The following is an 84,620-nucleotide window of genomic DNA, read 5'->3' as shown; positions in this document are numbered from 1 at the left end:
CCCCACAAAACACGTGGGTTGGTTCCGCCCAACCACAAGGTTGGGTGCCCCACACGGCCCTACCGTTGTGGTTATGGGTATTCACCCGCCGGGGCGGCAGGCGCCCTCGGAGTGGCGCCTGCCGCACGGTCCGGTCGCTGTGCCGGCTCGGCACAACCAGGCGAGCGGCGCCGCTCTTCAGTCCTTGTCAGCCGTCAGCCGCACCGAGATCGAGTTGATGCAGTACCGCTGGTCGGTCGGGGTCGGGTAGCCCTCGCCCTCGAAGACGTGGCCGAGGTGGGAGCCGCAGCGGGCGCAGCGGACCTCCGTGCGGACCATGCCGAGGGAGTCGTCCCGGAGGAGTTCGACGGCGTCGGTGTCCTTGGGGTCGTAGAAGGACGGCCAGCCGCAGTGGCTCTCGAACTTCGTCTCGGAGCGGAACAGCTCGGCGCCGCAGGCGCGGCAGGAGTAGACGCCCGCCGTCTTCGTGTCGGTGTACTCGCCGACGAAGGGGGGCTCCGTGCCGCCCTGGCGCAGGACCTGGTACTCCTGCGGGGTCAGCTCGGCGCGCCACTGCTCGTCCGGCTTGTCGATCTCGTACGGCATGAGGTCCCTCTTCTTCCTGTCAGCCCTGCAGGCGCGCGAGGATCTGCGGGCCGAGTTCGGTCACGTCGCCCGCGCCCATGGTGAGAACAAGGTCGCCCGGCTCCGCCATTCCTGCGATCACCTCGGGAATCGCGGTCTTGTCGTGCTCGGCGGTCACCCGGGCGCCCTTGGCCTGGGCCGCTTCGATGATCAGGGCGCTGGTGACGCCGGGGATCGGGTCCTCGCGGGCCGGGTAGACGTCGAGGACCACGGAGGCGTCGGCGAGGGTGAGGGCCTCGCCCATCTCCTTGCCCAGCTCCTGGGTGCGGGAGAAGAGGTGCGGCTGGAAGACGACCAGGACGCGGGAGCCGGTGGCGGCGCCGCGGATGGCCTCCAGGTCGGCGGTCATCTCGGTGGGGTGGTGCGCGTAGGAGTCGATGACCTGCACGCCGGCCGCCTCGCCCTGGAGCTGGAGGCGGCGCTTGACGCCGGTGTACGTGCCGAGCGCGGAGGCCAGGTTGTGCGGCGGCAGGCCGAGCGCGGTGCCGGCGGCGAGGGCGGCGACCGCGTTGTGGGCGTAGTGCTTGCCGGGGACCGAGACGGTGAAGGTGAGGATCTTGCCGTTGGCCAGGGCGACGGTGACCTCGCTGGACAGGCCGCGCGGGTTGACCTTGAGGACCCGTACGTCGGCGTCCTCGGCCTCGCCGTAGGTGACGATCTCGATGTCGTGGCGGCCGGCGACGCGGGAGGTCAGTTCGCGGGCGCCGGGGTGGTCGGCCGAGACGACGAGGGTGCCGCCGGGGCGGATACGGGCGGCGAACGTCTCGAAGGACTCGTAGATCTCGTCCATCGAGGCGTAGTTGGCGTGGTGGTCCAGCTCGACGTTGAGGACGATGGCGACCTCGGGCGCGTACTTGTGGAAGCTGCGGTCGCTCTCGTCCGCCTCGGCGACGAAGATCTCGCCGCTGCCGTGCTCGGCGTTGGAGCCGGGGGCGTTCAGGTCGCCGCCGATGGCGTAGGACGGGGACAGGCCCAGGGAGGCGAGGGAGACGGCCAGCATGGAGGTGGTGGTCGTCTTGCCGTGGGTGCCGGCCACGGCGATCGGGCGCAGGCCGTCCATGAGGGAGGCGAGCGCGTCGGCGCGGTGCACGACGGGGATGCCGCGCTCGCGGGCCGCGGCCAGCTCCGGGTTGTCGTCGCGGATCGCGGAGGAGACGACGACGCTGGTGGCGTCCTCGGCGAGGTGTGCGGCGGCGTGGCCGATGCGGACCGTGGCGCCGGAGTCGCGCAGGGCCTGGGCGGTCGCCGACTCCTTGGCGTCGCTGCCGGCGACCCGGGCGCCGCGCTGGGCGAGGATCTTCGCAATGCCGGACATCCCGGCGCCGCCGATGCCGATGAAGTGCGGTCGGTCCATCGCGTCGGGGATGCCCGGGGACGGTGCCATGCGTCAGTCTCCTGCTCGTCGATCTCTACGGTCCGTACGCGAACGATTCTCGCACCCGGCACCGACAGCCGGTGCCGGGCGGGCCCGGGCGCCGGGTCAGCGGCGGATCAGCCCGCGCGCGGTGGCCGCGGCCACCGCCGAGGTGCGGGAGTCGACGCCCAGCTTGGCGTAGATGTGCACGAGGTGGGACTTGACCGTGGCCTGGCTGAGGAAGAGCCGTTTGCTGATCCCGGCGTTGGACAGGCCGTCGGCGACGAGCTGGAGGACCTCGGTCTCGCGGCGGGAGAGGGCCGCGGCGGGCGTCCGTACGCGGTCCATCAGGCGCAGCGCGATGGTCGGCGCGAGCGCGGACTTGCCGGCCGCCGCGGTGCGTACGGCGGCGGCCAGTTCCTCGGGCGGCGCGTCCTTCAGGAGGTAGCCGGTGGCGCCCGCCTCGATGGCGGCGAGGATGTCGGCGTCGGTGTCGTACGTGGTCAGGACCAGGACGCGGGGGGCGCCCGCGCGCGCTGTGATGGCGGCGGTGGCCTGCGAGCCGAGCATCCGGCCGCCGAACTGGAGGTCCATCAGGACGACGTCGACGCCGGACCGGGCCGCCCGTTCCACGGCCTCCTCGGCGGTGGGCACGTCCGCCACGACCTCGAAGTCCGGTTCGGTCTCCAGGACGGCGCGCAGTCCGGCCCGTACGACGGGGTGGTCGTCGGCGAGGAGGAGGCGTACGGGGGCGGGGCGGGGGCCGGTGGCGGGTCCCGGCTCGGGGTGGTGAATCACGCGGTGGCCTGTCCGGGAGGGGCGTCGGGGCCGGGTGGAGGAGCGGGGGCCGGGGCCGGCGGGGCGGCCGGTTGCGGGTACGGCAGGGTGACGGCGAGCGCCGTGCCCTCGCCCGGCGCGGACTCCACGGCCAGCGTGCCGTGCAGCGCGCGGGCCCTGGCGCGCATCGCGGCCAGCCCGAAGCCGGTGCCCGAGCCGGCGCCGGAGCCCGGTGCGGGCACCTCGGCGGGCACGAAGCCGGCGCCGTCGTCGACCACGTCGAGGGCGACCTCGGTGTCCATGTAGGAGAGCGTCAGCTCGGCGCGGCCGGCGCCCGCGTGCCGCACCGTGTTGGCCAGCGCGGACTGTGCGATGCGCAGCAGCGCGACCTCGTGCGGGGTGGGCAGTTCGACGGGGGCGCCGGAGACTTGGCAGTGCACGGCCACACCGGAGGCCTGGGCGGTGGTGGCGCACAGTCGCTCCAGGGCGGCGGGCAGCGACCCGGCCTCCAGGTCGGGCGGGCTCAGCGCCCGTACGAAGCGGCGGGCCTCGGCGAGATTGTCGACGGCGGCCTGCCGGGCCTGCCGGACGTGGCCCAGCGCGGTCTCGGTGTCCGGCCCCTGCGGAAGCGCTCGTTCCGCGGCCCTCAGCAGCAGCTGGATGCTGGAGAGCCCCTGCGCGAGGGTGTCGTGGATCTCGCGGGCCAGCCGCTCGCGCTCGGCGAGCACCCCGGCGGCGTGCTCGGCGGCCGCCAGTTCGCTGCGGGCGGCGGTCAGCTCCTCGATGAGGCGGCGGCGCTGCTCGCTCTCCCGGTACAGGGCCTGGTAGCCGAGGACCACGGCGACGGCGACGGCGGCGCCGAGCGCGGGTCCGACGACCGTACCGACGGTGAGCACGTGGGTGTGCCAGCCGAACCCGCCGATCGCGACGAGCGTGGTGACCAGGACGGCGGGCAGGCCCCAGCGCAGCGGGAGCAGGTGCAGCTGGACGAAGAAGAGCGGGAAGGCCAGCCAGACGCCGAGCGGCGTGAGGGCGAGCAGGACGGTCCACACCGCCATGACGGCGGCGAGCCAGAGCGCCGCCGCGGCCGTGGAGGTGCGGACCGGCGGCAGGGTCGGGCCGACGGCGTAGACGGCGAGCAGCAGGACGGCGGCGCCGGTGACGGCCGGCGTGTTCGGGCTGTGGTCGGCCACGGCCCGCACGGCGGCGAGCGCCAGCAGCGCGGCGACCATCAGGTGCAGGCAGCTGCGCAGCACCCGCAGGACGGGGGTGAGGGAGTGCGGAGTCACGACCCCTCCAGGTTAGGCATCGGTCCCCGTACCGGCATCCATCGAAAGGTTGATCGTGGGCTGCGCCTTTCGATCCCGGCGAACCACCCGCGGGCGCGATGCCCGCCGCCTCCTTCCCCGGCGACGGTGGGGACCAGCCGCCGGGCAACGGGCCCGGCAGTCGACCGAAGGATGGCCGGGGCCCCGTGTTCGTCGCCTGGAGAGACCTGAGATTCGCCAAGGGCCGGTTCGCCCTGATGGGCACCGTCATCGTGTTGATCACGGTGCTGGTGGGGCTGCTGTCCGGGCTGACGGCGGGCCTGGGCCGGGAGAACACCTCGGCGATCACCTCGCTGCCCGCCGACCGCCTCGCCTTCGCCGCCCCGGCCGGCGGCGGCGACGTCTCGTTCGCCGACTCGCACGTCGGTGAACGCACCTGGCAGGCGTGGTCGCGGGTGCCGGGCGTCGCTTCGGCGGAGCCGCTGGGGATCGGTACGGCCAGGGCCGCGGCGGGTGACGGCGCGGACCGGCGCACCGCCGCGCTGTCCGCCTTCGGGGTACGGCCGGGCTCGCGGCTGGCGCCCGCGCCCGGGCGGATCGCCGACGGTGCGGCCGTGCTGTCCCGCAAGGCCGCCGAGGAGCTGGGCGTACGGGCCGGGGACGCCTTCACCCTGAACGGGCGGCAGCTGACGGCCGCCGCGGTGTCGGGTGAGGCGATGTACAGCCACACGCCGGTGGTCTGGACGTCGCTGGCCGACTGGGCCGGCGCGCCGGGCGGCGGCAGCGGGGGCTCCGGGAGCGCCCGGGGCTCCGGCGGCGGGGCGGAAACGGCAACGGTGGTGGCCCTCACCACCTCCGGGGGCGCCGACGTGGCCGCCGCCGACCGGCGGCTGGGCACCCGTACCGTCACAACCGGCGAGGCGCTGCGCGCCATCGGCTCGTACACCGCGGAGAACGGCTCCCTACAGCTGATGCGCGGCTTCCTCTTCGCCATATCGGCGCTGGTCATCGGCGCCTTCTTCACGGTGTGGACGATCCAGCGCAGCGGCGACGTCGCCGTGCTCAAGGCGCTCGGCGCCTCCACCCGCTACCTGCTGCGGGACGCGCTCGGCCAGGCGGTGGTGCTGCTGGTGGCCGGTACGGGCCTGGGCACCGCGCTCGCGGCCTCGGTCGGCGCGGCCGTGGGCGACGCCGTCCCGTTCGTCCTGGACCCGGGCACCGTCCTGCTCCCGGCCCTGGTCATGATCGCGCTGGGGGCCGTCGGCGCCGCGCTGTCGATCCGCCGCATCACCGCCGTCGATCCGCTGACCGCGCTGGGCAGTGCGCGGTGAGCCGCCGCGACGCCCCGGTGACGCCGTACGGCTTCCCTGATTCCGCGCCTTTCCGGTGCCCGACCGGCATTCCCCGGTGAAAACCGTGCCGCGGCCGGATTCCGGTTCCATTCCTCGGGCTTGTTCCGGAAGCAATTCCGGTCCGGCCGGGGGCGTGTTCCACCGGTGCGTGCCGGTTCCGGTTTCGGGAATTCCGATTGCCGCGCCGGAGCCGCCGCCGCGCATTCCGGGCACGAAAGGGCGGCCGCGAACAGCGCGCCCGCCCCGAATCCTGCACCCCACGACCCCAGCGACGGACGCCATGAACGCGAACACTTCCCGCCTCCCCCACACCCCCGGCCTCGAACTGGCCGGTGTCACCCTCACCTACCCGGACGGCGCCTCCCGCCTCACCGCCCTCGACGACGTGAGCCTGACCGTGCCCACCGGGTCCGTGACCGCCGTGCTCGGTCCCTCGGGCTCCGGGAAGTCCAGCCTGCTCGCGGTGGCCGCGACGCTGATCACCCCGGACAGCGGCCGGGTGGCCGTGGCCAGCACGGACACCACCGGGATGAGCCGGGCCGAGCTGACCGCACTGCGCCGCACGAAGATCGGCACGGTCTTCCAGCAGCCCAACCTGCTGCCGTCCCTGACGGCGGTGGAGCAGTTGCAGGTGATGGCCCATCTGGACGGCCGCCCGCCGCGCGCGGCCCGGCCGCGGGCGCTGGAGCTGCTGGCCGCGGTGGGCCTGGCCGACCAGGCCGGGCGCCGCCCGCACCAGCTCTCCGGCGGCCAGCGGCAGCGGATCAACATCGCGCGGGCGCTGATGAACGAACCGGCCGTCCTGCTGGTCGACGAGCCGACCAGCGCGCTGGACCACGAGCGCGGCGCCGCGGTGCTGGACCTGATCACCACGCTCACGCACCAGCGCGCCACCGCGACGGTGCTCGTCACGCACGACCGCGCCCACCTGGAGGCGGTGGACGCGACCGCGGAGGTGCTGGACGGGCGGCTCAGCTCCCCGCGGCGTCCTCTCCCGAGCCGGTAGCCGGGCCCTTGGCCGGGTTCTGCGCCACGTCCCGGGCCGGGTCGTCGGGCGCGTGCGAGAAGAGCTTGAGCACGGGGACGCCGACCTTGTGCCGGGCGCGGGAGGCCCAGTCGCGGTGGAAGAACTCCTCGACGAAGTGCGGGGCGGTCAGCACGATCACCTCGTCGGCGCCGGTCTCGTCGACGACCGACCGCAGCAGGTCCAGCGGGTGGTCCTCGACGATCTGCCCGACGGCCTCGGCGCCCGTCGCACGCAGCGCGGCCAGGGTGTAGGACAGGGCGCGCCCGGCGGGTGGCTCCGCCTGCGCGCCCTCCGGCTCGTCGCCTTCCCGTACGGCGTCCTCGAACTCACCCAGGGCGACGTCGTCGATGGCCCGGAGCAGGAGGTCCTGCTTGCCGCGCGGCTGCATGAGGACGACGAAGGAGACCTGGTCGTCGCCGTGCAGCGTGGTGACGAACTCCACGTCGGCGGGCGTCAGGGGCTTCTCGATCATCAAGACACTCGTGAACACGGCGGACGCCCTTCTTCTCTTCTCTCGCGGCCCGTCCCTGGGAGCGGGCCGAACAGAAACCATCCTGCCCCGTCGCCACACGGGGCCTGCTGGCCTTTAGTGTGCCCGGCGGGAGCTAAGCGGAACGAATAATTCCGCCCTTTGTTCAGGACCGACGGTAACGGGTGAACAGGAAACCGGCTTCCTCCAGTACGGACGCGAGTACGAATGTTTCCGGAACGGCGGCCACCGGCGCGTTCATGATGCGCGGCGCGTCACCGGCGACCACCAGCGGTGCCAGGGAGAGGCACAACTCATCGAGTGCCCCGCATCCGGCGAGCTGACCCAGCAGACGCGGGCCGCCCTCCGTCAGCAGCCGCGTGAAGCCGCGGGCGGCGAGCGCGCCGACGATGCGCGACGGGTCGACGACACCGCCGTCACCTGCGAAGACCACCTCGGCGCCGGCCTTGCGCGCGGTACGCACCCGGTCCTCGTCGGCCCCCGCCCCGGTCAGCACGACCGTCGGCACCAGCGGCTCGGTGAACAGCGGCTGCGAGAAGTCCAGGTCCAGACTGGCGGTCACCACCGCGACGGCGGGAGCGGGGCCCTGCCCGGCCGCGGCCCGCCGCGCGGCGAACGCCTCGCGGGCGCGGGCCGGGCGGTAGCCCTCCTTGCGTACGGTCTCGGCGCCGACGACCACCGCGTCCGCGAGCCCGCGCAGCACGCCGAAGATCCGCATGTCCGCATCACTGGACAGCGGCTGCGAGCGGCCCTCGTGATGGGCGGCGCCGTCCAGCGAGGAGACCATGTTCGCGCGCAGCCAGCCCTCGCCCTCGCCGAGCCGCGGATACGCGTAGGCGTCGGCCAATTCGTCCAGGCTCCACCGGCGGTCGGCGAAATCGGCAAGCCCCGCCGTACCGGAATCCACCGGCCCGGAACTCGCGCTGCGGGAAGTATCCGTAGCGGAATCCGCACCGACGGGACCGGCGGTGGAATTCTCGGCAGCGGAGGGTCCGGGGAAATCCGCTGACCGTGCGTACTGGGCGGGAATGGGGAACAGGCGTCGCATAGGCCGCAGTGTGACATGCCTCGCTCACCCGGCCGAGTCCTTCCGCACAGGAGCTAGGCTGGACGGCTGTGTCGCCTTCCCAGCCCTCGTCCCCCCAGTCCTCCCCCATAGCCGGACCGCCGGCAGAGGGGGCCGGAGCGGCGCCCGCCGCGCTCACCGCGCGCGCACCGCACGTCCCGGCCGACCGTCTGGTGGCGGAAATGGTCCCGCCGCCGCGCTTCCAGAGCGCGCGCTTCGAGACGTACATCCCGGACCCGAACCAGCCCAGCCAGGCCGCGGCCGTACAGATCCTGGGCGACTTCGCCGCGGGGATCGGCGGTGGCGCGGAGACCGGCGGCGGCAAGCGGCGCTGGTTCGGCAGGGGCGCCAAGAAGGCGGCGGCGCCCGCCGGTCCGCGCGGTGTCTACCTGGACGGCGGCTACGGCGTCGGCAAGACGCACCTGCTGGCGTCCCTGTGGCACGCCACCCCGGCCGCCCCCGAACTGAAGGCGTTCGGCACCTTCGTCGAGCTGACCAATCTGGTCGGCGCGCTCGGTTTCCAGCAGACCGTGCAGACGCTCAGCGGCCACCGCCTGCTGTGCATCGACGAGTTCGAGCTGGACGACCCCGGTGACACCGTGCTCGTCTCCAGTCTGCTCAGCAGGCTGGTCGAGGCGGGTGTCGCGCTCGCCGCCACCTCCAACACGCTGCCCGGCAAGCTGGGCGAGGGCCGCTTCGCAGCGGCGGACTTCCTGCGCGAGATCCAGGGCCTGAGCGCCCACTTCCGGCCGCTGCGCATCGACGGCGAGGACTACCGCCACCGGGGCCTGCCCGAGGCCCCGCCCCCGTTCGACGACGCGATCGTCACGCGCGTCGCGTACCGCACCCCCGGCGCCTCGCTCGACGACTTCCCCTCGCTGCTGGAACACCTCTCGAAGGTGCATCCCAGCAGGTACGGGGCGATGTGCGACGGCATCACGGCCGTCTGCCTGACCGATGTGCAGGCGGTGCCGGACCAGTCCACGGCGCTGCGCCTGGTGGTGCTCGCGGACCGGCTCTACGACCGCGAGATCCCCGTACTGGCCGCCGGCAAGCCGTTCGACGCGCTGTTCAGCGAGGACATGCTCAGGGGCGGCTACCGGAAGAAGTACTTCCGCGCCATATCCCGGCTGACGGCACTGGCCCGCGACGCCAAGCCGCTGGCGGAGGCGTAGCGGAGCCCCGTGCGGGCCGGGTCCGGACGGCCCCGGCCCGCCCCTGCGATCCGGACCTGCGGCGCCGCTGCGGCGGGCGCGCGCGGCCGGTTCCCGGCGGCCGACGTGCGTGATACACACATGCGGTCACGTCACCTGTCCGCCAGCAGGGAGTCGCCCCATGTCCGCAACACGACGTCAAGTCCTGGCAAGAACCGGCTCGTTGGGTCTGTCGATCGCCTTCGCCGGCAGCATTTCGGAGATCTTCGCGGGGACCGCCAGCGCGCGGAGCGCGGGCCGGCGCGGCTACGGCCCGCTCATACCGGACCCGGCCGGACTGCTCGATCTCCCCAAGGGATTCCGCTACACGGTCCTCTCCCGCGAGGGCGGCCGGCTGCCCTCCGACGAGGGCCGAATACCGGGCAACCACGACGGCATGGCCGCCTTCCCCGGCCGCCACGGCCGCGTCCACCTCGTACGCAACCACGAGAACCGGCGCAGATCGCGGGTGCCCGTCCCCACCGTCGCCGGCCTCACCTACGACCCGGCCGGCGAGGGCGGCTGTACGGCGCTGGAACTGGACCGGCACCACCGGGTGCTCTCCGAACGCGTCGCCATCGCCGGCACCTCCACCAACTGCGCGGGCGGGCCCACCCCGTGGCACACCTGGCTCACCTGCGAGGAGACCGAGGTGCGCGCGGGCCAGGACGGGCACACCAAGGACCACGGCTTCGTCTTCGAGGTCGATCCGTACGATCCGCGCCGTACCGGGGCCGTGCCGCTGACCGCCATGGGGCGGTTCCAGCACGAGGCGGTGGCCGTGGACCCGGAGAGCGGCACGGTCTACGAGACCGAGGACGCCTTCGACAAGCCGTTCGGCCTCTTCTACCGCTTCCGGCCCGCCAAGCCGCTGGGCGGGCGGGGCTCGCTACGGGCCGGCGGCCGGCTCCAGGCGCTGCGCATACCGGATGTCGGGGACCTCTCCGCCGTCCAGGAGACCGGCACCACGTTCCGCCACGTGGAGTGGGTGGACGTCCCCGACCCGCTCGCCCGGCAGACCCCCATACGCTTCCAGGACTTCGGCCCGCGCGGCATCACCCACGCGCAGAAGCTGGAGGGCTGCTACTGGGGCTCCAGCGTCTACTTCGTCTCCAGCTTCGCGCGGAGCGCGGACGGATCGGCCGCCGACCACTACGGCCAGATCTGGCGGTACGACCCGGACGCGCGCCGCCTGACCCTCGTCGTCGTCTTCGGCCCCGGCACCGACATCCAGCTGCCCGGCGAGTCCCCCGACAACATCTGCCTGGCGCCCGGCGGCGGCCTGATGGTGTGCGAGGACGGGGATGGGGCCCAGCACGTGTACGGGCTGACCCGGCGCGGCACGGTCCACCCCGTGGCACGCAACCGGCAGAACATCGGCACGCCGGAGAAGCCCGAGTGGGGCGAGTTCGCGGGCGTCACCTTCTCCCCCGACCAGCGCACGATGTACGTCAACTGCTACACGCCCGGCACGACGTTCGCGGTCACGGGTCCCTGGGAGGACTGAGGCCGCCACCCGCACCGGCCGTGTCACTCGATGCGAGTGACACGGCCGATACGGTCGATGCCCCCGTGTCGTCCCGGCCGCCCCGCCTCCGCTGTTTACGCTCCGCACATGCCCACCAGCGCCGGTTACCGACCGATCACGACCGTGCTGCGGGTGCTCGCGCCGCTCGTCCTCCTCCTGTCACCGGCCACCGCCTGCGGGCCCGTGCCGGCCGCCCAGGCCCCGCCGTCCGCGCCCGCGCCCGTAGCGGTGCCGACCCTCCCTGCCGGGCCCGACGGCCGTACCGCGGTCTTCGCACACGGCCCGCGGTACGACGGCGCGGCCCGGCGCGTGGCACTGACCTTCGACGCCGACATGACCTCGGACGACGGCACCCGCGCGGCCGGCGGCGAGCGCTTCGACAACCCCGCGCTGATCGCGTCGCTGCGCCGGCTGCGCGTGCCCGCCACGGTCTTCGTGACCGGGCGCTGGGCCGAGCAGTACCCGGACCAGACGCGTTCGATCGGCCGCGACCCGCTCTTCGAGGTCGCCAACCACTCCTACGCACACCGCTCCTTCACCCCCTCGGCCTCCTGTTACGGCCTGCCCGCCCTCGCCCCGGAGTCGATGCGCGCCGACGTGGAACGGGCCTTCGCCGCGTTCCGGCGGGCCGGGGTGGCGCACCCGGTGCCGTACTTCCGTTTCCCCGGCGGCTGCTACGACGACCAGGCGCTGCGGGCGGTGGCACCGGCCGGGGTGACGGTGGTGCAGTGGGACGTGATCGGCGGCGACGCGTTCGCCCGGGACCCGGGCCGGGTCGCCGGACAGGTGCTGGCCGGCGTCCGGCCCGGCTCGGTGGTGGTGCTGCACTGCACCCGCAGCGCGGCACCGGTCACGGACGAGGCGGTACGGACGATCGTCCCCGCCTTGCGGAAGCGCGGTTACCGGTTCGTTCGGGTGTCGGAGCTGATCGCGGAGTCGCGGGGTGCGGAAGGCTGAAGCGGTCCGGGACGGTCTCTCTAGCCTGAGCAGGCTGTGCGCTGGGCCTCCAGCCACTCGCAGGGCGGGCACAGCAGGGCACCGGGGCGGCTGGCCGGGTACTCGGTGGGCTTGCCGCAGTGCACGCAGTCGGCGAAGGGCGGGCCGGCGTCCACGGCGTCCGGCCGCTCGTCTGTTCGGCTCGTCTGATCGTCGGTACCCGGCATACCGTCGATCCTACGTCCGGCCAGGAGCCGCGGAGCGCCGGTTCAGCCGCGGCGGGAGCCGAGCCGGCAGGCCAGGGCGGTGGCGGCGGCCGCGATCACGGCCGTGAGGGCCAGCGGCAGCCAGGGCGCGGTGATCGTCCCGTCGCGGGACCCGGTGACCAGGCCGGATATGGCGGCATTCGCGGGCGACGCGCTCGCCACGAGCAGCAGCAGTGCGGCCAGCAGGCCGGACAGGATCGACCAGCCGGTGCTGCGCAGCACCGGCCGGTTGCACAGTGCCCCGACGGCGGTGCCCAGCAGCACGCAGGTGAGTGCGGCCATCAGGCCGGCGCCGGCTGCGGGCAGTACGGGGACGGCGGTGTGGTGGTCGGAGGCGTGCGGATCGGCCACCAGCGCGACGTAGGCCGTGCCTGCGAGGGCGAGGAATGTGGCCGCCAGCGCCCCTGCAAGGACGCAGGCGAGGTGGGCCCGGCCGGGTCCGGCGGCCGCCGCCGCGCAGGCGCGGGCGGTGGGCGGCTCGTTGGTGACGCAGATCCGGCACAGCCACGCGGCGAGGGGCAGCAGACCGATCGCGGCGAGGCCGTACGAGTCGAGGATCGGCCCGCCGGTCTGCACTCCCACGGCGAGGAAGGCGGCGTAGAGCAGGAGCGGCGGCAGCCAGCGGTGCGACCGCAGAAGCAAGGCCGTCTGGTAGCGCAGGAGCGGAATCACGGGGACCGGTTTTCGTCGGGGGTCGGACCGTCGGGCGGGCCTTGCGGGCCGGACGCGGCCGGGGCCTGCGGTACGGGAGCGACCGCGCGGACGTGCCAGGGCGGGCGCGCGGTGAGCAGGGCGCGCAGCAGCGCGTCGGAGTGGGCGGCCGGTACGGTCAGCCGCGCCGTCGTTCCGTCGGCGCCCGGGGTGACGACGGGCCGGCCCGGCAGGTCGCCGAGGCCGGTCGTCTCGGCGAGGCGGCCGGCGCCCCCGGGAAGCTCCGCCTCGACGGTCACCTGCGGGCCGGACGGCGCGCGGACTTCCGCGAGACCCGCTTCCGCCGCGTCCGGCAGCCGGTCCAGCCGGTTGCCCACGACGCGGTACCGCGCGTCGGCTGCGCCCGCCAGGCGGCGCGGGTCGTGGTCGACGAAGACGACCGTGCCGCCCTCCGCCACCCGCTCGGCCACGGCCCGGTCGAGGGTGTCGCGTGCCGCGGGGTCCAGGCCGGTCCACGCCTCGTCGAGGACGAGCAGGTCCGGCTCGGCCAGCAGCGCCTGGGACACCGCGACCTTCTGGCTGGTGCCCTTGGACAGTTCGGCGAGCGGCGTACCGGCGTGCCCGCCGGCGCCGAAACGTTCGAGCCAGTCCGCCGCCCTGCGGGCCGCCTCGGAGCCGCGCAGGCCGTGGATCCGGCCGAGGTGGGTGAGGTAGCCGGCGGCCGTGAACGGGAGGGCGTCCGGGAAGCGTTCGGGCACGTACGCGGTGCGCGGGCGCCCGGTGACGCGGCCCTTGCTGGGCGCGTCGATCCCGGCCAGGAGCCGCAGCAGCGTGGACTTGCCGCTGCCGTTGCGGCCCTCCACGCGCACCAGGGACCGCCGCGGCAGGTGGAGGTCGACGTCCCGCAGCACCCACGGGCCGCGCGCTCCGTAGCGCCGCCCCACCCCGTCCAGTCTCATCGGCCCCCCGCCGCCCCGTCCGCCGCGCACGCCGTCGCCGTCAGTTGCCGCTCGCCCGCTCGGGCCGCAGCTCGCTGGGCCGGACGATCACGAAGCCCTCGCCGTCGAGCCGCAGTTGCACGGCCTCTCCCGAACCGCCGCGCAGCATCGAGCCGACGCTCTGCGAACGGTGCAGCGACGTCTTCAGCGACGCGCTCCACCCCACCACCGCGTCGGTGTCGACGAAGACCGGGGCCTGCGGCGAGACGGGGATGACGATGGGGTTGCCCTCGCACACCACGCCCAGCTTGCCCTGGCCGGTGAAGACGGAGTTGAACAGGCCGCCACCGGTCATCCCGGCGCCCTTGACGGTGGAGATCTCGTACGACAGGGACGGGTCGAAGCACAGCACGTTGCGGCCGTTGATCGTGATGCCGTCGCCGGGAGCGAGCTCGACGATGAAACAGTTGGCGGCCTCGTGGGCGAACCACACCTCGCCGCGGCCGCGCACGGCCATCAGGGCCAGGCCCTCGCCGGTCACCGCCCGCTTGATGAACTTGCCGACGCCCTGCCCCTGCTTCTCGAACTGCAGATCGCCGCGGTAGGCGACCATCGAGCCCTGGCGGGCGAGGCACTCGCCGTCCACCGCGTACTTGATCGATTTGGCGTTCTGCAGGGTCATGCCGGGCGCGGAGGCCGGCGTGACCACGTTCTCGGAGGCGAAGAGGTCGCTTTGCATACGGAGGATAATCACCCGGAATGATCCGCTCCGCCAAGACGGCGGCCAGGCGCGGGGCGGTCCGGGCTGCTGGCACACTTGCCCGTGTGACCAGCACCGACTTCACCGGCCCCGGCGAACCGAGCGGCGCGGCGACCGACGCGGCCCGCCCCGCGCAGCCCGACCGGGACGCCGCACCGCAGTACGTCCTGCCGCTCGTCGTACGCATCGAGCGGGCCGCGCCGCCCGCCCGCACGGACGCCCTGGAGACGGCGGCCCGTGCCGTGCTGGTCCTGCTCTCGGACGAACGGGCGGCCGGCGACGGCGCGTGGGCGGCGGCCGTACGCGACTGGCAGGACGCCCGCATCCGCAAGGTGGTGCGCCGGGCCCGCGGCGCGGAGTGGCGGCGCGCCGAGGCGCTTCCCGGGATCACCGTTCACGGCGACGGCGCGGAGGTACGGGTCTTCCCGCCGGTCCCGCTGGACGGCTGGCCCAAGGACCTGGCCCGGCTCCAGGTCTCCGGAACGGACCTGGACGACCCGCACCCCCCGCCCGCTCCCGCCGCGGACGGACCGGTGCTGTGGCTCAACCCCGAACTGGCCATGTCGGCCGGCAAGACGATGGCCCAGGCGGGCCACGGCGCCCAACTGGCCTGGTGGGAGCTGTCGGACACCGAGCGCGCCGCCTGGCGGGACGCCGGCTTCCCCCTGTCGGTACGGACCGCCCCGCCGGGCCGGTGGGACGAACTGACGCACAGCGGGCTCCCGGTGGTGCACGACGCGGGGTTCACGGAGATCGCGCCCGGGGAAACCGTCGTGGCCGAAGGGGGCAACCGTTTCTGTCCGCTCCCTCGTGAACGGCGCCCGTAGGCCGCCGGATCAGCTTCCGCAGGCGCAGGCGCAGCCCGCGGCGGGGGCCTCACCGGTCGCCTCGGGGTCGGCGCTCTCGCCGAGGGTGTCCGCGTCGGCCTTGACGACGTAGACCTCCCACGGCTCCCGGCCGGGGCCGTGCACCCACACCTTGTCCTGCAGGGCGTAGCAGCACGAGGTGTCGTTCTCCTCGAATGTGGCAAGGCCGGCGTTCTTGAGGCGGTCGGCCGCGGCCGTCACCTGGTCCGTGGACCCGACCTCCACGCCGAGGTGGTCGAGGCGGGTTTCCTGTCCGGGCTCGCCCTCGATCAGTACGAGCTTGAGCGGCGGCTCGGCGAGGGCGAAGTTGGCGTATCCCTTGCGCCGCTTGGCCGGTTCGGTGCCGAACAGCTTCGAGTAGAAGGTGACCGACGCTTCGAGGTCGCTGACGCGCAGGGCGAGCTGTGCACGGGACATGACGTGTCTCCGATCGGCTTGCATTGATGCCTGTCTATTCAAGGTTGCGTCCTGAATCGAAGAACGTCAATATAGAAGCATGTCGAATCAAGAGTTCGTGGTGCTCGGCCGGGACGACGCGGCCGGCCCCTGCCGCCCCGGCCTGCTGGCCATGCCCCTCGACGAGGTGCAGGCCGCGGAGCTGGCGAAGGTGTTCAAGGCCCTGGGCGACCCGGTGCGGCTGCGCCTGCTGTCGATGATCGCCTCGCGCGCCGGCGGCGAGGTCTGCGTCTGCGACCTGACCCCCGCGTTCGACCTGTCCCAGCCGACGATCTCGCACCACCTCAAACTGCTCCGGCAGGCCGGTCTCATCGACTGCGAGCGGCGCGGCACGTGGGTCTACTACCGGCTGCTGCCCGAGATGACCGACCGCCTCGCGGGCGTCCTGGCCCGCCCCGCCGGCGAGCCCCTGCCCGCCTCCGCCGGGACCGCCGGGGCGGTCTCGTGAGCGCCGCACCCGCACAGGCGGTCGCCGGCCGCCTGTCGTTCCTCGACCGCTACCTCGCCGTGTGGATTCTCGCCGCGATGGCCCTCGGCCTGGGCCTCGGCCGGGTCGTGCCCGGCCTCGGGGGCGCGCTCGCCGAGGTCACCGTGACCGGCGTATCGCTGCCGATCGCGCTCGGCCTGCTCGTGATGATGTACCCGGTCCTCGCCAAGGTGCGTTACGACCGGCTCGGCACCGTCACCCGCGACCGCCGCCTGCTGCTGCCCTCGCTGCTGCTGAACTGGATCGCCGGACCGGCGCTCATGTTCGCGCTGGCCTGGCTGTTCCTGCCCGACCTGCCCGAATACCGGACGGGCCTGATCATCGTGGGGCTGGCGCGCTGCATCGCCATGGTGATCATCTGGAACGACCTGGCCTGCGGGGACCGCGAGGCCGCCGCCGTCCTGGTGGCGCTGAACTCGGTGTTCCAGGTGATCGCGTTCTCGGCCCTCGGATGGTTCTACCTGTCCGTGCTGCCCGGGTGGCTCGGCCTTGAGCAGGCCGGCCTCGACGTGTCCGTGTGGGAGATCGCCCGAAGCGTACTGATCTTCCTCGGAATCCCGCTGGTCGCCGGCTACCTCACGCGCCGGATCGGCGAGCGGGCCAAGGGCCGCACGTGGTACGAGGCGAAGCTGATCCCGCGCATCGGGCCGTTCGCCCTGTACGGGCTGCTGTTCACGATCGTCGTCCTGTTCGCGCTGCAAGGCGACGCGATCACCTCGCAGCCGCTGGACGTCGCCCGCATCGCGCTGCCGCTCCTCGTGTACTTCGCCGTCATGTGGGCCGGTTCGATGGCGGTCGGCCGTGCCGCGGGGCTCGACCACCCGCGCGCGACGACGCTCGCGTTCACCGCGGCCGGCAACAACTTCGAGCTGGCCATCGCGGTGGCCATCGCCACGTTCGGCGCCACTTCGGGGCAGGCCCTCGCCGGCGTGGTCGGCCCCCTCATCGAGGTGCCGGCGCTGATCGGCCTGGTCTACGTCGCGCTGCGCACCCGCCGCTTCTTCCCCGCTCCCGCACCACTCGCCGAGAAAGGCCCCGCCCATGTCTGACAGCGCGGTGCCGTCGGTCCTGTTCGTCTGCGTCCACAACGCCGGCCGCTCCCAAATGGCCGCCGCGTTCCTCACGCACCTCGCGGGCGACCGCGTACAGGTACGGTCCGCCGGGTCCGCGCCCGCCGGCACGGTGAACCCGTCCGTCGTCGCGGCGATGGCCGAGGTGGGCATCGACATCTCGGCCGAAGTGCCCAAGGTCCTCACCGTCGAGGCCGTGCAGGCATCCGACGTCGTGATCACGATGGGCTGTGGCGACACCTGCCCCGTCTTCCCCGGCAAGCGCTACCTCGACTGGCGGGTGCCCGACCCCGCCGGGCAGAGCACCGAGGCCGTGCGCCCCGCACGCGACGAGATCAAAGCGAGGGTCGAGGCGCTGATCGCGGAGTTGTGATGGCCGGGACGCCCCCCGGCCGCGCGGGGCCAGGGGGCGTCGGCATGGCGTGGGTCGTGCGGTGTATCAGGTGCTGATGGTGGTGACGGGGGCGACATTGTAGGTGCGGGCGTAGCCGTTCTCGGTGCCTACCAGGAGGTCGACGACCTCGAAGTAGCGGTCCCAGAAAGGGGTTTCGCGCAGCGCGTCGATGAGGAGCTGGTAGGCGTTGTGATCGTCGGCCTCCCAGACCCAGACGTCGGTGACGCGGGTGGAGTAGAACTCCGTGTCGTAGAAGCGCGACCGGACGCCGGTGGTCTTGGCCTTGACCACGGGCATGACCTCGGTGTCGAGGGCGCGCACCCGCTCGTGGGGGGTCATGGCGAGCCACTCGGGCAGGGTCTTGATGAGCATGAACGCGGTGACGGGCGGCGCGGTTTCCTCGGCGGACATGACGGTGCCTCCAAAGTGGCAGGTGGGACGGTCGTGAAGACCTCGTGGGCGGTACCGGGCCGGTACGTTCCTCATCCTGCGAGGCCCATCGAGTTGCCACAATGGGAACTTCAGCAACGGATCATTGCCCGGAATGGAATAACGCTGGTGAACAGCCCAGAGCCGGTCGTCGACGCCCACCTCGCCGTCGCGCTGGACGCCCTGCTGGCCGAGCAGAGCGTCACCCGCGCCGCCGCGCGCCTGCACACGTCCCCCGCCGCCATGAGCCGCACGCTCGCCCGCCTCCGGCGCGTCCTCCAAGACCCCCTCCTGGTACGGGCCGGACAGACCATGGTCCCCACCCCCCGCGCCCAGGCCCTGCGCGACGAGGCCGCCTCGGTGGTGCGCCGCCTCGGCACGCTGCTCTCCCCCGGGACCGGCGTCGACCCCGCCGAGCTGCGCACCACCTTCACCCTTCAGACCGCCGACCTGGTCGGTGCGGCGCTGGCCCCCGGGCTGCTGGAACTGGCGCGGCAGGAGGCACCGGGGGTCTCGCTGCGGTTCCGGGCCGAAGAGCTGGAGGCCGGACCGGCCCTGCGCGACGGCCGGATCGACCTGGAGATCGGGGCCATCGACCACGTCGACCCCGAAACCCGGGTCGACGAACTGGCCACCCTCCGGATGGTGGCGGCCGTCCGGCCCGGCCACCCGCTCGCCGGGAAGCCCCTGACCCCGGCCCGGCTCGCGGCCGCCGAACACGTCGGGGTCAGCCGCCGCGGCCGGTTCGCCGGCCCCCTGGACACCGCCCTGGCCGAGCACGGCCTCAGCCGGCGGGTCAGCGTCGTCCTGCCCAGCCACCTGGCCGCGATGGCACTCGCCGCGCGCAGCGATGTCGTCTGCCTCATCCCCATCGCGCCCGCCGGCGCCGCCCCTTCGCCCTTCACCGACGCCGCCATCGCCCTCGGCCTGCGCCTCCTCGACGTCCCCCTGCCGCTGCCGCCCGTGACCATCGGCATGGCCTGGCACCCACGCCACGCCGCCGACGGGGCCCACCAATGGCTCCGCGACGCCGTCCGCCGGACTCTCCGCGCACCCGGGGCCCCCGGCGACCCGACGTGACCGAGGCCGCACGGGCCGCCCTCAGGCCACCTGCCACGTGCGGCGGTTCCTGGCGACGGTGTAGACGCGCTCGACGCGGCCGGGGGCGAGCACCCCGCCGAGCCGTCCGAGCAACGGGACCTCGCGCTCGTCCCGCAACACCCGCACCCCGCGCAGCGCCGGGTCCGTCTCCACGTCCGCCGCGCCGACGAACGCGAGCACCGGCCGCACCTCGATGCGGAACCCGCAGCCGCGGGTCAGCACGTACGAGGCGCGCCGGGCCTGCTGCCGGCACTCGCGGACGTACGGTCCCGCCGGGTGCCCGCGGCTGACGCGCACCGCGTCCTCCGCCACCCGCACCCGGGCCCCGCGTACGTAGCGGGTGCCGACGCACAGCACGCCGCCGGGCCCGATGAGCAGATGGCCGATGACCGCTGCGGGCGGCACCGGTATGGAGTGGATCACGTACCAGCCGCCCGCCGTCAGCCCGTCCAGCGCCGTGCCGACGGCCCGTTCGCCCAGGAGCTGCCGGTGCCAGGCGTCCTGGGGCGGGCGCCGGCCGAGCAGGCGGGCGCACCACAGGGCCGCCCTGGCGCGCGGGTGCTCGGCGAGACGGACCCGCAGGTCCTCCCCCGGGCGGTTCGGGGCGAGGTCGTCGTCCGGCGGCAGGAACAGCCGGTCGGGGTCGCTCGCGTACCGCGTCTCCTGCTTGCCCTCGTCCGCTCCGGGCCCGGGACGGATGTCGCTCATACCCACCACCCCCCGATGGACATGGGAGCAGGCGCCCGGCCCCTGGGCAAGAGGTACGCGGCGGTGCGCGGGGTCGCAGGGGGGCCGGGGAACACCGGCCGGCGCAGGACGTACGGTTGCCTCCCGTGTTCTCTTCTCTTCTGGGTTTCACCGCGGTGGCCGTGCTGCTCACCGTCTCGCCGGGCCCCGACTTCGCGGTGGTGCTGCGGACCTCCCTCGGCTCCGGGCGGCGGTCGGCGCTGTGCTCCGCGCTCGGCATAGCCGCCGGCTGCTTCGTGTGGGGGCTGGCCGGGGCGGTCGGGCTGACCGCCATGCTGTCGGCGTCGCAGGCGGCGTACGACGCGCTGCGCGTCGCCGGGGCGCTGTACCTGATGTGGCTGGGCTTCCAGGCGCTGCGCGGCGCACACCGCCGCCCCCCGGAGGCCGGACGTGACGCCTCCGGTCCCGCCGCGGCGGACGCCGCCACCCCCGGGCCCGAGACCGACCGGCAGTCGCCGCTCCGTGCGTTCCGTACGGGCCTGCTGACGCATGTTCTGAACCCGAAGGTCGGGGTCGTCTACATGTCCCTGCTGCCGCAGTTCATCCCGCACGACGCGCCGGTCGTGGCGACGACGCTCCTGCTGGTCGCCGTGCACGTCACGCTGGGCTTCTGCTGGCTGGGCGGGATCGCCCTGGCGGTGCACCGGGCGCGCGCCTTCTTCCAACGCCCGCGTGTACGCCGACGCCTGGACCAGGCCACCGGCGGCGTGCTGCTCGCCCTCGGCGCCGCGGTGGGCGTCGAGACCGCCCGCTGAGCCGCCCGCCCGCCGTCGGCCACCGGTGGGCGGGCGCGCGCGGCAAGCTCAAATCAACCTCTGAACCCGCCGCCCGACGGATTCGCCGCGGGCGGCCGGGGTCATGAATACCCCACACCACGGGAGTGGTATCGGGGGAGGGGAAATCATGGAACGTCTCGGCACGGGCATCGGCTGGCGGCCCGAGATAGCCGACGAGATCGCGGAGCTGCCCGGCGTGGACTGGGTGGAGGTCGTCGCCGAAAACATCTGCCCGGGTCATCTGCCGCCCGCCCTGCAAGCGCTGCGGGAACGGGGCACGACCGTCGTGCCGCACGGCGTCTCGCTCGGGCTCGGCGGGGCCGACCGGCCGGACGCGGGCCGGCTGGCCGCCCTCGCGGAACGCGCCGAGGCGCTGGGCGCGCCCCTGGTCACCGAGCACATCGCGTTCGTACGGGCCGGGGGCCCGCTGACCGCCTCCCCCGCGATGGAGGCCGGGCACCTGCTGCCCGTGCCGCGCACCCGGGACGCGCTGGACGTGCTCTGCGAGAACGTCCGCATCGCGCAGGACGCGCTGCCCGTGCCGCTGGCCGTGGAGAACATCGCGGCCCTGGTCGACTGGCCCGGCGAGGAGATGACCGAGGGCCGGTTCCTCGCCGAACTGGTCGAGCGGACCGGCGTACGGCTGCTCGTCGATGTCGCCAACCTCCACACCAATCACGTGAACCGGCACGAGGACCCGGCCACGGCGCTGGACGAACTGCCCGTCGAGGCCATCGCGTACGTGCACGTGGCGGGCGGGATCGAGCGGGACGGGGTCTGGCACGACACCCACGCCCACCCGGTGACCCAGCCCGTCCTGGACGTGCTGGCCGAACTCTGCGCGCGCGTCACGCCTCCCGGCGTCCTGCTGGAGCGTGACGAGGACTTCCCGGCGGCCGGTGAGCTGATCGGTGAACTGGACGCGATCCGCACCGTCCTGAAGGAGGCCCCGACGCCACGCACGGCGACCGCGGCGCCGGCCGCCGCAACCAGCGCCGCCACCACCACGGCCACCACCGACATCTCCACCACCGGCACCGACGGGACCGGCACCGGTCCCGCCCGGCAGCGGCTCGCGGTCGCGCAGGCCGCGCTGCTCTCCGCGCTCGTCGCCGGGACGCCGGCGCCGGAGGGCTTCGACCGGCGGCGGCTGCTGGTGCAGAGCCGGGCCCTGACCGCCAAACGGGCCTCCGTGGTCGCCAAGGTCGCACCGGAACTGCCGGGCATCCTCGGCGCGGGCTACCGCGACAGCTTTCTCGACTACGCGCGGCACCGGCCCATGAGCGCCGGCTACCGCCAGGACGCCATGGACTTCGCGGTCCATCTGCTGGCCACCGACCGCCCCGCCGACCCGGACGCGCGCCGAGAGCTGACGCAGTGGTGGCGGGACCGTGCCGGGCCGAGGCCGCCGCGCGGCCCGGTGCAGCGGCTCTCCCGGGCCGTCCGGCTCGCCCTGCACCGGAGGTGAGCGCCGTGCTCGCGCTTCTCGTGACCCTGGCGGTGGCCGCCTCCTCCGTGCTGCTCGTCGCCCGTACCGTCCGCATCGTCCGGGCGCTGCCCAGGCCGAAGCGCCTTGGCAACGCCGACCACGACCTGTGGAAAATCGCCTTTCTCTCCGGCGGCCCGGCGCGGGTGGCGGACGCCGCGATCGCCGGGATGCACCAGGACGGCCGGCTGGCCGTCGGCGGGCCCGGGGTGGTGACCGTACGGCAGCCGGTGGCGTACGACCCGGTCGAGACGGCCGTGCTGGACTCACTGGCGCGGACCCCGGACGGCTCGCTGGGCACCCTGCGCCGCCATGTCATGCACGCCCCCGCCGTCCAGGCCGTCGGCGACGGCCTGGCGGCGCGCGGCCTGATGCGGCACCCGCGCACCGGCCGCCCCTGGCGGCTGTACGCGGCCTGGCAGGCCGGGATCTGCGCGGCGGGCCTCGCGCTGGTCCTCCTCTTCACCCTCACGGGAGCCATCACCCACGCGCAGTCGCAGCCCCCGTTCGTCGTCACGATCCTGCCGGCGGCCCTCGCCGGCACCGTGGTCGGCTGGAAGTGCCGGAAGGCGCTGGGGCGGCGGGTCACCCGGGCCGGCGCAGCGGTGGTGAAGGCAGCGGCGGCGGGCGTGGTGACCAACGCGGCGCAGTCCGCAGCGCTGCTCGTGGCGCTCGGCAGCACCGCCCTGCTGGTGGACGACGTGCTCCGCGAGCAGCTCACCGAGGCCCAGCGGTCGGCGGCGGCCGCCTCCGCGTACTCCCCGTCCCCGGTCGGCACGTCCGGCGGCTCGTCGGGTTCGCCGGGCTCGGGATGCGGCTGGAACGTGCCGGACGGCAACCCGGACACCTCCTGGTGCGGGTCGTCGTGCGGCGGCGGGACCGGGTCGGGCTGCGGCAGTTCGTCCGGCGGGAGCGGCGGCGGGGACAGCGGGTCGTCCAGCGGCGGATCGAGCTGCGGCAGCAGTTCGTCCTGTGGCGGCGGAGGCTGCGGCGGCAGCTGACCCGCGGCGCTCCCGGCGCACAGGGCGCCCCGGCCGCGCCGCCCCTCGCGGGTGGCCGACGGGGCGCCCGGTACGTGTGGCACCGCTGGGCAACCGGTCAACGTACCAGCGGCCGGGGGGCGTTGACGGGGCTTCCCCGAACGGACGACAGGAACAGCGCAGGGCGCACTAGCGTGCGGTGCCGCACCAGGAGGCACCATGCGATCCGTAACCGGCACCGGTCTCGTCGTCGCCGCTCTCGCCGCGACACTGGCCGCGCTGCTCTTTCCGATCTGGTCGTTCGCCGAGCGGCCGGGCGCGGGCGGGGACGTCAACACGCAGACCGTCGCCACCTCGTTCGGCCCGCTGTCCGCGCTCGACCGGGACTTCGTCAACCGCGTACGGCTGGCGGGCCTGTGGGAACTGCCCGCCGGCCAGCAGGCGCAGGAGCGCGGCACCGTGCCGGCCGTACGGGAGGCGGGCGACCACCTCGTCGAGGGGCATGCCGCGCTCGACCGGCACGTACGCGAGGTGGCCGCGCAGCTCGGCCTCGGCCTGCCCGACCGGCCCAACGCCCAGCAGCTCCAGTGGCTGGCCGAGCTGAGCGCCGCGCGCGGGGCCGCGTACGACCGGAAGTTCGCGAACATCCTGCGGCTCGCGCACGGCAAGGTCTTCACCGTCGTCGCCCAGGTCCGCGCCACCACCCGCAACTCGCTGGTCCGCGCTCTGGCGGACGACGCCAACACCACCGTCCTGGACCACATCTCGATGCTGGAGCGCACCGGATTCGTCAACTTCGACGCGATCGCCGAGGACGCTGCCACCTCCTCTCCGCCGCCGAGCCCATCGGCACCGCCCCCGTCCCTGGACGCGACGCCCGCCGCGCCTCCCGTGCCCGTCACGCCGTCACGGACGTATTCGCTGCCTCCGCCCGCGACTCCCCCCGCCACCGCCACCGGGTCCCCCGGAGCCACCGGGGCCCCCGCTGACCGGCGCCAACACCCCTGAAAGAACGGGAAGAAGTGATCCCCCATGACCGACCACCGGTCCGCCGAAAACCCGAAGCCCCCGCAGTCGCCCCGGCCTTCGCCGCCACCGCGGCCGTCGCCGCCGCCCCCACATCCCCCGCGGCACCGCCGCCGGCTCGGCACCAAGCACCTCGTGCTGATCGCCCTGCTCGCCGTGCTCGGCTCCGCCGGCACCTTCGTCTCCGTCACCGGTAACGCGTCCGCTCACAACGCCACTCCCCCGTCCGGGTCCCCGCCCGCCGATCCGTCACCTTCACCGTCGTCACCGAGCGTGACACACCCCACTGACAACGGCCCCGACGCCCCGGCCGCCGGCCCCGCCGACACCCCCGACAGCCCCACCGGCTCCACCGCCCCCGGCCAAAGCATCCCGGCGGCCGGCGACTTCGCCGACATCCGCTCCGCGCCGCCCGCCGCCCGGCCCCCGCGCAACGGGCGGGGCGCGTCCACCGGCACCTTCACCAGCGGCTGCGGCCGCAACGAGAACCGGCACAACAACCCCGACAACTTCATCGTCACCCCGGGCGTCGCCAACGGCGCCCACCACCTCCACGACTACGTCGGCAACCGCTCCACGGACGCCTTCTCCACCGACGACTCGCTGCGCGCGGCCGGCACCACGTGCGCCCGGGGCGACAAGTCGACGTACTTCTGGCCCGTGCTGCGCCGGCTCAGCGGCCGGGACGGGCCGAGCGGCGGGAACGGGCAGGACCCGGCGGACGGCAATGTGGGACAGGTGCTGACGCCCAGCTCCGTCTCGCTGGCCTTCCGCGGCAACGCGGCCGGCAAGGTCACCGCGATGCCCGAGGGGCTGCGCGCCATCACCGGCGACGCCAAGGCGTTCACCAACGGCACCGCCAACGCGCGGGCGCAGTGGACCTGCACCGGCTTCGAGAACCGGCGGCTGAGCGACAAGTACCCGCTGTGCCCCGGCGGCAGCCAGGCCGTACGGATCCTGGACTTCCCCAGTTGCTGGGACGGCGCGAACAAGGACAGCGCCAACCACCGCACGCACCTCGCCTTCCCCGACCGGTCCTCGGGCCGCTGCCCCACCGGCACGAAGGCCGTGCCGCAGCTCCAGATGCGGCTGACCTACGCCGTCCCGCCCCGGCCGCGCGCCTTCGCGGTCGACAGCTTCCCCGAGCAGCTGCGCAAACCGGTCACCGACCACGCCGACTTCGCCAACTTCATGCCCCGCGACCTGATGGCGCGCGCGGTGGACTGCATCAACTCCGGCCGCCGCTGCCGGTGAGGAACAAGAGACCGGGAACACGGATGGCCGTACGAGCCGGACGGCCGTGAAACCCGCACTTCGCGCACCGCGCTCCACTCGTCCGGGGCAATGCACCCGACACCGGAGCGCGGTGCTTTACAACCTCAACCGCCGCCCCAACTATCCCTTTTGTATGCGCACCGGGCGCGCCTCCATACGAAGGGACGGCTTGTGAAAGCAGTAGCGCTGTACGGCACCATCGGGTCGCTGGTCCTGACCGCACTCGCCGCCGTCCCCGCCGGCGGCCTCACCCGGCCGGATACGGCCGGGGCCGGCACCCCGGCCCCCGCACCGCCCCGTATCGCCTTCGGCCGCTGCGCGCCCGTGGAGCGCCTGCCGTCGTCCGTGGAGTGCGGCCGCCTCACCGTCCCCCTGGACTACGCCCACCCGCGGGACCGGCAGATCACCCTGACGGTGAGCCGGGCGCGTGCGACCGGCGGCCCCAAGGTGCGGCAGGGCGCCCTGGTCTTCAACCCGGGCGGCCCGGGCGCGTCCAGCATGCATTTCCCGATGTACGGGAAGACGGAGCGGTGGCGCAAGACGGCGCGCGCCTACGACTTCGTCGGCTACGCGCCGCGCGGGGTCGGGCGTTCGGCGCCGCTGTCCTGCCAGGACCCGGCCGCGTACGCCAAGATCCCGAGCGCGAGCCCACGCGAGCCCTCGGCGGCGTTCAAGCGGCAGAAGTACGCGGAGGCCAAGGCGTACGCGGAAGGCTGTGCCCGCAAGGCGGGCCCCGCGCTGCGCCACTTCACGTCCGCCAACAACGCCCGCGACCTGGACATGCTGCGTGCCGCGCTGGGCGAGAAGAAGCTCACCTACATGGGCGCGTCCTACGGCACCTACTTCGGCGCGGTGTACGCGACGCTCTTCCCCGGACACGTCCGCCGGATGGTCTTCGACAGCGTCGTCAACCCCGATCCCCGGCAGATCTGGTACCGCAACAACCTCGACCAGAACGTCGCCTTCGAGCGCCGCTGGCGGGACTGGGCACGCTGGGTGGCCAAGCACCACAAGGTCTACCGGCTCGGTACGACACCGCAGCAGGTGCTGCGCGCCTACGACACCGTCCGGGCGCGGCTGGGCCACCGGCCGCTGGCCGGCAAGGTCGGGTCGGCCCAGTTGCAGGCGGCCTTCCTGAAGACGGGCTACAACGACGCGTACTGGCCGGTGCGCGCGGCCGCGCTGTCCGCGTACGTCAAGGGCAACCCCAAGCCGCTGCTGCGGCAGACTCTGCCGCAGCCGGGCGGCGAGGCGGCGGACGAGAACAGCAACGCGGTCTACACGGCCGTGGAGTGCAACGACGGGCCCTGGCCGCGTGACCTGCGGGTCTGGGACCGGGACAACACCCGGGTCGCGCGCGTCGCGCCCTTCGAGACCTGGGACAACGCCTGGCTGAACCTGCCGTGCGCCTTCTGGCCCCGGCACGCGCCGCGGGGCGCCTCCCAGGACCCGGCGCGTTTCGCGACCGACGTGACGGACGCGGCCCTCCCCCAGGCCGGCGCGGCGCACCGGCCGGTCGACGTGCGTACCGCGCCGGGCGCGCTGCCGCCGGTGCTGCTGCTGGCGGCCGAGCGGGACGGCGCGACGCCGTATCCCGGCGCGGTCGAGCTGCGGCGCAGGCTCGCCGGTTCGTCGCTGGTGACCGAGCGCGGCGCGGGCACGCACGGCGTCTCCTTCGGGACGAACACCTGCGCGAACCAGTACGTCGAGCGGTACCTGCTGACCGGGCGGACCCCGGCGCGGGACGCGTACTGCGCAGCGCGCGCCGAGCCCAAGCCGGTGCTGCCCGCCAAGTAGACGGGAGCTTTCGCGGCAGGCCGGGTACGGCACCCGGCCTGCCGCGCCGCCTCAGGCCAGGCCGGCGACCAGCTCGGCGACCGGCTTGCGGCGCCCGGTGTAGAAGGGCACCTCCTCGCGGACGTGCATCCGCGCCTCGGAGCCGCGCAGGTGGCGCATGAGGTCGACGATGCGGTACAGCTCGTCGGCCTCGAAGGCGAGGATCCACTCGTAGTCGCCCAGCGAGAAGGACGGCACGGTGTTGGCGCGCACGTCCGGGAAGCCGCGGGCCATCTTGCCGTGGTCGGCGAGCATCCGGCGGCGGTCCTCGTCGGGGAGCAGATACCAGTCGTAGGAACGCACGAACGGGTAGACGCTCACGTAGTCGCGGGCGACCTCGTCGGCCAGGAAGGCCGGGATGTGCGACTTGTTGAACTCGGCCGGGCGGTGCAGCGCCATGTTCGACCAGACCGGCTCCAGCGCGCGCCCCAGCTTGGTGCGGCGGAAGAGGCTGTACGCCTCCTGGAGCGCGTCGGAGCTCTCCGAGTGCCACCAGATCATCACGTCGGCGTCGGCGCGCAGACCGGAGACGTCGTAGGTGCCGCGCACGACGACGTCCTTGGCGGCGAGCTGCGCGAACAGCGCCTCGACCTCGTCGGCGTACCCGGTGCGGTCCTCGGGCAGCACGTCGCGCAGCTTGAACACCGACCAGAGCGTGTAGCGGATGACCTCGTTCAGGTCCTTCGCCTTCTTGCCGGCGTTCGGGGTCTTCTCGGGAGCGGCCCCGGTGGGGGTGGCGGGGGCGGAAGCGTCAGTCATGGGTCCCATTCTCACTCCCCCGATGTGGCGGCTTGCGGCAGGGTGTCCAAGATGTCGTCCGCGGCCTTACGGGCCGAGGCGACGCAGGCGGGGATGCCCACCCCGTCGTAGAGCGCGCCGCACACCCGCAGGCCCGGCAGCTTGCCGACCTCGGCCCGGATGCGGGCCACCCGCTCCAGGTGGCCGACCGGGTACTGCGGCAGCCCGCCGTGCCACCGCGTGACCCGCTGCGCGACGGGCCGGGCGGCCAGCCCGACCGCCTCGCCGAGGTCGCGCAGCGACAGCTCCACCAGGTCGGCGTCGTCGCGCTCCAGGTCGGCCGCGTCGCCGTACCGCCCGACGGAGGTGCGCAGCACGAACAGGTCCGGGTCGCCGTCGGCGATCCAGCCCCACTTGTTGCTCGCGAAGGTGGACGCCTTGATCTTGCGGCCGTCGACCGGCGGTACGAGGAAGCCGCTGCCGGACAGCGCCGTACCGAGGTCGGCGCGGCGGAAGGCCATGGTCACCAGGGCCATGGAGGCGTACTCGACGGCGGACAGCTCGGTGGCGGCGGCCGGTGCCTCGGCGGCCAGCAGCCGGGCGGCGGCGGGTGCCGGCGCCGCGAGGACCACGGCGTCCGCCTCCAGGGCCGCCGTGCCGTCATCGCCGTCCAGGACGACGCGCCAGCCGTCGGCGGTGCGCCGCACCTCCCGTACCGGGGTGTGCGTACGGATCTCGCCGCCGGCGGCCCGTACCGCGTCGGCGACGGCGACCGGCAACGTGCCCACGCCGCCGCCGATGCCCATGAAGACCGGTGCCGGCGCCTGGCCGGGTCCGGCGGCCCGCGCCGCCGTGCGCGCCTGGATGCCGCGTACGCCCGCGATCAGCGAGCGTTCGGCGCGCGCGGCCTCGAAGAGCTGCGGGACGGCGGCGCGCATCGAGATGCGGTACGCGTCGCCCGCGTACACGCCGCCCAGCAGGGGCTCGACGAGCCGGTCCACGACCTCGCGGCCCAGCCGGGCGGCGACGTACTCGCCGACCGCCACGTCGTCGCCGACGTCCGTGCGCTCCAACGTCTCGTCCTCGGCGATCCGCGCCATGCCCTCGGGGGAGATCACGCCGGAGGAGGCCAGCGGGCCCAGGTCGCCCGGCACGCCCATCACGTGCCCCTTGGGCATCGGCCGCAGCGCGCCGCGCGTCCACAGGGCGGCGGTCGCGGTAGTGGGCGGCTGGAGCCGGTCGCCGAGGCCGACGGCACGCGCGAGATCCACCGCCTCCGGCCGCTTGGCCAGCATCGACTCGGCCCCGAGGTCGACCGGCACGCCCGCGATCTCCCCGGCGCGCAGCTTGCCGCCGAGCCGTCCGGACGCCTCCAGCACGGTCACCCGGGCCCCGCCGTCCAGCAATCGGTGGGCCGCGGCCAGCCCCGAGATGCCCCCACCGATGACGACGACATGACTTCCGGGCGCGCGGCCCGTACTGGTGTGCGCTGTGCTCATGCCCCCACTCTCTCAGAGTCCGCACGGAGCCCGGACCGTGACCGCATCGCGACGCGCAGACGGCAACCCACGGCACCCCCGCCCCGTCGAAGTGGCAACACCGTCACGCCACTTCGGGGGGACAGATCATGGGGACAGCGAGCCGGTCGCACGGGGCACGACGGGCCGCCGCGGGGGCGCTGCTCGCGGCGTCGCTCACGGTCGCGGGGTGCGGGGCCGCCGGGGAGGGCGGCTCGAAGACGGCGAGCGCGGCGCGGGACGGCAAGGGCTCCGGGCAGGCCGCCGACCAGGGCATGGTCGCGCCCAAGGCGCCGGAGGGCACGGGCGGGGCGGCCGGGGGCAAGGCCGGTACCGGGTCCGGGAAGCCCGCGCCGGCCTCGCCCTCGCAGATCGTCCGCACGGCCTCGGTCACCGTCGAGGCCGCTGACGTACCGGGAGCGCTGGCCAAGGCCCGCGCGGCGGCGAAGGGCGTGGGCGGCTACGTCGGCGACGAGTCCACCGACCGGGACTCCGAGGGCCGGGAGCGCTCCCGGGTCGAGCTGCGGGTGCCGCCCGAGACGTACGACGGCCCGCTGGACCGGCTCTCCCGCCTGGGCCGGCTCAAGGAGCGCGAGGTCTCGGCGAAGGACGTCACCGACCAGGTGGTGGACACCGACAGCCGCATCAAGTCGCAGCAGGCGAGTGTGGCGCGGGTGCGGGCGCTGATGGACAAGGCGACCACGATCGGCGACATCGTCACGCTGGAATCCGAACTGAGCCGCCGCCAGTCGGAACTGGAGTCCCTTCAGGCGCGCCTGAAGTCTCTCAAGGAGCAGGTCGGCATGGCGACGGTCACGCTGGTGCTGCACGAGCCGGACGCGGCGGCGGACGAGGACGGGGAGACCTCCTTCGGGGACGCGCTCGGCGGCGGCTGGGACGCCTTCGCCACGGCGGTGCGGTGGTTGCTGGTGGCGGTCGGCGCGGTGCTGCCGTTCGCGGCGGCCGGCGCGCTGCTGTACGGGCTGTGGCGGCTGCTGCGCGGCCGGCTGCCGGGACGTACGCGGACGCCGGCGACCGCCGGGACGCCCCCGCTGCCGTCTCCGGCGGAGACCGCACAGGAGGGTGACGCCCCGGGTGACCGTTGACAGCCGCGCGCGGCGGGCAAAGACTCGGGGACGGCAGCGCCGATCTTCGAACGGGCAGCTTTGGACGGGCAGTTTCGGACGGACAGCGAGGACAGGGCCTGATGACCGACCAGGGTGTACGCAACGCACAAGGCGCACGGGGCACGTGGGGCGCCCGGGACGTCTATGTCGTCGACGCCGTGCGGACCCCCGTCGGCAAGTACGGCGGCGCCCTCTCCGGCACCCGCCCCGACGACCTCGCCGCCCACGTCGTCAGGGCCCTGGTGGACCGGACGCCCGCGCTCGACCCCGCCCGCATCGACGACGTCGTCTTCGGCGACGCCAACGGCGCGGGCGAGGACAACCGCAACGTGGCGCGGATGGCCGTACTGCTGGCCGGGCTCCCCGCATCCGTACCCGGCGTGACGGTCAACCGCCTGTGCGGCTCCGGCCTGGAAGCCGTGATCCAGGCCGCCCGTTCCCTCGCCCTCGGAGACGCGCACATCGTGCTCGCGGGCGGCGTGGAGTCGATGAGCCGCGCGCCGTACGTCTTCCAGAAGCCCGAACGCGCCTTCCCCGCCGGGCACCAGGAGATGTTCTCCTCGACGCTGGGCTGGCGGATGGTCAACCCGCGGATGGCGCCCGAGTGGACGGTCGCGCTGGGCGAGGGCGCCGAGCTGATCGCCGACCAGTACGGCATCGGCCGCGAGCAGCAGGACGCGTTCGCGCTCGCCAGTCACCACAAGGCGGCGCGGGCCTGGGAGGAGGGCGCGTACGACGCCGAGGTCGTACCGCTGCCGGACGTGGACCTGACACGGGACGAGTCGATCCGCGCCGGCTCCTCCCCGGAGGCACTGGCCAAGCTCCGCCCGGCCTTCCGCAAGGAGGGCGGCACGGTCACGGCGGGCAACTCCTCCCCGCTCAACGACGGCGCCGCGGCCCTGCTCCTCGTCGACGAGGAGGGCCTGCGGGCCACCGGCCGGGAGCCGCTGGCCCGGATCGGCGCGAGCGCGGTGACCGGCATCGAGCCGCAGCTGTTCGGGCTGGGCCCGGTGGAGGCCGTACGGCGCGCCCTGGACAAGGCGGGGCGCGGCTTCGCCGACCTGGCCGCCTTCGAACTCAACGAGGCGTTCGCCGCGCAGGCGTTGGGGTGCCTCGCCCAGTGGCCCGGCCTGGACCCGGCCGTGGTGAACCCGCGCGGCGGCGCCATCGCCATCGGGCACCCGCTGGGCGCGTCCGGGGCCCGGCTGGCCGGCGCGGTGGCCCATCAGCTGGCCGCCGGCGGCTCCGGCACGGGCCTGGCGGCACTGTGCATCGGCGTGGGCCAGGGCCTGGCGCTCGTACTGGAACGCGAGTAGCGGGGGCGGCGCGCCCGTCCCGGGCAGGGTCCGGCCCCCGCCCTCCACGGTGATCACCGGTGCGAGAGGATGAACCGAACTGGTTCATTCCTCAACCGTTCTACCGACCGGAGGCCGCGCGATGCCCCTGCTCGACCCGGACCACCTGCCCCTGCTGCACGGCGGCAGGACCACGGCGGTCGAACCGGCGACCGGCGACACGCTGGCCGCGTTCACCCTCGCCTCCCCCGCCGACGTGGCAAGCGCCGCCGCCGGGGCCGCGGCCGCCCAGCGCGCCTGGGCCCGAACGCCGTACACGGAGCGCGCCGCGGTGCTGCGGCGCGCCGGAGACCTGATCCTCCGGCACGCCGGGGAGATCTCCGAGTGGATCGTCCGCGAGGCCGGCAGCGTCCCCGGCAAGGCGGAGTTCGAGATCCGCACCGCCGCCGAGGAGTGCTACGAGGCCGCCGCCCTGGCCCACCAGCCGCTGGGCCGGGTCCTGCCCTCCGCCGCGCCCCGGCGCTCGTACGCGACCCGGGTGCCGGCCGGCGTCGTCGGCGTCATCGCGCCGTTCAACGTGCCGCTCGTCCTCGCCCTGCGCTCCGTCGCCCCCGCCCTGGCGCTCGGCAACGCGGTCGTCCTCAAGCCCGACCCGCGCACCGCCGTGTGCGGCGGCCACGTCGTGGCCGCGGTCTTCGCGGCGGCCGGGCTGCCGGAAGGGCTGCTGCACGTGCTGCCGGGCGGCGCCGAGGCCGGGCAGGCCCTGGTCGGCGACCGGCACGTGCGCGTGATCTCCTTCACCGGCTCCACGAACGCGGGCCGCAGCGTCGGCGCGCTCGCCGCGCGGCACCTCAAGCGGGCCCACCTGGAGCTGGGCGGCAACAGCGCCTTCCTCGTGCTGGAAGACGCGGACCTGGACGCCGCGATGTCCGCCGCGGCCTGGGCCTCCTTCTTCCACCAGGGCCAGATCTGCATGTCCTCGGGCCGCCACCTCGTCCACGCCTCCCTGTACGAGGAGTATGTCGAACGGCTGGCGGCCAAGGCGGACTCGCTCGCCGTCGGCGACCCGTTCCGCGAGGACGTCCAGCTCGGGCCGGTCATCGACGGCGGGCAGCGGGACCGGGTGCACGCCCTGGTGCAGGCGAGCACGGCGGCGGGCGCCCGGCTCGCGGCCGGCGGCACCCACCGCGGCCTGTTCTACCGCCCGACCGTCCTCGCCGACGTGGACGACACCGCTCCCGCCTACGCCGAAGAGGTCTTCGGGCCGGTCGCGCCCGTACGCAGGTTCCACACCACCGACGAGGCCGTGGCCCTGGCCAACGACACCCCCTACGGGCTGGCGCTGGGCATCGTCACCCGCGACACCGCCCGCGCGCTGGACCTGGCCGACCGCATACCGACCGGCCTGCTGCACATCAACGACCAGACGGTCAACGACGAGCCGGTCGCCCCGATGGGCGGCTTCGCCGACTCCGGCACCGGGTCGCACTTCGGCGGCACGGCCAACCTCGACGCCTTCACCGAGACCCGCTGGACCACGGTCCGCGCCACCCCGGCCGGCTACCCGCTGTAGACGTAGCCTTCGCGGGTACGGACAGGTGTACGGGGCCGCGGGCGGTGAGCGGCCCCGTACCGGCGCACGGCGAAAGGAACACGCGCGATGGCGGAGCGACTGGTGATCATCGGCGGCGACGCGACGGGCATGTCCGCCGCGTCGCAGGCCCGGCGGCTGAAGAAGCCGGACGACCTGGAGATCGTCGCGTTCGAACGCGGCCACTTCTCCTCGTACTCCGCCTGCGGCATCCCCTACTGGGTCGGCGGTTCGGTGGACGGCCCCGACGACCTGATCGCCCGTTCACCGGAACAGCACCGCGAGCGCGACATCGACCTGCGGATGCGGACCGAGGTCACCGAACTGGACCTGGACCGCGGCCGGGTCCGCACCCGCGACCTGGACGGCGGCGGCACCGAGACGTGGACCGGCTACGACAAGCTGGTGCTCGCCACCGGCGCGCGGCCGCTGCGCCCGCCGCTGCCGGGCATCGACGCGCCCGGCGTACACGGCGTACAGACCCTGGACGACGGGCAGGCGCTGCTGGACACCCTCCAGGCCGCCGAGGGCACCAAGGCGGTCGTCGTCGGCGCCGGCTACATCGGCGTCGAGATGGCCGAGGCGCTGGTCACCCGCGGCTACGACGTCACGGTCCTGGACCGCGGCGAGCAGCCGATGTCCACGCTCGACCCCGACATGGGCGAACTCGTCCACGAGGCGATGTGCGGCATGGGCATCGAGACCGTGCGCGGCGCGGTCGTCACCGGCGTCCGCACCGACGGCTCGGGGCGGGCCTGCGCGGTGACCACCGAGGACGACGGCGAGTTCCCGGCCGACGTGATCGTGCTGGGCCTGGGCGTACGGCCCGAGACCACTCTCGCCGAGCAGGCGGGGCTGCCGCTCGGCGACGCGGGCGGGCTGCTCACCGACCTGTCGATGCGGGTACGCGGCCACGACGACGTGTGGGCCGGCGGCGACTGCGTGGAGGTGCTCGACCTGGTGCTGGGCCGGACCCGGCACATCGCGCTGGGCACCCACGCCAACAAGCACGGCCAGATCATCGGCTCGAACGTGGCCGGCGACTACGCGACCTTCCCCGGCGTCGTCGGCACCGCCGTCTCCAAGGTCTGCGACCTGGAGATCGCCCGGACCGGGCTCCTGGAGGCGCAGGCGAAGAGCGTCGGCCTCCAGTACGTGACCGTCACCATCGAGTCCACCAGCCGCGCCGGCTACTACCCGGGCGCCCGCCCGATGCGCGTGAAGATGATGGCCGAGCGGCGCACCGGCCGGCTCCTCGGCGTCCAGATCGTCGGCCGGGAAGGCGCGGGCAAGCGCGTGGACGTGGCGGCGGTGGCGCTCACGGCGCGGCTGACGGTCGAGGAGATGACCGCCCTCGACCTGGGCTACGCGCCGCCGTTCTCCCCCGTCTGGGACCCCGTCCTGGTCGCCGCGCGCAAGGCGGCCGCCGCGGTCCGCAAGGCGGGCGGCTGACGGTACGACGGGCCGCCCGCCGGGTCAGCGCGCCGTCTGCTCGTGGACGTACTCGACGAGGCGGGTCAGCGCGGCCGGGTCGGTGTTCGGCAGCACGCCGTGGCCCAGGTTGAAGACATGGCCCTCCAGGCCCGCGGCCGCGTCCAGCACCTCGCGGGCCTTGGCCTCCACGGCCTCGCGCGGCGCGAACAGCACGGCCGGGTCGATGTTGCCCTGGAGCGCCTTGCCGGGCCCGACGCGGCGGGCCGCCTCGTCCATCGGAACGCGCCAGTCCACCCCCACGACGTCCGCGCCCGCCTCGCCCATCAGGCCCAGCAGCTCACCGGTGCCGACACCGAAGTGGATACGCGGGACGCCGTACCCGGAAACCGCCTCGAAGACCTTGGCGGAGGCGGGCATGACGGAGCGGCGGTAGTCGGCGGGGGCCAGCGCGCCCACCCAGGAGTCGAAGAGCTGCACGGCGCTCGCGCCCGCCTCGATCTGCACCTTCAGGAACGCCGAGGTGATCACGGCCAGGCGGTCGAGCAGGTCGGCCCACAGCTGCGGGTCGCCGTACATCATCGCCTTGGTGTGCTCGTGGTTGCGGGACGGGCCGCCCTCGACGAGGTAGCTGGCGAGGGTGAACGGCGCGCCGGCGAAGCCGATGAGCGGGGTGGCGCCCAGCTCGCCGACGAGCATCCGCACCGCCTCGGCGACGTACGGGACGTCGTCCGGCTCCAGCGCGCGGAGCTGCTCCAGGTCGGCGCGGGTACGGATCGGCTTCTCGACGACCGGGCCGACGCCCGGCTTGATGTCCAGGTCGATGCCGATGGCCTTCAGGGGCACGACGATGTCGCTGAAGTAGATCGCCGCGTCCACGCCGTGCCGGCGGACCGGCTGGAGGGTGATCTCGGTGACCAGCTCCGGCATCATGCAGGATTCGAGCATCGCGGTGCCCTCGCGGACCTTGCGGTACTCGGGCAGCGACCGCCCGGCCTGGCGCATGAACCAGACCGGCGTGTGCGGCACCGGCTCCCGCCGGCAGGCCTTGAGGAAGGCCGAGTCGTACGTACCGGTCTGCTGCTGGCCCGTCGGGCGGTCGTTGGCGCTCACGCACCAAATCTTCGCACGCGCGCGAGGGCGACTCCGAATGGGCGACGCGCGCACCGGGTGTCGTCCCTCAATGAGCGGCTCCTTCCGCCTAATCTTCCGGGCATGGCTGCGGCTCACGAACACCTCGCGGACAGCGCGGACAACGTCCCGATCCCCTTCCGTCAGGCGATCGAGGCGCTCCGCACGGCACGGCTGCGCCCCGAGATCGAAATCGAGCCGACGCCCGCGCCCAAGCGCCTCGCGCCCTACGCGTACGCGCTGGAGGCGGCGGTCGTCGAGCCGGGCACCGGGCCCGAAGGGGAGGACACGGACCTGGCCGACGGGAAACTGGTGCTGCTGCACGACCCGGCCGGGCACGACGCCTGGCAGGGCACCTTCCGGGTGGTGACGCTGGCACGCGCGGAACTGGAGCCGGAGATGGGCTCCGACCCGCTGCTGCCCGAGGTGTCCTGGTCCTGGCTGACGGGGGCGCTGGACGCGCGCGGCGTGCGGTACGGGGAGCCCAGCGGCACGGTCACCCGGGCCAGCTCCCACTACTTCGGCGGGCTCGCGGACCGGGCCCCGGCGACCCAGATCGAGATGCGCGCCTCGTGGACCCCGGAAGAGGGGGGCCAGGGCGGTGCGCCGGACCTCGCGGCCCACCTGTCCGCGTGGTGCGACCTGTTGTGCCAGGTGGCGGGGCTGCCGCCGGTCACGCCCGAGCCGTCGCCGCGTGGCGGGGTCGTACCCCTGCCGCAGCGCAGGGGACCGCAGGCGCGCTGATCGCACGCGCCGGCGCACGACGCGACCGGTGGAGGCGTCGACGCACCGCCCGGCGCGGCAGCGCGCAGCCGGCGCGCGGGGCGCGCCCCCACCGCCCTCCCGGTGTCCGGGCCTCGGGACCGGGCTGCCCCGCGACGCTCGAACGGTTTCCCGGCAATCTCGTGCCGCCCGCTCACTCCAAAGTCGATCAAGCGGCCGATTTGCCCGAAATGAACTAACTAAGTCGAGATCAAACTCTAAAGTCGCGCCGGTTTGATGCCGAAGAGGTCAGTGACCCTTCAAAGACGGAGCATTCCGACTCGCCCCATATGTCGGCCCCCGTCCCGCCACTCCCCCAGGAGGCCCGGTGTCAGTTCTCCTCGAACAACCTTCGAGCCTGGTCGCCTACCGCCCGAACAAGCCGACGGCCATGGTCGTCGTGGCCGACCCTCGCGTCCGTTCCACCGTCACCCGCCACCTGTGGGCGCTCGGAGTACGTGACGTGATCGAGGCGTCGTCCATCGCGGAGGCCCGTCCCCGCGTCGGCAGCCCACGCGACATCTGCGTTGCCGACGTCCACCTGCCCGACGGCTCCGGCCTGACCCTGCTGTCCGAGACCCGGGCCGCGGGGTGGCCCAACGGCCTCGCCCTCTCCGCCGCCGACGACATCGGCGCCGTCCGCAACGCCCTGGCCGGCGGCGTCAAGGGATACGTCGTCACCGGCACCCGAACAAACCTCGGACTCCCGGGCCGCCCCGGCGCCGCGCCCATCGGCGCCAACGCCGCCCGCATGCACCGCCGCCCTCCCGGCGCCCCCGGACACCCCGGCGGCTACCGCGAACTGTCCGGACGCGAGGTCGAGGTGCTGCGGCTGGTTGCGGAGGGCCAGTCCAACAAGGCCATCGGCGTCTCGATGGGCCTGTCCGCACTGACCGTCAAGAGCCACCTCGCCCGCATCGCCCGCAAGCTGGGCACCGGCGACCGGGCCGGAATGGTCGCCGTCGCACTGCGTACCGGCATCATCCACTGACCCCCGCAGACCGCCGTCACGCCCGTCGAGGGAACGTTCCCTCGACGGGCGCAGTGCATACACAGATACCCTTGACTGGTGACCGACGCCCAAAAGACCGCAGAAGACTCGACACTGCGTACATCCGGAGACTCCCCTCCGGACACCCGCCCGGCGCCGGTCCCCCTACTGGAACCGCGCGAGGGCACCCCCGCCGTGACCGCCACGGACGGAGAACTTGCCGAAGTCGTGGCAGCCTTCGCGGCCGGCACGGGGCCGGTGGCCGTGGACGCCGAACGCGCCTCCGGCTACCGCTACGGGCAGCGCGCCTACCTCGTACAGCTGCGCCGCGAAGGCGCGGGCAGCGTACTGATCGACCCGGTGGGCTGCCCCGACCTCTCCGCCCTCGGCGAGGCCGTCACCGACGCCGAGTGGGTGCTGCACGCCGCCACCCAGGACCTGCCGTGCCTGCGCGACATAGGCATGATCCCGTCCCGCCTCTTCGACACCGAGCTGGCCGGGCGCCTCGCGGGCTTCGCCCGCGTCGGCCTCGGCGCGATGGTCGAGAACGTCCTCGGCTACGCCCTGGAGAAGGGCCACTCGGCGGTCGACTGGTCCACCCGCCCGCTGCCGGAACCCTGGCTGCGCTACGCCGCGCTCGACGTCGAACTGCTGGTGGACCTGCGCGACGCGCTGGAGGAGGAACTGACGCGCCAGGGCAAGCTGGAATGGGCACACCAGGAGTTCGCGGCCATCGCCGCCGCACCCCCGGCCCCGCCCCGCAAGGACCCCTGGCGCCGCACGTCCGGCATGCACAAGGTCCGCCGCCGCCGGCAGATGGCCGTCGTACGGGAACTGTGGACCGCCCGGGACCGGGTCGCGCAGCGGCGCGACGTCTCGCCGGGCAAGGTGCTCGGCGACGCCGCCATCGTCGAAGCGGCACTGAACCTGCCCCCCAACGCGCACGCGCTCGCCGCGCTCAACGGCTTCGGGCACCGCATGGGCCGCCGCCAGCTCGAACAGTGGCAGGCCGCCGTCGACCGGGCCCGCGCCCTGCCGGACAGCGAGCTGCCGCAGCCCGGCCAGCCGCTGAACGGCCCGCCGCCGCCCCGCTCCTGGGCCGACAAGGACCCGGCAGCGGCGGCCCGGCTGTCCGCCGCCCGCGCCGCGGTGACCGCGCTCGCCGAGGACCTCAACCTCCCCCAGGAGAACCTGATCACCCCCGACACGGTGCGGCGCCTGTGCTGGGAGCCGCCCGCCCAACCCACCGAGGAGACGGTGGCCGCCGTCCTGGCCGGCCACGGCGCCCGCCCGTGGCAGATCGACCAGGTCGCGCCCATCCTCACCGAGGCCCTGAGCACGACCGGAGCCTGACCCTCCGGGGGCGGGCCGGGAATCCCCGGCCCGCCCTCGCCGGCCCAGTCCCGCCCTCGCCGGCTCAGTCCCGGTCGACGTGCTCCCGCAGGATCTTCCGGTTCGTCGCGTCGACGTCGAACGTCGTCTTGTTCCAGTCGTTCTTCGTCACCACGTCCACCGACCAGATCTCCTTCTTCTGGTCGTTGTCGTCCAGCTCCACGGCGCTGACCGTGCCGCTCTTCTTGCCGGTCGCCGTCGCCGCGGCCTGCTGAGCCGTGACGGTCGCCCGCCGAAGCCGGTCCGCCAGCTTCTTCTTGTCGTCGCCGTCCTCGTCCTCGGCCCGCGGCTGGTCCGCCTTCCCCGACACCGCGTCGACCCGCACGGTGCTGGCCGTACCGTCCTCGGTCGCCACCTTCGCGTGCCACTCCGGCTTGCCGCCGGCCCCGCGCTTCAACTCCACCGCCACCGGCTTCGAGCCCGCGACGGCCGCGGTGGCGGCCTTGAGTGCCTGGTCGTACGAGGTCTTGGCCTCCGGGATGAGGGCCTTGCGGGATCGCTGGTCCTCGGTCATTCCGCCTGAGCCTTCGGCGGAGGTCGGCGCGGTCGGCGTCGCGGATGTCGGCGTCGCCGACGGTTTTGGCGTGACTGACGCACCGCCGCCCTTGTCGTTGTCGTCCCCGCACCCGACGAGTACGGCTGACGCCGTGAGCAGCGCCACGAGCCCGGCTGCCGCGCGGGTACGCTGCGCGTTCCTTCCCATCCTGTACGTGTTCATGGATGCACCTTATGTCCCGTAATGCGCGTTCCGCACTGACGCGCGGGGGTGGCCGACGTCTGCGCAACGAGTGCCCTGCGGGCAAGGCTTTACGCGCTGCCGCGCGGGGGTGCGCTGGTTTCGTTGGGGGTCGGGGCCGCGCAGGGGGCTCCCCGCAGCCGACAGCTCGCTCCTGCCAGGTTCAGCGTTCAAGACATGGACCTCGCGAGTGCGGTGTGGGGGTCCCCCGGCCGGAGGCTGGGGGAGAGAGACCCCTGCGGGGCCCCGGCCCCGCCCCCCACCGGCCCAAACGCGCAAACGCGCGTCAGCGCGAAACCGCGCGCCAGCGCGATCCGCACTCGGCATGTGACGTTCGCCGCTCCCCCCACAGGGACTGTGCAGCCTGGTTACCCGCAAGTAGCATGAGGGTGTGACGCGCCCCTTGGGCGCGCCCGCAGCAGTGCCATCCCGCACCTGGAGGAGAGCCAACGTGCCTCGTACCGCTAGGGACGTCGTCTTCGTCGACGGCGTCCGCACCCCGTTCGGCAAGGCGGGCCCGAAGGGCATTTACCACGAGACTCGCGCCGACGACCTCGTCGTCAAGTGCATCCGGGAGCTGCTGCGCCGCAACCCGGACCTCGACCCGGCCCGTATCGACGAGGTCGCCCTCGCCGCCACGACGCAGATCGGCGACCAGGGCCTGACCCTGGGCCGTACCGCCGGCATCCTCGCCGGCCTTCCGCAGTCCGTGCCCGGCTTCTCCGTGGACCGGATGTGCGCCGGCGCCATGACCGCCGTGACGAGCATCGCCGGCGGCGTCTCCTTCGGTGCGTACGACATCGCGGTGGCCGGCGGCGTCGAGCACATGGGGCGGCACCCCATGGGCGAGGGCGTCGACCCCAACCCCCGGTTCGTCAGCGAGAAGCTGGTCGACCAGTCGGCCCTCTTCATGGGCATGACGGCGGAGAACCTCCACGACCGCCTCCCCCACCTCACCAAGCGGCGCGCCGACGAGTACGCGGTGCGCAGCCAGGAGAAGGCCGCCAAGGCGTACGCCGACGGCAAGATCCAGGCCGACCTGGTGCCGATCTCGGTGCGCCGCACCAACGCGGAGGCCGGCGAGACCGGCTGGGGCCTGGCGACCGCCGACGAGCCGATGCGCCCGGGTACGACCCTCGAAAACCTCGCGGGCCTCAAGACGCCCTTCCGCCCGCACGGCCGCGTCACGGCCGGCAACGCGGCGGGCCTGAACGACGGTGCCACCGCCTCGCTGATCGCCGCCGAGGACGTGGCCCGCGAGCTGGGCCTGCCGGTCAAGATGCGCCTGGTGGACTACGCCTTCGCGGGCGTCGAGCCCGAGGTCATGGGCATCGGGCCGGTTCCGGCGACGGAGAAGGCGCTGGCCAAGGCCGGGCTGTCCATCGACGACATCGGCCTGTTCGAGATCAACGAGGCCTTCGCCGTCCAGGTGCTGTCGCTGCTGGACCACTACGGCATCGCGGACGACGACCCGCGGGTCAACCAGTACGGCGGCGCGATCGCCTTCGGTCACCCGCTCGCGTCCTCCGGTGTGCGCCTGATGACGCAGCTGGCGCGGCAGTTCGAGGAGCAGCCGCACGTCCGCTACGGCATCACCACCATGTGCGTCGGCTTCGGCATGGGCGGCACGGTCATCTGGGAGAACCCGCACTTCGAGGGAGCAGGCAAGTGAGCACCACTACCGAACTGCTGAAGGGCGCGGCCGAGCTGTTCCCGGACGAGGTCGTCACGCAGGCGCACGTGCGGCACCTGGAGCTGCCGGGCGCCGGCACCTTCGCGCTGATCACGCTGGACAACGGCCTGGACCACACCAAGCCGACCACCTTCGGCCCGCAGTCGCTGGCGAACCTGGACGCGGCGATCGACCAGGTCGAGGCGGAGGCCGAGGACGGCAAGATCACCGGCGTCGGCGTCACCGGCAAGCCGTTCATCTTCGCGGTCGGCGCCGACCTCAAGGGCGTCGAGCTGCTCAAGCGGCACGAGGACGCGCTGGCCATCGGCAAGGGCGGCCACGACGTCTTCAAGCGGCTGTCGGGGCTGGCCGTGCCGACCTTCGCGTACTACAACGGTGCCGCGATGGGCGGCGGCGTCGAGGTCGGTCTGCACTGCACGTACCGCACCGTCTCCAAGGCGCTGCCCGCCTTCTCGCTGCCCGAGGTCTTCCTCGGCCTGGTGCCGGGCTGGGGCGGCTGTGTGCTGCTGCCGAACCTGATCGGCGCCGACCGCGCGGTCTCGGTGATCATCGAGAACTCGCTCAACCAGAACAAGCAGCTCAAGGGCCAGCAGGTCTTCGACCTCGGCATCGCCGACGCGATCTTCGAGGGCGCCGACTTCCTGGAGCAGTCGCTGCTGTGGACCGCCTCGGTCCTCAAGGGCGACACCGAGGTCGTACGGGCCGACGTGGACCGCGGCGAGGCGTGGGACCAGGCCGTGCAGCGCGGCAAGGCGATCGCGGACGGCAAGGTGCACGGTGCCGCCCCGGCCGCGTACCGCGCGCTGGACATCATCGCGGCCGCCAAGAACGGCGACCTGCGCCAGGGCTTCGACTCCGAGGACCAGGCCCTCGCGGACCTGATCATGGGCGGCGAGCTGCGCAGCGGCATCTACTCGTTCAACCTGGTGCAGAAGCGCGCCAAGCGTCCCGCCGGCGCGCCGGACAAGTCGCTCGCGCGCCCGGTGACCAAGGTGGGCGTGGTCGGCGCGGGCCTGATGGCCTCGCAGTTGGCGCTGCTGTTCGCGCGCCGTCTGGAGGTGCCGGTCGTGCTGACCGACATCGACCAGGCCCGTATCGACAAGGGCGTGGAGTACGTCCACGGCGAGATCGACAAGCTGCTCCTGAAGGGCCGCGTCAACCAGGACCAGGCCAATCGCCTCAAGGGCCTGGTCAGCGGCCACCTCGACAAGGCCGCCGCCTTCGGCGACGCGGACTTCGTCATCGAGGCCGTCTTCGAGGAGATGGGCGTCAAGCAGCAGGTGTTCGCCGAGGTCGAGGCGGTCGTGCCGGAGCACGCCGTCCTCGCCACCAACACCTCCTCGCTGTCGGTCACCGAGATGGCGTCCAAGCTCAAGCACCCCGAGCGGGTCGTGGGCTTCCACTTCTTCAACCCGGTCGCGATCCTGCCGCTGCTGGAGATCGTGCGCGCGGAGCAGACCGACGACGCGTCGCTGGCCACCGCCTTCTCCGTCGCCAAGTCGCTGAAGAAGACGGCCGTGCTGGTCAAGGACGCCCCGGCGTTCGTGGTCAACCGCATCCTGACCCGCTTCATGGGCGAGATCCAGAACGTCATCGACGAGGGCACCTCCGTCGAGGTCGCCGAGAAGGCCGTCGAGCCGCTCGGTCTGCCGATGTCGCCGCTGGTGCTGCTGGAGCTGGTCGGCCCGGCGATCGGCCTGCACGTCTCCGAGACGCTGCACGGCGCCTTCCCGGAGCGCTTCACCGTCTCGCCGAACCTGGCCGCCGTGGTCAAGGCCGGCAAGCGCGGCTTCTACGTGTACGACTCCGGCAAGCCGGAGCTGGACCCGGAGGTCAAGGCGCTGCTCAAGCAGGGCGACTCGGTGCTGACCGAGGAGCAGGTCCGCGACCGCGTCCTGGACGCCGTCGCGCAGGAGATCGGCCTGATGCTGGACGAGGGTGTCGTCGCCGAGGCGCAGGACATCGACCTGTGCCTGATCACCGGCGCGGGCTGGCCCTTCCACCTGGGTGGCATCACGCCGTACCTGGACCGCGAGGGTGTCTCGGAGCGCGTCAACGGCAAGAAGTTCCTCGCCCCGGGCGTCGCGAGCGTGCCCGCGTAAGGCAGGACGACCGTTTCACCGGCTGCCCTGGTACCGCTGTTCTCAGTGGTGCCAGGGCAGTCGCACGGGTGCGGACGGTGTCCGGCCGTCGCGCAGGTCCGCGAGCAGCGGCGGCAGCCCGTACGGGAAGACGGGCTCCGCGGTGGCCGCCAGGTCGTCCGCCGTCCACCAGCGGTGCCCCGCCGTCGCGGCGCGCTCGTGTGCCTCGAAGCCGCTGGTGTCGACCGTGTGCCGGACGACGCGGTGCAGGAAGAACACGTCCTCGAACACGCCGCTCGCCCAGGTCAGCTCCGCGTACCCGGAGGTATGGGCGACCAGCCGCCCCAGCGCGCCGGGGGCCACCCGCAGGCCCGTCTCCTCGGCCAGCTCCCGCGCTGCCGCGGCGGGCAGTGACTCCCCCTCACGCACGCCGCCGCCGGGCGTGACCCAGTAGTACCCGGCGTCAGGCCGGTCGGGGTCCAGGAGGCTGCGGAAGAGCAGTAGGCGGTCGTCGGTGTCGAGCAGCAGGACGCGGGCGGAGCGGCGTACGGAGGCGGGGGCGTTCGGCGGAGCCGGGGTTGCGGGCATCCGGGCAGAGTAAGCCGTCTCCGGGGCGGGCGTCAGCGAATTCCGCGCGGCGGCGGTGCACGCCGGCGGCCCCGTACGCCGTCGGGGAGGCGCGTACGGGGCCGCGGCGTTCCCGGCCGGGTCAGGGACCCTGGCCGGGGTCTGCGGGGCCGGAGGGGGCCGTTCCCCTGCCGGGCCGGTTCATGCGGCTGTGCGAGCGCCCGTAGGCGAAGTACACGACGAAGCCGATGAGCATCCAGACGCCGAAGCGCAGCCAGGTCTCCGCGGGCAGGTTGAGCATCAGCCACAGCGAGGCGAGCACCGACAGGGCGGGGACGAACGGCACCAGCGGCGTACGGAAGGAGCGGGGCAGATCGGGGCGGGAACGGCGCAGGATGACCACGCCGAGGGCGACCACGACGAACGCGAACAGGGTGCCGATGTTGACCAGCTCGGCGAGCTCGTCGATCGAGGTGAAGCCGGCGACGACCGCGACCACGACGCCGAGTGCGACGGTCGAGCGGTACGGGGTGCCGAAGCGCGGGTGGACCTGCGAGAACACCTTCGGCAGCAGGCCGTCGCGGCTCATCGCGAAGAAGACCCGGCTCTGGCCGAGCAGCAGGATCATGCAGACCGACGTCAGACCGACGGCGGCGCCGAAGCTGATCAGCCCTGCCCAGAAGGGGTGCCCGACGGACTTGAACGCGTCGGCGAGCGGGGCGTCCGTGGACAGTTCGCTGTACTTCTGCATGCCGGTGACGACGATCGAGACGGCGACGTACAGCACCGTGCAGATGGCCAGCGAGCCGAGGATGCCGCGTGGCACGTCGCGCTGCGGCAGGCGGGTCTCCTCCGCCGCGGTGGCGACGATGTCGAAGCCGATGAAGGCGAAGAAGACCACGGCGGCGGCCGCGAAGATGCCCATCACGCCGAAGTCGGCGGGGGTGAAGCCGAAGACGATCTGGGACAGCGGCGCGGCGAGGCCGTCGCCCCCCTCGGTGGCCCGGCTGGGCGGGACGAAGGGCTCGTAGTTGGCGCCGGTGACGAAGAAGGCGCCCGCGATGATGACGAGGAGCACCACGGTGACCTTGATACCGACGATCACCGAGGTCACGCGGGACGACAGTTTCATGCCGGCGACGAGGATCACGGTCAGGACCAGCACGAGGACACAGGCGAGCAGGTCGAAGCCGAAGGTGCCCTCGTGCGTACCGGAGAGCCCCTGCGGCAGGTGGACCCCGGCGGTGTCCAGCAGCGAGCGGACGTAGCCGGACCAGCCGACGGCGACCACCGCGCAGCCCAGCGCGAGTTCCAGTACGAGGTCCCAGCCGATGATCCAGGCGGGCAGCTCGCCCAGGGAGGCGTACGAGAAGGTGTATGCCGAGCCGGCCACCGGCACGGTCGAGGCGAACTCCGCGTAACAGAGCGCGGCCAGCGCGCAGACCAGGCCCGCGGCGGCGAAGGAGAGGGCGACCGCGGGGCCCGCCGTCTCCTTGGCGATCTTGCCGGTGAGGACGAAGATGCCGGTCCCGATGACGACGCCGACGCCGAAGACGGTCAGGTCGAGGGCGGAGAGGGACTTCTTGAGCGCGTGCTCCGGTTCCTCGGTGTCCCGGATCGACTCCTCGACGGTCTTGGTCCGGAACATGCCGTTCCCGCGGGCCCGGCCGCTCCCCGCCCCGCCCGGTCCGTGCTCCGCGCCCCGCTGTGTGCTGCTCATGGGCCAACCTCCGCCTGGACGACCGTCACGACTCCTGAACTGCCCGAGTCTGCGCAATGGTCGGGACGAGTACGGTGCGGCGGGCCTGCGTGCGGCGGGGATTCACCCGATGGTGCGGACGGGTGGATATGCCGAAGGGCCGGTGGTTGCACCCGTTCGGGTGGCCCGTCAGCCCATCGTATGACCGTTCAGCGGTGTTTGTGCGGTTGTTGCGCGTCGGATTTATGCGGCCTTGGGCGGTCTTTACGCGTCCGTTGAACAACCGGTGCGCAGGCGGCGGGCCGGCACGGTCACGCCGTGCCGGCCCGTACCGGCTTCCGCCCCGCCTTCCCGTCAGTCCCGCGTGGCCTCGGCCCGCGCGGCGTCGACGGACCGGTCCGCGTCCTCGTACCGGCCGTCGATCTTGGAGACGAGACCGGTCACCTGCCGGGCGATGTCCGGGGCCGTCAGCCCGATCTCGGCCAGGATCTCCTTGCGGGAGGCGTGGTCGAGGAAGCGCTCCGGAATGCCGAAGTCACGCAGCGGGACGTCCACACCCGCGTCGCGCAGCGCCTGCGCGACGGCGGAGCCGACACCGCCCGAACGGCTGTTGTCCTCGACGGTCACCACGACACGGTGCGCGTCGGCGAGCCCCGGCAGCGCCGCGTCGACGGGCTTGACCCAGCGCGGGTCCACGACCGTCGTCGAGATGCCCTGCTTGTCGAGCAGGTCGGCGATCTCCAGGCACATCGGTGCCAGCGCGCCCACCGACACCAGCAGCACGTCGGGCCGCTCGACACCCTCGGCGGGCGCGCGCAGCACGTCCATGCCGCCGACCTTGCCGACGGCCTCGACCGCCGGGCCGACCGCGCCCTTCGAGTAGCGCACGACGGTCGGCGCGTCGTCCACCGCGACGGCCTCGCGCAGCTGGGCGCGGACCTGGTCGGCGTCGCGCGGGGCCGCGATCCGCAGGCCCGGTACGACCTGGAGGATCGACATGTCCCACATGCCGTTGTGCGAAGCGCCGTCGGTGCCGGTGACGCCCGCCCGGTCCAGGACGAAGGTGACGCCGCACTTGTGCAGCGCGACGTCCATCAGGACCTGGTCGAAGGCGCGGTTGAGGAACGTGGCGTACACGGCGAAGACCGGGTGCAGGCCGCCGGTGGCCAGGCCCGCCGCGGAGACGGCGCCGTGCTGCTCGGCGATGCCGACGTCGTACACCCGGTCGGGGAAGGCCTTGGCGAACTTGTCCAGGCCGACCGGCTGCAGCATCGCGGCCGTGATCGCGACGACGTCCGCACGCTCGTGGCCCAGCTTGACCATCTCGTCGGCGAAGACGGACGTCCAGTCGGCGCCGGAGGAGGCGATCGGCAGGCCCGTGTCGGGGTGGATCTTGCCGACGGCGTGGAAGCGGTCCGCCTCGTCCTGAAGCGCCGGCTGGTAGCCGCGGCCCTTCTCGGTCAGGCAGTGCACGATGACCGGGCCGCCGAAGCGCTTCGCGCGCTGCAGCGCGGACTCCAGGGCCACGATGTCGTGCCCGTCGATCGGCCCGACGTACTTGAGCCCCAGGTCCTCGAACATGCCCTGCGGCGCGATGAAGTCCTTCAGCCCCTTCTTCGCGCCGTGCAGCGTCTCGTACAGCGGCCTGCCGACGACCGGGGTGCGCTCCAGCAGGTCCTTGCCGCGCGCCAGGAAGCGCTCGTAGCCGTCCGTCGTGCGCAGGGTGGCCAGGTGGTTCGCCAGCCCGCCGATGGTCGGCGCGTACGAGCGCTCGTTGTCGTTGACGACGATGACGAGGGGGCGGTCCTTGGCGGCCGCGATGTTGTTCAGCGCCTCCCAGGCCATGCCGCCGGTCAGCGCGCCGTCCCCGATGACGGCGACGACGTGCTGGTTCCTGCGCAGCACTTCGTTGGCCTTGGCCAGGCCGTCGGCCCAGCCCAGGACCGTGGAGGCGTGGCTGTTCTCGATCACGTCGTGCTCGGACTCGGCCTGCGAGGGGTAGCCGGACAGGCCGCCCTTCATCTTCAGCTTCGAGAAGTCCTGGCGCCCGGTGAGCAGCTTGTGGACGTAGGACTGGTGTCCCGTGTCCCACAGCACCTTGTCCTTCGGCGATTCGAAGACCCGGTGCAGGGCGATGGTCAGCTCGACCACGCCGAGGTTGGGGCCGAGGTGCCCACCGGTCTTGGAGACGGCGTCGACGAGGAACGTACGGATCTCCCCCGCCAGCTGCTCCAGCTGCTCCGGGCCCAGTCGGTCCAGATCGCGCGGTCCCTTGATACGGGTCAGCAGCGCCACCCGTGCCTCCTTGCTGTCGAGCTGGTTCGAGCGATATGTACAGATTCGCTAGGTTGTAGCTGGCTCTGGCTGGTCGAGCTTGCCGATCTGCCGAGTCTAATGTTCCGCCTGCGGCGGCGGAGAACGGGCCTTGCGATGTATGTCACGCGGATGGCCGTCCGCACCAGGCACCGGCCCGCGCCCCGTCCTCCGGCCCCAGACGCAACGACGAGCGCCGCAACCACCTGGTTGCGGCGCTACTGGTGATCTTTTTCTCCCCTCACCCACGGCAGCGCGAACACCTCGCGCTCAGCGCGAGCCCAAACCCCCGCGCGCAGCGCGCTACGCCCGTCCCGCCGTCTTCTGCGTACGCCGCGACACGGAGTCGATGACGACCGCCGCCAGCAGCACAGCCCCCGTGATCATGAACTGGACCGCCGAGGCGATGCCCAGAAGGGCCATCCCGGAGGCGATGGACTGGATAACGAGAACGCCCAGGAGCGCGGACCACGTCTTGCCGCGCCCGCCGAACAGGCTCGTACCGCCGATGACGGCCGCGGCGATCGCGTTCATGAGGAGGCTGCCGGCGCCGGAGGACTGGTTGGCGGCGTTGATCTGGGAGGCCAGGAACATGCCGCCGACGGCGGCCATCGTGCCGGCGAGGGAGAAGACGGAGATGCGGATGAACGGGACGTTGATGCCCGCGCGCCGCGCCGCCTCGACACTGCCGCCCAGGGCGAAGACCCGGCGGCCGTACGAGGTGCGCCGCAGTACGAAGTCGAGGGCGACGACGACGCCGAGGAAGATGACCACCGCGAGCGGCAGGCCCTTGTACTGGTTGAGCAGCCAGGCCACCAGGTAGGCGGGGACGGCCAGCACGGCCGTACGCAGGAGTACCTCGCTCAGCGGCCGGCTGGGCACGCCCGCGGCCTCGCGGCGGCGCGAGTCGAGCAGGGAGAGGCCGAGGAAGGCGAGGACGGCGACGGTGGCCAGCCCGTACGCGGCGGCGATGTCGCTGAAGTAGTAGTTGGTCAGCTGGGCGACGAGCCCGCTGTCGTCGAGGTTGATGGTGCCGTTCGACCCGAGGACCTGCAGCATCAGGCCGTTCCAGCCGAGCAGTCCCGCGAGGGTGACGACGAAGGCGGGGACGCCGACGCGGGCGAAGAAGAAGCCGTGCAGGGCACCGGTCACGGTGCCGGTGAGGACGGCGAGGACCAGGGCGAGCCATTCCGGCAGGCCGTTGTTGATGTTGAGGACGGCGAAGACCGCGGCGGCCAGGCCGCTGACCGAGCCGACGGACAGGTCGATCTCGCCGAGGATGAGGACGAAGACGATGCCGACGGCGATCAGTCCGGTGCCGGCGGCCGTCACGAAGAGGTTCGAGAGGTTCTCGGCGCCGAGGAAGGCCGCGTCCTGGAGCTGGAAGACGATGCCGATGACGATGAGGCCGACGACGACGGGGAGGGAGCCCAGTTCTCCGCTGCGGGTCTTGCGGCGGAATTCGTCGAGGTAGCCCTTGAAGCCCTGCTGGCGTACGAGCAGGCGCGGGTCGACGGCGGTGACGGCGCCGGCCGCGGGGGCCGCGCCGGCCGGGTCGTCGCCGGTCTTGGAGAGGTTGGTGGTCACGTCCGGTCCTCCGCGGTGCGGGCCTTGCGCCGGGTCACGGCGTTGTCCGTGGCTCCGGTGATGGCGGAGATGATCTCTTCCTGGCTGGTGGTGCGGACGTCGAAGGTGCCGTTGTTGCGGCCCAGGCGCAGGACCGCGACCCGGTCGGCGACGGCTTTGACGTCGGCCATGTTGTGGCTGATGAGGATGGTGCCGAGGCCGCGTTCCCGCAGCCGCTCGACGAGGTCGAGGACCTGGGCGGTCTGTTCGACGCCGAGGGCCGCGGTGGGCTCGTCGAGGATGACGACCTTGGGGTCGCCGAGCAGCGAGCGGGCGATGGCGACGGTCTGCCGCTGGCCTCCGGAGAGCGACGCGATGGGGATGCGGACGCTCGGGATGCGGATGGAGAGTGTGGCGAGCAGTTCGCGGGAGCGGCGTTCCATCTCGACCTCGTCCAGCACCGAGGCGCGGGTGATCTCACGGCCGAGGAAGAGGTTGCCGACGACGTCGAGGTTGTCGCACAGCGCGAGGTCCTGGTAGACGGTCGCGATGCCCAGTTCCTGGGCGGTGTGCGGCCGGTCGACGGTGACGGGCCGGCCCTCCCACTCGATGACGCCGGCGTCGGCGGGGCCGACGCCGGCGATCGCCTTGACGAGGGTGGACTTGCCGGCGCCGTTGTCGCCGACCAGGGCGACGACCTCGCCGGGGTGGATCTCCAGTTCGACGTCGGTGAGCGCTTGTACGGCACCGAACCGCTTGGAGATTCCGCGCAACGCCAGCACGGGCGTAGCGGACACGTGAATCATCTCCTTCGCCGCCTGACCGGCGGGGGATGTGCCGTCCGGGGCCCCGGCCCGCGGGCGGGCCGGGGCCCCGGACTGGTGGGGAAGGTCTTACTTCAGGCCGGCCTGGTCGCAGGCGGACTGGAACTTGGCGGTGCAGATCTCGGCCTTGGTGAAGAAGCCCTCTTGGCCGACATACTTCGAAATATCGGCCTTGGTCAGCGCGAACGGCGTGACGATGACGGACGGCACCTTCTTCTCGGTGGCGCTGTCGACGGTGGTCTTGGCGACCGAGTCCAGCTTCTTGCCCTGGGCGAGGGCGACGGCCATCGAAGCGGCGGCGTCGGCCTCCGGCTTGTAGGGCTTGTAGACGCTCATGAACTGCTCGCCGACGAGGATGCGCTGGACGGCGGAGAGTTCGGCGTCCTGCCCGGTGACCGGGGGCAGCTTGGTGAAGCCGGCGCTCTTGAGGGCGGTGATGATGCCGCCGGCCATGCCGTCGTTGGCGGAGTAGACGCCGATGATCTTGTCTTTGCCGAGCGAGGAGATGGCGCCCTTCATGTTCTCGTTGGCGTTCTCCGGCTTCCACTCCTTGGTGTCGTACTCCTTGCCGATCTTGACCTTGCCGTCGAGCACGGAGTGCGCGCCGTCCTTGTACATCTTGGCGTTCGGGTCGGTGACCGACCCGTTCATCATGACGATCTCGCCCTGGTCGGCGTTGTCGCCGAGCGCCTCCAGGAGCGATTCGCCCTGGATCTTGCCGACGCGCTCGTTGTCGACGGAGGTGTACGCCTTGATCGGGCCCTCGGCCAGCCGGTCGTAGGCGACGACGGGAATGCCCTTGTCGTTGGCCTTCTTGACCGAGGAGGCTATGGACTTGGCGTCCACCGCGTCCAGGATCAGGGCGTCGACCTTCTTGGTGATCATCGTGTCGACCTGCTGCTGCTGGACGGAGGGGTCCTGCTTGGCGTTGTCGTAGAGGATCTCGGTGTCCTTGCCCGCCAGCTCGCGGATCTTCTTCTCGATCAGCGGCTTGTCGAACCGCTCGTACCGCGCGGTCTGGTTCTCGGGCAGCAGGAGGCCGATGGTCAGCGGCCCCTTCCCGTCCTTCTTGGCGCCCCCGTCACCGCCGGCTTCCTTCGCGGAGCCGCAGGCGGCGAGGCCCGCGGCCATGGAGACGGCGGCAGCGGCCACGGCGGCACGACGCAGATGCGTGTTCACGGTGAAACCTCCCTGACGAGGCCGCGTCGTTGCGGCCGAGGTGGCTGGAAGTCAACTCGGCCGCTCGCAGACCGTCAAGGAGTAAATACTTAACGAGATGACAACGGTGCCATACGTTAGCTGCGTGAACACAGCGTGCGGCACGTACGTCAGGCAATGGCCGAGGCGCCGGTGCCGTCACCGAGGCGGGGACCGGCGCCCGCCGGCACCCCCGGGGCCTTCCGCCCGCCCGACTGCACGGTCCCCTCCACGGGCTGCGCCCCGTCCAGCAGCGTCGAATCGCCCATCTCGCTCAGTACGAGCGCCAGCGCCCCCAGCACCTCGGCCCGGCCGCCGAGCGTCCCCGGCACGATGCCCAACTGCCGTGCGGCGCTGGGGATCGCGTACCGCGACACCGACTCCCTTATCGGCCCCAGCACCAGCTCCCCGGCCTCCGCGAGGTCGCCGCCGAGCACCACCCGGCTCGGGTTGAGCAGGTTGCACAGGTTGGCCACGCCGCTGCCGATGTGCCGCCCCACGTCCCCGATCACCCGGCGGCAGCCGGGGTCGCCGTCCCCGGCCAGCCGGACCACCTTCGCCATGGTCAGGTCGGGCCCGTGGCTGGGCTGGAGCAGCGGGAGCACGTACCGGGCGGCGGTGAAGGTCTCCAGGCAGCCGCGGTTGCCGCAGCGGCAGACCGGCCCGGACTCGTCGAGCGTGATGTGCCCGATCTCGCCCGCCGTGCCGCCGGGGCCGCGGTAGATCCGGCCGTTGATGACCAGGCCGGCGCCGACGCCGCTGGCGACCTTGATGTACGCGAGGTCGGCGGCCCCGCGGCCGCTGCCCCACACCAGCTCGCCGAGCGCGCCGAGGTTGGCGTCGTTGTCGACGTACACGCACACGCCGAGCCGGTCGGCCAGCTCCTCGCTCGGGTTCGTGCCGCTCCAGCCCGGCAGGATGGCGGTCGAGCCGAGCGTGCCGGACTCGACGTCGATGGGGCCCGGGACGCCGAGGCCGACGCCGATGACCTTGCCCGGGCCGACGCCGGTCGCCTCGATCAGCCGGTTGACCAGGCGCTCGGCCCGGTCGAAGCCCTCCGCGGCGGAGGCGTCCACGTCGATCGGCTCGGTTTCCTCGGCGAGCACATGGTGGGCGAGGTTGCCGACCGCGACCCGCAGGTGCGAGTGGCCGAAGTCGACGCCCACGACGACGCCGGCGTCCCCGGAGAGCGAGACGCTGCGCGCCCGGCGGCCGCCGGCCGAGGTGGGGGTGACCTCGACGGTCCCGGCGTCCTTCAGTTCCCGCACGATGTTGGAGACCGTGGCCGCCGACAGGCCCGTGGTCCGGGCGATCTCCGCCTGGGTGAGCGAGCCCGCCATGCGCACCGCGCGTACGACCCGCTCAAGGTTGGCCCGGTGCAGCGAGGACTGCGAACCCGGAGTCTCCATCGACTCATCCACTCCCGCCTGTAGTGCCCGGCGCGACGACCGGCCACCGGCCGGGCCTCACCGATGGGACCCGGCGTGTCTCCAACATGTGAATCTAAGCTGACGTGCCCGGGTCCTGTTCCGTCAAGTCCTCGACCGGGTACACGGTGCCTGTGGCCAAAACCGGCCGTCCGCCCGATGCACGGGAAGCGGCCCCCGCTGATGGGCGGGGGCCGCTCGGCCGTTCGGCGTACGCCGTGCCGGTGTCCGGCCGCCGGCTACTTCAGGGCGCCCGCCGTCAGGCCCGCCACCACCTGCCGCTGGAAGACGATGTACGCGGCGAGCACCGGCAGCATCGCGATCGTCAGGCCCGCGAACAGGCCGGACCAGTCGCCCTTGTACCCCTGGCTGACCGCCAGCGCGACCAGCCCCTGGGTCAGCATCTTCTTGTCCGGGTCGCCGACGTTCAGCACCGTCGGCAGCAGGTACTGGTTCCACTGCCCGAGGAAGTTGAAGATGCCGACGCTGATCAGTCCCGGCTTCGCCATCGGCAGCATGACCTGGAAGAACGTACGCGTGTGTGACGCGCCGTCAATGAGCGCGGCCTCCGCCACCGACGTCGGCAGCGTTCTGAAGAACCCGCTGAGGAAGAAGACGGTGAACGGCAGGGAGTACCCGATGTAGACCAGGATCAGGCCGTGGTAGGTGTCCAGCAGGGCCATGTTCTTCATGACGAAGAACAGCGGGACCAGCGCCAGGATGACCGGGAACCCCATTCCGCCCACGAACAGGAAGTAGATGAAGCGGTTGCCCGGGAAGTCGAAGCGGGCCAGTACGTACGCCGCCATCGAACCCAGCAGCATCGTGCCGATCAGCGAACCGCCCACGACGATCAGCGAGTTGAAGAAGTACTGGCCCATGTTCGCCTTGTCCCAGGCGCGTGACCAGTTGTCGAAGTGCAGCGCCGACGGCAGGCCCCAGGGCGAGCCGAAGATCTCCCCGTCGTCCTTGAAGGAGCTGACCACCGCCCACAGCAGCGGCATGGTCACCAGCAGGCCCCAGATGACCAGCACCCCGTGGGAGAAGACGTTCAGGACCTTCCCCTCGCCGCCCTCGCCGCCCCGGCCCGCCGTGACCGGGGTCTTGGTCTGCGCGCTCATCAGAACTCCAGTCGCTCGCGCCGGCCCAGCCGCATGACGACGGCCGAGAAGATCAGGGTCACTATCAGCAGGGAAACGCCGATCGCGGTGGCGTATCCGGCCTGACCGTCGCGGAAGGTCTTCTGATAGACGTACAGCGGCAGGACCTCGGTGGAATAGTCGGGCCCGCCGGGCCCGACACTCATGATCTGCACGAACGCGAAGGCCGACACGTCCAGGGCCAGAATGCCCATGTAGATCCAGCCGGTCTGCACGGTGTCCCAGAGCAGCGGCAGGGAGATTCTGAAGAACGTGTTGAACCGGTTGGCGCCGTCCAGCAGCGCGGCTTCGTAGAAGTCCTTCGGTATCGAACTCATGCCGGCCGAGAAGAGCACGACGTAGAAGCCGACATTGGCCCAGATCATCGCGCCCATGATGCACCAGAGCGCGAGCTGCGGATCCCCCAGCCAGTCGGGCTGCACGTTGTCCAGCCCGATCGCCTGGAAGAACGCGTTGAGCGCGCCGCTCTCCGGGTTGTACGCGAACTGGAAGAGCAGGGCGACGATCGGGATCGACAGCACCTGCGGGAAGAAGTAGAGAATCTTGTACGTGCCCGAGCCGCGCACGCCGCCGATGACCGCCTTCTTCCTGCGGCGGCCACCGACGTTGAGCATGAAGGCGAAGAACAGCCCGAGCGACAGCGTCACCACCGGCAGCAGAAGCAACAGCGTCACACTGTTCCCCACCGCGGCCCAGAAGACGCTGTCCTTGAAGAGGCGGGTGTAGTTGTCGAACCCGACCATTTTCATGTCCGAGCTCAGGCCGGTCCAGTCCGTGAAGGAGTAGTAGATCGCCTGCACGAACGGCGATATCACGAAGATCGCGTATATCGCCAGTGGAACGACCAGGAACCCCGCGATGAAGCGGTATTTACCGTGCTGCATGACTACCGATCCCGTTCTTTCCCCGCGGCTTGCGCGACCGCCACCGCTGGTGACGCGTCCGACGCACGGTCAGCGCTTGTACTTCTTGACGCTGCTGTCCTCGCGCGTCTCGTCCGCGTACTTCTGGATCTTGGTGATGGCCTCGTCGGGAGTCATGCGGCCCGCCATCATCTCGCCCAGCGCGCCGACACCGATCTTCTCTTTCTGCAGTGCCACGTACCAGTCCTGGAGGCGCGGGTTGACGATGTTCTTGCCGGCCTTTTCGAGCGCCTGTTGCGCCGAATCCAGGCCCGGGGGCAGGGTCAGGCCCTCGGTGCCGCCGTTGAGCGAGGTCAGCGAGGAGACCTGCTTGATGAAGTTCTGCGAGGACTTCTTGCCGAGCATGATGCGCAGCATTTCCATGCCGCCGGGGGCGTTCTTGGCCTGCTTCGGCACGATGTACGGTTCGCCGCCGGAGGCCCAGATGGCGCCGAACGGCATCTTGTCCGAACCGGAGAGGCTGGACGGGGCGCCGACCGAGAGCTGGAAGTCGGGGTTCTTCTCGATCTGCTTGGCCGACTCGTTCTCCACCCACGAGCCGTTCGGGATGAAGAGGGCCTTGCCCTCGGCCCACGCCTTCTGCGACTGGAGGTGGTCGAGTCCGGGCGAGCCCTTGAGGACGTAGCCCTTCTTGTAGAGCTCGTAGTACGCCTCGAAGGCCGCCTTGACCGCCGGGTCCTTCCAGGCGTTCGGCTCCAGGTTGTCGATCTTGCGCAGCACCTCTGCGCCGCCGATCTTGGCTATGAAGGGGTACAGGCTGAAGGGCAGGTAGTACGGGTACTTGCCGGGATACGTCCACCCGGCGACGCCCTTCTTCTTCGCCTTCTCGCACACGGCGAGCATCTCTTCCCAGGTTTCCGGGTATTCGGCGTCGGCGATCTTCTTCAGGTTGGTCTTGGAATACCAGACGCCGTAGACCGTGTACGCGTAGTACATGATCCAGGTTTCCTCGCCGCCGAACTGGCCCATTTCCACGACGCCGGGGCGCAGGGTGTCGCGCACCTTCTTGTCCGGGTCGTCGATCGACGGGGCGTCGAGCAGCGGGGTGAGGTCGGAGAGCTGGTTCTTGCTGACGAGCGTGCCGAAGTCCATCTGTTCCGCGCCGGAGTTGTCGACGAGGTCCGGAGGATTGCCGCCGTTGAAGCGCGGCTGGAGCGTGGACTGGATCTTCTGGGTGGAGGAGAGTTTGACCTTGCCCTTGGTTTTCGGGAAGGCGGCGACGTATTCGGCCTGGGCGTCCCTGGCGTACTTGTCACCGAATCCGCCGTCGAAGATGACGACGTCGAGGGCCGCGGTCTCATTGACCGCCAGCGGGTTCTTGGCGGATTTCTTTCCCTTTTCGACCTTCTCGCCGCCGCCACCACCGCTGCCGGCGCACGCCGACAGCGCGCCCATGGCCGGTACGGTGACGATCCCCAGGGCCGCGGCCCGCTTGATCAGGTCACGTCGGCTGAAATCTGAGGTGGATCCCATGCGCAAGTCCTCGCCTTCTTCAGGACTCAGGCGGTGTACCGGAGCCACCCCGGCACCGCGGGTCAGATGAAGCTGAGTTGTACGGGATGTGCACCGGGCGCGCTAGAGATGTGCGGGGCCGATTTCACGTGCTGCTCCGCAGGTCCCCCCGGGTCGGCGACGTCGTTCGCACAGTCGCTCGGACGCCGACAGGTATAGTCCACTTAACGTCAACTCGGCAAGATCGTAAGCAAGTTCGGGCCGCCATCTTTCCCGAGTTGAGACCTCGCCGGTATGCCTCGCCCGGGCCGCGGACTTCCGGCCGCCGTCCGCGGGGTCACCCTTGACAACAAAGGCCCCACGCACCTTACTTATCTCTGCATTACGCACCTGACAACGATGTCAGCGCTGTGGGAATGTCGCCTTCCTGAGAGGTACGCGTGCGGCTCAGACACCGGCACGGATTCCTGCCCGCCACGGCCCGCCCCGTCGCGCTGGCGGCCGCGGCCCTGCTCGTCCTGACGGCGCACGCCCCCGCCGTCGCGTCCCCGCCCGGGGCACCACCGGCTCCACCGGAGTTCAGCTCTTCCTTCGAGAGCGGCGATCCGCCGCCCGCCTGGAACGACACCGTCGAGACCGGCCCCGACGGCACCGCCAAGGCCTCCGGCGTCGGCCCGGAGAGCGGCCCCGGCACCGGCATGAGCAGCCGTACCGACTCCGGCCCCACCGCCTCCCCCACCGCCAAGACGAACGCCGGCTTCAGCGGGCTGCGGGCACTGCGGTACGCGGGCACCCACACCGCGGCCGGCCGTGGCTACTCGTACAACAAGGTCTTCGACGTCAACATGCGCGTCACCCGGACCACTTCGCTGTCGTACAAGGTCTTCCCCGAGATGGCAGCGACCGATCTGGGCTACCCCGCGACCCATGTCGCGCTCGACCTGGCCTTCACCGACGGCACCTACCTCAGCGACCTGGGCGCCACCGACCAGAACGGCACCCCGCTGACCCCGCGCGGCCAGGCCGCCGCCAAGACGCTCTACGTCAACCAGTGGAACCACCGCCAGTCGCGGATCGGCGCGGTCGCGGCGGGCAAGACCGTCGACCGGATCCTGGTGGCGTACGACTCCCCGACCGCGCCGAAGGCCACCCCGGTCTTCCGCGGTTGGGTGGACGACGTGCGCATCGGCTCCGAGGCCCCGGACCAGGCGCCCGCCCACCTCTCCGACTACGTGTCGACCACCCGCGGCACCCTCTCCAGCGGCAGCTTCTCCCGCGGCAACACCTTCCCGGCCACCGCCGTGCCGAACGGCTTCAACTTCTGGACGCCGGTGACCAACGCGGGCTCCACCGACTGGCTGTACGAGTACGCGCGCAAGAACAACGCCGACAACCTGCCCACCCTCCAGGCGTTCGCCGCCAGCCACGAACCGAGCCCCTGGATGGGCGACCGGCAGACCTTCCAGGTCATGCCGTCCACCGCCGCCGGCACCCCGGACGCCGGACGCGCCGCCCGCGCGCTGCCCTTCCGGCACGCCAACGAGACCGCCAGGCCGCACCACTACGGCGTCACCTTCGACAACGGCCTCAGAGCGGACATCGCCCCGGCGGACCACGCGGCCCTGATGCGCTTCACCTTCCCCGGCGACGACGCGAACCTGATCTTCGACAACGTCAACAACAACGGCGGCCTCACGCTCGACGCCGAGCGGGGTGTCGTCACCGGTTTCTCGGACGTCAAGAGCAACCTGTCGGTCGGCGCCACCCGGCTGTTCGTGTACGGCGTGCTGGACGCGCCGGTCACGGCGGGCGGCAAGCTGAGCGGCGGCGGTGGCCCGGACGTCACGGGCTATCTGAAGCTGCGGCCCGGTGCCGACCGTACGGTCACGCTGCGCATCGCCACCTCCCTGATCGGCGTCGACCAGGCGCGGGCCAATCTGGAACGCGAAATTCCGGCGGGCATCCCGTTCGAACGGGTCAGGGACCGCGCGCGAGCCCAGTGGGACGGCATCCTCGGCCGTGTCGAGGTCGAGGGCGCGAGCCGGGACCGCCTCGTCACCCTCTACTCCAACCTCTACCGGCTCTACCTCTACCCCAACTCCGGCTTCGAGCAGGCCGGCGGGCGCAGCCGGTACGCGAGCCCCTTCTCGCCGCGGACCGGCCCCGACACCCCGACGCGCACCGGCTCGAAGATCGTCGACGGCGCGGCCTACGTCAACAACGGTTTCTGGGACACCTACCGCACCACCTGGCCCGCCTATTCCCTGCTCACGCCGGCGCGGGCGGGGAAGATGGCCGACGGATTCGTCCAGCAGTACAAGGACGGCGGCTGGATCTCCCGCTGGTCCTCCCCCGGTTACGCGGACCTGATGACCGGCACCAGCTCGGACGTGGCGTTCGCCGACGCTTATACGAAAGGCGTGCGTTTCGATGCCGCGGCGGCCTATGAAGCGGCGGTGAAGAACGCCACCGCCGTCCCGCCCAGCCCCGGTGTCGGCCGTAAGGGCATGAACACCTCGCCTTTCCTCGGTTACACGTCCACGGACACCAAGGAAGGCATGTCCTGGGCGCTGGAGGGATATCTGAACGACTACGGCATCGCCCGGATGGGACAGGCGCTGTACGAGAAGACGAAGAAGCCCCGCTACAAGGAAGAATCCGCGTACTTCCTCAACCGCGCCCGCAACTACGTCAAGCACTTCGACGGAAAGGTCGGCTTCTTCCAGGGCAAGGACGCGGCCGGGAACTGGCGGCTGCCGCCCGGCAGGTTCGACCCGCGCGTCTGGGGTCACGACTACACCGAGACCAATGCCTGGTCCTTCGCCTTCACCGCGCCCCAGGACACCCGCGGCCTGGCCAACCTCTACGGCGGCCGGGCGGGCCTGGCGAGGAAGCTGGACGCCTACTTCGCCACCCCGGAGACCGCCGCCAGGGAATTCGCCGGCTCGTACGGCAACGTCATCCACGAGATGACCGAGGCCCGGGACACCCGGATGGGCATGTACGGGCACAGCAACCAGCCGTCGCATCACATCGCCTACGCCTACGACGCCGCGGGGCAGCCGTGGAAGACGCAGGAAAAGGTCCGCGAAGTCCTCTCGCGCCTCTATCTCGGCAGTGAGATCGGCCAGGGTTATCCGGGTGACGAGGACAACGGCGAGATGTCCGCGTGGTACGTATTCAGCGCGCTCGGCTTCTATCCGCTGGTGATGGGGTCGCCCGAATACGCGGTCGGCTCGCCGCTGTTCACGAAGGCCACCGTCCACTTGGAGAACGGCCGCGATCTCGTCGTCAGCGCGCCGCGCAACAGCGCGCGCAATGTGTACGTGCAAGGGCTGCGGGTCAACGGGAAGCCGTGGCATTCCACCGCGTTGCCGCACGCGCTGCTCGCCCGCGGCGGCACCCTCGAATTCGCGATGGGTCCGCGGCCGTCCTCCTGGGGCACGGGCGAGAACGCGGCGCCGTCGTCCATCACGCGGGACGACCGGGTGCCCGCGCCCGACGGCGACCTGGCCGTACCGGACGGCGGCCCGCTGCTGGACGACACGTCGGACACCTCGGCGTCCTTCACCTCGGCCCCGGTCACGCTCACGTCGGCGGCGCGGGTGACCTCGTACACCCTCACGTCGTCGGCGAAGGGCGACGCCCCCGACGGCTGGGTCCTGGAGGGGCTCGGGAGCGACGGCACCTGGCGCGCACTGGACCGGAGGTCGGGCGAGTCCTTCTCCTGGGACCGGCAAACCCGGGTATTCCAGGTGAAATCCCCCGGCAGCTACGCCCGTTACCGGCTGACCCCCGCACACCGGGCCGCGCTGGCGGAGATCGAGCTGATCGGTCCGGTGCGGCGGGCTCCCGGGGCCGGCTGATCGGACCGTACGTAAAACAGTTGACATGTGAAGACCTTGTGCAAAGATCCAGAGGATCCCGCAACGCGCCTCATGTAGGCGCGTTGCGTCTCATCACATGGCAAATGGAGAATTACGTGGCCAAACTTCCCGGCCGTAAGCACGGGCGCGCCCTGTCGCGCCTGGCTGTCGCGGCGATCGCCGCCGCCCTGGTCGGCACCAGTGCCTCGGCAGCGGTGGCCGACGCCCCGGCGCCCGCCCCCGTGAAGAAGCTCAGCAAGGCGGCGCAGGCCGCGCCGAAGGCCGGGGCGACCGCCCGCGCCAGGGCCGCGTCCGCCACCCCCGTGTTCGGCCTCTTCGGCATCGAGCGCTCCTCCGGCTTCCTGTACCAGTACACGCTGGACGGCCAGGGCGGGCTCGACGACCGCATGTTCGTCACCGACGGCTGGGAGCTGCTCAAGGCCGCGTCCCCGGTCGACAACAACGGCGACGGCGACCGGGACGGCATGTGGGCGTGGGACAACGCCGGCAACCTGTACTTCAACTCCCCGACCGAGAACCGTACGGTCGGCGGCGGCTGGAACATGTACAACAAGGTGCTGTCGCCGGGCGACATCGGCGGCGCCGGGGCGTACGACGTCCTCGCCCGCGACCCCTCCGGCGTGCTGTGGGCCTACCTGGGCTACGACAACGGCCAGGTGTCCTCGCGGGTCAAGATCGGTGGCGGCTGGAACGCCTACACCCAGATCACCGGCAAGGGCGACCTGACCGGCGACGGCCAGGCCGACATCGTGGCCCGGGACGCCTCCGGCGTCCTGTGGCTCTACAAGGGCACCGGCGACTACAAGGCGCCCTTCGAGCCGCGCACCAAGATCGGCGCGGGCTGGAACATGTACAACGCCCTCGTCTCCACCGGTGACGTGGACCTCGACGGCCGCGCGGACCTGATCGCCCGCGGCAACGACGGCACGCTGTGGCTCTACAAGGGCACCGGCAACGCCTCGGCTCCCTTCGAGCCGCGCCAGCAGATCGGCTTCGGTTACAACATCTACAGCTGGATGTTCTAACCCCCGCGGATCCGGCAACGACCGAGGGCCGCACCCCCAGCGGGGGTGCGGCCCTTGTCGTGCCGCCGCTCGCGCGCGGCGGCCGTGCGGCTTACTTGCGGATCAGCGAGCGCAGCACGTACTGCATGATGCCGCCGTTGCGGTAGTAGTCCGCCTCGCCGGGGGTGTCGATGCGCACCTTGGCGTCGAACTCCACACTGTCACCGTCAGCGGCTCCGCCGCGGGCGGCCTTGACCTTGACGGTCTCCGGGATGCCGCCGTCGTTCAGGGCGGTCACGCCGGTGATGTCGAAGGTCTCCTCGCCGGTCAGGCCCAGCGACTGCGCCGAGGCGCCCTCGGGGAACTGGAGCGGGAGGACGCCCATGCCGATGAGGTTCGAGCGGTGGATGCGCTCGTAGGACTCGGCGATGACGGCCTTGACGCCGAGCAGCGCGGTGCCCTTGGCGGCCCAGTCGCGGGACGAGCCGGAGCCGTACTCCTTGCCGGCCAGGATGACCAGCGGGATGCCGGCCGCCTGGTAGTTCTGCGACGCGTCGTAGATGAACGACACCGGGCCGTCCGCCTGGGTGAAGTCGCGGGTGAAGCCGCCCTCGGTGCCCGGCGCGATCTGGTTGCGCAGGCGGATGTTGGCGAACGTGCCGCGGATCATGACCTCGTGGTTGCCGCGGCGCGAGCCGTAGGAGTTGAAGTCGCGGCGCTCGACGCCGTGCTCCGTGAGGTACTGGCCGGCCGGGGTGTCGGCCTTGATCGCACCGGCCGGGGAGATGTGGTCGGTGGTGACCGAGTCGCCCAGCTTGGCCAGGACGCGGGCGCCCTGGACGTCGGAGACCGGGCTGGTCTCCATCGTCATGCCCTCGAAGTACGGGGGCTTGCGCACGTAGGTGGACTCGGTGTCCCACTCGAAGGTGTTGCCGGTCGGGATCGGCAGCGCCTGCCACTGGGCGTCGCCCGCGAAGACGTCCTCGTACGACTTGGAGAACATGTCCTCGCCGATGGCGTTGGCCACGACGTCGTTGACCTCGGCCTCGGAGGGCCAGATGTCCTTGAGGTAGACCGGGTTGCCGTCCTGGTCGGTGCCGAGCGCCTCGGTGGTGATGTCCACCTTCATGGAGCCGGCGATGGCGTACGCGACGACCAGCGGCGGGGACGCCAGGTAGTTCATCTTGACGTCGGGGTTGATCCGGCCCTCGAAGTTGCGGTTGCCGGAGAGCACCGAGGTGACCGCGAGGTCGGCCTCGTTGATCGCCTTCGAGATCTCCTCGTCCAGCGGACCGGAGTTGCCGATGCAGGTGGTGCAGCCGTAGCCGACCAGGTTGAAGCCCATCTTGTCCAGGTAGGGCGTCAGGTTCGCCTTGTCGAAGTAGTCGGTGACGACCTTCGAACCGGGGGCGAGGGTGGTCTTGACCCAGGGCTTGCGGGACAGGCCCTTCTCGACCGCCTTCTTGGCCACCAGCGCGGCGGCGACCATGACGTAGGGGTTCGAGGTGTTGGTGCAGGAGGTGATCGCGGCGACGGTGACGGCGCCGTGGTCGATCTCGAACACCGAGCCGTCAGCGGCGACGACCTGGGTCGGCTTGCTGGGCGTGCCGTTGGAGACCGCCGGGGAGTCGGAGGCCGGGAAGGACTCCTTGCCCGCCTCGTCGAGGTCGGCCTCGCTGACGTAGTTGCGCACGTCCTGCGCGAACTGCTGGGCGGCCTCGGCCAGGACGATGCGGTCCTGCGGGCGCTTGGGGCCGGCGATCGACGGGACGACCGTCGACAGGTCCAGCTCCAGCTTCTCGGAGAAGTCCGGCTCGGCGGCCGGGTCCAGCCACAGGCCCTGCTCCTTGGCGTACGCCTCGACCAGGGCGACCTGCTGCTCGGAGCGGCCGGTCAGCTTCAGGTAGTTCAGGGTCTCGTCGTCGATCGGGAAGATCGCGGCGGTGGAGCCGAACTCCGGCGACATGTTGCCGATGGTGGCGCGGTTGGCCAGCGAGGTGGCGGCGACGCCCTCGCCGTAGAACTCGACGAACTTGCCGACGACACCGTGCTTGCGCAGCATCTCGGTGATGGTCAGCACCAGGTCGGTGGCGGTGGTGCCGGGCTTGAGCCCACCGGTCAGCTTGAAGCCGACGACGCGCGGGATGAGCATGGAGACCGGCTGGCCCAGCATCGCGGCCTCGGCCTCGATGCCGCCGACACCCCAGCCCAGCACGCCCAGGCCGTTGACCATGGTGGTGTGCGAGTCGGTGCCGACGAGGGTGTCGGGGTACGCCTGGCCGTTACGGACCATGACCGTACGGGCCAGGTGCTCGATGTTGACCTGGTGGACGATGCCGGTGCCGGGCGGGACGACCTTGAACTCGTCGAAGGCGGTCTGGCCCCAGCGCAGGAACTGGTAGCGCTCCTTGTTGCGGCCGTACTCCAGCTCCACGTTCTGCTGGAAGGCGTTGGCGGTGCCGAACTTGTCGGCGATGACGGAGTGGTCGATGACCAGCTCGGCCGGGGCCAGCGGGTTGATCTTGGCGGGGTCGCCGCCCAGTTCCTTGACGGCCTCACGCATGGTCGCGAGGTCCACGACGCACGGCACGCCGGTGAAGTCCTGCATGATCACGCGGGCCGGCGTGAACTGGATCTCCTGGCTGGGCTGCGCCTGGGAGTCCCAGCCGCCCAGCGCGCGGATGTGGTCGGCGGTGATGTTCGCGCCGTCCTCGGTGCGGAGCAGGTTCTCCAGCAGCACCTTCAGGCTGTACGGAAGGCGGGCGGAGCCCTCGACCTTGTCCAGCCTGAAGATCTCGTACGACTCGTCGCCCACGCGCAGCGTGCTGCGGGCGTCGAAGCTGTTCGCCGACACGACAGTCTCCTTCAATGCATGATTCGCGCGTACCACCGCAATCCTGCCGTCACAGATCCTTGCCGATCAGCTAAGGTAAGGCTAAGTTAGGCAAGCCTTACTAGCGCGGCAGCGGTACGCCTCCCGGCAGATATCTCGATGTCGAGATAACTCTAGTACATCCCCGCCGCGCGGTCATGCGTGCCCGGCCCGCCATCACGCGGACGCCGCGCGCGAACGACGCCGGGCCGCAGCAAAAAATTAGGTTAGGCTAACCTTCGTTTCGTGAAGGTCGGTGAAGAACTCCCCCACGCCGCGCGATCCCGCGGCCACGCCCTCTCCGCCACGGGTGTCACCGTGGCGTACGACGGCGTCGACGTCGTGCACGAGGCATCCCTCGAACTGGCGGCAGGACAGGTGACCGCGCTGGTCGGGCCGAACGGCAGCGGGAAGTCGACGCTGCTGCGGACCGCGGCGCGGTTGCAGCGGGCGCGGAGCGCGGCGCTGGCCCTCGGCGAGGGAACGGACGGCCTCGCGCTGACGCCCCGTGAGTTCTCGCGGCGCGTGGCGCTGCTGCCCCAGGGGCGGCCCACGCCCAGTGGGCTGACCGTGCGGGACGTCGTGGAGTTCGGGCGGTACCCGTACCGGGGGCGCTGGGGCCGGACCGACCCGGGCGGGAGCGCGGCGGTGGACCGGGCGCTCGGCATGACCGGGGTCGCCGACCTGGCCGAGCGGGGGGCCGAGCACCTCTCCGGTGGCCAGCTGCAACGCGTATGGCTCGCCGGGTGCCTCGCGCAGGAGACCGGCGTACTGCTGCTGGACGAGCCCACGACCTACCTCGACCTGCGGTATCAGGTGGAACTGCTCGACCTGATACGCGACTTGGCGGACGACCACGGGATCGCCGTCGGAGTGGTGCTGCACGACCTGGACCAGGCGGCGGCCGTCGCCGACCGCGTCGTGCTGCTCCGGGAGGGCCGGGTGATCGCGGACGGCGAGCCCGGGGACGTGCTCACTCCGGAGCGGCTGACGGACACGTACGGCATCCGGATCGAGGTCTCCACCGACCCGTTGACCGGGCGGCTGCGTACCCGCGCGATCGGCCGCTACCTCACCCGCCGGACGCCAAACGACGTCCCGGGGCAAGACAGCAAGCACAACGCGCGCGACGCGCACAGCGAAAGGCTCGGTGCCACCTCATGAGACGCCTCCTCCTCACCGTCGCGGCGGCCACCGCCGCCGCGCTCGCCCTGAGCGCGTGCGGCACCACCGAGCCCGCCGCCGACCAGACGGAGAAGTCCGCCGGACCCATCACCCTCACCGGCGCTTCCGGTACGAAGGTGGAGCTGGACGGGCCCGCCAAGAAGGTCGTCGGCACCGAGTGGAACGTCGTCGAGCACCTGGTCTCGCTGGGTGTCGCACCGGCCGGTGTCGCCGACGTCAAGGGGTACAAGTCCTGGGACAAGGCCGTTCCGCTGAAGAACGAACCGAGGGACATCGGCACGCGCGGCGAGCCGAGCATGGACGCCGTCGCCGCGATCGCGCCCGACCTCATCGTCGCCACCACCGACCTGCCCAAGGCCGCCCTCACGCAGCTGCGCAAGATCGCCCCGGTGCTGGAGCTGAAGGCCGCCGACGCCGCCGACCCGATCGGGCAGATGACCGAGGACCTGGATCTGATCGCCAAGGCCACGGGCACGACCGAGCAGGCCGGCAAGCTCAAGAAGGGCTTCGAGGCGAAGCTGGCGGAGGGCAGGCGGGAGCTGGAGAAGGCCGGGCGCAAGGACACGGAGTTCGCCTTCGCCGACGGCTATGTGACCGGCAGCCAGGTGACCATCCGGCCGTACACCGGCGGTTCGCTGGTCGGCGCGGTGAACGAGAAGCTCGGGCTGAAGAACCCGTGGACGATGAAGGGCGACCCGGCCTACGGGCTCGGCAAGACCGACGTCGAAGGGCTGACCAAGCTCGGTGACGTGGAGTTCGCGTACATCGGCAGCGACGACGACAAGAGCAGCAATCCGTTCACCGGGGCGCTCGCGGACAACGCGGTGTGGAAGTCGCTGCCGTTCGTGGAGGCGGGCAAGGTGCACCGGCTGCCCGACGGTGTGTGGATGTTCGGCGGCACCGGGTCGATGGAGTCGTACGTCGACTCCGTCGTCGCCGCGCTGAAGAAGTGACGGCGAGGCGCGCGTAGACATCATGGCCGTCACCACCACCGCTCCCCCTGCCCCCACCGCCGCGGCGGCATCACGGAAAGGCGGCGCGGCAGCGGTGACGGCCGTGCTCGTCCTGCTGATCGCCGCCCTCGCGCTCGCGGACATCGCCCAGGGCACCGCCGGTGCCGGCGCCGCGGAGGTGTGGAAGGCGCTCACCGGGCGGGCCGACCCGGCCGACGCCTCCGTCGTCGTCGCCTCGCGGCTGCCGCGCATGACCGCCGGGCTCCTCGTCGGCGCGGTGCTCGGCGCGGCGGGCGCCGCCCTCCAGGCCGTCAGCCGCAACGTGCTCGCCGCGCCCGACACCCTCGCGGTCAACGCCGGTTCCTACCTCTCGCTCGGGCTGGCCGCCACGACCGGCGTCTCGCTGCCGCTGCTCGCCTCCTCCGGCGTCGCCTTCGCCGGCGGCCTGGCGGCCGCGGCCGTCGTGCTCGGGCTGTCCGGCCTGGGAGCCGGGACCGTACGGCTGGTGCTGGCGGGCAGCGCTCTGACGCTCGGGCTCACTTCCGTCACGGAGGGGCTGCTGCTGCTGTTCCCCCAGCGGACGGAGGGGCTGTACGCCTGGAACCAGGGCAGCATCGCGCAGAACGGTTTCGGCGGGGTGCTGTGGATGCTGCCGCTCGCCGTCGCCGGACTGGCGGGGCTGCTGCTGGCCGCCCGCCGGGTCGACGCCCTGGCCCTCGGCGACGACGCCGCGCGGGGGCTGGGCGTACCGGTGCGGGCCACCCGGGTGACCACCACCGTGCTGGCCGCGCTGCTGTCCGCCGCGGCCGTCACCCTCGCCGGGCCGATCGGCTTCGTCGGGCTGTGCGCACCTGCCGTCGTACGCCTGCTGGCGCGCCGCTACCGCGGCTTCTCCCGGCTGCGCGCGAACGTGACACGGTCCGCGCTGGCCGGTGCGGCGCTGGTGCTCGGCTCGGACGTCGTCCTGCGGGCGCTGGTGCCGGCCGACGTGGCGGTCGCCGTGCCGACCGGAGTGGTGACGAGCCTGGTCGGCGCCGTCTTCCTGGTGGTGCTGGCGACCAGGGGCCGGGACACCGGCGCCGCCGCCCCGCCCGACCGGCTGCGCATCCGCAGCCGGACCGTCTTCCTGGCCGTGGCCGGGACGCTGGTGGCGGTGCTGGTCGCGGTGGCCATCGCCTCCGTACTGCTCGGCGACTCCAAGCTGCTGCTCGGCGACGTCGCGAACTGGGCCCAGGGCAGGGCCGGGCGGGCCGTCGCCTTCGTCCTCGACACCCGGGTGCCGCGGGTGCTCGCCGCCCTCCTCGCGGGTGCGGCGCTCGCCCTGGCAGGCACCCTGGTCCAGGCGGTGACCCGCAACCCGCTCGCCGAACCGGGCGTCATGGGCGTTTCCGGCGGCGCGGCGCTGGGCGCGGTGATCCTGGTGACGACCGTTCCGGAGGCCGGGCCGGCGGGACTCGCCGCCGCCGCCTTCGCGGGCGCCGCCCTGGCGTCCGCGCTCGTGTTCGGGCTGTCCGCGCGCGGCGGCTTCCGGCAGAACCGCCTGGTCCTGGTCGGCATGGGCACCGCCACCGCGAGCGCCGCCCTGATCAGCCTGTTCATCGTCCTCACCGACCCGTTCAACGCCACCAAGGCGCTGACCTGGCTGTCCGGTTCGACGTACGGGCGCACCCTGCCCGGCCTGCTGCCGCTCGCCGTCGTCCTCGTGGCGGGGCTCGTCGTGGCGGTCGCGCGGCGCACCGAACTCGACCTCGTCTCGCTCGACGAGGACACCCCGCGGCTGCTCGGGCTGGGGGTTCCCCAGGCGCGCCTCGGATTCCTGGCGCTGGGCGTTCTGCTGAGTGCTGCGGCCGTCGCCGCTGCCGGAACCATCGCCTTCGTGGGGCTGGTCGCCCCGCACGCGGCGCGTGCTCTGGTGGGCCGCCGGCACGTGCGGGTGGTGCCGGTGGCGGTGCTGCTGGGCGCGGCGCTGGTCGGTACGGCGGACGTGGTGGGCCGCACGGTGATCGCGCCGGCCCAGCTGGGAGCGGGGCTGCTCACGGCGGTCATCGGGACGCCGTACTTCCTGTGGCTGCTGGTACGAACGCGGGGCGCGACGCGGTAAAGGCACTCCCTACTTTCCGCACTTTCCGCAAACTTCCCTATTGATCTCACCGATAGGGAAGTTTACGGTATCCCTGTGAGCGATCATCTTTACTCCGTGGAACAGGTGGCCGAGCGCCTGGGCCTGCACGCGCGCACCGTCCGCAACTACGTACGGGACGGGCGGCTGCCCGCCGTGCGCATCGGCAAGCAGTACCGGATCGCGCACGCCGACCTGGAGGCGTTCACCGGCCGCCCGGTGCCCGAACCCCTCGGTGAGACCACCTGGCGGGACCGGCACACCGAGGTGTCGAGCATCGTGGAGATCGACGCGGTCGGCGCGGAGACGGCCCACCGCCTGACCACCCTCCTGACGAGCGCGGCCGCCACCCGCGGCCCCGGCGGCAGCCCGCTGCGGATCGAGACGGTCTACGACACGGAACGGGCCCGGATGAAGGTCATCGTCATCGGCTCCCTGGGCGACACCGCCCGGCTGTTCGACTACATGGAAGGGGTGCTCGCGTCATGAGCGCGATCTACAAATCCACGGCCGGCGGGGAGGAGATCCGGCGCCGGTACCGGGAATCGCTGGACGCGTGGCCGGTTCCCTCCGAGGAGATGCGGATACCGACCCGCGAAGGAGAGACGTTCGTCCTCGCCTCCGGTCCGCGGGACGCCCCGCCCCTGTTACTGCTGCACGGCTCGGGCGCGAACACCACGATGTGGTGGGACGACGTCGCCATCTGGTCGCGGCACTTCCGTACGTACGCCGTCGACATCATCGGCGAACCCGGGCTGAGCGCGCCGTCCCGCCCGCCCCTGGCCTCCGACGCCTACGCCCGGTGGCTGGACGAGGTACTGGACGGCATCGGGATCGCGAACGCCGCGGTCGTCGCGGCCTCCCTCGGTGGCTGGGTGGCCCTGGACTACGCGATCCGCCGGCCGGAGCGGGTGGCCCGGCTGGCCCTGCTGTGCCCCGGCGGCGTGGGCAGGCAGAAGACGGGCTGGCTGGCCAAGGCCCTGTTCCTGCGCCTGTTCGGCAAGGAAGGGATACGCCGGTCGGCGGGGGTCGTCACGGGCCTGGACACACCGCGGGACGGGCCCGTCCTCGACCAGGTGGTGCTGACCTTCACCCAGTTCAAGCCGCGCACGGAGCGGCTGCCCGTCTTCTCCGACGACGCGCTGCGCGGCCTGGCCGTACCCGTCCAGGTGACCGTCGGTGCCCGCGACGTCCTGTTCGACTCCGCGGGCACCGCGCGGCGCATCCGCCAGTGCGTACCCCACGCGACCGTGCACGTCCTGCCCGAGGCCGGCCACGCCCTGCTCGGCCGCACCGATTCCCTACTGGAGTTCCTGCGGAGCTGAGGGCCCGGCGGCGCCCCCGGGGCCCGGAGCCCGCGCCTCACCCCGACGCCAGTCCGGTACGGACCATGGCCACGACCTCGTCGTCGGTCAGGCCGAGGGAGCGGGCCTCGGCCACCAGCTGGCCGACGCGTTCGGTGAGGCGGACGCGGCCCGCCGAGGCGTCGCCGGTCACCACGGCGCCGCGCCCCCGGCGCAGTTCGATCAGGCCCTCCTCCTTCAGGCGCTGGTATCCGCGGAGCACCGTGTGGACGTTGACGCCCAGGGACTCGGCGACCGCACGGGCCGCGGGCAGGCGCTCGCCCGCGCCCACGGTGCCGTCGGCGAGGGCGCCGCGGACCGAGGCCGCGATCTGGTCGCCGAGCGGCACCGGGGAAGCGTGATCGACGCGGAAGAGCACGTCAGACTCCTCGTCCGGGGTCGTGGGCGCGGTCGGCCGACGGTCCCGCGCCGGTACGGTACCGGCCGGCGAGCGCGTTGAGCAGTGCGGCCGCGGTGGCCGCGTCGTCCACGGTCACCACGAACACCCGGCCGCCGGCCAGCCGCAGCGCCAGCGCCTCACCGGAGCGCAGCACGATACCGCTGCGCCCCGACCGGATGCGGTATCCCCAGCCGCCGAAGTCGCGCAGCGGGCTGACCTGCTGGGTGCCCGCCTCCTCCACCCGGCCGAGGGGGATGCGCAGGCGGGGGCGCGATACGAGGGGCGAGGCGACCGTCAGGCCGTGGCGGTCGACGGTGACCCGTACGCTCGCGAACGCGACGCAGATCAGGCTCGCGAGAGCCATGCACGCGGCGCCGGCCCAACTCGCCGTGACGCCGATGAGCAGCGCGACGGCGAGGAACCCCGGCCCGAGGGCGAGCAGCGCGGAGGAGTTCACGGTGCGGGACCAGCCGGCGCTCTCGCCGTCCGCGAGGGCCAGCGAGGGCACCGCTTCCGACGGCCCGGGCACCGCGTCCGCCCGGACGTGGTCGCGGCCGGCGCACAGCCGGCCCACCGCCCCGGCGAGCAGCGCCACGCCGAGCGTCGCGCCCAGGTGCCACAGCGGTATCCGGACGGCCGCCGCGTCGCCGGTGTCCGCGTTGCCCAGCAGGGTCACCACACCCAGATAGCCGAAGAGCGCCGCCAGTCCGTAGCCGACACTGATCGCCCAGCGCAGGGCGCCCGCCGCCGCGTCGCGCAGCACCAGTGCGCCGATGACGGCGCCGAAGACGACTGGCATACCCAGCCACATCATGAGGAAGTCGGCGGGAGAGGCGAAATTGTCGCTGTTGCCGCCGGCGGTGAAGTGCACCGCCAGCGGGTCGGGCAGCCGGTCCCGCAACGCCCAGAAGACCGCCGTCACGACGGCCACGGCGAGCAGGAACGGCAGTACGGCGATCAGCGCCCGTCCGGGGCGGAAGGCGGGCCGCCCGGAGGCGGGCCCGGCGTGCACGGCGTCCATGAAGCACCCCTTTCCCATTGTTTGCATTGTAGTAGAACAACCCAGACTCAGCAGAGATCTCATATGTGAGATAACGTCTTCCTCATGGCAGACGACTACCTCGTACGCATCGGCAGGCTCATCCGCGACGCGCGACAGCACCGGGGCTGGACCCAGACGCAGCTCGCGGAGGCACTCGGTACGAGCCAAAGCGCGGTCAACCGCATCGAACGCGGCAACCAGAACATCAGCCTTGAGATGATCGCGCGGATCGGCGAGGCCCTCGACAGTGAAATCGTCTCGCTCGGGTATGCGGGACCCATGCACCTTCGCGTCGTCGGCGGCCGGCGCCTGTCCGGCAGCATCGACGTCAAGACGAGCAAGAACGCGTGCGTGGCGCTCCTGTGCGCCACGCTCCTCAACGCGGGCCGCACCACGCTGCGTCGGGTGGCCCGCATCGAGGAGGTCTACCGGATCCTGGAGGTGCTGGGCAGCGTCGGCGTCCGCACCCGCTGGATCAACGACGGCAACGACCTGGAAATCGTGCCGCCGGCCGAACTGGACCTGGACGCCATGGACACGGAGGCGGCACGCCGCACCCGCAGCGTCATCATGTTCCTCGGCCCGCTGCTGCACCGCATGGACCACTTCAAGATCCCGTACGCGGGCGGCTGCGACCTCGGCACGCGGACGATCACGCCGCACATGACGGCGCTGCGCCACTTCGGCCTGGAGATCACCGCGACGGAGGGCACCTACCACGCCGACGTCGACCGCTCCGTCTCCCCCAAGCGCGCGATCGTGCTGACCGAGCGCGGCGACACCGTCACCGAGAACGCCCTGCTGGCCGCGGCCCGGCACGACGGCGTCACGGTCATCCGCAACGCGTCCTCCAACTACATGGTCCAGGACCTGTGCTTCTTCCTGGAGGAGCTGGGCGTACGGGTCGAGGGCGTCGGCACCACCACCCTGACCGTGCACGGCGTCGCGCACATCGACCGCGACGTGGACTACGCGCCGTCCGAGGACCCCGTCGAGGCGATGAGCCTGCTCGCCGCCGCCGTGGTCACCGAGTCCGAACTGACCATCCGCCGCGTCCCGGTCGAGTTCCTGGAGATCGAACTCGCCGTCCTGGAAGAGATGGGCCTCAACCACGAGCGCAGCGCCGAGTACGCCGCCGACAACGGCCGCACCCGCCTCATCGACCTGACGGTCCGCCCCTCCAAGCTCCAGGCCCCCCTGGACAAGATCCACCCCATGCCGTTCCCCGGCCTGAACATCGACAACGTCCCCTTCTTCGCGGCCATCGCGGCCAGCGCCCAGGGGCAGACCCTGATCCACGACTGGGTCTACGACAACCGCGCGATCTACCTCACCGACCTCAACCGCCTCGGCGCCCAGGTCAAACTGCTCGACCCGCACCGCGTCCTGGTCGACGGCCCCACCCGCTGGCGCTCCGCCGAGATGATGTGCCCCCCGGCCCTGCGCCCCGCCGTCGTCATCCTCCTCGCCATGATGGCCGCCGAGGGCACGTCCGTCCTGCGCAACGTCTATGTCATCAACCGGGGTTACGAGGACCTGGCGGAACGGCTCAACTCGATCGGGGCGCAGATCGAGATCTTCCGGGACATCTGACGCTACGGTGCCGCCGCGCCCCGGCCAGACCTGCGCGAATGTGGGTCTGGCAGGGGCGCGGCGGCACCTCTGCGCGTACTTCGACAGCTGCGGATTCCGCGGCCCTCCGGCGCCGGGCCCCTTTCTCCTGCCTCACGACCGCGGCAGCGGCAGCGACTGGCCCCTCGGGCCGCCTCGGCCCCGGGGCTCACGAGAACGGCACCCCGGTGGCCTTGACGACGGGGTTCACCGGTTCGGCGCCGCTGACGAGGGGCCCTGCTCAGCGCCGGGCCGAGCGGAAGCCCGTCCACACGGCGCTCGCGGCGAGCAGGAGCACGATGACGGCCAGCCCCGAGTAGACCTGCCGGGTCAGCGCTTCCGTACCCGCGGTCTTCAGGAACTCCGGGTTGAAGAACATCCGGCGGTGGAGGACCCAGGCGAGCGGCAGGGCGAACACGGCCCGGGCCGCGGCGTTCAGGACGGCGAGGCGAACGGTCCACCTCTGTAGGGAGATCCGGGCCGCCGAGACCGCCAACATGCCGGCGAGGCCGAGGAGGACGGGCCAGATCCAGCCCGACCACAGGGCCGGGTCGAGCACCTCGACAGACTTGCCTCCGCCGTGGCCGTCGGACCCGTAGGGCTTCGCGACGTGCTGCCACACGGTCAGGGAGATCAGCAGCGCGTACCACGCCGCTCCGAGGGCGACCATGACGCCGCCCTTCTCCTTCTTCCGGGGCTCGGGCAGGTCGGTGACGGCCCACGCGCGGGTGCGGGCGGGCGCGCCGTCGCGGCCGCGGAACCGGTCGGCCAGGGCGAAGAAGAGGGTGAGCCAGGCGACCATCTGGGCGCCCAGCGTCAGTACGGTGGTGACGCCTTCGCCGACCGCCGCGCCGACGTCGCCGCTGTCGGCCAGTTCCACCAGTACGGCCACGACGGTCACCACCGGCAGCACGGTGGACAGCAGCAGCACCAGGAGGCGTATCTACACCGGGTAGTGGTTCGGCCCGATCAGCGCCAGCGGCCGGCCGGTGTAGCGGGCCGCGTACCGGACGGGGTCGCCCATCTCGGTGAGCACCTCGCGCTCGGCCGACCGCGGGTCCGCCGCCGCGCGGGCCTCGACGGTGTCGGCGATCGTGGCGCGCAGCTCCTCGCCGATGTCGTCGCGCTGGTCGGCCGGGAGCCGCCGGACGACCTCCTCCACGTAGCGCTCGGTGAGGGTGCTGGTGCTCATCCGTTCTCCTCGGTAAGTCGTGCGATCGTGGCCGAGAGGTCCTGCCACTCGCGGACCAGGCCGGCGAGGACCAGGGAGCCGTCGGGGCTCACCCGGTAGAACTTCCGCGGCCGGGGTTCGTCGGTGTTCCACTCGCTGGTGAGCAGGCCCTGCTTCTCCAGCCTGCGCAGCAAGGGATAGAGGGTGTTGCCGTCTACGGAGACCCCGGCGCCGTTGAGCGTCTCCAGGAGCGCATAGCCGTAACTCGGCTCCCGGAGCAGCGCCAGGCAGGCCAGGACCACCGTCCCGCGGCGCAGTTCGCGAGCCTGGGCGAGCCTTGGTCAGGCCCCGTCAGCGGGGTGGTGGCGTCGGTGAACTCCCCCGCACACAGCACGAACCGCCCCTGGAAACACCCGCCCGCACCTCGACCTCGCGCACACCGAGATCACCGAGGCCAACCTGAACCACATGGGTTCCGTGCCGGTCGACCGCGGCTGGTGGCCCCCGGCGACATCGTCATCCTCATCGGCTACGCCACGGTCGACGACGCGGAGGCCCGCACGCTGGAGCCGGGTCGTCTTCGTCGATGAGCACAACCGCGCGGTGAAGCTGGGCACGGACCCGGCTTCCTGACCGGCGTGTCACGAACCCGGGCCGGGCTCCGTTCCGTGCCCGGCCCGGGTTCGCGGCCGGCCCCCGGGCACGCCTCAGAACGTGGCCCGCTCCAGCCAGAAGTCCAGCAGCCGCGCGTCGCCGAGGATCTTCACTCGGTCACTGTCCGCCGGGAGCCGCCGGAAGAGGACCCACAGGACGTCCAGCATCGTGCCGCGCACGGAGACCGTCGCCTCGGTGTGGCCCCGGCGCCAGGAGAAGCCCTCATCCTCGAACTCGATGACCCACTCGGCGTTCAGGTCGGCGGCCGTGTCGGTGGCGTGCAGGTGGATGCTCTTGCCCGGCCCGCGCAGCTCGGCCAGCTGCGGCTTGTGTGTGAGCGCCTCGGGAGTGGACAGCATCATCAGGAACTCGTCCACGGCGTCCGCGGCGGCCCACGGTTCCGCTGTGAACCCGCGCCCCGCGGCCAGCGCCGCGTCAGCGCGGTGGACCATCGTCTCGTTCATCGCCCGCCGGGCCCAGAACCCGCTGCGCTGCGACTCGCCCCATGCCCACATCTTCTCGTCGGGGCCGGCGTCCCGCAGCGTGTTCACGAGCCGGTCCGCACCCTCGGTCAGCCAGGCACCGAGTGCCTCCGGACCGGCGTCGTCGGCCGGGGCTCCGGTGGTGAACGGCAGGCGTTCGGCCGCCCGGGCGCGGACGTTCGCCTCGTACCAGCGCTGGGCCTGGCCGACGTGCACGACGAGTTCACGCAGGGACCAGTCGGGGCAGGTGGGCACGGTGACCGAGAGGTCGGCGCCGGCGATGGCGGCCGCGAATTCGCCGGTCTCCGCGAGAATTCGGTCGCAATAACGGTCGTGATCGCACGTCAGAAGTGTCATGGTGCGCAGGGTAAGCGGTGGCGCCGCTCCTGCCACCCTGAATTTTCCCGGCGGCCGGGCCGCCGCTCAGCGGACGAGCCGGAACAGCTCGTACAGGTCGTCGGTGGTGTGGGCCGCTCGCAGCAGGCGGTGGAAGCCCGGGTGGGCGCTGTGGCGGGCGAGGAGCGAGAACACCTGGGCGGCGTGGGGGTCCTGGAGTTTCTTCGGGACGGCCAGGACGAACACGTCGGACACCGGCCGGCCGTCGGTGCCGCGCCAGCCGAGTCGCGCGGGGACGCGGGCGAAGGCGGCCGCCGGTGCGGACACCGCGCGGCTGCGGGCGGCGAGCAGGGCGATGCCGTGGAAGCCGGTGGCGCCCCGGGACATCCGCCGGCGGACCGCGGAGGCGAAGGCGCGGGCGTCGGAGACGGCGCCCGCGGCGTGCAGGCCGTGGGCCAGGGCGGCGAGCAGGTCGTCCCGGGTGGTGGCGTGCGCCCGCGGGTGGATACGCCGCCTGCCGACGTAGTCGGCGAGGCTCGGGGTGCCGGTACCGGTCGCGGCCGGCGCGGGTGGGGAGTTCACGCGTCGGCCGGCGCGGGTTCGGGCGCGGTGGTCTCGCTGCGCGCCGGGCGGAGAATTCCGGCAGCGCATACCGCCGCCACACAGAACGCGACGGGAAGAAGGAAGGTCAGGTTCAGGGGCACGAGGTGCGTGAGCGGTCCGATGACGGCGGGTCCGGCCAGCATTCCCACATATCCCATGCCGGCGACTTTCGAGACGTTCGCTCCGGAGGACGCCGGGTCCACATTTCCCGCGGCGGTGAAGAACTGCGGAATGCACCCGGACAGGCCGATGCCGAAAAAGGTCCAGCCCAGCAGGGCGAGGGGTATCCACGGGGAGAGCGCGGCGGCCGCCAGGCCGAATGCGGCGAAGCCGGCGCCGTACCGTACGACGCGCACCCGGCCGAAGCGGGCCACCACCCGGTCGGTGGCGAACCGGCCGACGGTCATGGCGGTGGCGAATCCGCCGTAGGCCAGTGCGGCGGTCGCGGCGGGGGCGTCGAGCACGTCCTTGAGGTGCAGCACACTCCAGTCGTTCGCCACGCCCTCGCAGAGCATGAGCAGGAGGGCGAGTACGCCCAGCGCCCAGACCTGGGACGGCGTACGGCGTCGTGTCACCGGCACGGCGGCCGGAGCGTCGGCACGGTCCTCCGCCACCGGACCCGACTTGGCAGGTGAGGGACTTTCCGGGGGCAGCAGGCCGGGCACCAGCGCGAGCGTGGCCAGAACCCCGGCCACCGCCACGCCGGCGAGCGTGAGGGAGGTCTGCCAGCCCCAGCTGATGGCGCGGGCGCCGACCAGCGCGGCGAGGACGCCGCCGACCGAGAAGACCGCGTGGAAGGCCGACATCACCGGGCGGCCGTAACCGCGCTCGACCTGAACAGCCTGGGTGTTCATGCTGACGTCCAGGCATCCGTTGCCGAAGCCCAGCGCCAGCAGGGCCGCCGCCAGGGTCCAGGCCGAGCCGGCCAGGCCGGGCAGTACGACCGTGACGCTGCACAGCACGCCGCCGGCCAAGACGATGTTCCGGCTGCCGAAGCGGTCGGCCAGCACCCCGCAGAGCTGCATGCCCACGAAGGCTCCGCCGCCCAGGAAGAGCAGCAGCCAGCCCAGGACGGCGTGCGTGATGCCGACCTGCTGCTCGACGGCGGGGATGTGCACGATCCACATCCCCATCACGAACCCGTTGAGCGCGAAGGCCGCGAAGGTGCAGGCGCGCGCTGTGCGTAAGCGCCGCGACGGCGGCGACCCGGCGATGGGGGCAGTCGATTCACTCATCACGAGTGACCATAACGCACATGAAACCTGTTCGACAGGGGGTGCGCCGCCCCCTGTCAGACGTGCACGATGTTCACGCCGGCGGCGCGCATCTCCTCGACCACGGCGCCGCCTTGGGGCGCATCGGTCACCACGACGTCGAGCTGCTCGACCGAACAGATCCGGCCGAGCGCCACCCGCCCCAGCTTCTCCGCGGTCGCCACCAGGATGATGCGCCGCGCCGACCGCGCGGCGACCCGCTTCACGTGCACGTCGTCCAGGCTGTACGCGGTGGCCCCGTTGGCCGCGTCCACACCGCAGCACCCGAGGACGAAGGTGTCGTACCGCAGGTCCTCGAACGTACGCAGCGCCGTCTCCCCGTAGAACGACAGCTCCCCCGGCCGGACTTGGCCGCCCGGCAGCAGCAGGCGGATGCCCTCGTGCTCGGCGAGCGGCATGGTCGCGTGCAGCGACAGCGGGGTGACGGTCAGCCGGCGGCCCGCCATGGCGTGGGCGATGGCGACCGCCGTGGTGCCGGTGTCCAGGGCGACGGTCTCCCCGTCGTTGAGCATCCGCACGACCACGTCGGCCAGCTTCGCCTTGGTCTCGTTGCCGACCATGGCCCGTACCGCGTACGGCGGTTCGACCCCGCTGAGCAGCGCGGTGACCGCCCCGCCGTGCACCCGGCGCAGGGCGCCCCTGGACTCCAGCAGTTCCAGGTCGCGGCGGATGGTCATCTCCGACGTCTGGGTGGAGCGGGCGAGTTCGGCCACGGAGGCCCGGTTGCGCTCGGCCAGCAGGGCCAGGATGAACCGGTGGCGTTCGGAGACATTCATGCCGCTGATGTAGCACATCAACACAGCCGGTGCGAGTTCTCGCCCTTTGCCCGGTTGGCCACCACCGCCGTCAAGGCCATGGCCGGTTGACAGTCACCCAGCCCGAGTGTGTACTCACGCGAACGTTGTGTGACTCTCGCGAGGAGACATGATGACCGCAGTGCTCTTCGACCTGTTCGGCGTGATCGCCAGACACCAGTCGCCGGCCGCCTGCGCCCGGCTGGAGCGCACCGCCGGGGTCTCCAATGACGCCTTCTGGGAGAGTTACTGGGCTTTGCGGCAGCCTTACGACCGGGGCGACCGGAACGGCGCACAATACTGGCACACCGTCGCCGACGCGCTCGGCACGCACTTCGACGAGGAACGCGTAGCGGAACTGACCGCCGCCGATGTGGCGAGTTGGAGCAGGGTCGACGACACGATGGTGGAATACGTTCGCGGACTGGCGGACGACGGCGTCACGATCGGCCTGCTGTCGAACATTCCCGAGGAATTGGCAGCGCACTACGAGGAGCACCAGAAGTGGCTGAAGCACTTCTCGGTCCTCGCCTTCTCCTGCCGCATCGGCCACGCCAAGCCGGAGGCCGACGCCTACGCCTGGTGCAGCACGGCCTTCGGCCTGCCCCCCGAGCACATCCTGTTCGTCGACGACCGCAAGGCCAACGTCCGGGCAGCCGAAACCCTGGGCATGCGAGGCCACGTCTTCACGTCGTTGGCACACCTGCGCTCGACCCTGGCCCGCACAGCCGTCTAACGGCGCCCCCTCACACCGGCGCCGGGGCGGGGGGCCTGACACCCCTTCCCCGGCGCCTTGCCGCGTCGGCTCCCAGGGGTGGGGGTGGGGAGGTCGCGCATCAGGAGGAGCGCCGCGAGAGCGAGGAGCCCGGCGACGGCGCCGGTCCAGGCAACGGTGGAGCCGATGTCCGAAGCGGTGGTCGAGCCGGTCGCCGGGGCGCCGGGCACGGTTGCGAGGTGGTGGCTCGTCAGCGACTGGACGCAGGCCAGGCCGAACGCGCCGCCGATCTGCTTGGCGAGGGCGGAGCCCGCGGTGGCCGTGCCCATATCGGCGTGCGGGACGCAGTTCTGGGTGGCGATGGTGATGCCGCCCATGGCCGGTCCCGTGCCGAGCCCGGCGATGAGCAGCCATACGGAGGTCAGCGCCGACGGCGTCGCGGCGTCCAAGGCGACGAAGGCGGCGGTGCCGGCGGTCAGGAGCCCCGCACCGGCCAGGAGCACGGGTTTGGCCCGGCCGCTGCGCAGGACGGCGGTGGCGGTGAGCCGGTTGCCCAAGGCCATGCCGATCAGCAGGGGGATCAGCAGGAGGCCGGAGACGGTGGCCGAATGGCCGCGGACGTACTGGAAGTACAGCGGCAGGAGGACCCCGACCGGCAGAGCGGCGGCCTGGAAGAAGAATCCGCCGGTCAACAGTGCGCTGTACGTGCGGTTTCGGAACAGCCGTAACGGCAGGACCGGGACGGCCGCGCGCCGCTCGACCGGGACGAGCAGGGCGAGCAGGACCAGGCCGGCGAGCAGGCAGCCGGCGACTGCGGGGTCCGACCACGGCAGGGGGTGCCCGGCAGAGATGTCGCCTTTGAGACTGAGGCCGGTCAGGGCCAGGGAGAGACCGGCGGTGAGCAGGAGGACCCCGGCCACGTCGAGACGGCCGGAAGGGGCGGAGGCGGAACGGCGGTCCGGCAGCACGAGGGTGAGTACGGCAGCGGCGGCCAGCCCCAGGGGGAGGTTGAGCCAGAACGCCCAGCGCCAGCCGGCGTGGTCGGCCAGCAGACCGCCGACGATCGGGCCGCCGACCATGCCGAGCACCATCATCGCGGCCAGCACCGTCTGCATGCGGATGAGTCCCGCCGCGCGGGAGGGCGGGTGGAGGTCGCGGATCAGAGCCATACCGAGGGTGAGCAAGGCCCCCGCTCCCAACCCCTGGACCGCGCGGGAGACGATCAGCACCTCCATGGTCCCGGCCAGACCACAGGCGAGCGAACCGGCCAGGAACACGGCGAGCCCGCCCAGCAGCGCGAACGTCACCAGCGTCCGGTGGTGGCGGGCGAGTTCGCCGTACGCGCACGCGTCAGGTGCGGTCATCGGGACCCGGGTGCCAGCCGCAGGGTGTCGCGGTCGGGTGTGAACAGGGCGGCCAGAGCCGCGCGCGGTGCGGCAAGGCCCGCTTCGCGGTCCGGGGAGTGGCCGTCCCCGCCGGGCTGGTCGTGCGCGGGGCGCTCCAACCGTCCGGCCGCGGCGACGATCATCGCCCGGCGCTGACTGGAAGCCAGCGACCACCAAAGGAATCACCAACAGTGTTTGAATTTTGCGTAAGACGCTGAAACGAACGTCCCATTGTTCCGTATGCTGCCCCTTAGAGTCTTGTCGAAGTCTCGCTGGGCGCTGCGACGGAAGTCCGCCATGGTCCGGGCGGCCGGGCGCTGGTCGCTTCAACTCCCCTTGTCAGCAGGTCAGATGTCGTGCGCGCGAGTCAGTTCCCAGATCGCTCGCGTAGCGCTCGGGTGGTTTCCAGCCGATTAACAAGTGATCAAGAGATATGAACACTCGCCCTGTTAGGGTCGGTGTCGGCAAAGGGTGTAAAGCCCACCGGTGAGGACTCAGCCACCGGACCACACACCGCCCTCGGCGGTCCCGCGCCGCCCGTTTCCGGGCACCCGCGCGGCCAGCCATCCGCATACCCGATATCCGGAACCAGTACGTCTTCTTCCAGGAGATATGTCCATGGACGGCACGAACGTACGAGATCTGTTGTATTACCCCGTCAGCGCCCGGAAGATGGTGCGCGGCGAAGGGATCCACCTTTACGACGAGGACGGCAACGAGTTCATCGACTGCGCCTCGGCGACCTTCAATCTCAGCCTCGGGTACTCCCACCCCGCCGTCATCGCGGCGATGAAGGAGCAGTTGGACGTCTTCGCCCACCTGACCTCCTCCGTTCGCAGCGAACCGATCGACGGGCTGGTGCACCGCCTCGTGGAGGTCTCGCCCGCGAACCTGACCAAGGTGCATCCGAAGGTCTCCGGCGGTTCCACCGCCAACGAGGGCGTCATCAAGATGGCGCAGCACGCGACGGGGCGCTCGGAGGTCGTCTCCCTGTTCCGCAGCCATCTCGGGCAGACGATGATGATGACCTCGATGTCGGGCAACGCCTTCCGCAAGGAGCCGTTCCCCTCGCTCTTCCCGCGCACCTTGCAGGTGCCGGACCCGTACTGCTTCCGCTGCTTCTACGGGCAGAAGAAGGACAGCTGCGGGATGATGTGCGTGGACCGGATCGAGGACTTCCTGGAGTACGCGAGCACCGGGCAGGTCGCCGCCGTCATCGTGGAGCCGATCTCCGGCAACGGCGGCAACATCGTCCCGCCGGACGGCTACTTCCAGAAGCTGCGGGCCTTCTGTGACGAGCACGACATCGTGCTGATCTTCGACGAGATCCAGACCGGGATCGGCCGTACGGGCCGGATGTTCGCGGCGCAGCACTTCGACGTGGAGCCCGACGCCATCACCACCGCCAAGGGTCTGGGGGGTTCCGGCGCGCAGGTGGCGGCGATCCTCACCAACGAGCGGCTGGCCGGTCTTCCGGCCGATCACCACTCGTTCACCTACGGCGCCAACCTGCTGGCGGCCTCGGCGGCCAACGTCACCCTCGACATCGTCCGGCAGCCGGAGTTCCTGGCCAACGTGCGGGCCACCGGCAACTACATCCTCGGCCGGCTCGCCGACATGCAGACCCGCCACCCGGCCATCGTCGACGTGCGGGGCGTCGGTCTCATGATCGGTTTCGAGATGGCGCACCCCGACGGCAAGCCCGCCGTCAAGCTGACCAACCACCTGGCCGGCGCGGCCGGGCAGCACGGGCTGATCCTGCGGACCTCCCGGTACGGCTACGGGAACGTGCTCAAGGTCCGGCCGCCGCTGATCCTCACCCTCGACCAGGCCGAGCTGCTGTGCGACCGTCTGGAGAGCCTCTTCCGCGCGGAGCTGTCCTCATGACGCAGATGAAGGAGCTGCTGACCGGCCTGGGCCGGCACGTCAGGGCCGAGCTGACGACCTACGCCGGCCGGGGCCTGGCCCGTCGGGTGCACGGCGACTCCCCCGGCGGCGACGCCCAGTTCGACGTGGACGAGGTGGCCGAGCGGGCCGTACTGGAGTACCTGCGCGAGCACGCGGAGGTGCCGCTCGCGGTGTACACCGAGGACGGCTCGCTGGTCGAGCTGGCGCCCGAGCCGCGGTACGTGCTGGTCGTGGACCCCATCGACGGCACCCGGCCCACCTCGGCCGGGCTGGAGATGGGCATGGTGTCGATCGCCGCGGCGCCGCTGACGACGTCCGCGCCGACGCTGGACGACGTCACGGCGGCGCATCTGCTGGAGATCAAGTCGGGTGCGTGGATCTACGGTGACGACGAGGAGGGGCTGTCGCACGGCGGCTTTCCGCACCCGCTGCCCCGGCTGAGCCGTACCACCGACCCGGCGAAGATGTTCTGGTCGATCGAGTTCAACGGCCACCCCATGCACTTGATGGCGGCGGCCTACGCGCACCTGGTGGACCGGTCCGCCAACACCGGCGGCGTCTTCGTGTTCAACAGCGCCACGTTCTCGATCTCGCGCATCATCACCGGCCAGCTCGACGCGTACGTGGACATCGGCAACCGCGTCCTGCGCGACCACCCGGGTACCGAGGCGGCCTTCCTGGAGGCCGGGCGCGGCTCGGTCCTGCACCTGTTCCCGTACGACATCGCCGCCGCGGTCTTCCTCGCCAAACGCAGCGGGGTGACCATCACCGACGCCTACGGCGACGACCTGGGGACCACCGGGCTGCTCGACCTGGACCCGATGAACCAGAAGTCGTGCATCGCGGCGGCCACCCCCCAGCTGCACAAGGAACTGCTCGGCGCCATCCGGTGGGACATCCCCGGCGCCCTCCCCACCACGGCAGGAGGAAGCACGTGAAGGCCCTGATTTTCAACGAGTGGCACACCGTTTCGCTGGTCGACCGCCCGAAGCCGGAGGCGTCGGCGCCCACCGACGTCGTGGTGCGGGTCGCGCAGACCGGCATCTGCGGCACCGACCGCAGCGTGCTGGTGGGCAAGTTCCCGGCCGAGCCGGGCGTGGTGATGGGGCACGAGGCGGTCGGCACCGTGGACGCGGTGGGGTCGGCGGTGACCGCGCACCAGCCGGGTGACCGCGTCATCGTCAATCCGACGCTGTACTGCGGCGGCTGCCCGGCCTGCCTGCGCGGGCACGGGGACTTCTGCGTCAACAAGGCCGGTACGGAGGTCGGGCTCGACCTGGACGGCGGGTTCGCCGAGTACCTGCGGCTGCCCGAGCGGTTCGTGCACGCCGTGCCGGAGGACATGGACTTCGACCGCGCGGTGGCAGTGGAGCCGCTGGCGTGCGCGCTGAACAACATCGAGGCGGGCCGGCTGGAGGCCGGCGAGACCGCGGTGATCGTCGGTGGCGGCCCGGTGGGCGTGGTCTGCGCGATGGCGGCCCGGCACTACGGTGCGCGGGTCCTGCTGATCGAACCGGACCCGTACCGGCGGGAGCTGTGCCGCGAGGTCCTCGCGCAGGACGGCGGCGGCCGGGTGAGCGTGCACACGCCGGACGAGGCCGGGCTCGCGGGCCGCGGTGACGTGGTCGTCGACACCGTCGGCAACCTGCTGGAACAGAGCCTGGCGTACGCCGCGGCGCGCGGCCGTGTGGTGATCATGGGGTACGACAGCAAGGCGTCGGCCACCGTGCGGCCGCTGGAGATCCTCCAGCGCGGGTTGCAGATCATCGGGGCCGGGGACTACAACGGCCGGCTGTTCCCGAAGGCGATCGAACTGGCCCGGTGGCTGCCGCTGGAGCGGCTGGTGACCCACCGCTTCCCGCTGGAGGAGCACGAGGTGGCCTTCGCCGCGCTCGCCGCGGCGCCGGGAGCCCCGTACTCGGCGCTCAAGGTGGTGCTCGTACCGGAGTGACGCGGTGCCGGCCCTTCCCGCCGGGCGGCGGTGCGCAGCCCGGCGGGAGGGGCCCGTCTCTAGTGGAACTGTTCTTCTTCGGTCGAGCCGCGCAGCGCGGTGGTGGTGGAGGCGGGGTTGATGGCGGCGGCGATCTGGTCGAAGTAGCCGGTGCCGACC

At 72.2% G+C, this 84,620-nt stretch carries 76 protein-coding genes; 37 read left to right on the top strand and 39 right to left on the bottom strand.

The features are described 5' to 3' along the window. Positions 1-177: 177 nt before the first annotated feature. From msrB to ACH4K4_RS27045, 4 genes are all read right to left on the bottom strand, one after another. Complete coding sequence (gene msrB / locus ACH4K4_RS27060; RefSeq protein ID WP_398170762.1) at positions 178-585, bottom strand: peptide-methionine (R)-S-oxide reductase MsrB; 408 nt, start codon at positions 583-585, stop codon at positions 178-180. Positions 586-604: 19 nt separating this feature from the next. Beyond that, the gene (gene murC / locus ACH4K4_RS27055) at positions 605-2,008 is read right to left on the bottom strand and encodes a UDP-N-acetylmuramate--L-alanine ligase (protein WP_398170760.1); all 1,404 of its coding nucleotides are present in this window, start codon (positions 2,006-2,008) and stop codon (positions 605-607) included. A gap of 96 nt (positions 2,009-2,104) precedes the next feature. Then, positions 2,105-2,776: a response regulator gene (locus ACH4K4_RS27050; protein WP_398170758.1), complete on the bottom strand. Its 672-nt coding sequence runs from the start codon at positions 2,774-2,776 to the stop codon at positions 2,105-2,107. After that, on the bottom strand, positions 2,773-3,987 hold the full coding sequence (locus ACH4K4_RS27045) for a sensor histidine kinase (RefSeq protein WP_398171042.1): 1,215 nt from the start codon (positions 3,985-3,987) through the stop codon (positions 2,773-2,775). Before ACH4K4_RS27045 ends, ACH4K4_RS27050 begins: the two co-directional genes overlap by 4 nt. A gap of 242 nt (positions 3,988-4,229) precedes the next feature. Here ACH4K4_RS27045 and ACH4K4_RS27040 point away from each other — a divergent pair, with 242 nt between their 5' ends. Both ACH4K4_RS27040 and ACH4K4_RS27035 read left to right on the top strand, forming a co-directional pair. Then, a complete protein-coding gene (locus tag ACH4K4_RS27040; RefSeq protein ID WP_398170756.1) occupies positions 4,230-5,354 on the top strand; it encodes an ABC transporter permease in 1,125 nt (374 codons plus the stop codon). 301 nt (positions 5,355-5,655) lie between these two features. Continuing rightward, entirely contained in the window at positions 5,656-6,381 is a 726-nt protein-coding gene (locus ACH4K4_RS27035) for an ABC transporter ATP-binding protein (RefSeq protein ID WP_398170754.1), read from the top strand. Here the strand turns inward: ACH4K4_RS27035 and ACH4K4_RS27030 are convergent. Then, positions 6,347-6,874, bottom strand: coding sequence for an indole-3-glycerol phosphate synthase (locus tag ACH4K4_RS27030; RefSeq protein ID WP_398171041.1), 528 nt, complete (start codon positions 6,872-6,874; stop codon positions 6,347-6,349). The genes ACH4K4_RS27035 and ACH4K4_RS27030 overlap by 35 nt on opposite strands. A 163-nt stretch (positions 6,875-7,037) precedes the next feature. Then, complete coding sequence (locus ACH4K4_RS27025; RefSeq protein WP_398170752.1) at positions 7,038-7,940, bottom strand: pyrimidine reductase family protein; 903 nt, start codon at positions 7,938-7,940, stop codon at positions 7,038-7,040. 107 nt (positions 7,941-8,047) lie between these two features. On the opposite strand from ACH4K4_RS27025, the gene zapE reads away from it, so the two are divergent. From zapE to ACH4K4_RS27010, 3 genes are all read left to right on the top strand, one after another. Further along, positions 8,048-9,133 (top strand): cell division protein ZapE, encoded by a 1,086-nt coding sequence (gene zapE / locus ACH4K4_RS27020; RefSeq protein ID WP_398171040.1) that lies wholly within the window; start codon positions 8,048-8,050, stop codon positions 9,131-9,133. Between the two features lie 160 nt (positions 9,134-9,293). Further along, the gene (locus ACH4K4_RS27015) at positions 9,294-10,658 is read left to right on the top strand and encodes an alkaline phosphatase PhoX (RefSeq protein WP_398170750.1); all 1,365 of its coding nucleotides are present in this window, start codon (positions 9,294-9,296) and stop codon (positions 10,656-10,658) included. Positions 10,659-10,766: 108 nt separating this feature from the next. Continuing rightward, positions 10,767-11,636: a polysaccharide deacetylase family protein gene (locus ACH4K4_RS27010; protein ID WP_398170748.1), complete on the top strand. Its 870-nt coding sequence runs from the start codon at positions 10,767-10,769 to the stop codon at positions 11,634-11,636. Between the two features lie 20 nt (positions 11,637-11,656). Here ACH4K4_RS27010 and ACH4K4_RS27005 read toward each other — a convergent pair whose 3' ends face one another. From ACH4K4_RS27005 to ACH4K4_RS26990, 4 genes are read right to left on the bottom strand one after another with little or no spacing between them, the layout of a single operon-like run. Further along, entirely contained in the window at positions 11,657-11,842 is a 186-nt protein-coding gene (locus ACH4K4_RS27005; protein ID WP_398170746.1) for a hypothetical protein, read from the bottom strand. 42 nt (positions 11,843-11,884) lie between these two features. Next, a complete protein-coding gene (locus tag ACH4K4_RS27000) occupies positions 11,885-12,553 on the bottom strand; it encodes an ABC transporter (protein ID WP_398170744.1) in 669 nt (222 codons plus the stop codon). Then, a complete protein-coding gene (locus ACH4K4_RS26995; protein ID WP_398170742.1) occupies positions 12,550-13,491 on the bottom strand; it encodes an ATP-binding cassette domain-containing protein in 942 nt (313 codons plus the stop codon). Before ACH4K4_RS26995 ends, ACH4K4_RS27000 begins: the two co-directional genes overlap by 4 nt. Positions 13,492-13,531: 40 nt before the next feature. Continuing rightward, complete coding sequence (locus ACH4K4_RS26990; protein WP_398170740.1) at positions 13,532-14,209, bottom strand: AIM24 family protein; 678 nt, start codon at positions 14,207-14,209, stop codon at positions 13,532-13,534. Positions 14,210-14,295: 86 nt separating this feature from the next. Between ACH4K4_RS26990 and ACH4K4_RS26985 the strand changes: the two genes are divergently transcribed. Further along, positions 14,296-15,057 carry a peptidyl-tRNA hydrolase gene (locus ACH4K4_RS26985; protein WP_398170738.1) on the top strand — a complete coding sequence of 254 codons (762 nt, stop codon included), beginning with the start codon at positions 14,296-14,298 and terminating at the stop codon, positions 15,055-15,057. Between the two features lie 9 nt (positions 15,058-15,066). Here ACH4K4_RS26985 and ACH4K4_RS26980 read toward each other — a convergent pair whose 3' ends face one another. Beyond that, positions 15,067-15,513 carry an ArsI/CadI family heavy metal resistance metalloenzyme gene (locus ACH4K4_RS26980; RefSeq protein ID WP_398170737.1) on the bottom strand — a complete coding sequence of 149 codons (447 nt, stop codon included), beginning with the start codon at positions 15,511-15,513 and terminating at the stop codon, positions 15,067-15,069. A 79-nt stretch (positions 15,514-15,592) separates the two neighbouring features. Here ACH4K4_RS26980 and ACH4K4_RS26975 point away from each other — a divergent pair, with 79 nt between their 5' ends. From ACH4K4_RS26975 to ACH4K4_RS26965, 3 genes are all read left to right on the top strand, one after another. Continuing rightward, the gene (locus ACH4K4_RS26975) at positions 15,593-16,000 is read left to right on the top strand and encodes an ArsR/SmtB family transcription factor (protein WP_398170735.1); all 408 of its coding nucleotides are present in this window, start codon (positions 15,593-15,595) and stop codon (positions 15,998-16,000) included. A gap of 77 nt (positions 16,001-16,077) precedes the next feature. Continuing rightward, on the top strand, positions 16,078-17,088 hold the full coding sequence (gene arsB, locus ACH4K4_RS26970; protein ID WP_398171038.1) for an ACR3 family arsenite efflux transporter: 1,011 nt from the start codon (positions 16,078-16,080) through the stop codon (positions 17,086-17,088). Beyond that, positions 17,081-17,482 (top strand): arsenate reductase ArsC, encoded by a 402-nt coding sequence (locus tag ACH4K4_RS26965; RefSeq protein ID WP_398170734.1) that lies wholly within the window; start codon positions 17,081-17,083, stop codon positions 17,480-17,482. Before arsB ends, ACH4K4_RS26965 begins: the two co-directional genes overlap by 8 nt. 66 nt (positions 17,483-17,548) lie before the next feature. Here the strand turns inward: ACH4K4_RS26965 and ACH4K4_RS26960 are convergent, their stop codons facing one another. Beyond that, positions 17,549-17,914 (bottom strand): darcynin family protein, encoded by a 366-nt coding sequence (locus tag ACH4K4_RS26960; RefSeq protein WP_398170732.1) that lies wholly within the window; start codon positions 17,912-17,914, stop codon positions 17,549-17,551. Positions 17,915-18,052: 138 nt separating this feature from the next. On the opposite strand from ACH4K4_RS26960, the gene ACH4K4_RS26955 reads away from it, so the two are divergent. Beyond that, positions 18,053-19,012 carry a LysR family transcriptional regulator gene (locus ACH4K4_RS26955; protein ID WP_398171037.1) on the top strand — a complete coding sequence of 320 codons (960 nt, stop codon included), beginning with the start codon at positions 18,053-18,055 and terminating at the stop codon, positions 19,010-19,012. Between the two features lie 21 nt (positions 19,013-19,033). Here the strand turns inward: ACH4K4_RS26955 and ACH4K4_RS26950 are convergent, their stop codons facing one another. Then, positions 19,034-19,741, bottom strand: a complete 708-nt coding sequence (locus tag ACH4K4_RS26950; protein WP_398170731.1) for a nuclease-related domain-containing protein — start codon at positions 19,739-19,741, stop codon at positions 19,034-19,036. 125 nt (positions 19,742-19,866) lie between these two features. On the opposite strand from ACH4K4_RS26950, the gene ACH4K4_RS26945 reads away from it, so the two are divergent. From ACH4K4_RS26945 to ACH4K4_RS26920, 6 genes are all read left to right on the top strand, one after another. Then, positions 19,867-20,535 (top strand): LysE family translocator, encoded by a 669-nt coding sequence (locus ACH4K4_RS26945; protein WP_398170729.1) that lies wholly within the window; start codon positions 19,867-19,869, stop codon positions 20,533-20,535. Positions 20,536-20,683: 148 nt separating this feature from the next. Continuing rightward, entirely contained in the window at positions 20,684-22,024 is a 1,341-nt protein-coding gene (locus tag ACH4K4_RS26940; RefSeq protein ID WP_398170728.1) for a DUF692 domain-containing protein, read from the top strand. 5 nt (positions 22,025-22,029) lie between these two features. Next, complete coding sequence (locus ACH4K4_RS26935) at positions 22,030-23,043, top strand: TIGR04222 domain-containing membrane protein (RefSeq protein WP_398170726.1); 1,014 nt, start codon at positions 22,030-22,032, stop codon at positions 23,041-23,043. Between the two features lie 198 nt (positions 23,044-23,241). Continuing rightward, entirely contained in the window at positions 23,242-24,030 is a 789-nt protein-coding gene (locus tag ACH4K4_RS26930) for a DUF4142 domain-containing protein (RefSeq protein ID WP_398170724.1), read from the top strand. Between the two features lie 24 nt (positions 24,031-24,054). Next, positions 24,055-25,302 (top strand): DUF1996 domain-containing protein, encoded by a 1,248-nt coding sequence (locus ACH4K4_RS26925; RefSeq protein ID WP_398170722.1) that lies wholly within the window; start codon positions 24,055-24,057, stop codon positions 25,300-25,302. A gap of 192 nt (positions 25,303-25,494) precedes the next feature. After that, on the top strand, positions 25,495-27,120 hold the full coding sequence (locus tag ACH4K4_RS26920; RefSeq protein WP_398170720.1) for an alpha/beta hydrolase: 1,626 nt from the start codon (positions 25,495-25,497) through the stop codon (positions 27,118-27,120). Positions 27,121-27,171: 51 nt separating this feature from the next. Here ACH4K4_RS26920 and hemQ read toward each other — a convergent pair whose 3' ends face one another. Then, positions 27,172-27,918: a hydrogen peroxide-dependent heme synthase gene (gene hemQ, locus ACH4K4_RS26915; RefSeq protein WP_360131405.1), complete on the bottom strand. Its 747-nt coding sequence runs from the start codon at positions 27,916-27,918 to the stop codon at positions 27,172-27,174. A gap of 11 nt (positions 27,919-27,929) precedes the next feature. After that, positions 27,930-29,396 carry a protoporphyrinogen oxidase gene (hemG, locus tag ACH4K4_RS26910; RefSeq protein ID WP_398170718.1) on the bottom strand — a complete coding sequence of 489 codons (1,467 nt, stop codon included), beginning with the start codon at positions 29,394-29,396 and terminating at the stop codon, positions 27,930-27,932. A gap of 128 nt (positions 29,397-29,524) precedes the next feature. Here hemG and ACH4K4_RS26905 point away from each other — a divergent pair, with 128 nt between their 5' ends. The 4 genes from ACH4K4_RS26905 (at position 29,525) to ACH4K4_RS26890 (ending at position 34,879) form a co-directional block, all read left to right on the top strand. Beyond that, positions 29,525-30,520, top strand: a complete 996-nt coding sequence (locus tag ACH4K4_RS26905; protein ID WP_398170716.1) for a DUF4349 domain-containing protein — start codon at positions 29,525-29,527, stop codon at positions 30,518-30,520. A 101-nt stretch (positions 30,521-30,621) separates the two neighbouring features. Then, positions 30,622-31,857, top strand: a complete 1,236-nt coding sequence (locus ACH4K4_RS26900) for a thiolase family protein (protein ID WP_398170715.1) — start codon at positions 30,622-30,624, stop codon at positions 31,855-31,857. Between the two features lie 121 nt (positions 31,858-31,978). Continuing rightward, on the top strand, positions 31,979-33,409 hold the full coding sequence (locus tag ACH4K4_RS26895; protein ID WP_398170714.1) for an aldehyde dehydrogenase family protein: 1,431 nt from the start codon (positions 31,979-31,981) through the stop codon (positions 33,407-33,409). Between the two features lie 87 nt (positions 33,410-33,496). After that, positions 33,497-34,879 (top strand): FAD-dependent oxidoreductase, encoded by a 1,383-nt coding sequence (locus tag ACH4K4_RS26890; protein WP_398170712.1) that lies wholly within the window; start codon positions 33,497-33,499, stop codon positions 34,877-34,879. Positions 34,880-34,903: 24 nt separating this feature from the next. Here the strand turns inward: ACH4K4_RS26890 and hemE are convergent, their stop codons facing one another. Further along, entirely contained in the window at positions 34,904-35,971 is a 1,068-nt protein-coding gene (hemE, locus tag ACH4K4_RS26885) for a uroporphyrinogen decarboxylase (RefSeq protein ID WP_398170710.1), read from the bottom strand. A gap of 102 nt (positions 35,972-36,073) precedes the next feature. On the opposite strand from hemE, the gene ACH4K4_RS26880 reads away from it, so the two are divergent. The 3 genes from ACH4K4_RS26880 (at position 36,074) to ACH4K4_RS26870 (ending at position 39,095) form a co-directional block, all read left to right on the top strand. Then, complete coding sequence (locus ACH4K4_RS26880; RefSeq protein ID WP_398170709.1) at positions 36,074-36,733, top strand: DUF3000 domain-containing protein; 660 nt, start codon at positions 36,074-36,076, stop codon at positions 36,731-36,733. A 346-nt stretch (positions 36,734-37,079) separates the two neighbouring features. Further along, complete coding sequence (locus ACH4K4_RS26875; RefSeq protein ID WP_003985651.1) at positions 37,080-37,742, top strand: response regulator transcription factor; 663 nt, start codon at positions 37,080-37,082, stop codon at positions 37,740-37,742. A gap of 78 nt (positions 37,743-37,820) precedes the next feature. Then, complete coding sequence (locus ACH4K4_RS26870; RefSeq protein ID WP_398170707.1) at positions 37,821-39,095, top strand: HRDC domain-containing protein; 1,275 nt, start codon at positions 37,821-37,823, stop codon at positions 39,093-39,095. 64 nt (positions 39,096-39,159) lie between these two features. On the opposite strand, the gene ACH4K4_RS26865 is transcribed toward ACH4K4_RS26870, so the two are convergent. Further along, the gene (locus ACH4K4_RS26865) at positions 39,160-39,852 is read right to left on the bottom strand and encodes a PepSY domain-containing protein (protein ID WP_398170706.1); all 693 of its coding nucleotides are present in this window, start codon (positions 39,850-39,852) and stop codon (positions 39,160-39,162) included. Positions 39,853-40,321: 469 nt separating this feature from the next. Between ACH4K4_RS26865 and ACH4K4_RS26860 the strand changes: the two genes are divergently transcribed. After that, the gene (locus ACH4K4_RS26860; RefSeq protein WP_398170704.1) at positions 40,322-41,542 is read left to right on the top strand and encodes a thiolase family protein; all 1,221 of its coding nucleotides are present in this window, start codon (positions 40,322-40,324) and stop codon (positions 41,540-41,542) included. Further along, positions 41,539-43,665, top strand: a complete 2,127-nt coding sequence (locus ACH4K4_RS26855; RefSeq protein ID WP_398170702.1) for a 3-hydroxyacyl-CoA dehydrogenase NAD-binding domain-containing protein — start codon at positions 41,539-41,541, stop codon at positions 43,663-43,665. Before ACH4K4_RS26860 ends, ACH4K4_RS26855 begins: the two co-directional genes overlap by 4 nt. Before the next feature lie 42 nt (positions 43,666-43,707). Here the strand turns inward: ACH4K4_RS26855 and ACH4K4_RS26850 are convergent, their stop codons facing one another. The 10 genes from ACH4K4_RS26850 to ngcE all read right to left on the bottom strand — a co-directional run bounded on the left by ACH4K4_RS26850 (position 43,708) and on the right by ngcE (position 56,793). Continuing rightward, positions 43,708-44,232: an NUDIX domain-containing protein gene (locus tag ACH4K4_RS26850; protein WP_398170701.1), complete on the bottom strand. Its 525-nt coding sequence runs from the start codon at positions 44,230-44,232 to the stop codon at positions 43,708-43,710. A 121-nt stretch (positions 44,233-44,353) separates the two neighbouring features. Continuing rightward, positions 44,354-45,859, bottom strand: a complete 1,506-nt coding sequence (locus ACH4K4_RS26845) for an amino acid permease (RefSeq protein WP_398171035.1) — start codon at positions 45,857-45,859, stop codon at positions 44,354-44,356. A gap of 405 nt (positions 45,860-46,264) precedes the next feature. Further along, on the bottom strand, positions 46,265-48,205 hold the full coding sequence (gene dxs / locus ACH4K4_RS26840) for a 1-deoxy-D-xylulose-5-phosphate synthase (RefSeq protein ID WP_398170700.1): 1,941 nt from the start codon (positions 48,203-48,205) through the stop codon (positions 46,265-46,267). Between the two features lie 321 nt (positions 48,206-48,526). Continuing rightward, entirely contained in the window at positions 48,527-49,810 is a 1,284-nt protein-coding gene (locus ACH4K4_RS26835; RefSeq protein ID WP_398170699.1) for a sugar ABC transporter permease, read from the bottom strand. Continuing rightward, entirely contained in the window at positions 49,807-50,595 is a 789-nt protein-coding gene (locus ACH4K4_RS26830; RefSeq protein WP_398170698.1) for an ATP-binding cassette domain-containing protein, read from the bottom strand. Before ACH4K4_RS26830 ends, ACH4K4_RS26835 begins: the two co-directional genes overlap by 4 nt. Positions 50,596-50,682: 87 nt before the next feature. Further along, positions 50,683-51,792, bottom strand: coding sequence for a substrate-binding domain-containing protein (locus ACH4K4_RS26825; protein ID WP_398170696.1), 1,110 nt, complete (start codon positions 51,790-51,792; stop codon positions 50,683-50,685). Between the two features lie 149 nt (positions 51,793-51,941). Beyond that, positions 51,942-53,219, bottom strand: a complete 1,278-nt coding sequence (locus ACH4K4_RS26820) for an ROK family protein (protein WP_398170694.1) — start codon at positions 53,217-53,219, stop codon at positions 51,942-51,944. Positions 53,220-53,476: 257 nt separating this feature from the next. Continuing rightward, positions 53,477-54,358, bottom strand: a complete 882-nt coding sequence (locus ACH4K4_RS26815; protein WP_398170692.1) for a carbohydrate ABC transporter permease — start codon at positions 54,356-54,358, stop codon at positions 53,477-53,479. Then, on the bottom strand, positions 54,358-55,281 hold the full coding sequence (locus ACH4K4_RS26810) for a carbohydrate ABC transporter permease (protein WP_398170690.1): 924 nt from the start codon (positions 55,279-55,281) through the stop codon (positions 54,358-54,360). The genes ACH4K4_RS26815 and ACH4K4_RS26810 overlap by 1 nt, the downstream gene beginning before the upstream one ends. A 69-nt stretch (positions 55,282-55,350) precedes the next feature. Then, complete coding sequence (ngcE, locus tag ACH4K4_RS26805; RefSeq protein ID WP_398170689.1) at positions 55,351-56,793, bottom strand: N-acetylglucosamine/diacetylchitobiose ABC transporter substrate-binding protein; 1,443 nt, start codon at positions 56,791-56,793, stop codon at positions 55,351-55,353. A 419-nt stretch (positions 56,794-57,212) separates the two neighbouring features. On the opposite strand from ngcE, the gene ACH4K4_RS26800 reads away from it, so the two are divergent. Together ACH4K4_RS26800 and ACH4K4_RS26795 are read left to right on the top strand one after the other, a co-directional pair. After that, on the top strand, positions 57,213-60,638 hold the full coding sequence (locus tag ACH4K4_RS26800; RefSeq protein ID WP_398170688.1) for a GH92 family glycosyl hydrolase: 3,426 nt from the start codon (positions 57,213-57,215) through the stop codon (positions 60,636-60,638). Positions 60,639-60,754: 116 nt separating this feature from the next. After that, the gene (locus tag ACH4K4_RS26795; RefSeq protein WP_398170686.1) at positions 60,755-61,684 is read left to right on the top strand and encodes an FG-GAP repeat domain-containing protein; all 930 of its coding nucleotides are present in this window, start codon (positions 60,755-60,757) and stop codon (positions 61,682-61,684) included. Between the two features lie 91 nt (positions 61,685-61,775). On the opposite strand, the gene acnA is transcribed toward ACH4K4_RS26795, so the two are convergent. Further along, positions 61,776-64,517 (bottom strand): aconitate hydratase AcnA, encoded by a 2,742-nt coding sequence (gene acnA / locus ACH4K4_RS26790; RefSeq protein ID WP_398170684.1) that lies wholly within the window; start codon positions 64,515-64,517, stop codon positions 61,776-61,778. A 264-nt stretch (positions 64,518-64,781) separates the two neighbouring features. Between acnA and ACH4K4_RS26785 the strand changes: the two genes are divergently transcribed. The 5 genes from ACH4K4_RS26785 (at position 64,782) to ACH4K4_RS26765 (ending at position 70,117) form a co-directional block, all read left to right on the top strand. After that, positions 64,782-65,699 carry an ABC transporter ATP-binding protein gene (locus ACH4K4_RS26785; protein WP_398170683.1) on the top strand — a complete coding sequence of 306 codons (918 nt, stop codon included), beginning with the start codon at positions 64,782-64,784 and terminating at the stop codon, positions 65,697-65,699. After that, positions 65,696-66,673: an ABC transporter substrate-binding protein gene (locus ACH4K4_RS26780; protein WP_398170682.1), complete on the top strand. Its 978-nt coding sequence runs from the start codon at positions 65,696-65,698 to the stop codon at positions 66,671-66,673. The genes ACH4K4_RS26785 and ACH4K4_RS26780 overlap by 4 nt, the downstream gene beginning before the upstream one ends. A 22-nt stretch (positions 66,674-66,695) precedes the next feature. Further along, a complete protein-coding gene (locus ACH4K4_RS26775; protein WP_398170681.1) occupies positions 66,696-68,774 on the top strand; it encodes an iron ABC transporter permease in 2,079 nt (692 codons plus the stop codon). A gap of 75 nt (positions 68,775-68,849) precedes the next feature. Then, on the top strand, positions 68,850-69,281 hold the full coding sequence (locus ACH4K4_RS26770) for a helix-turn-helix domain-containing protein (protein WP_398170679.1): 432 nt from the start codon (positions 68,850-68,852) through the stop codon (positions 69,279-69,281). Then, positions 69,278-70,117, top strand: coding sequence for an alpha/beta fold hydrolase (locus ACH4K4_RS26765; protein WP_398170677.1), 840 nt, complete (start codon positions 69,278-69,280; stop codon positions 70,115-70,117). The genes ACH4K4_RS26770 and ACH4K4_RS26765 overlap by 4 nt, the downstream gene beginning before the upstream one ends. A gap of 37 nt (positions 70,118-70,154) precedes the next feature. On the opposite strand, the gene ACH4K4_RS26760 is transcribed toward ACH4K4_RS26765, so the two are convergent. Beyond that, a complete protein-coding gene (locus ACH4K4_RS26760; protein ID WP_398170675.1) occupies positions 70,155-70,514 on the bottom strand; it encodes a GntR family transcriptional regulator in 360 nt (119 codons plus the stop codon). Between the two features lies 1 nt (position 70,515). Further along, positions 70,516-71,574, bottom strand: coding sequence for a DUF1648 domain-containing protein (locus tag ACH4K4_RS26755; RefSeq protein WP_398170673.1), 1,059 nt, complete (start codon positions 71,572-71,574; stop codon positions 70,516-70,518). Positions 71,575-71,640: 66 nt separating this feature from the next. Here ACH4K4_RS26755 and ACH4K4_RS26750 point away from each other — a divergent pair, with 66 nt between their 5' ends. Beyond that, positions 71,641-73,170 carry a UDP-N-acetylglucosamine 1-carboxyvinyltransferase gene (locus tag ACH4K4_RS26750; RefSeq protein ID WP_360130922.1) on the top strand — a complete coding sequence of 510 codons (1,530 nt, stop codon included), beginning with the start codon at positions 71,641-71,643 and terminating at the stop codon, positions 73,168-73,170. Positions 73,171-73,429: 259 nt separating this feature from the next. On the opposite strand, the gene ACH4K4_RS26745 is transcribed toward ACH4K4_RS26750, so the two are convergent. The 7 genes from ACH4K4_RS26745 to ACH4K4_RS26715 all read right to left on the bottom strand — a co-directional run bounded on the left by ACH4K4_RS26745 (position 73,430) and on the right by ACH4K4_RS26715 (position 78,484). Continuing rightward, positions 73,430-74,119 (bottom strand): hypothetical protein, encoded by a 690-nt coding sequence (locus ACH4K4_RS26745; RefSeq protein ID WP_398170671.1) that lies wholly within the window; start codon positions 74,117-74,119, stop codon positions 73,430-73,432. Between the two features lie 12 nt (positions 74,120-74,131). After that, positions 74,132-74,380: an HAAS signaling domain-containing protein gene (locus ACH4K4_RS26740; protein ID WP_398170670.1), complete on the bottom strand. Its 249-nt coding sequence runs from the start codon at positions 74,378-74,380 to the stop codon at positions 74,132-74,134. After that, positions 74,377-74,661 carry a PadR family transcriptional regulator gene (locus ACH4K4_RS26735; protein ID WP_398170669.1) on the bottom strand — a complete coding sequence of 95 codons (285 nt, stop codon included), beginning with the start codon at positions 74,659-74,661 and terminating at the stop codon, positions 74,377-74,379. The genes ACH4K4_RS26740 and ACH4K4_RS26735 overlap by 4 nt, the downstream gene beginning before the upstream one ends. Positions 74,662-75,066: 405 nt before the next feature. Further along, positions 75,067-75,852: a maleylpyruvate isomerase family mycothiol-dependent enzyme gene (locus tag ACH4K4_RS26730; RefSeq protein ID WP_398170667.1), complete on the bottom strand. Its 786-nt coding sequence runs from the start codon at positions 75,850-75,852 to the stop codon at positions 75,067-75,069. A 66-nt stretch (positions 75,853-75,918) separates the two neighbouring features. After that, positions 75,919-76,413: a PTS sugar transporter subunit IIA gene (locus ACH4K4_RS26725; protein WP_398170666.1), complete on the bottom strand. Its 495-nt coding sequence runs from the start codon at positions 76,411-76,413 to the stop codon at positions 75,919-75,921. After that, the gene (locus ACH4K4_RS26720; protein WP_398170665.1) at positions 76,410-77,669 is read right to left on the bottom strand and encodes an MFS transporter; all 1,260 of its coding nucleotides are present in this window, start codon (positions 77,667-77,669) and stop codon (positions 76,410-76,412) included. Before ACH4K4_RS26720 ends, ACH4K4_RS26725 begins: the two co-directional genes overlap by 4 nt. Positions 77,670-77,725: 56 nt before the next feature. After that, positions 77,726-78,484, bottom strand: a complete 759-nt coding sequence (locus ACH4K4_RS26715; protein WP_398170663.1) for a DeoR/GlpR family DNA-binding transcription regulator — start codon at positions 78,482-78,484, stop codon at positions 77,726-77,728. Positions 78,485-78,632: 148 nt separating this feature from the next. Between ACH4K4_RS26715 and ACH4K4_RS26710 the strand changes: the two genes are divergently transcribed. Beyond that, positions 78,633-79,238, top strand: a complete 606-nt coding sequence (locus tag ACH4K4_RS26710; RefSeq protein ID WP_398170662.1) for an HAD family hydrolase — start codon at positions 78,633-78,635, stop codon at positions 79,236-79,238. Here ACH4K4_RS26710 and ACH4K4_RS26705 read toward each other — a convergent pair. Continuing rightward, positions 79,235-80,581: an MFS transporter gene (locus tag ACH4K4_RS26705; protein ID WP_398170661.1), complete on the bottom strand. Its 1,347-nt coding sequence runs from the start codon at positions 80,579-80,581 to the stop codon at positions 79,235-79,237. The genes ACH4K4_RS26710 and ACH4K4_RS26705 overlap by 4 nt on opposite strands. Next, the gene (locus ACH4K4_RS26700) at positions 80,578-80,745 is read right to left on the bottom strand and encodes a hypothetical protein (RefSeq protein ID WP_398170659.1); all 168 of its coding nucleotides are present in this window, start codon (positions 80,743-80,745) and stop codon (positions 80,578-80,580) included. Before ACH4K4_RS26700 ends, ACH4K4_RS26705 begins: the two co-directional genes overlap by 4 nt. A gap of 475 nt (positions 80,746-81,220) precedes the next feature. On the opposite strand from ACH4K4_RS26700, the gene ACH4K4_RS26695 reads away from it, so the two are divergent. Genes ACH4K4_RS26695 through ACH4K4_RS26685 form a run of 3 tightly spaced genes read left to right on the top strand, consistent with a single transcriptional unit; the run spans position 81,221 to position 84,461 of the window. Continuing rightward, entirely contained in the window at positions 81,221-82,489 is a 1,269-nt protein-coding gene (locus ACH4K4_RS26695) for an aspartate aminotransferase family protein (RefSeq protein ID WP_398170658.1), read from the top strand. Then, complete coding sequence (locus ACH4K4_RS26690; protein WP_398170657.1) at positions 82,486-83,448, top strand: inositol monophosphatase family protein; 963 nt, start codon at positions 82,486-82,488, stop codon at positions 83,446-83,448. Before ACH4K4_RS26695 ends, ACH4K4_RS26690 begins: the two co-directional genes overlap by 4 nt. Further along, positions 83,445-84,461, top strand: a complete 1,017-nt coding sequence (locus ACH4K4_RS26685) for a zinc-binding dehydrogenase (protein WP_398170655.1) — start codon at positions 83,445-83,447, stop codon at positions 84,459-84,461. Before ACH4K4_RS26690 ends, ACH4K4_RS26685 begins: the two co-directional genes overlap by 4 nt. Positions 84,462-84,620 lie beyond the last annotated feature (159 nt).

Source organism: Streptomyces sp. NPDC017529, assembly GCF_044329785.1.
Classification (GTDB): Bacteria; Actinomycetota; Actinomycetes; order Streptomycetales; family Streptomycetaceae; genus Streptomyces.
The sequence above is the reverse complement of the archived record's forward strand: the minus strand, read 5'-3'. Positions and strand labels throughout refer to the sequence as shown.

Bases quoted from the DNA above. Each gene is read 5' to 3' on its own strand.
- msrB (WP_398170762.1), bottom strand. From the start codon at position 585: ATGCCGTACGAGATCGACAAGCCGGACGAGCAGTGGCGCGCCGAGCTG.
- murC (WP_398170760.1), bottom strand. From the start codon at position 2,008: ATGGCACCGTCCCCGGGCATCCCCGACGCGATGGACCGACCGCACTTC.
- ACH4K4_RS27045 (WP_398171042.1), bottom strand. From the start codon at position 3,987: ATGGTCGCCGCGCTGCTGGCGCTCGCCGCCGTGCGGGCCGTGGCCGAC.
- ACH4K4_RS27035 (WP_398170754.1), top strand. From the start codon at position 5,656: ATGAACGCGAACACTTCCCGCCTCCCCCACACCCCCGGCCTCGAACTG.
- ACH4K4_RS27030 (WP_398171041.1), bottom strand. From the start codon at position 6,874: ATGATCGAGAAGCCCCTGACGCCCGCCGACGTGGAGTTCGTCACCACG.
- ACH4K4_RS27025 (WP_398170752.1), bottom strand. From the start codon at position 7,940: ATGCGACGCCTGTTCCCCATTCCCGCCCAGTACGCACGGTCAGCGGAT.
- ACH4K4_RS27015 (WP_398170750.1), top strand. From the start codon at position 9,294: ATGTCCGCAACACGACGTCAAGTCCTGGCAAGAACCGGCTCGTTGGGT.
- ACH4K4_RS27010 (WP_398170748.1), top strand. From the start codon at position 10,767: ATGCCCACCAGCGCCGGTTACCGACCGATCACGACCGTGCTGCGGGTG.
- ACH4K4_RS27005 (WP_398170746.1), bottom strand. From the start codon at position 11,842: ATGCCGGGTACCGACGATCAGACGAGCCGAACAGACGAGCGGCCGGAC.
- ACH4K4_RS26995 (WP_398170742.1), bottom strand. From the start codon at position 13,491: ATGAGACTGGACGGGGTGGGGCGGCGCTACGGAGCGCGCGGCCCGTGG.
- ACH4K4_RS26990 (WP_398170740.1), bottom strand. From the start codon at position 14,209: ATGCAAAGCGACCTCTTCGCCTCCGAGAACGTGGTCACGCCGGCCTCC.
- ACH4K4_RS26980 (WP_398170737.1), bottom strand. From the start codon at position 15,513: ATGTCCCGTGCACAGCTCGCCCTGCGCGTCAGCGACCTCGAAGCGTCG.
- ACH4K4_RS26975 (WP_398170735.1), top strand. From the start codon at position 15,593: ATGTCGAATCAAGAGTTCGTGGTGCTCGGCCGGGACGACGCGGCCGGC.
- arsB (WP_398171038.1), top strand. From the start codon at position 16,078: ATGGCCCTCGGCCTGGGCCTCGGCCGGGTCGTGCCCGGCCTCGGGGGC.
- ACH4K4_RS26965 (WP_398170734.1), top strand. From the start codon at position 17,081: ATGTCTGACAGCGCGGTGCCGTCGGTCCTGTTCGTCTGCGTCCACAAC.
- ACH4K4_RS26960 (WP_398170732.1), bottom strand. From the start codon at position 17,914: ATGTCCGCCGAGGAAACCGCGCCGCCCGTCACCGCGTTCATGCTCATC.
- ACH4K4_RS26950 (WP_398170731.1), bottom strand. From the start codon at position 19,741: ATGAGCGACATCCGTCCCGGGCCCGGAGCGGACGAGGGCAAGCAGGAG.
- ACH4K4_RS26940 (WP_398170728.1), top strand. From the start codon at position 20,684: ATGGAACGTCTCGGCACGGGCATCGGCTGGCGGCCCGAGATAGCCGAC.
- ACH4K4_RS26930 (WP_398170724.1), top strand. From the start codon at position 23,242: ATGCGATCCGTAACCGGCACCGGTCTCGTCGTCGCCGCTCTCGCCGCG.
- ACH4K4_RS26925 (WP_398170722.1), top strand. From the start codon at position 24,055: ATGACCGACCACCGGTCCGCCGAAAACCCGAAGCCCCCGCAGTCGCCC.
- hemQ (WP_360131405.1), bottom strand. From the start codon at position 27,918: ATGACTGACGCTTCCGCCCCCGCCACCCCCACCGGGGCCGCTCCCGAG.
- hemG (WP_398170718.1), bottom strand. From the start codon at position 29,396: ATGAGCACAGCGCACACCAGTACGGGCCGCGCGCCCGGAAGTCATGTC.
- ACH4K4_RS26905 (WP_398170716.1), top strand. From the start codon at position 29,525: ATGGGGACAGCGAGCCGGTCGCACGGGGCACGACGGGCCGCCGCGGGG.
- ACH4K4_RS26900 (WP_398170715.1), top strand. From the start codon at position 30,622: ATGACCGACCAGGGTGTACGCAACGCACAAGGCGCACGGGGCACGTGG.
- ACH4K4_RS26895 (WP_398170714.1), top strand. From the start codon at position 31,979: ATGCCCCTGCTCGACCCGGACCACCTGCCCCTGCTGCACGGCGGCAGG.
- ACH4K4_RS26890 (WP_398170712.1), top strand. From the start codon at position 33,497: ATGGCGGAGCGACTGGTGATCATCGGCGGCGACGCGACGGGCATGTCC.
- ACH4K4_RS26880 (WP_398170709.1), top strand. From the start codon at position 36,074: ATGGCTGCGGCTCACGAACACCTCGCGGACAGCGCGGACAACGTCCCG.
- ACH4K4_RS26865 (WP_398170706.1), bottom strand. From the start codon at position 39,852: ATGAACACGTACAGGATGGGAAGGAACGCGCAGCGTACCCGCGCGGCA.
- ACH4K4_RS26850 (WP_398170701.1), bottom strand. From the start codon at position 44,232: ATGCCCGCAACCCCGGCTCCGCCGAACGCCCCCGCCTCCGTACGCCGC.
- ACH4K4_RS26845 (WP_398171035.1), bottom strand. From the start codon at position 45,859: ATGTTCCGGACCAAGACCGTCGAGGAGTCGATCCGGGACACCGAGGAA.
- ACH4K4_RS26830 (WP_398170698.1), bottom strand. From the start codon at position 50,595: ATGATTCACGTGTCCGCTACGCCCGTGCTGGCGTTGCGCGGAATCTCC.
- ACH4K4_RS26820 (WP_398170694.1), bottom strand. From the start codon at position 53,219: ATGGAGACTCCGGGTTCGCAGTCCTCGCTGCACCGGGCCAACCTTGAG.
- ACH4K4_RS26815 (WP_398170692.1), bottom strand. From the start codon at position 54,358: ATGAGCGCGCAGACCAAGACCCCGGTCACGGCGGGCCGGGGCGGCGAG.
- ACH4K4_RS26810 (WP_398170690.1), bottom strand. From the start codon at position 55,281: ATGCAGCACGGTAAATACCGCTTCATCGCGGGGTTCCTGGTCGTTCCA.
- ngcE (WP_398170689.1), bottom strand. From the start codon at position 56,793: ATGGGATCCACCTCAGATTTCAGCCGACGTGACCTGATCAAGCGGGCC.
- ACH4K4_RS26780 (WP_398170682.1), top strand. From the start codon at position 65,696: ATGAGACGCCTCCTCCTCACCGTCGCGGCGGCCACCGCCGCCGCGCTC.
- ACH4K4_RS26775 (WP_398170681.1), top strand. From the start codon at position 66,696: ATGGCCGTCACCACCACCGCTCCCCCTGCCCCCACCGCCGCGGCGGCA.
- ACH4K4_RS26765 (WP_398170677.1), top strand. From the start codon at position 69,278: ATGAGCGCGATCTACAAATCCACGGCCGGCGGGGAGGAGATCCGGCGC.
- ACH4K4_RS26755 (WP_398170673.1), bottom strand. From the start codon at position 71,574: ATGGGAAAGGGGTGCTTCATGGACGCCGTGCACGCCGGGCCCGCCTCC.
- ACH4K4_RS26750 (WP_360130922.1), top strand. From the start codon at position 71,641: ATGGCAGACGACTACCTCGTACGCATCGGCAGGCTCATCCGCGACGCG.
- ACH4K4_RS26740 (WP_398170670.1), bottom strand. From the start codon at position 74,380: ATGAGCACCAGCACCCTCACCGAGCGCTACGTGGAGGAGGTCGTCCGG.
- ACH4K4_RS26730 (WP_398170667.1), bottom strand. From the start codon at position 75,852: ATGACACTTCTGACGTGCGATCACGACCGTTATTGCGACCGAATTCTC.
- ACH4K4_RS26720 (WP_398170665.1), bottom strand. From the start codon at position 77,669: ATGAGTGAATCGACTGCCCCCATCGCCGGGTCGCCGCCGTCGCGGCGC.
- ACH4K4_RS26715 (WP_398170663.1), bottom strand. From the start codon at position 78,484: ATGAATGTCTCCGAACGCCACCGGTTCATCCTGGCCCTGCTGGCCGAG.
- ACH4K4_RS26710 (WP_398170662.1), top strand. From the start codon at position 78,633: ATGATGACCGCAGTGCTCTTCGACCTGTTCGGCGTGATCGCCAGACAC.
- ACH4K4_RS26705 (WP_398170661.1), bottom strand. From the start codon at position 80,581: ATGACCGCACCTGACGCGTGCGCGTACGGCGAACTCGCCCGCCACCAC.
- ACH4K4_RS26700 (WP_398170659.1), bottom strand. From the start codon at position 80,745: ATGATCGTCGCCGCGGCCGGACGGTTGGAGCGCCCCGCGCACGACCAG.
- ACH4K4_RS26695 (WP_398170658.1), top strand. From the start codon at position 81,221: ATGGACGGCACGAACGTACGAGATCTGTTGTATTACCCCGTCAGCGCC.
- ACH4K4_RS26690 (WP_398170657.1), top strand. From the start codon at position 82,486: ATGACGCAGATGAAGGAGCTGCTGACCGGCCTGGGCCGGCACGTCAGG.